This is a genomic window from Methylobacterium sp. E-066, from assembly GCF_022829635.1.
In the GTDB taxonomy this organism is placed as follows: Bacteria; Pseudomonadota; Alphaproteobacteria; order Rhizobiales; family Beijerinckiaceae; genus Methylobacterium.
Genome location: NZ_JAKSYO010000203.1, coordinates 1 through 85,614, shown reverse-complemented (window position 1 = coordinate 85,614; position 85,614 = coordinate 1). Strand labels below are relative to the sequence as shown.

Below are 85,614 nucleotides of genomic sequence, written 5' to 3'. Positions count from 1 at the left end.
GTACAGGTCGCGCTCTCGTCGGTTAAACCAGCTCGCGACCCAACGGTTCGCCGCGGTATCAAGGAACGTGCCGGGTGTTCCAGGACCCGTGTAGACCATGCCGACGAGGGTGCGTGTCCCGTCGCCCGTCTTGATCTCGTGTCCGTAGGTGGCGTCGGTCGCGTGAGCGGTGGTTACGGCCTCCAGGGCCAGGGTCGACCCGTTCATGTAGGCGTAGACATAGTACAGCGTGGCTGCAGACAAGCCGGAGTTGGCTAGTGACACGCCCGCCGCCGGGATCGTGCGGTAGGCGCCGGCGACGAAAATCTGATTGCCCTAATAGGGCTTCAGCAGCAGGGCGGTCGCGCTAGAATATGCGAGCCGGCACTGGCCGAGCGGCAGCACCGCCAAACCCAGGTTGGTTCGCGCTATCGCTGCGCTCGCCACATCCGACAGGTTGTTTGCCGCGAGCAGCGCGCCGGCGGCGGCCGGGCCGAACACCACGTTCTGCCCGTTCGACTGGAGCACGGTGCCGTTGGCGCCGAGCGGTAGAGCCGCCCAGCCGGTCGCGCAGCGATAGACCAGCCCGCCTTGCGTCCCGCCGAACCCGGCGTCGAGAAGCGCCGGCAGGCTGGCGTCCTGCGCGTTGGCGGTTGAGCCGAGCAGGTTCGCCTTCAGCGTCAGCGTCGGCACCTTGGCTAGCAGGTCGTTGCTGACGCCATTGGCGATCGCCACCGTCCGATCCTGGGTTAGGTCGCCGCCGCCGGTTAGGCCGGTGCCAGCGGACACTTTGCGAGCCGGGGTGAGCGTGGCGATCCCGGCGATCTGGGTCTACAGGTCCGCGATCTGCTGGCCCAGAGCGGCCGCGTAGGTATCGCGGGCATTGAGCGCCGAGAGCAGCCCCTCGAAGATCAGGCGCACCCCGGCGCCGGTGCCGTCGTCGGGGGCGAACCCGAGGTCCAGCGTGACCGGCACGGGGGGCGTCGGTGCGGTCATCGGCGGGTAAGCTCCGGGCAGACAAAAGCCGCCCGGAGGCGGCGCGAGGGACGACTTAGGCGAGGGGCGGCTCGGTCAGGCGGCGAGGCTGGCGAAAGCCGCGTCGACCTGGGCGAGCGTGGTGATGGTCGGCGGGGTGGCGGCGAGCGCGGCGTCGACAGCGTCCTCGGCCTGGAAGCAGGCCTGGACGTGGGCGCTGACCGCGAGCGCCACCGCCTTGATCTGATCGGCGGTGAGCGTCACGAAGCCGGCCTTCGACTTGTACGAGACCGAGGCCGCACCGCTAGCCTGGCAATAGACGTAGGCGTAGGCGTTGCCGATCATCGCCTGGCTGTCGCGGTCTGTGGCGATCGCCGCACCCGCGACGGTGACGCCGCCGGTCTCCACCGCGAAGCGCTTGGCTGCCGCGTACGCCGAGAGGTCGATCGCCGGGGGCGCCTTGCCGAGCAAGTCGGCCGGGCGCTCGGTGCCGGCGTAGGGCAGCACGATCGTGGCGCCCGAGTAGGCCGCGAGCGGGCTGGTGTCGCCGTCCGCGTGGACGGCGAGCACGGTCAGGCCGTCGCCGGCCGGCTTGCAATAGAGCTGCATGGGGTTGCCTTTGGTGGAACGCGCGCTAGTTCATCTACGATTAAGCAGAGGACTAGGCGCGCTCGTGGGCGGGTCAGAGTTAGGTCGACTTTGATTAGAAATACTCGGCCTCATGCGACGAGCCTATGAGTGCACTCGTCATCAAGACATACTCTTACCGTGTTAAGGGCGCTTCGAGCAGAAAGCGACTCACCGCACTTGCCAGGGCGCTAAACACGGTCTGGAACTATGCGAACGAGATTAGTGCCCGCTCAGCTCAACGCGGGCCAGCATGGATCACTAAAGCCCAGCTCTTTAGTCTGACTAAGGGGTCTGGAAAGATCATTGGCCCGCCGTCCCAGGTCGTGCAGAAGATAGTCGAGGAGTTCGTAGCTCAGCGCCGTGCGGCGCGAAGACTAAAGCTCCGCTGGCGGGCAAGCCATAGAACGAAGCGAGCCCTTGGGTGGGTGCCGTTCACGAACCAGGACGTCGCCCTCGACGGGGCAACCGTCCTGCTGCGCGGCCAGCGGTTTCCTCTCTACTGTGTTTCGGCGTGCAACTTTGGGTCTGGCGCAATCTCGATGCAGGTTGGCTTATTGTGTGCCGATCAGCCGAGCTTCAAGCAGGTCGAGTTTGGCCCGGCCGAACATCTGCCGCTTCACAAGCTTCAGGCGGGTGATCTGCCCCTCCGTCTGGCCGTTCGACCATGATTGAGTGAGGGCCGCAGCGACAGCAGCCTTGTCCTTCAGCAGGCCGCTGGCAAAGGATGCGAGGAGGCTGCGTGCTGCAGCCTCGATCCATACGTCGAGATCGGGTCGGCGCCGTTCGCGGATCATGGTTTGGAAGCGCGACAGCAGGGACCTTGCCTCGTCGAGAGTCGGCACCCCCGTCTCGATCGTCGCCACGATGACGGCGTCCGCCTTCGTCAGGCTGTCCCGCCTCGTCGTCATCAGTCGGGAGAGGATGCGTGCTGACGGCACCTTGCCCAGCGATCCTTCCGGCGCACGCTCGCTGCGCCGGCGGCGCGTCGCCCATTCCCCAACTACCCGCAGGCTGCCGGTGAACCCGCTCTCGCGAAGCCGCCGCCAGTGCTCGGCTCCGTTATGGCAGCCGGCCGCCCACGCCGCATCGAGCTGAGGCAGATAGGCGTCCAGCCCGCTCTGGCGCGTGCGGAAGACGTCGCCGGTCAGACCGCGCCAGCACGTTGCGCACGAGCTTGCGGCTGTACCCGGTGGTCCGGGCGATTCTCTTGATCGGCATGCCCTGTCGCGACAGAGCCAGGATCGCCGCGTTGGTCGCTTGCCTCCGCAGATAGCCGTCGTATTGGAGACGCTCGGCGCAGGTCAGCCGTTCAGGATCGACCGTCGCGGCTCCCACCGCGGTGCGGATAGCGGTTATCGACTTGCGCACCGCATCGAGGAAGGCGGCGCTGGCATTCTCCATGAGATGCCAGCGGTCGGCGACCTGGATGGCGCGGGGGAGCGCCCTCGTCGTCGCCTCGCTGTAGCAACCACCGCGGTCACGGGCGACGAGGGTGATCTCGGGCTGAGTAAACAGCCACGCCTCCACCGTGCCGCTCTCGCGGTCCGGCAGGAGCGCGATGACACCCCGCCGCTCAAGGTCGCAGACCAGCGTGCCGTAGCGCTGTCCCCGGCGGAAGGCCTAGTCGTCGTTGCCGATCACGCGCGGACACTCCGTCGGCTGTGCCGCGCGGCGACGCACGGTCCGCAGCACCGTATCACGGCTCGCCGGTACCATGAGCCGACGGGTGAAGCGCGCGGCCGGTCTGCCACCCAGCGCGAGGCCAGATGGTGCACGATGCAATCCAACCGACCCGTACGCCGCCCGTAGGGAGCGGCGAGGTCCGATCCGAGACGTTCTGCGAAGATCTTGGTCCGGCAGTCCGCTCCAGCGCAACGGAAGCGGCGGACGCGGACATCAATGACGACACGCCGCCCGGCGATCGACAGATCCGATAGAGTGCGCGTGTACCGACTGCGGACGCGAGAGGAGGGCTGATCACAGCCCGGACATCGAGCCGAGGCGGCAATCGGCCGGGTGGTGATGGTCAGGCCAGCCCCAGCCTCGACATGATCGACGACGAGCCCGCCCGGGACAACGGAGCTCGGATGCAGGCTGCGAGGCATAAAAGGATCTCCGAAGGCCGAAGCCGAGATCCATCAACCCGCCTGCACCGAAAGTTAGTCAGACCCTTAAAATGGCCCCACCGCACAATGGCAATTCGAGTATAAGGTATAACAAATCTATTTAACGTCATATTGCTGGCCAAATCAAAGCTAGAGACCTCAAAATCCAATCATCGCACCGTCGTACATGGGAGCTAAATAATCTCAATTTCAGGAAATGGGAAGATGAAGCGGCCGCCACGCAGCCTGAATTCACTCTCGCGCTGAAGGATTCCATCTTTGAAGTGCCACGGCAGCACCAAGAAATAGTCAGGATTTGATGCACGCGCCTCGGCTTCGGAAATGATTGGAATACGAGTTCCGGGCGTTACTCGACCGTATTTCTCCGGGTTAACTTCAGCGATAGCTGGCACCTCGGCTTCAGTGATGCCGCAGAATTGCAATGTGACATTGCCCTTGGTGGACGCGCCGTATCCGAGCACCCTTTTCCCGTCGGCTGCCAACTCCTTCAGCAGGCGGGTCAAATCCTGCCGATGACGAAATACCCGGTCCTCGAACTCACGAAAGGGGCGCACAGTGTGCAATCCCATTCGATCTTCTTGACCCAACAGCCAGCCGATGACTGCGTCGTTGGCACGGATGCTCGACCCGGCCAGCGCGGCGGTAACGGCGAAGCTGCCACCGTTTATGCTGTTCATCTGCACATCAACGAGCCTTAGTCCGGCAGCCTCGACGATGCGCTTCACAACCCCAAGCGAATAGTACTCTAGGTGCTCGTGACAGATTGTGTCATAAGAAATGGTACGAAGCATCGCGGGCATGTAGCTTTGCTCAAAATGCCAAACGCCATCGGGCGCCAAGATCGATGCGATATCGCGTGCAAACAATATTGGATCATCAAGGTCATAAAACATGGCGATCGATGTGACGATCCGTGCGGAATGATCATGCACACTTCGGTAATTATCAGCTGAGAAAAAATCCGACACGAGCTGAATTTCACTTGGATAATACTGCCGAAATTTGTTGCCAGTCGGATCGATTCCGATACGCGTCAAGCCTTCGACGTTGTATGATTTTAGCGACGTCGCGTCATTGGAACCAATGTCGAGCACTGTATCACCAGGCGCCAGTCCGACAAGACGCTCCAGATAAGCAATTTTTTCTGAAAGATGGCGTACCATCGAGGCATTGAGACCGGATCGATATCCATAATTATCGCCGTACATCTCGCCGGAATCATAGGTGTGCGCGAGTTGTAGCAGGCCGCTATCCGGACACCAGACTAGATCAAGCGGTCCGGTGGTTACCGCCTCACCGGGCTTCGGAAAGACCCCTGTAAGTTCTTGTAATCCAAGATGCAGAACAGGGATCAGGTTTGACGACTTACTTACCCTGCATCTGTCGATTTTTTTGTACATTCCAGACATCGGAATAAGTCCTTTCGAAGCCGGCGCAGCTATTCGCGCGTTAACGGGATAAAGCCAGAATCGACACGAGCTGGCGCGATAAGCGACCCTTTACCGTCCGTAGATATCCTCGATGCGGATGATGTCGTCTTCGCCGGTGTAGGAGCCGACCTGCACCTCGATCAGCTCGAGCGGGATCTTGCCGGGGTTGCTCAGCCGGTGCATCGAGCCGATCGGCAGATAGACCGCCTCGTTCTCATGGACCAGAACCACCCGCTCGTCGATGGTGACCTCGGCGGTGCCGCGCACCACCACCCAGTGCTCCGCCCGGTGGTAGTGCTTCTGCAACGACAGGCGGCCGCTCGGCACAACCTGGATCCGCTTTACCTGGAACCGCTCGCCGATGTCGATCCGCTGGTACCAGCCCCACGGCCGGTACATCCGCAGATGCGCATCCGCCTCCGGCTCACCTTTCGCTCGCAGCGCGGCCACCAACTCCTTCACCTGCCCCGAGCGCGCCTTCGAGGCCACCAGCACCGCGTCGGGCGTGGACACCACCACCACGTCCTCCAGGCCCACCACGGCGGTCACGCCGTCGCCCTGACTGTGGACCAGGCTATTCTTCGTCTCGATCAGCGACACCCGGCCCCGCACCGCGTTGCCCGCCTCATCCTGGTCCAGAACCTGCCAGACCGCATCCCAGGTCCCGACATCCGACCACGGGAACGACACCGGCAGCACGCCGGCCTGGGCCGTCCGCTCCATCACTGCGTAATCGATTGAGATCTTGGGGGCTTGGGAGAAGGCCGCCCCATCGAGGCGCACGAAGTCGAGGTCGGTCACCGCGGCCTCCAGCGCTGCACGCGCGGCCGCGAGCACGTCCGGCACGAACGCCTCCAGTTCGGCCAGCATCAGGTCGGCGCGGAAGAGGAAGTAGCCGGAGTTCCACAGTGCCCCGTCCGCGATCAGCGCCTCGGCGCCTTTCCGGTCGGGCTTCTCGACGAAGCGGGCGACGCGAGCGGAGCCGGGCGCTTCCGCGATCGGCTCGCCGCGGCGGATGTAACCGTAGTCGGTGGCGGGGCGGTCCGGCTCGATGCCCAGCGTCATAGTGTAGCCCGCCTTCGCGCCGGCGGCCGCGCGAACCACCGCGTCCACAAAAGCTGCCGTGTCGGGCACGACGTGGTCGGCGGCCATGATCAGTACAACCGCATGCGGGTCGGTGGCCGCCGCGTGCAGCGTTGCCACCGCCACCGCCGCGGCGGAGTCGCGTCCCTGCGGCTCAAGCAGGATGTCGGCGGCCAGTCCGAGCTGGTCGCGCTGCTCGGCAACGATGAACCGGGCCTCGGCCGAGGCGATCACCGTCGCCTTCGCGAACACGGCTGCGTCCGACACCCGTGCGAGGGTCGCCTGGAACGTCGAGCGTTCCGCGTCCACCAGCCGGGCGAACTGCTTGGGCATGCTCTCCCGCGAGGCCGGCCACAGCCGCGTCCCCGTCCCGCCGCACAGGATCACGGGTAGAACTTGGTTGATCCAGTCGCGCACTTATCTCTCCGCAGCCTGTCTCACGATTCAGCGTCTGTCACCCGTGTCCGTGCATCGTCCAAGATACGCGACAGAGACACAGTTACGTCGACCTTCGGCACCCAGCCTGTGGCCTGCCGTAGGAGACGGGCGTCGCCGAACGCTAGCGGTACCTCGGATTGCCGCGCTCTTGTGGGATCGCGACGGACTTCTACGGCAACTTGGGTCAACCGCCGTAGGCCGGTCAGCATGCTCTCGATGCTTCGCGGCTTACCAGAGCATATGTTGAAAGTCTGAGGGCCATCAAATGTCTCCGCACATTGAAGAATTTTGATGTAGGCACCCACGACATCCGAAACGTCGAGGAAATCACGCTGCGCGGATAGGTTGCCCACTTCCACGAAAGGTGGTCGTTGCCCAACTTCAACTAGCGCGATCTGATGCGCGAAGGAGGCGATTGCAAAAGCCAGATCTTGTCGCGGACCGATGTGATTGAAGGGACGCAGCACGATAGGCTTTAGGCAAGTCCCTTCGGTCGATTTGAGCAACAGCTGCTCGCCCAGCCATTTGGATTGAGCATAGGCGTTCATCGGCTGCGGTGCTGTCTGCTCGGTTGCGGGGCACCCGCCGATAAACGCACGTCCGTATACCTCACCCGAGCTGACGAAAGCGAAGATGCAGGGCTCTCCAACCCGCTCGAGCGCGTCGATCAGATTGTACACCGCGCCGAAGTTGAGACGCCACATGTCAAACTTTGACGTGTCAGCGCGAACAATCGACGATTCGGCCGCAAGGTGAAGCACGTCGGTGGGCCGGAAGGTGCCGATCCGCCTCGCGACCGCGATTGAATCAATGAGGTCGAGCCGCTCGTAGGAAACTCCGTTCGGCACTTTGAGGAAGGCGCGACGTCCGACGCCTAGGATCTCGGCCGAGGCGAAGGCGTCGCGAACACCTTGGAGAACGTGGCCACCTACGAACCCCGAGGCGCCAGTGACGAGGATGCGCCTCATGTGTTGACTTGTCGGCTCAAGCGTTGGCGGTGTGGCGGCAGATATCGGCGTCGACCATCTCGGTGATCAGCGCCTCCAAGCTGGTCTGCGCCTCCCATCCGAAGGCCGCCTTCGCCTTAGCCGGGTTGCCCAGAAGCACCTCTACCTCCGCCGGCCGGAAAAACGCCGGATCAATAATCAGGTGGTCGTCGATGTTCAGCCCGACATGTTTGAAGGCTATCACGCACATGTCCCGCACCGTGGTCGTGCGGCCGGTGGCGATGACGTAGTCGTCAGGCTTGTCCTGCTGAAGCATCAGCCACATCGCCTTGACGTAGTCCCGGGCATGGCCCCAGTCGCGCTTGGCATCGATGTTGCCAAGCCGCAGCTCCTTCTGCTTGCCGAGCTTGATCCGCGCCACTGCGTCCGTGACCTTGCGGGTGACGAACTCGACGCCCCGCAGCGGGCTCTCGTGGTTGAACAGGATGCCGTTCGAGGCGTGCAGCCCGAAGCTTTCCCGGTAGTTGATGGTCATCCAGTGCGCGTAGAGCTTGGCCACACCGTAGGGCGAGCGCGGGTAGAACGGCGTCGTCTCGCTCTGCTGCGCCTCCTGGATCAGCCCGAACATCTCCGAGGTCGAGGCCTGGTAGTACCGGGCCTGGGGGGCGACCGAGCGCAGGCATTCGAGCATATGGACCGCGCCGAGACCGGTCACCTGGCCGGTGAGCAGCGGTTGCTGCCAGGAGGATGTGACGAAGGACTGGGCGGCGAGGTTGTAGATCTCGTCGGGCTTGGCGGTCTGGACGATCCGCAGGAGCGCCGACTGATCCAACAAGTTGCCGTCCACGAGTTCGACATCGCCGAGGATGCCGAGCCACTTCAGCCGGTGGTCGAAGACGCCGGCATGGCTGGAGCGGCGGACGATGCCGGTGACCGTGTAGCCCTTCTGCAGCAGCAGCTGTGCCAGGTACGCGCCGTCCTGGCCCGTCACCCCCGTGATCAGCGCACGCTTGCCCGTCATGAAATTATCCCATCTCGTTGCTGCCCGGCTGCTACGACCGCGATAGCGCTTACGTCAAGGCTGTCTTCGTCGCCCACCATAGCTTGGAGACCTTCAACTCCGGAGCGTGGGGATATTTTCTAAGAACCAGCGGTAAGTGTCCTGCAGACCGTCCTCCAGGCTTATTTGCGCCCGCCAGCCCATGGCATGAAGCCGCGACACGTCCATCAGCTTGCGCGGCGTGCCGTCGGGCTTGGTCGCGTCGAACTCCAGCCGGCCCTCGTAGCCGATCACCCGGGCCAGCACCTCCGCCAGCTCGCGGATCGTGCAATCCGCGCCGGTGCCGACGTTGATGTGCGACAGGTCCGGCCGGGTGTTGGCGGCGTAAACCGTGTCGTCCAGCTCCATCACGAACACGCTGGCGCGCGCCATGTCGTCGACATGTAGGAACTCGCGCATCGCCCGGCCGGTGCCCCAGACCGTGACGGATGGGCTTCCCGCCTGCTTGGCCTCGTGCAGGCGCCGCATCAGCGCCGGCAGGACGTGGGCGTTCTCGGGATGGAAATTGTCGTTCGTCCCGTACAGGTTGGTCGGCATCACGCTGCGGTAGCGCCGCCCGTACTGGCGGTTGTAGCTCTCGCACATCTTGATCCCGGCGATCTTGGCGATCGCGTAGGGCTCGTTGGTCGGCTCCAGCAGCCCGGTCAGCAGCGCGTCCTCGCGCATCGGCTGTTCGGCGTGCTTCGGGTAGATGCACGACGAGCCCAGGAACAGCAGACGGTCGACGTCGCTCGTGTGTGCGGCGTGAATGAGGTTCGACTGGATCAGCAGGTTCTCGTGGATGAACTCGGCTGGGTAGGCGTTGTTGGCGTGAATGCCGCCGACCTTCGCGGCTGCGAGATATACTTGATGAATCCGGTTCGCGGCGAAGAAGGCACGGACAGCGCCTTGGTCTAGCAGGTCAAGCGTATCTCGATCGGCGGTTAGGATACGCTGGTGACCGAGCTCCTGTAGCCGGCGCACGATGGCCGACCCCACCATCCCTTTGTGGCCAGCAACGAAAATCGATCCCTTTGACGCGCTTGGATTGATACTGCCCTTCGCTTCCTCAAGCATTATCTCTATCCCTTGTATAACACACCCGGAAAAACTTCGATTCGACTGACGCGATCACTCAGTGAAAACTATAGCATCAGTATCCGTCCATTTTTCTTTAACCGATTCAAGAGACCTCATCTGTTAATTCGCGATATGAAATGCCTACCGGCTTGTCTGGTCTAGGCCAGATCACCGCATCGGCGGGTAGGGTACGTGATACTGTGCACCCCATACCGATCATGGATCGTTTGTCGACGCCACCTCGCGAATGTCATAGCGAGGACGGCGGGTGAAACACCCGCTGCGACGATGAGCCGAATACGCCAAAAGCTAAAGGATGTTATCGGGCGCCTACCCTGGGTGAGGACGGATCCGACTGCCACCATCTTAACCCATTCCGGCCACTTCGCCGAGCCCGTCGATGATGCCGATTCTTCGGCAGATGTCATCGATCTAACAAGCCCGAATGATGCACCGAGGGGATGCGTCGCCGGCGGGGCTTCTGTAGGCAAGTTTGATCTTTACGTCTAATTCGATGCCCCGCCACCTGCAGTGTCGCTGAAGCCGGTAGACGAGGTCGAAACCGCGCCGTTACCCCCTGGGTACCGACAGTACCGGATCGACCACCGCGCAGGTTGGTGCTCAAATTAATTTCCTCTTTAACCAAACCTGCGCGAGCTGGATCGAACGGCCCAATCGGGCTGACCACCCGCCGTCCGCCAGCGATCGGCTTCCCGACGATCTTGGAACAGATGTGTCGTCTCACAGATCTTGGCACATAAGCTCGACCAGGTCAGTCGGCTGACAGATCGACTTCATCGTCCTCTTGCCACATGTACACCGGCAAAAAGCCCCTGCTTGACTGGGTAGGAGCACAAGGAAGCAGAGCGAGAGAGTCGACCGTATGGCTTACTTCCCGTGGTGACGCTGCACCTGAGGGGCCGTGATATGATAATAGCTGGCCGATGCCGCGATCGCGGGACGTAGCCACGATCGGCGACGGGACTTGCGACAAACTGGAAGACTCGAGGCGGAGGCCTCGAACCTCTGTATACCCAGTCATGGCGCCTCGAACTAGGAAGAGCCGCTCACTCAGCCGCGGCAGCGTCGCTATGCTCGCCGTCGGCGCTGGACGCTTCTTCATCCCGCTCGACATCGTCGGGGGCGTCATCCGTCTCGTCCTGGCTACCGTCGGCGGCGGTGAAGAAGTCGCCCTTTCGAATCGCCTCGCCACCCGTCACCATCATGCTTAGGTAGGTGTTCAGGGTGTTCGGGGCGACGTCAGGCAACCGCTCAGCGATCTCGGCATGCGTCAATCCTTGCGGCCCTGCGCTATTGAGGAGTGACTTCAAACGTCCCTTTGCCGAGTTCGATCGTGGGCCACGAGCTCCGCGGCGTCCACTCCGACCCGACATGCCCTGATCCTCGGCCGACGGGCGGACATTATCAGATGACCGAAGGATGGCCGTGTCCTTGAGCGGTACGCCCTCCACGATCGCCGTCAGCGCAGCTTCTGCTGCGCGCAGCTTGGTGAGTTCCGCTGAGATCCGATCGTGGTCGCTCTGGAGTGCAGCCCTCCGCGCTCGCACGTCGACCAGCGCCTTCGTCAGGGTATTGTCCTCAGGCATCGGGCAACCTCACTCCAAACATTGGCTCGTGCGCGGTCATAGGTCATAGGACTTTGAAAGCGTCAACAGGGAGCCCTCGGGCCGCGGAGGCCCTTTAAGATTTTGAGGACGGCTCAGTTGTTAGGCACGCATGGCCTAGCTAGCCGAAATCGAAGATAATTTTTCTGGACCCAGCGAGCATAAGCAGAGCAGCCCAACTGCAATGTGGGCATTGCCATCCAGTTTCAAAACTGCGTTTGGGACTCAGTCGTACCGATCTCATTTCGATCACGGCAAGGCTCGTTCAATTATTGCCGCCCATTGCGTCAACAGTATATCGGAGTTGAGATCGCAGACTCGCTCAATCCGTCAAACGTTTCCGACAAAGGCGGGAATAATTTAATCGACATCGACCCGCGTGATCAGCACGGCCAGTTAGAAAAATCCACATTTATGACGTCAATAATTACATCGAACTGGCTACAGATATGCTTCTGAAAAAGTTATGCATATCGCGATAGATTCGAATCGCAAATTCGATATCGGAGGCGATGTTCGTTCAGGAGTAGCCAATCTCAATATCGGCCTGGGCTCAATGCCTCGCGTCGGTGACAGGACTGGCTTCACCGGGCTCGTCCATTTCAACCCGGTCGAGGCGAAGGCGATCGAGATAGGGACGGATTGCTCGATCGCGTTCGGCGTTTGGATGACGACGAGCAATTTCCACTCGATCATCTGCTAGAGCGGCGGCATGCAGCTGAATCCGGCGAAACTCGTCCGCGTTGGCAACCACGTCTGGATCGCCAACCACGCGACGCCCCTCGAGAGATCGACCAATCTGCGATAACGCTATCATCGGGGCGCAAGCGGTCGTCACCGGAATCGTAGCCCCTAATGCGTGGCTGCTGGCAACCCCGCGCGCATCGTGCACGAGGATGTCACCAGGCTGCCGGACCTAATCTGACAGCCGGATGACGAAGGGCAGGGGACCGAAGGCATAACCTCATATTTACCAGGCGCGCCTGTTCCGATAGGGCGAGAGCGGCCTGCGAGGCGCTCGCTCGGCGCTATAATCCTCCCCCGACGCAGCCCCGCAAAGACATGCCCATCCGAGCTATAGGCCTCGACACAGCCGCCGATGACGCTCGCATGGCGGAGCGAGCCGTGCGCGCGACGATGTGAGAGGAGTGCATTGAAGAACCTCTATCGCCTGTATCACAGCTGGGCGGGTTCCAGCGGAGCGCGTTCGAGCCGCAATCCGCTGATCCGGCTCGCTGCCAGCGGCGGCCTTCCCCCGGCGAACGATATCGCGTCGGCAACGCAGCAGATCGCGGCGCTGGAGCCGTATGTCGACGCGGGCTTCTACGCGAGCTGGTACGGCATCACGGTCGATCCAGTGCGGGACTATCTCACAGTTGGCTGGCGCGAGGGCCGGGACCCGCGACCGGATTTCTGCACCGCCGACTACCTCGCCGCGCGGCCGTATCTGGCCCGGGCCGGCATCAACCCGTTCCTGCACTGGGTGACGGCGCAGCGCACCAAAAGCGGCGCCCTGCCCAAGCCCGACACCAAGCAGGCCGAGCGCCTGGCCCGCCGCCTCGTGGACGGGGCGTTCTACCTCGCCCATAATCCCGACCTGCAGGTGGCCGGCGTCGATCCGGCCGGCCACTACATGACCTCCGGCTGGCGCGAGGGCCGCGAGCCGTCGCCGTACTTCGACACCCTGGCCTATTGCCTGACCCGGGGCATCGCGTACGCGACCCAGAACCCGCTGGTGCACTACGTCCTGCACGGCGGCCCCGCCCGGCCCGAGCCGAAGGAGGAGGCGTTCGCCCTGCAAGCCGAGACGCTCGCGCCGTATTTCGACGCCGCCTACTACCGGCAGGGGCTGGACGAGCGAGATGCCCAAGCGTTCTCCGATGCGGAGCTGCTGCGGACCTACGTGACCGGCGGCTGGCGTGCGCTGCGCAGCCCGCGCCAGGATTTCGACCCAGCCGGCTTCGTACAGGCGCGCGCCAGCAGCCGGGCGGTGATCGGCGATCCGTTCTTCCGCTATGTGACCGAGACGTTACTCTCCGGCGGCACGCCGTTCTCGGCCAAGGACCAGCCACAGTTTCCCGCCGTGGACGAGGGCTGGTACAGAGCGACCTATCCGGACGCACGGGGCTTGCCCCCCTACGTGCATTTCTCGAGAGCCGGCTGGCGAGAGCTGCGCGATCCGGGAAAGGGCCGCTCGACGCTCGACGCGCTGCTGCGGGTCTGCGGCCTGCGCCCGGCGCGTCCGCCCGGCGAGGACACAGGCTGGCTCGGAGAGATCGGGCACGTGTCCCCGGACCGGGCAGCATCCCTGGATCTGCAGACCGAACTGGCGGCGCTGCATTTCGACCACGCCTTCTACCGGCGGCGCTACGGCCTGGCGGAGGACGTGGACGCGGTCCGGGACTATTGCGCCACCGGCTGGCGTCGGGGCCGCAACCCGCGCCCCGATTTCAACGGGTGGGCCTACCGCGCCCATCATCCCTACGTCGAGGCGACGGGAATTGCCCCGTTCGTCCACCACCTCGCCGCCGCGCTGCTACGTGGCACCGACCTCTCGAGCGACGCCTTCGATCCGGGCTACGGCACACCGCCCGCGGCGGAGGACGCGGATCTGCTGGAGCAGGCCCGGCTGATCGAGCCCTATTTCGACGCGGCCTGGTACCTGAAGCGCTACCCCGACACGCGCGGCTTCGAGAACGGGCCGGCCATCCACTTCCTGTCCCACGGCCAAGAGGAGGATCGCGACCCGAGCAAGACCTTCTCGACACGCTTCTATCGCCGGGCCTACGGCCATCTGTTCGCGCCGGCCGAATCGCCGGTCCTGCACTACGTCCGCACCGGCCGCGCCGCCGGGCTGATGGGCCGCCCGGAGGATCTCGGCGCCTGGCCGGCCATGGAGGCGCCCGAGCCCCACGACTGGGACGGCCTGCCCCGGGCCCTCACCCTCGCCCAGGCCCGGGTCGTCGTGATCATGCCGGTCTACAAGGGCCGCGGTGAGACCCTGCGCGCCATCCACGCCTGCCTGTCCGCCCCGCAGACCACACCCTTCACCCTGCTCGCCGTCAACGACCGGTCCCCCGATCCCGACCTCACCGCCGACCTAAAAGACCTCGCCGGCCGCGGCCTGTTCCACCTCGTCGAAAACCCGGAAAACCTCGGCTTCGTCCGCTCGGTCAACCGCGGCCTGTCCCTGCGCCAGGGCCGCGCCGTCGTCCTGCTCAACTCCGACGCCCAGGTGTTCGGCGACTGGCTCGACCGGCTCGTCGCCCATGCCGAGATGGCGGACGCGGAAGGCCGCCCGCCCGTGGGCAGCGTCACCCCGCTGTCCAACAACGCCACGATCTGCAGCTATCCGCGCTTCAACGCCAACAACACCATGGCGCTGGAGATCCCCCGGCCCGAGCTCGACCAGGCCGCCAGCACGCTCAACCGCGGCCGCTCCGTCGAGGTGCCCACCGGCGTCGGCTTCTGCATGTACATGACGGCAGAGTCCCTCGACGCGGTCGGTACGCTGGACGAAATCGCCTTCGGCAAGGGCTACGGCGAGGAGAACGACTGGTGCATGCGCGCCCGCAAGGCCGGGTTTTCGAACCTGCTCGCCGAGGACGTGTACGTCTACCATGCCGGGCAGATTTCGTTCGGGCTCGACCCGGGCGGCGAGTACGACCAGGGCCAGGCGGCGCTCTTGGCCAAGCACCCGGACTACCCGGCGCTCGTCGGCCAGTTCGTCCAGGCTGATCCGGGCCGGCGCGGCCGGGCGCGGCTCGACCTGTACCGGCTCGCCCGGCACTTCCATAGCCGGGCGATGCTGTTCGTGACCCATAGCTGGGGCGGGGGCATCCAGCGGCACATCGACGACATGATCGCCCGGCTGAAAGCCGAGGGCACGGCCGTCGTGCTGCTCTCGGTCGACCGGGCCCGGAACATCCAGGTCAACGTCTCGTATCGCAGCCGGGAGTTCGTGTACCTGCCGAGCCTGGACAGCCTGTACCTGCCGCGCGACGCCGAGGCGGTCGCCGCCTTCGTCGAGCAGCTGGCGCCGCGTCTGATCCACGTGCACTCGCTGGCGGGCCTGCGCTGGACTGCGGCCCGCGCGCTGATGGATCTGGTCGCCGGGTCGGGGCGGCCGTATGCCTGGACGCTGCACGACTTCTCGCCGGTGTGCCATCGCAACCACCTGGTGATGCCGGACGGGCGCTATTGCGGTCTGGCGCCGGTGCCGGTGTGCCGGGACTGCCTGGCCTCGGACGCGGACGGCTACGAGGAACCGGATCCGGAGGAGCGGCGGGCCGTGTTCGGGCGGTTCCTGGCCGGGGCGGCGCGGGTGTTCGCGCCGTCGCGTGACACGGCGGGGCGGATCGGCGCGGTGTATCCGGAGCTGGCGATCACGGTGCGGCCGCACGTCGAGACCGACCGGAGCGTGCGCGCGAGGGTCCTACCGCGCCCGGACCGCGTCCGCCGGGTCGCGGTATTGGGTGGCATCAGCATGCCTGAAGGCGGCCTTCTGCTTCAGGCACTGGCCGCAGACGCTCACAACCGCGATCTGGCCCTACGATTCGCGATCGTGGGTTTTTCCGATCCGATGCTTACGGGCGGCCTGGAGCGGGCAGGGGTCACCGAGACCGGCCGCTACTCCACCGACGATCCGACACTCGATCGGGTCGCGCGGGCAGCTCTACAGATCGCCGATACCGGCCAGCACTGGGAGGACGAGGAGATCTTCGACCGCCTGCCGATGGTATCCGCCGACATGGTCCTACTGCCGGCGATCTGGCCCGAGACCTATTCCAACGCCCTGACCCTAGCGTTGCGAACCGGCCTACAGGTCGTGGCCTTCGATCTCGGTGCCCAAGGCGACCGGCTGCGCACCTACCCGAACGGGCACGTGCTGCCCTACGCCTTGGCGAACAATCCGGCCGCCTTCAACGATCAGCTGCTGGCGATCGACATCTCGCCTAGCGGGCAGCACTCAGTGCCGATCCATGGGGCCGAATACGACGACCTGATACGCGACTATTACGCCCTGATGGCGTAAGGCCGCCCGATCCCGCGCATCCGATCAACGCACTTTAGCCCAGTTTCTCGTTGAAGCAGGCGGAGAAACGCAGAGGCTAACCCGATGTCCGTTCTCCCGACGGCTCAGACGCAAAAGAGCCCGGCCGAGTCCTACCTGCACGTGTTGTACGCGCTGATCCTGCGCGACGTACGCACGCGCTTCGGAGCTTCGCTTTGGGGCTATGGAGTAATCGTTCTCTGGCCCTGCGTCCATGTCTTTATGCTCATTGGAATCTATACGTTCCAGAAGTTGGCGGCGCCGCTCGGAGATAGCAGGCCACTATTTTTTGCCACAGGTGCGGTACCAGTACTGGTATTTCAGTATATTTCCCGCGAGGTCATGAAATCGGTTATGATAAACCGGCCATTAACCTACTATCCACAAGTTAAGATATTCGACCTCCTATTCTCGCGTATTCTAGTTGAGATTGTAACTGGATTTCTAGCATTGTTAGTCGTCTCGTCGATCTTGGTCGCGATCGGGACTAACCCAATCCCAGCAGACCCCATCACAGCTGTCTGCGGCTATGTGGCGGCTATTATTCTCGGAATAGGGATCGGCACGATCAACGTCGCCATCGTCGGTTTTTTCCCGGGGTGGATGATCGGATATGCACTTTTTAGCATCCTCATGTATATTTCTAGTGGCGTAATGTTTCTGCCGAGCTACCTCCCAGAGCAGATTTACTACTGGATGAAGTTTAACCCGGCATTACAATGCGCAGAATGGGTAAGATCAGCGTATTATCCATATGCCGGCATTCATGTAGACCACTTATATGTGATCATGTTTGGATTAACGTCGGCAGCTATCGGACTGTTCCTAGTGAAACATGTAGTCAGCAAAATGCAGGGCTGAATGATCGTCGGTTCGCAGGAGGTGGGCAGCTGCCTGCGCACATCATTGAGCTGGCTCTCTGTCATGGTGGCTAGCTGTTCGGGCTCGAATCGGGTGGCGAGTACGACCAGGGCCAGGCGGCCTTGCTCGCCAAGTCCCCGGACTACCCGGCCTCGTCGGCCAGTTCGTTCAGGCCGATCCGGGTCGGCGCGGCCTGGCGCAGCTCGACCTGTACCAGCTCGCCCGGTTGGGAGAGTGGGCAAGATCGCGGTGCGGAACTGAGCGTCGGCTATCATCTATCCGTCTCGCTGATGTAGTCCGCCCAGACTGGTGTCTTCAAGCGTGTCGATTAACGCCGCGTGGCGTTCCCGCTCGGCATCGGTGAGGCGGGTTTTGAACATGCGCGGCGCTACCGGCCGGGCAGCATCCGCCGCGGACTGAGCCGGGGTAGCGATGACGGGCGCCAGGTCGAAACTGATCTGCTTGCCGCCGAGAAGCTCGACGTAGACCTCCGCCAGGATCTGGGCGTCGAGGAGCGCCCCATGCTTGGTGCGCCGGCTGCGATCGATCCCGTAGCGGTTGCAGAGAGCGTCGAGGTTGTTAGCTTTACCCGCGTGCTTGCGCCGGGCGAGGAGGGGCGTGTCGACCACGTCATCCAGCTTGATTGCCGGTGGCCGCGGCTCATGTAGGCGCGCATACTCGGCGTTGAGGAAGCTGACGTCGAAGGGCGCGTGGTCGATAACCAGCGTTCCGTTGCCGATGATGGCCAGCAGCTCGGAGCGATGGCGGCGAACAGCGACTTGTCGGCAAGCTTCGGTTTTTAATTGGCCTCAGCCTGCGGTTCAGGGAGCGGAGCACAGATTATGAAACGTAAACCGACCAAATCGAATGCACTCACATTACTCATTGAAGCTGGCATAGACGTAAAGTCCGTAATCGATGTTGGCGTGCAAGTTGATACTCCGGAACTGAGGGAAGCCTTCCCGAACGTACCACATATTTTGTTTGAGCCAGTTGTGGAATATAACGAAAATATACGCGAAAATTATAAAAATGTTGAGTATAGACTTGAGAACATTGCCATATCGGATCGCGAAGGCGTTCTATGGCTGAAAGATTGTAAAAGCACCGAAACTGGTGTCGTCACACACGTAACGCCGGCCTTGCATTTCGAAGAAGGCCTTCGTCACATCAGAGCAAGAACCTTAGATAACTACCTTAGCGAAGCTTATCAAACTAATCAAAATTTAGCACCATATCTGATTAAGATCGATGTTGACGGGCATGAGACGGAAATACTTAGAGGCGCGAAGAACGTGCTTCCTTGGACGTCCTGCCTGATCGTTGAAACGACACTTCCACATCTCCGCGAGAGGTGCGACTTTGCGGAGAGATGCGGCCTGCGTCTATGGGATATTGTAGACATCAATTACTACCATAACAACTTATATCAAATCGACTTAATATTTGTTGCCGATAGATTCTTTAAATCCGCTAGCAAACTAGACCCAAATAAAATGATGATGGGTGAAAGTGTAGATATAGACGCTTGGTTTGAGCCAAAGGAATATCTGTGAAAAATTCTTGATCTGCAATAGTTGAGGCGCCCCGATTGTATTGTCAAGCTGAGATACCATCCTGCAAGGTGATCGCCATTGGGGCCTCGGCCCAATTAACGCGCCCTAGCGATCGCTGCAGAGGCAATCTCGCTGATCTTAAGCCTCGCAGGTTGTTACCCACTCCCATCTCATCTCTGTGCTCCCAGCGCACGCAAGACCCTTGTGAACGGTGTTAGGAGCAGGCGTTGATGTCCGCATCTTCGCCCACCCGGCTCCGGCGCGGGCTATTTATGCCCGGCCGGACACAGCCCACGCATCAGCGCGGCTGCGGGGGCATCGACTTCGGGTCCTTAGAAAAACCACTACGGCCCTCGGCCAGCCCACTGTTCACGAAGTGCACTAGCGGGTTGTGTCCCGACGAGGCCACATCCGGGTTCGCGGCCAGATACCCGTCCGTGCTGAAGCCGGCGCTTGGATCTCGCCCCTCTTTCCAACCGTGACGCAGGTAGTGGTCGAGCGGGTTGAGACCGGCTACTTGCACGTCAGGGTAGGCGTTCAGGTAGTAGGCAGGGTCAAAACCTGGCAGCCGCACTTTGACTAGCGACGACCGTCGCTTGAACGGCTTCAGCATGCGCAACTTCATGATGGATCCACAAGCATGAGACACGTGCTCGATCCATCATTCGGCGCCACGTAGCAAGCCTAAGCTGACCAGTCTCCGGCCCGAGTTCAGCGATCAAAGTCCGCCCACCATCGCCCGGATCCATGTCGGCTGACGACGCTCAACCGGGTGTCGCCGGATTGGCAGATCAGCTACCATTGGAAGCGCGATGCGTCTGATCACAAGCGCTTAGAACCGCCCTGGTAAGCTCTTTGTATCCGCAGTCCGTTAAATGCACGAAATCCAGATGGTAATTTGGGTTCGGCGACAGTCCATCGGCAACCATCGCTGCGTCCGCATCGATCAGTCGGGGGCCAAACCATAAGGTCAGAAGGGCCTTCAACGCCTGTCTTTCTGTAGCTGCGCGCTGAAGGTCGAGCCCAAGTGGTGGCGGGAGGAGGACGAACACCTCTGCGGTTGGATGGGCGGCATCGAGCCGCGCGGCGATCGCCTCAATGCCATCAGCGACGTCGGTGTGTCTTTCACCGAACAGCAGATTGTTTGTCCCGGCCACGATGAGGATGCGCATTGGCCGGCAAGTGCCCCAGACTATCTGGTCGAGGCGCCACAGCACATGCTGCGTTAGGTCGCCGCCAACCCCGAGGCTGAACACGGTCCACGGACGCCAGGCTGCGAGGGGCCATTGCTGCGCGATGGAGTCGCCGACGAGGAGGATATCCAGGACACCGATCGCGGATACCTCTTCCATCTGCCGATGGTGATACCCCTCGGCATCATCATTGTGCGGGGGCGCCGGGATCGTCGTGTGCGGGATCCTAGCCTGTTCCATAACCGTCGGCTCTTGCTCAATGACGGCGCCAGGTTTCCCAAAGGCAGTGCGCACCCACCCAGCAGACGGCTCCCCGATAATGCGATCGAACAAAAATTCCAAACGGCTTCCGAAAATGGCAAGAAAATTCATCTAAATTCACTCAATATCAGGGCGACAACAGTGTCATACAGGGTACTTTAAGGTTGCACGATGACACAAATGTTGCTCGATATTTCGCAAACGATTTTGACGTTCCCTTCAGCGCGGTTTTTTTTCGCCTCTGCAGCACTCGGTTCAGCCTATTTCGGATTTTTTTAATTTGCAATCATCTGAGCAGGGACTTTCATCAAACAGCGTTGCCGCCATGTCTTCCGAAGACGGGTTAAGGCGAAAAGGAGCTAGATGTTCTGTCCCGCAGTGTGGTGTTACGATTGATACCGCATGGAGGGACGCGCTATGGGGCAGGTTCTCTACAGCTGCGCCACCACGACTGAGCGGCTGTGTTGAAGGTCAAGCCGTGAGGGGCCGCCAGGGCATACGGTCGCGGACGATGGAGTTGAGCGTCACCAGGAGCTTTCGCATCACCGCGACGAGTGCGACCATCCTCGGCCGGCCACGCTCAGTGAGCCGCTCGTAGAAGGGCCGGAACGGATAGCCTCGCCGGATCGCGGTCAGCGCAGCCATGTACAGCACGCCCCGCACAGATGTTCGCCCACCCGCGATAGATCACCGGCCCCGCATCAGGCCAGAATCGCGGTTGATCGGCGCGATGCCGACGAGAGCTGCGAGCTGGTGGTGTCCGATGGTGCCGAGTTCAGGCAGCTGATCCGGAAGCGTGCGCGCGGTGACGTCGCCGACCCCGGGAACGGACTTGAGCAACGCCTCAGTCTCGCACCAAACGGGAGAAGCCTTGATGGTTTGGCCGATATCCCCGTCGAGCTCTGCGAGCTCCTTCTCCCGGAAGGCGATGTGGCGGCTAAGCCGTCGGGTCAGCTGCTTGTCCACCGCTTGATCGCGGCGGTTCGTCTCCATGCCGATCATCCCGATGATCTGGCGGCGCCGACTCACGAGCTCGGCGAAGTGGCTTCTCTCCGGTTTCGGCAGAGGCCTGGCCGGTGGTCTGATGCGTTCAGCGAAGAGGGCGATCACCTCAGCGTCGAGCGTGTCGGTCTTCGCCAGCCGGCCCATGGCTCGGGCGAAGTCGCGGATCTGGCGTGGATCGACAATGCATAGCGGCAGTCCGGCCGCCGCGAGCGCTGCAGCGACCGTCGCCTCGAAGCCGCTAGTGGCCTCCAGGACGACGAAGGCAACCGGGAGGTTGCCGAAGCGGCGCGTGAGGGCTTCAAGCCCCTTTGCGTCCCGCGGGACGTGGAAGGCCTCGTCCAACGGCCTGAGATGAACGTCGAGACGGTCCTTGGACGCGTCGATGCCAACGAAGATGGTGGGTCGTTCGTCCATGACCCTACCGTGCAAATGCGGGCTCGGGCCCGAGCGGCTGTCCGGGTTCGGGACTGTGGCGGTGAGGGCCGCACCTTGCTCTGTCGCGGGCTTAAGAGCGCCAGACGGACGTGGGCTGACCCTCACCGTGTAGCCTCGCTGGCGTCGCGCCAGAAGGTAACTTCAAGATACAAGACGGTCCGTCGGGCAATCCAAGTTCGTCAAGAGAGCTTATAAGCCGCCGCTAAATGCTACGGCATCAGCCCGACCACCGTGCCGAAGTAGCGTTCACGTCCGACCGGCACCGATGCGATCTCCGGCGACGCCGCAGATCGTTTAATTAGGCGAGGGACACAGATCCTCTTTACGGTCGCTTAAGTGAGTGGCCGAACCGGTGGTACGGCGAAGCTGCACCGGATTCCGCACGGAAAGGCTTTCATCAATGCGCATCGCCGTCGCAGTCCTCGCTCTGCTGCTGGCCCCACCCGCCCTCGCCTTCGACCCGGGCAAGCAGAGCCCGGCCTGCCCGCTCGGCCCGGCGCCGGTCGGCAAGCCGGTGGACGTGACCTGCTTCGGTGCCAAGATGGACGGCAAGACCGATGACACCGCTGCCGTGCAGGCGGCGATCAAGGCGGCACAGGCCTCGGGTGCCGGCGGTCAGGTCGTGATCCCCGGCGGCTCGATCCGCCTCGGCGACGTGACCATCCCGAGCAACATCGGCGTATTGGGCGCGGGCGCCAACGCGACGGCGGTGTATGCCTCAGGACCGGCCGTGGAGGTGTTTCGGGCGGCCGATCCGAGCATCGTCGCCAACGTAACGATCGAGCGGCTTTCCATCTACGGCGCTGGCGGCGCGCGCCAGACGGGTGGCCACTTCGTTCTATTCGAAAACTGCCAGAACTGCCGGGTGTCCGATTTTCTGTTTTCTGGCGCCTACGTTGGGGTCGAGGTCGGCGGCCATAACACGCTCAACGTCACGCTGGAGCGGGGACGTTCGGACGGGGCTTCGCTTTATCACTTCGCCGTGGCGGGGGGGGCGGACACCTTCCTGCGGGGCCTCATCACCACATCCGGGGGCGGTCCACAGGCGCGGTGCGGCGTGCGGCTGACCCAGTCCGGCGGGACCTGGATCTCGGATAGCGACATTACCGCCTCCGGTCACGGCACCTGTGTGCAGCCCAGCGACGGCCAGTCGGTGAAGTGGACCTTCGTCTCGAACACCGCGCTGGGCGACACCGGCACGGGCTTCGGGCTATTCCTCAACCCAACGGGCAGCGGCGTCATCTACGGCTTCTCCGCCGCAAACTCATGGACTTCGGCCAACAAGCAGGCCGGCGTCGGCAGCCAATGCAACAAGGGCGGTGCAATCCAGGCAGTGACGCTCAACGCGCACCGCGCCATCGCGAACACACTCGACGGTATGACGTTCACCTGCGGCGACGGCATCCGCATCGTCGCACCCACCGTCGTCGACAACAGCAACCCGGACGGCGGCGGCGTCGCCGGGCGCAACTCCGGCATCGTGTTTGGACCGGGGCTGTCGCACTTCTCCGTGAACGGCGGTGAGTTCCGGGCGCTCTTCGGCAGCAAGCCGTTTCAGGCTTATGCCGTGCGCGTGATGCCGGGCGCCTCGGACTACTACACCATCGCGGGTATCGATGCGGTCGGCGGCGGTTCCGTTGACGATCGCGGCACGGGTTCGCACAAGGTCGTCGGCAGCAACTGGTGAATTGCCAGATTGATTAGAAGGTCGAGTTACTGCCGTGCAGGGTGGCCAGTGTGCAGGGGCGTCGACGGTGTGGCGCGCAGCCGAGGTTTGTAATAGCTCCGGTTTTGTGGCTCCTGCTCTCTTTGCGTGGATCAGGTGGCGAGGACTATACGGCGTTGGAGGGGATCGAGACCCGCTCGCCCGTAGCTTTGGCGCTTGGATCAGCTTGAGCGGACCTACGGCTTGGCCACTGCTCCAGGGCTCGGTCAGGGCCGCCCTAAACCCGGCAGCGTCACCGTTCAGTCCTGAAACAGAGGTGGCGAGAGCAGGATCGCGGCAAGCCCTGGCATCCGTGATCTAAAGGTCGAGATCCGCGGCGCCATCCCGCACCTCGTTCGCCATCTCGATCACACCGTAGGCGCGCACGAGGGCGGTGAAGCCGCGCACCAGAGCGGCAACCGCCTTGCCGGTTTCATCTTGCTCGAAGTACGTCACCACAGCGGCGTCCGTCACATCCAAAGCCGTGATCGGCTAAACGAGGAGCCACGCGAGCTGTCGCGCGGTCGGCAGTGGGCTTCCCGCCGCAGGCCGCTCCGGCTTGGCAGGCGTCTTATGCTAGGGCTTGCGGCCTGACCGGGTCGGTTTCGTCCGAAGTCCATCGACGCAGCGATGGATCTGTCGGCTTATGCCGGGGTATCCGCGCGCCTAGATCTCGCGCCTCGAATGTGGCCCCGCTGCGACGGACGGTTAAGCGCACATGAGGTAGGGGTTACCTAGCGTTGCATCGAGTCAAATAGGAATGCGTCCGAATTCTCTCTCTCCGCTTGCCGCCGTGGCAACCTGCTTCCTGGTAAGCTGTACAGCCTTACCGGCCGCGGGACCGACGGCGAGCGCGATCGAGGCGGGCGCGGAAGTCGCGACGGCCGACGGGGGCGTGCTCGCCCGCTACGAGATCATCGACGTCACCCCGGCCGTGGTCGAGGCCCTGCGCGGACGCCCGCTCGACAGCCTGCTCGCCTCCTTCGGCGACCACCGCCCCTCCACCGAGCCGGTGATCGGCATCGGCGACATGGTCTCGGTCTCGGTCTGGGAAGCCGGCTCCGGCGGCCTGTTCTCCGGGCCGCTCGTCGCCGACCGCTTCTCCGCAGGTTCCAAATCCGCCCTCATCCCCGAGCAGCCTGTCGGCCGCGACGGCGCGATCTCGGTGCCCTATGCCGGGCGCATCAAGGTCGCCGGACGCCGGCCCCAGGACGTCCAGGGCCTGATCGAGAACGAACTCGCCGGCAAGGCCATCCAGCCGCAGGTGCTGGTCTCGGTCACCCGGCCGATCTCGCAGGCGGTCACCGTCACCGGCGAGGGCGCGGCCGGCGCCCGCCTGCCGCTCTCGGGCCACGGCGACCGCATCCTCGACGTCATCGCCGCCGCCGGCGGTAACCGCTCGCCGGTGTCCGAGACCTTCGTGCGCCTGTCGCGCGGGCCGCTCACCGCCACGGTGCCGCTGACCACGGTGGTGTCGAACCCGAAGGAGAACATCTACCTGCGGCCCAACGACGTGCTCACCCTGGTGCGCGACCCGCAGACCTTCCTGGCGGTGGGCGCGCTCGGCCAGGCGACCGAGCTGCCGTTCCAGGCCGACGGCATCACCCTGGCCCAGGCGCTGGCCAAGGCGCGCGGCCTGTCCGACTTCGCCGCCGACCCGGCCGGGACGTTCATCTTCCGGTTCGAGCCGGCCAGCGTGGTCCGGCGCCTGAACCCGAACACCAAGCTGACCGGCACGCCGCTGGTGCCGGTGGTGTACCGGATCAACATGCGCGACCCCAACAGCCTGTTCACCACCCAGACGTTCCGCATGCGCAACCGCGATCTCGTCTACGTCTCGAACGCACCGTTCACCGAGGTTCAGAAGGTGCTGACCGCTTTCAGCGGCGTCACCGGACCGGTCTCTTCCCTAGCAACCGCCTACACATACACAAAATAAGTGGACCCCAAAATCTAATAGAAGCATGAACGCACTAAAATAATTTATACTTTTGCATTTGACCAAAATTATTTCGATTATAATTTATAGTACCGGCTCTAAAAGCAAATATGCAATTACCCATGCCTAAATCGATGGGGATCAGGCACCGATGATCCATGGTCTGAGCCTACTACATAAGTGAAATGGATAAATGATAGGACGGGTCGCTGCCTGCAGTTGCTGAATACAGTAGTGCCAGTGGCCGCTCTAGGCATCCCGACATATCTTCCGTGTTAAAAAAAGGCGCGATGGGGGATTGAACTTCAAACCGTCTTATCATAACTCTCCGAGCAAGAGCAACAGGTGCCTCGTGGCATAGACGAGCATATTCGACTAGCCCGCCGGGAAATACCGTTGCAACGGCGATATTTAAGCTTAAGCCAGCGATCAATACGAAATTCAGTCGGTATTGCGCGGATCTTGCCCAACAGTAAATCAATTGGGATTAGGCATTTTCAGCTTGACCGCCAAGAGTCTATGCGCTGATCGCTACTTGATATGCGAGCGCACCTTTTGTGCAAAGCGTAGGACTACATTATGGGGCCTTAACCCTTCCGAGCTAAGGAAATGGAGTTGGCTCCGCCGCCCGTTCCGTTCACGGGCCGGCAGTGGAGGTGGCAAAGCTAACCTGCGGGAGCCGATACGCAACAGGGATCGGAATGCAGGATGGGTAGAGGCGGTTATGAAGCCGTCCGAGCATAGCGACCGCAACAATGCTGCTAAAAGGCCACGGATAACAGGGTGCTGTTCCGCTCCTCACACCCGACATGGTATCAGCCTCGATCGCCCTCGGTGGGAAATTGGATTGTTCGTCATGCGCTCACTGATGGCCGCCGTCGCCGCCTCGCTGCTGCTTCAACCGATGCCCGCATCCGCTTTATGCCGATGTACGTGCGTCCAAGGTGTGATGAAGCCGATCTGTCAGCCGACCGATCTGATGGTGCCGATCTGCCAGGGGTTATGTGAGACCCAAGTTCGGACTGATAGAGTGATCATCCCGTTAGCGGGCGGCAAGCCAGCCCTGGAACCAATTCAGCCATTCAACCCAGCACCTGGTGGTCTCATTTCGCCAGAGCTGAGCCTGGACACCAACCCGAACGGGACACAACTCGGTTCGCCGAGCCAGCTCTCAGGTAGCGTTGGGTCAGGCTTAAGTGGGGGCAGCGGCAGCGGAGGATCAAGTGCCCCCAGCGGAAGTGAGCGGTAATCTGGCGGAAATGGACTGCTTTCGATTTGATGCGAGTGTTCTCCAAAAGACGCACACTGGCGAACCGCGCGGGTGATGCTACGAACAGCAGCGTGCATGTGACTATAGCTCGTAGCCCGAGGCACCCCAAGGTCTGACGTGTCTTCGAAGTAGCAGAAGAGGCGGCCCCAGGGAACGAGGCCGGTCGGCTTATCATTGTTTGCCCGAACTGGCCGCGTCGGACTGACGGAAGGTATGGATGGGCGGAACAGAGCGCGTAGAAGAGCTGGACAGCAACGACGAGTTGCTGCCGTCGCTGCCAGAGCCGAATGCCGAAACTAGCGATGCGGCGACAGGCAGCGATGCGTGCCGAGGAAGCCTACGTTGAGACAATCAAAAGTAGTGAGGTCTAGTCACTCCAGGGTCCACCGTAGCCTCGACTTCCTTGCAGAGCATGAGTCTTCGCCTTCAATTACATGAAGGACGATGCTGAGCGACACGAAGTGGGCTGTTCTCACGCCGCTGGTTGCGGTTGGCGGCGAAGACGCCGCCGCGGGATCTGCGGCGCACGCTCTCGGCCAGTCTGTGGCGACATAAGAACGGCGCCAAGTGGCGCGCGATCCCGCAAGACCTCTTGCCGTAGTGGCAGGCGGCGCAGATCTTCATTCGATGGTCGCGCGATAGGGCGGGGGAGCGTCTGCTTGCTCAGGTGCACGTGTGGAGCCCGGCGTACAGCTGGGCATGGTGTTCCTCGACGGCACCAACATGCGTGCGCATCAGAAGGCGGCTGAGGCTACGAGAAGCGGCGATCTGTAGCCGAACAAGACGATCGTGAAGCTTTCGGCCGATCACGTGGCCGCTATGGAACCAAGGCTCGCGTGATCGACAACGGCAAAGACAGCACGACCGCCTTTCGGATCGCACCGGGACAGACCATGAACTGCCTCACGCGCGGCCCCTGCTTGACCACTTACCGCGCATTCCCCAAGGGTTGTGGCTGATCGGGGCTACGCCAGCCATCGCTTCGGGCAGCCAACTCAAAAGGCTGCAGCAGAACTCGTTATCTCGTCCAAGCGCAACGAGGCTGCCGCGCACTGCCCGAACTGGATCTACACCAACCGCAACATCGTCGAGCGCGTCTGGGCACGGTTCAATGAGTGGCGAGCGCTGGCCACGTACTCCGATTAAACCGCAGCCAGCTTCTGCGGCGTCCTGTGCCTCGCCGCGGCGCTCGATCACCTAAAGAGCGGGGAACCCGGAAATTAAATCACGCTCAGGCGAATCGCCCTTGCAAACTGTTGAGCCTTCGCAATCCAACCTAAAAGACCCCGATGCGCCGGCAATAATTCATTAACCATCTGCCCTACAAAGTTTGATCAAGTATGGCGTGCATTGGCGTGTCGAAGCTTTGCGCTTCGAGGGAGAGGTCATGAGACCGGGTCAACACACGGGTGAACTGCCCGGCGCCTTGCGGCGTAGCACGCGCGCATTCGTGGCGGTGGCCGGGATGAGCGGGCTGGTCAACCTGCTCACCCTCACCGGCTCATTCTTCATGCTCGAGATCTACGACCGGGTCATCCCAAGCCGCTCGATCCCGACCCTGGTCGGCCTGTGCGTGCTCGCGCTGATCCTGTTCACCGCGCAAGCCAGCCTCGAGGCCCTGCGCTCGCGCATCCTCGCCCGGATCGGCGCCGCGCTCAACGCCGACGTCGGCGCGCGGGTGTTCTCGTTGAGCGTGCGCGCGCCGCTGCGCGGGGCCCGGCCCGAGGATGCCGCCCAGCCGCTGCGCGACCTCGACCAGATCCGCGCCTTCCTCAGCGGCTCCGGACCGGGCGCGCTGTTCGACCTGCCGTGGCTGCCGGCCTACGTGGCGCTGTGCTTCCTGTTCCACCCTCTGATCGGCGCGGTCGCGGTCGGCGGCGCCGTGCTCCTGGCCGGCCTGACTTTCCTGACCGACCTGGCCACGCGCGGGCCGACCCGGGCGGCCTCCGCGCATGCCGGGCGGCGCCAGGCGGTGGCCGAGGCGAGCCGGCGCAACGCCGAGGTCATCGCCGCGATGGGCCTGGAGTGGGCGCTGTGCCGGCGCTGGCAGGCGGCGCACGACGACTGCACCGACGCCCAGCAGCGCAGCGCCGACGTCGCCGGCGGGCTCAGTGCTGCGTCGAAGGCCTGCCGCATGGCGCTGCAATCCGGGGTACTCGCGCTCGGCGCCTGGCTGGTGATCAACAACCAGGCCTCGAGCGGAATCATCATCGCCGCCTCGATCCTGGTGGCGCGGGCGCTGGCGCCGGCCGAACTCGCGATCGCCAACTGGCGGAGCTTCGTCGGGGCGCGCCAGAGCTGGGCGCGGCTGTCGCTCGCGCTCGATCGCATGCCGACGATCTCCGAGCCGCTGGCGCTGCCGGCGCCGCGCGCGAGCCTGTCGGTCGAGGCGGTGAGCCTGATCCCGCCGGGCACGCAGCGCGCGGTGGTGCAGGATGCGAGCTTCAAGCTCGCGGCCGGTCAGGCGCTCGGGGTGATCGGGGCGTCGGCGTCGGGCAAGTCGAGCCTGGTGCGGGCGCTGGTGCGGGTGTGGACGCCGGCGCGCGGCCGGGTCCGTCTAGACGGGGCGGCGCTGGAACAGTGGTCGGCGGAGGGGCTCGGCCCGCATATCGGCTACCTGCCGCAGGAGGCCGAGCTGTTTGCCGGCACGATCGCGCAGAACATCGCCCGGTTCGACGACGCCGCCGAGCCTAAAGCGATCGTGGCGGCGGCGGAGGCCGCGGGCACGCACGAGCTGATCCTGCGTCTGCCGCAGGGCTACGACACGCCGCTGGGCGAGGGCGGGGCCGGGCTCTCGGCCGGGCAGCGCCAGCGGGTCGGGCTGGCGCGGGCGCTGTACGGCGAGCCGTTCCTGGTGGTGCTGGATGAGCCCAACGCCAACCTCGACGCCGAGGGCGAGGCGGCGCTGACCCGGGCAATCCACGGGGTGCGGCTGCGCGGCGGGGTGTGCGTGGTGGTCGCCCACCGCCCGAGCGCGCTGGCGGCGGTCGACCTCATCCTGGTGATGGCCGAGGGCCGGGTCCAGGCGTTCGGCCCGAAGGAGGACGTGCTCAAGCGGGTGCTGCGCCCGGTGGCGGCGCAGCCGGCGGATCAACAGCGGGAGCGGGCGTGATGTCGGCAGGATCTCTCATCCTCCCGGGGCTTCCCGGATCCGGCCCGGCGCCGCGCGGCCCGGCCACCCCGTCGGCCGCGCGCGAGCACCCGCGCGCCTCGATCCGCCGGCAGATGCTCGTGGCCGGCGTGATCTCGCTGGCGCTGGTGCCGGGCCTGGGCGGCTGGGCGGCGCTGACCTCGTTTGCGGGTGCGGTGATCGCCCCGGGCCAGCTCGTGGTCGAGTCCGAGATCAAAAAGGTGCAGCACCCCACCGGCGGCGTGGTCGGTGAGCTGCGGGTGAAGGACGGCGACCGGGTCCGGGCCGGAGACGTGCTGGTGCGCCTGGACGAGACCCAGACCCGGGCCAACCTCGACATCACCCTGAAGGCGCTGGACGAGCTGGCGGCGCGGCGCGCCCGCGACGAGGCCGAGCGCGACGGCGCTACCGCTGTGACCTTCCCGCGCGAACTCGTGGCGCGTCGGGCTGGGGATCCCGGGATCGCGGCGCTGATCGAGGGCGAGGGCCACCTGTTCGCGGCGCGTCTGGCGAGCCGGGACGGGCAGCGCGCGCAGCTCACCGAGCGGGCGGCGCAGCTGCGTGAGGAGATCGCCGGTCTGACCGAGCAGGCCGCGGCCAAGGGCCGGGAGATCGGGCTGATCGGGACCGAGCTGCGCGGGGTGCGGGATCTGTACGCGAAGAACTTGGTGCCGATCACCCGGGTGACCGCGCTGGAGCGGGACGGGGCGCGGCTGGAGGGCGAGCGCGGTCAGCTGGTGGCCTCGATCGCCTCGGCGAAGGGCAAGATCGCCGAGACCAAGTTGCAGATCCTGCAGGTCGACGCGGAGATGCGCGCCGAGGTCGGCAAGGATCTCGCGGAGATCCGGGGCAAGTGGTCGGAGCTGGTCGAGAAGCGGGTGGCGGCGGAGGACCAGCTCAAGCGGGTGGATCTGCGCGCACCGCAGGACGGGGTGGTGCACCAGATGAGCGTGCACACGGTCGGCGGCTTGGTGACGCCGAGCGAGCCGGCGATGCTGATCGTGCCGGACGCGGACCGGCTGACGGTCGAGGTCCACGTGCAGCCGCAGGACATCGACAGCGTGCGCCAGGGTCAGGCGGCGGTGCTGCGGTTTGCGGCGTTCAACGCACGCACGACCCCGGAGATCGACGGCGCGGTGACGCGGGTGTCGGCGGACGTGACCACGGACCCGAAGTCGGGCCAGAGCTACTACACGGCGCGGATCGCGATGTCGGGCGCGGAGCTAGCGCGGCTTGGGGCGGTGCGTTTGGTCCCCGGGATGCCGGTGGAGGCGCACCTGCACATCGGCGAGCGCACGGTGCTGAGCTACCTAGTCAAGCCGCTCACTGATCAGATCGCCAAAGCTTGGCGTGAGCGGTAAATAATAGAACGAAGCGGTCTTTATAAGATCACTATGAGAAGGTACTGAGGCAAACAATTTTTCACGGATCAGCGCGGCTTTCATGTAGCATAAAAGCTTAGCAATCACAGAAATATCACGTCTTCAAAGCCTGCGCATGAATAAGAATATTTATTAATTTGAAATTAAACCCGCTCCTCTAGGAGGCTGAGTAGATACACCTAAGATAAAAAGCTGCTCTCACATCTTATAATGCGCTTGCTGTTCAGGAATGCTTATTCATCTTGAGGAAGCTCTTGTCCAGCTTGCGTTACTTCATAAACAAACCTGTGGCTCACATGATCAACCACAGGTTTTCGTAGTTTTTTCAACTGATTAGCCTCCAGTAACAATAACTCCAAGTGACAGTGGCGCTATTCCATGGCCCAATGAATGATAACCAATAGAAGGCACGATACGTGCATTGCGCACAATAATTATTTTAGCGCCGACGGATGGTTCTGATTACTTTAGATATTTTATGCAATAGATTTAAAATAGTGTGATAAATATTTATTGTGCCTATTTCCTATTCATACACTGCGCGAGAAGGATGCTTACAGCAAAATGGCAACTATTGCAGTTATCAAACTTTTAGGAGAGATGCCAGCCCTGCTGGATCTCTGCGGCCAAATGCTGCTGAGCCTCAGGGCTGTCGACGATGGCCATCGCAACATCGCCTCGCGATGCGCTGTGTGAGAGCGCGTAGAGCCAGCTTTGCTCGCCGGACGCATCCGCATGGCGACCAAGAACCTCTTGGTACAGGCTTTCGACGAACGCTTGATCCGTCTGGCTCCCATGGTGGCTGATATACTCGTCAGAGCTTAGAAAGGTCTGCGCGATGGAAGTGAGCGGTATGCCATTATCAGCGGCATGCTCCCAACTGTGGAAACCGTCGGCGTCGGGCGCACGTCCGAGAAGACCATAGTACAGCCGCGCTATCGACGCGTCGGTAGCATCGGTGATCCAGCTGGCGCCCCCTGCAGTCGGCTGCGGTTGCGCTTGCGCGGTCGATCCTAAGGTAGTCACTCCAGCCTGCAGCTGTGCGATGTTCTCATCGGAGAACACAAAGGCATCGGCTACGTCAGCACGAGAGGTGCCGTGATCGAGGGCGTAGATCCAGTTCTGCGCCGCGGCATCCGCGTGGCGGCCGAGCACACTGTCGTAGAGGCGCGCAACGAAGTCTGCGCTGCTAGCGGCCCCAAGCCGAGCCTGGCCTTCGGGCGAGTCGAGAAAAGCCTGCGTGATGTCGTGCAGGCTCGTTCCAGCGTTGAGCGCCGCAACCCAGCTCTGCCCGCCAGCGGCGTCCGGAGCACGGCCAAGGATCCCTTCGTACAAAGCGAAGATCTCGCCATCCGGGCTGTGCACATCGTGGCCCATCGCGAGCGATGGTGACGGAGCGCTAGGGGCGACGGTGGCCGGGGACGAGCCACCGTTGGCAGGTGCAATACCTTGGCCTACGCCGGCATGGGCCGATGTGCCCGCTGTCGCTCCGTACAAGCCAGGGTCGTGGCCATCCGGTGCGGATACGGTACCTTGCACCACAGCCATCGCCTGCGGGTCATTCGAATAGGCGCGCACGTAGTCGATACGTGAGGTGATCGGCATGCCAGCGGCGTCGGCGTTGTTGCTGCCCGAATTTTGTGTCGCCAAGTTGACGAGCAGGTACATCGGATCATGCATATCCGATGGCGTCGCCTGGGAGCCGACGAGGTGGCCGTCGACGTAGTAACTGATGCGATCCGCCTGCCAGTTCATCCCGTAGGTATGATATCCCGAAGGATCGGACATTTCGCTGTAGACTTGGCGGTTATCCTGCCACCGCACACCGTTCTGCGGATCCGTTGTATGGATCGTGCTGTAAACACCGCGGTCGTTGGACCCATAGTGCTCAATAATATCGAGCTCCTGATGCCCGCCCGCGTTGTTTGGATCTGGCTTCTGTTGATTGGGCAGCAACCAAAACGCATCCCACGCACCGGCCTGTCCTGACAGATCGGCGCGGATCTCGAAGTAGCCGTAGGTCTGCGAGAAGTTGCCCTGAGTGGTGATCAGGCCGGACTCCCAGCTGCCAGGGTAGCCCGATGCTGTCCGATCGGGCACCGCCGTGATCGCGAGTGCCCCTCCCTGCACGCTGAAGGGGTCATAGCCTGAGCTAGGGTCGACAAACGAGGAATGCCCGAAACCGATATCGGAATTAGCATCGAAGCGCCATTCTGAGCGAATGTCTGCCCACGTTGTGCCGGCACCCGTCTGCGAGATGCTACGGGCTCCGAACTCATCGTCAAACGTCAGCCGGTAGCCGGTGAGGTCAATCGACGGCATCGAATAAATCCAGATTACGCTAGTATATCAATTACCCTTTCAGGCGTTAATTTTGCGTTTCAAATCCCATCCCATACATACGCATATTTTTGAAGCGGTGCATAGATCTTGATGAATTAATTACTCACGGGTGTACGCCACTGTCGTCGTTCGCTTCACGCTGATCTTCACCCTTACGCAGGTCGGATCTCACTAATTCCTCGTTGGGAAGGGGCGCAACGATCGCGAGTGGTGAGCTGCGACGAGCGGATTGAACTGGTGCTGCGACTACAGCGTCCGGACAGGATCTCGCGGACTTCCTTGAACCAGCGGCAGCCGATGGCAAAGAGCTGTGCGAACAATCTGAGCACAGCATCCTCGAGACTTTCGTCGACTGAACCTCGCGAATACAGGGCTGGGTGATTACAAAGGTAGAGCCGGCCAACGCTCCATGTCAATTACCAAATATATGAAAGTCTAATTTCATTGACATTCACAAATAATGTAAAAAACTGTCAGATCGCCTTTTACGAAGAGCGATTCCATTGAACCATAATAACCTTAGGATTTGATTGTACTTTTCAGACTTAAGCCGTGCAGCGTTAGCAACTCCCTGCTGCAGGAGCCGGCATACTGTCCATTCGGCTTTCAGAACAGCGCTCTATTTTTACATGGCCTTAACCATTTTTGCTGTAGGCCTACAGCACACGAGAGGGTGCAGGCATGCTCGATCTACACGGCGGCCGGGCAGGTCGGTCCGCGCAGGGCGGCACAACGAACCGTTTTTTGGCGCGAGCCCGCGACCTCCGCGCCTCCGGCCGGCATGACCGGGCTCGGGATAGTCTGAGCCGTGTGCTCAGCGCCGAGCCGAATCACCCGGAGGCCCATTACGAGCTAGGCCAACTCCTAGCTATCAGCGCGCCGGAGAAAGCTGTCACGCACTTCGTAACGGCCCTTAGAGGTGCACCTGAGAGACCGGGCTACTGGCTAGCGTTGGTCTCTGCGCTGCTGGCTGGTGAACGGCTGGCCGACGCCCGCGCCATCCTGGAACGTTACAAGGTTCAGAGTTTCGGTCCTGAAGCCAAGGCATTATCCAAGGCCTTCATCGATCGCACCTATGCGGCAGCGTCTGGGCGTTACGATCTAGGAAAATTTCGCGAAGCGGAGGCCCTCCTCGATTTAATTATCCTGTTGGACGACACTCACGCCCAAGCGACCTACCTCGCTGGTGCAGTCGCCGCTCGAACCAACAGGTCTGAACTCGCCTTCGATCTGATCAGCATAGCAATCTTGCGCGAGCCGACAAATCCACAGTTCTTCAGCGGGCTCAGCACGGTCCTCACCAACTGCGGAGACCACGACGGGGCCATCTCAGCCCTGGAAAAGGCCTTGGAGATTGATCCCAACCTCGCCGCAGCCCACGCGAATATAGCCGGGGTCTATCAGCGTCGATTCCGGTACGGCGACGCACTCCAGCACGCTGAGAAAGCCATCGATCTGGAGCCGATCAATGCCGGCGCCCACAGCAATCGCGGCAGCGCCCTCCTTGCTCTTGGGCGTCTGGGTGAGGCGATCGAGGCCTTCGACCGGGCCCTCGCCCTCGACCCGTCAAAGCTGTTCGTCGCTTCGAACCGCTTGTTCGCCAAGCTCTACTTTGCCGGTGTCCCGCCCGAGGAATATGCAGCGGACGCACGCGAATTCGGTACCCGCTACGCAAATCCGCTCCTGCGCCGCCGTCAGTTCGCCAACAATAGAGACCTCGATCGCCGTTTGCGCATCGGCTTCGTATCCGGCGATTTCTGCAATCACGCGCTGGTCCGATTTTTCGAACCGTACCTACGTGCGGTCGACCGGGACCAGTTCACGATCCTGGCCTACATGGCGCATGCGAGCGAGGATGTCGTGTCGGAGCGGCTGCGGCCGCTCTTTGAAAGCTGGCACAACATCTCCGGGCTCGATGATGATGAAGCCGCAGACCTGATCGAACGCGACGCCATCGACATTCTCGTCGACCTATCTGGACATAGCGGTGGCAATCGCCTGCTAATGTTCGCGCGCAAGCCTGCACCGATCCAAGCGACTTGGATCGGGCATCCTGGGACCACCGGCTTGACTGCCATCGACTACCGTATCACCGATGCGATAACGGATCCCCCGGGTTATGCGGAGCTGCTGCATACGGAGCGGCTTTGGCGTCTACCTCAGGTCCCCGTGACGTATGCGGGCGTCGACGACCTGCCACCGGTACGCGCGCGAGCGCCCTTCGAGGATGCGGGCTACGTCACCTTCGGATGCTTCAACCGCCTGACGAAGGTCAGCGACGGAGCGCTGCAGACATGGGCGCGGATCCTGACAGCGGTGCCGGATGCGCGCCTGTTCATGGTTGTGGGCGACATCGACGCGCCAGCGGTCCGCACTGCCGTCGAAGCGCGTTTGGCCGGAGCCGGGATGCCCCTCGACCGGGTGATCTTTCAGCCGCGGGTCAATAGCGGCTACCACGAGCTCTACTATCGGGTGGATATCGCCCTGGATCCGTACCCGTATAACGGCGGCACGACGAGCTACGACACCCTGTCGATGGGTGTGCCGTTCGTGACGCTGCGCGGCGGCCACGCGGCAGCGCGTACTGGCGTCTCGGTGCTCACCACGATCGGTCTTCCAGACCTAGTCGCCGACGATGAGGACGCCTACGTGGCGATCGCACGGGATCTGGCGTGCGACCGGGATCGCCTACGAACAATCCGGGACGGGCTGCGTGAGCGTATGTATGCTAGCCCGCTGATGGATCACGCCGGCTTCACGGCCGACCTTGGCATTGCTTTCCGGCAGATGTGGCAGGGCTGGCTTGCGAATGACGCGCATCAGCTCTGATGTGATCTGCCAGCGTCCAATAGACCATTGTGCCTGCGCTCCGCCATCGAGCCAGGATGCCGAGCGCGGCCCCTTGCGGCCAGCGCTGTTGCCATCCCCGCGACCTGGGCCACCTTGTCGGGTGGTGCGACGGGGTCCCTCACTTCAGAAAGCCTTTCGTGCGTTCGGCAATACACCTCCGCTCGCTTCTTCAGGAGAAGGTGGCTTGACGCTGTGACGCGTCACGCGAGGTGCTTGAAACGAGTGATTGCGTTGCGCATCCAACCGCCTACACTCCGCCTAGAGCGAGGAGCACTGCGTTTTCTGACGGCATCGACCAAATGATTGGCGAAAAACTCAGCAACCGTCGCAGTGCCATCTCTGTCGTAGTGCAGAATGTCATAGAATTCGCCCGGCCCATTTTTGTTTAGGGTCCGGCTAGCATCGACTAAGTGTAGATTTTTGGGAAGTCGCAGGGCGCGCAGATCCGATAACGACTTCTCAAAGCGATCATATTGTCTGGCTAGATACGCGATCGCTTCAGGTGAAGCAAACCGCGACTCATTGACGTCCGCACCCTTCTTCCGTACTGCAATTGGCTCTAAGAAATAATAAATTGGTATGTGAACAGCCCTAGCCGTGCGAGCAAGCCTTATCAGAGATCCTGTATAACTAAGCGCTACCCTTTCTTCCCATGAAGTTGTTCCATAACCAACGCTTTCTCGAAGTCTCGTATTGAAGTCGAAGGCGTTATTTACGACGCCATCATAATCGAGGCCCGACTGCCATGATTTGTCGTTGTTTTCATCGAAATAATGGGCGTATAAATACTCATTAATAAAAAAATTATATGGAAATCCTGGTCGGGGATCGAAGCTGTATGGCTGGAAAGCGTCGGTACCGCCACTAACCACAACGATCAAATCGGGATCAAGATCCAGCAGGCGACTCCAAATCAATGAACACATCTGTTCAGTATTTGAGGACACGACGGCAAAATTGTAGACATTAACTCGCTGTGAACAAGAATTTCTAAGAATGCTCTCAATCCTTTTAGGAACGGTATTTTCTAGTTCTGTACCTGTCGCCATTGTGCTGTCGCCAACAACGAATATCCGGATTTCCTTCGGGTCGGTACGAGGCCCGGTTGTTTCTAAGTTTATAAAGCCAGCCGCATCATAAGGGAGGCAATGTAGCTGGAAGCGATGGCCAGGTCTTCCCGTAAAGCCAACATAAGGAGTGGGATAACGACTTGCTGCATCGAAAAATTTGACATGATGGATGAATTTATCGCGCCGTGCGGCTTCATCATTTGGCGATGACATGAAATAATACCTGTGAATTGCTTCTGGTCTTCATCCGTATGCGGAGCGGCATCGCTTGTATCCTCGCTCTCACTGATCATGTCGTCATTTGCGCGATGCCTAGATAACTATAATTCAGGAGGGGGTAGTCGCCCCCTCGCTTAACTCGATCCAAATCTTTTCTGCGGGGATCCTGCAACAGGCTTGAAGCCTCCGCCAGCGCTACAACCTGGTCCGCAGGCACTGTCCGTCCCACCATTGGCGCGTCGAACGCGCGGTCGGCGAGCATGGTGCAGAGGCGCAGAACCTTGGACAGGCGCTTCGGGGACACGGGTTCATCGGTCACGCATTGCCTCGCAAGCGCACGCCAGGCCGCCCATGGTTCAAGAACTCGACGCCAGCTGCTTCAAGAACGGATTGCACGCGGCGTACTATGTCGGCGCCGCTAGTGATTTCGGCGGCCCCCTTCCCCTCCATCTTACGGATCGTGTTGACGTGCAGATCCGCTTTTTTGGCGAGTTCGGTTTGTTCGACGCCGAGCAGCGCGCGCGCGGCTTTGAGCTGGTTACCCGTCACAAGCATTGATGTTTGCCACACACACTTATGGGTTGACAGCACACACCGACATGGCTATGTGCATCACACACACGGTGGAGTTTCCAGCCGACATAGGTAGGTCTGTCAACCATGCCCCTCCCGCGCCGCATCTCCTGGAACGCCGCACTCCGCGACGTTCGTGACGACCGCACCAAAATCCCGGCCGGCCTTCTAACCGCTAAAGCCTCCATCAACCTGACCGTTCGCTACGACCGGCGTCCGCTGTTCGTCGCCGGTAAGTTCGATCGGTCCGCGATCATGCGAGCCGCCGCCAAGGCGGCGCACCTCCACCAAGCACGGTTCGGCTGCTCCTGGGCCGACGCCATGTCGGTGGCGCTCAAGGCGGCCTGGGGCGCCGCCAAGCTCGCCCGTCACATGGCCGCACACTGAGGGGAGGGGGCCCATGAACCACGCACTACCCCTCGTCCTACGCTCGCCAACCGAGCGTCTCGCCCACGCTCGACAGGATCACGCGACCTGCCTCGTCCTGGCTGCCTCGTACCGCGTCCGCCTCATCCGAGCCGACGGCGACCCCACTGACCTACGCCAGCGCCACACTTGGGCCATCGACCACGCACGGACGCTCCGTACTCGCTTCCCCGGCGTCCTGAGTGCCCCTCAGGCCTAACCGGCCTCCGGCCGACGCCCCTTCCACCTTCGATCTCCCGCCACGAGCCCCATCAGGAGCGCGAACGATGACTTATGCCCGCATCCCCGATTTCTGCCAGTCCGTAGGGGGCTGCGGGGCATGGCTGCCGGCTCGATCCACGCAGCACGCTGACACGACAACGCGACCTGGCGAGGGCAGCTAACCCGCACTCAGCGTCTCGTCACCGAAGTCAACAGCGAGGCAAACCATGGCTCAGAAGAGACCGCGCGGTGGCGCGGATCATCACACACGCCCAACAGTGGCGTCGTTGGCCCTTCAAGTGAAGCTCGTCGCCCGTGAGGACGATGCAGAGCTTAGGGCCTTGATCGAACGCTATGAGCAGCTCCTGTGTGATTGGGAGGATCTAACTCACCGCGCGCTGAAAGCGCTCGCCGTCCGACCGAAGCCTCAAGACGAGCGCCGCGATGCCGTACGTGGCTCTTGAGGACGTAGGCACGACTCGCCGCCGGTCCCTGTCGGGGCGCCGCAGGCTTCAGGCCTGGGAGAGGACTGGCGGCACCTGTGTCCTCTGTGATCGGCGGATCGACGGCGTGCGCGAGCGCTGGATCGTCGAACACATCCGGGCCCTCGAGCTCGGTGGGATGGATGACATCGACAACATGGGCCCCGCGCATGAGGCTTGCGGTCGAGAAAAGACGCGTGATGATCACGCCCGTGCCGCCGAGGCGAAACGGCAGAAGATCCGCCATCTGGGCGCTGCCGTCGTCGCTCGGCCGCTCCCAGGTTCGCGGGCAGGCCCCCTCAAGCGAAAGGTCAACGGCACCGTGGTCCGTCGCGATCCTGCGGCTCGTCTTTCTAGCAATGCGAAGCTGGAATCGGCGCCCGAGGAGGCCTTGAACTTCAGTCCGACACCACGCTCAGTGGATCCGACGGCTGGATCAGTCGATCGGCTTTGTGTCCGACCTGCACCTTCCGCTAAGGTTCACGGGGCAGGAACAAAGAGTCAGATGACAAATCAACCGCGGCTGCGCAGACGTGAAATAATTCCTAATCCCGATGTCGATGCAGCCGAATCAGGCGAAGTGAGGCCGGATATCCCTGCCCATCTCGCCTTCCTATTCGACGAGCGGCCACTCCTGCCGGGCGAAGTCACAGACCAGTACGACGCGCTCCTGCGCAGCATCGTCCAGCAGGTCAAGCCCGTCGATGTGATCGAGGCGATCTGGGTCAAGGACGTTGTCGACCTTATTTGGGAGGCGAAACGGCTTCGCCGCTGGCGCCGTCAAATTTTGGCGCAGGCTCGGCTGAAAGCTGCCGAGGAGTTGATCAGCCCCGCCCTGCAGAATGCGGACCCGATGGGCATAGATAAGATCATTGGAGCACCATCGGCTGATTCACTTGCCGCAGGTTGGGTGACCAATAGCGAGCCCAAGAGAAATGAAGTAGATGCACTGCTTCAGAAGCGAGGTCTCACGGCGGAAGATGTAACGGCACATGCCTTTATGCTGAGCCTTCCCGTGATCGAGCGGATTGACAGGCTCGTGTCGATGGCCGACCAGCGCCGAGACGCGCTCTTGCGTGAGATCGAACGCAAGCGGGCGAGCTTCGCACAGCAGGTGCGTACCGCCACCGCGGACAGTCTTGATGTCGAAGACGCGGATATCCCATGACGTCCCGGTCCGAGGATTGACCTAGCGATGACCTCTGAGCCCGCCAAGCGTGCCAATCGCCGCAACGCTCAGGCCAGCACCGGCCCCCGCACACGTGCCGGTAAGGTCCGCTCAAAACAAAATGCGCGGAAGCACGGCCTCTCGGCGACGGACCCTAATCCTGAGACATCGGCGGAGATCGAGCGTCTCGCTCAGCTGATCACAGATGAGCATCACACCGGTGCAGCCGCTCTAGGAGCGGCTCGAGATGTTGCCGAAGCGCAGTTTCAGCTCCAGCGGGTCCGGACATTCAAGACCACGCTGCTACGAAACACCCCGCTCGCTTCAGGAGGCAGAACGGAAGACGATGATCGTCCACCTGCCGAGCTCTTTCTGGAACTCTTCCGACAGCTTGAGGGTCTGGATCGGTACGAACGTCGGGCCATGTCGAGAAGGAAATTCGCAGTCCGCCGGCTCCAGGAATTCTTCCTTTAGATCCTTAGTGAAAATGCGTGATTTATTTGAATTTATCTACACAAGCAAATATAATCCGAATATTAATATGCATACGCGCTTCGCATTATTTAAAGCCATTCGTCGATTATTAGGCAGATAGAAACTCAAGTAATACTATCGTAAAATATATTTTAAATTGAAATTATTACTAATAAATAGCTTCGGCATCATATCCATTTTGTGCAAATTTTCTATTATACTTGGGCATTCACCAGAATTTTCGGCGTCCTAACCCTATTATTTAACTTCGTGGGTCTAAACGGCCGGCTTCAGGAGAGTTTGGTAATGCCGACCTGAGCCAACAGGAAAAATATTCGCGGACGCATGTCACGACCGGGACTTTCGTCGCCTGCCCCTGCGAAGCCCGATAGCAACCTGGAATTATACACGTACAACCTGGAGGCAGGCTTTCATCCGCCGTTACCTTCCCAGCAGTTTTTGGCAAAACGAACCCAATTACGGTTCCGGGAATGACGCCGCCCGGAGGCGAAGCAACACCGTGCAAACTGCCCTGATACGCGCTGGCACAAGCGGGCTACTTGCGCTGAGTGCGTTGACTCGATCCAGTGAGCACATGAGGAACAGAGCGGCAGCCACGTCGAACCTCACAGCCTTCACGCCAGGCGTTGTGAAGAAGCGCGATTCGCGGCATCAGTCGTCGGAGTGCATCCCAGCGCTAGGCTCGATGGAAACGCCGTGAGCAGTCTGAAATTCGGTACCAGCGGCCTGCGGGGTCTCGTGACAGACCTCGTGGGTTGGCCGAGCTACGCATACGCAAGCGCGTTCTTCCGCTCCGTCTCGGCGGAGGGTAACCGGCGCAGCGTCGTGATTGGGCGGGACTTGCGCGACAGCAGCCCGGGCATCGCCGCGACGGTGGCGAACGCTGCGGCTGCGGCCGGCTTCGAGGCGATCGATTGCGGGGCCCTCCCGACCCCGGCCCTCGCGCTCGAGGCGATGCGGCGCGGGGCCTATGCCGTCATGGTCACCGGCAGTCACATCCCCGAGGACCGCAACGGCCTGAAATTCTATCGGCCCGACGGTGAGATCACCAAGGATGATGAGGTTGCCATCCTGGCAGCCCTGGGGGATGTCACAGCCGTCGGCGAGATGCGGACATCGGCTGCGGCACCATCGGAACCCGGAGCCATCGCGCGCTACCATCGGCGCTACAGCGACGCCTTCGCGCCGGAGATCCTGAAGAGCCTACGCATCGCGGTCTACCAGCAGAGCTCGGTCGCGCGCGACCTGCTAACCGATCTGCTCGCAAGCTTCGGGGCGAGCGTTACGCCGATCGGCCGGTCGGAGACGTTCGTGCCGATCGATACCGAGGCGCATCGGCCCGAGGATATCGCCTTCATCCGCGAGGTCATGGCGTCCGGCGATTTCGATGCCCTGGTGACCACCGATGGCGACGCCGACCGGCCCCTGGTGGCTGATGGCGCCGGGCGGATCGTGCGCGGGGATGTGCTCGGGCTGATCACCGCCCGCTACCTCGGCGCCGATACGGTCGTGGTGCCGGTGACCGCCGGTTCGGCGCTGGAGCAGTCCGGTGGCTTCGGCCGCGTTTTGCGCACCAAGGTCGGTTCGCCCTTCGTCATCGCCGGGATGGAGCGAGCGCAGGGAGCTGGGGCGCGGGCCGTCGTCGGTTTCGAGGCGAATGGCGGCTTCTTGCTCGGATCGGATGTCGCCCGCGGCGATCGAACGCTGCCCGCGCTGCCGACGCGGGACGCGATGCTGCCGATCCTGGCCGCACTCGCCGCGGCGCGCGCGGCCGGTACGTCGCTGGCCGATCTCGTCGCCTCGCTCGATGCGGGGGAGATGGCGAGCGACCGGCTTCCCAACACGCCCTCGGAGCGCAGCGGCGCCTTTCTCGGACGGCTCCGCGAGGCGGCGTTCCGCGGTGACTTCCTCCGGCCGATCGGTTCGCCGCAATCGGTCGATGAGCAGGACGGGATCCGGATCGGCCTGGACGGCGGCCGGTCGATTCATTTCCGGGCCTCAGGCAACGCTCCGGAATTGCGGTGCTATGCGGAGGCCAAGACGGCGCGGGACGCCCAAGACCTCGTCCGTTGGGGGCTGACGGCTGCGGCGGCCGCCATGGCGGAACAGGCCTGACGCTCATGACGGCCGCGACAGCCCGCGCGGCAGCATGGGCGGCGGCGTCAGCGCATTTGCGAAGGCCGTTGCCGCGCTACGACACAAGGCGCCTCCGATCTGGCCTAGTCTCGCGCCTCGCATATCGAGGATGCGTCCAGCATGGCCAACAAGCACTTCGTTCCCGCCGTCCCGCACCTGAAGGCGACCATCAAGCTCGGCAGCTTCGACGTCCCCTGCGCGATCCTGGCGTATGATGAGGTCAGCGCCCACGTGCGCGTGATCGCGGCCGGCGGGATTCCGGAGCATCTGACGTTCGTGCGCGACGGCGAAACGCGGCGCGCGCGGGTCGCGATCCGCAAACAGGGCCCGCTGGGGCTGGACCTGTGGCTCGACCTGCAGGCGGCACGGGACGCACGGGCGGCTTAGAGATCCGCACCAAGCCGCATCGCACATCCCACCGCGTCGCCGGCCGCGTTCCAGCTTGATCCCGCTCCGGGCCTCGGAGGCTGCCGTATGACGAAGACCCCCGTCCAGGACATCGACACCCAGTACATCCGCCGGATCCAGCAACAGCAGATCGAGCTGGCGCTGATCAAGGCCGAGCGCGACGCGGCGGTGCGGGACCGCGATCTGGCGCGGGCGCATTCCGAGGCCATGGCCAAACTGGTCGATGCCGTGCTGGCAAGCCTCCGGCCCTACGGGTTCAGCCGCAAGCGGTTCGTGTTCGCCCTTCGCAAGGCGGCGCGGGCCATCCCGGATCGCGAGCCCGATTCGCTCCAGCACGCCGTCCTGTTCGACGGCTCGAACCGGGTTCTGGGGGGCCAGCCTTCCGGCGGCCTCCGGCGCTGAGCGCGCCCAGCCCGAACCCGTCCCCGTATCGATCGATCCCAGTCAGAAGGTGGAAGACAGGGCCATGGATGTCGAGCTCCTGACGGTGTTCAACGCCTTGATCGATCTCAGGAACAATCTGGACCGGGAGCCCCATCTCCTGAGCTCCGAGATCGAACTCCTCGCCTTCGCCACCAAGATGGCCCCATACTCCAACGCCCAGCTGCTGCAGGATCTCTGGGTCCTGTACGAGTTGAAGGAGAAGCGGAACGGCTATTTCGTCGAGTTCGGCGCCTGCGACGGCATCAGCCTCAGCAATACGCTGCTGCTCGAGAAGACCTTCGGCTGGCAGGGCGCCCTCGCGGAGCCGGCCCGGGCCTGGCACGCCGCGCTGTACGCGAACCGGACCTGCTACATCTCCGACAAATGCGTCTACAAGACCGACGGGGTCGAGGTGCTGTTCAACGAGGTCGATATCGGCGAATTGTCGGGCATGAACGACCTGGTGGAAGGCGATTTCCACGCCCGGTTCCGCCAGGAGGGCCGGCAATACCCGGTGCAGACGATCTCGCTGGAGCGCTTCCTTGCGGAGGCTCGCGCCCCCAAGCGGATCGACTACATGAGCATCGACGTGGAAGGCGGCGAGTTCGACGTGCTGCAAAGCTTCGATTTCACGCGCCACGACATCGCGCTCATCAGCGTCGAGCACAACTTTTCGGACAGCCGCGAGAAGATCCACACGCTGCTGACCGGGCTGGGCTACCGCCGCCGGTTCCGGCAACTATCCCTGTTCGACGATTGGTACGCGCGGCCCGATCTCCTGGCCGCCGGCGCTTGAGGGATCGGCTCCGTGTCCGCGCAGAACGCCATCGCGATCCTCGATTCGATGTTCGACCTGTTCAAGCAGATGGGCGGCGGCATCGCGCTCGACCTGCAAGGGCTCGAGATCGCGCGGCGCCTCCAGCTGGTCCGCCGGGAGGTCGTCTGGTCGGCCGACATGGCCTTCGTGGCGACGAAGCTGAAGGCGCATGCCGCCCATTATGCGACCACCTACCGACCGCACGAGGGGTCGGAACGGATCAGGAAGGCGAACACCGAGAAGCTCGACAAGGTCGTCGAGCATTATTCGGTTCTTCGCGCCCATCTGGAGCAGCAATTGCCGGCCGCGTAGGCCCGGAGCAGGCCATCCGCCGCGGGTGCCGTTCCGGATTCGCGCCATGCCCGCCGGCAGGGTCGAAGCGGTGCCGATCCGGACGGCCTGACAAGTCCCCAACTCCGATAGCCGCGCCGCCGCGGCGCCGTTGACTGGTTTCGGCCAGCCGCTATCGAAGCGTCGAGATACAGAGAGTCCGCGCACGAACGTGGACCCTGAGGAAACGCCGGGCCCACGTGCCCATACCAGGAGGGCCGCCCATGTCGTCGCCATCTCGCTTGTCCCTGTCCCGTCGCCGATTCCTCGCGACGGGCTCGACGGCGATCCTCGCCGGGAGCGTGGCCAGTCCGCACGTGGCCCGGGCGCAGCGGGCCGACTTCACCTACAAATACGCCAACAACCTGCCCGACACGCACCCGATGAACATCCGCGCCCGCGAGATGGCGGAGGCTCTGCGCGTCGAGAGCGGCGGCCGGTTCGATCTGAAGATCTTCCCCACGAGCCAGCTCGGCTCGGACACCGACACGCTGAGCCAGCTGCGCTCGGGCAGCGTCGAGTTCTTCACGATGTCGCCGCTGATCCTCTCGACCCTGGTGCCCAACGCCTCGATCAACGGCATCGGCTACGCCTTCCCGGATTACGACGCGGTCTGGCCGGCGATGGACGGCGAGCTCGGCGCCTGGGTCCGCCAGCAGATCGCCAAGGCCAACCTCGTCGCCATGGAGAAGATCTGGGACAACGGCTACCGCCAGACCACCTCCTCGACCCGGCCGATCGCCAGCCCGGACGACTTCAAGGGTTTTCGGATCCGCGTGCCGGTCTCGCCGCTCTGGACCTCGATGTTCCGGGCTTTCGAGGCCGCGCCGGCCTCGATCAACCTGAACGAGACCTACTCCGCGCTCCAGACCAAGATCGTCGAGGGCCAGGAGAACCCGCTTGCGGTAATCGCCACGACGAAGTTCTACGAGGTGCAGAAATACTGCTCGCTCACCAACCACATGTGGGACGGCTACTGGTTCCTGGCGAACCGCCGCGCCTGGGAGCGCATCCCCGAGGACCTGCGCACGATGGTCGCCCGCCACATCAACGAAGCCGGGATGAAGGAGCGGGCCGACGTCGCCAAGCTCAACGCCAGCCTGCAGGAAGACCTGACCAAGAACGGCCTCGTGTTCAACAAGCCCGATCCGGAGCCGTTTCGCGAGAAGCTGCGCAAGGCCGGCTTCTATGCCGAATGGAAGGGCCGGTACGGCGAGGAGGGCTGGTCCCTGCTGGAGAAGGCCTGCGGGAAACTCGCATGAGCGGCCCGACGGGGCCGGCGCCGCGCGGCGGCGTCGCGCCCTGTTCCCGGCGGGTGATGAACCTCGCCCATTTCCTGCGCCGGGCGGCCCGCCGCTGGCCCGACGCGATCGGTCTGGCCTGGGACGAGCGGAGCTGGAGTTGGGGCGCCCTCGATGCCCGGGTCGACGCCATGGCGGCAGCGCTGGCAGCCCGGGGGGTGGCCAAGGGCGACCGCGTGCTGGTCCAGGCCCGCAACGGCAACCCGCTGTTCGAATCGATGTTCGTCTGCTTCCGGCTCGGCGCCGTCTGGGTTCCGACGAACTTTCGGCAGACGCCCGCGGAGGTCGCCTATCTCGCCCGCGCCAGCGGCGCCTCGGCGCTGATTTGCGGCACGGAGTTCCCCGACCACGCCGCCGCGATCCGCGCGGCCGCGCCCGAGCTGGGGCTCATGGTCGAGATCGGCGGCTCCGCCTTCGGGCTGGATTACGACGCTTTGGTCGCCGCGCACGCGGGGGCGGCGGCCCCGACCGCTGATGTCGAGCACGACGACCCATGCTGGTTCTTCTTCACCTCGGGCACTACCGGACGGCCGAAGGCGGCGGTGCTCACCCACGGCCAGATGGCCTTCGTGATCACCAACCACCTCTGCGACCTGATGCCGGGCACCAATGAGGCCGACGCCTCCCTTGTCGTCGCGCCGCTCTCGCACGGGGCCGGCATCCATCAGCTCGCGCAGGTCGCGGCCGGCGCCAAGACGGTGCTCACCGGCGGCGCGCGCCTGGACCCTGAGGAGGTCTGGTCCCTGGTCGAGCGCTGGCGCATCACCAACCTGTTCACGGTGCCGACCATCGTGAAGCTCCTCACCGAGCACCCGGCGGTCGCGGCGCACGATCACACCAGCCTGCGCCACGTGATCTATGCCGGCGCGCCGATGTACCGGGAGGATCAGAAGCGGGCGCTGCAGGCGCTCGGGCCGGTGCTGGTCCAGTATTTCGGGCTCGGCGAGGTGACCGGCAACATCACCGTGCTGCCGCCCCGCCTGCATTCCGCCGAGGACGGGCCGGGGGTGAAGGTCGGCACTTGCGGCTTCGAGCGCACCGGCATGCAGGTGCAGATCCAGGACGGGGCAGGGCGGGAATTGACGGCGGGCGAGACCGGCGAGATCTGCGTCTGCGGCCCGGCGGTGTTCGCGGGCTACTACGACAACCCGGAGGCGAATGCGGCGGCCTTTCGCGACGGCTGGTTCCGCACCGGCGATCTCGGCCATCTCGACCCGGAAGGGTTTTTGTTCATCACCGGCCGAGCCTCCGACATGTACATCTCGGGCGGGTCGAACGTGTATCCGCGCGAGACCGAGGAGAAGCTGCTGCGGCACCCGGCCATCGCCGAGGCGGCGATCCTGGGGGTACCCGACCCCGCCTGGGGCGAGGTCGGCGTGGCGGTCTGCGTCGCCCGTCCCGGGGCCGAGATCGGCGAGGCCGAGCTGATGGCGTGGCTCGCCAGCGAGGTCGCCCGCTACAAGCTGCCGAAGCGGGTGTTCTTCTGGGACGCCTTGCCGAAATCCGGCTACGGCAAGATCACCAAGCGGGCGATACGCGAGGAACTCGAGAATCGCGGCTGCCTGCCCCTCGACGCAGGCCCGTCCGCCAAGCGGTGACAGTCCGGATGGCAGCATTCGCTGCACTGCACCGGCCGGATACAGCTCCCCGATCAATCCGGTGAAGATTCCGTGTCCGCTGCATGCTTTCCCTGCATGGCAGGCCGCTTGAGAACCCCCTGACGCGCAATCCCGGGCGGGCGCATATTGCACCGCAGCAACCGGGCGCATGGGCCCGGTCCTTGTTCGGGATCAGGCACGATGGCGACCCTCGCGTATCTCGTTGGCTTTCGCGCTGAGCGTTCGCTCCTCGGTCAGGTCGCGGACCGCCTCGAAAGCGCGCTGAAGCGCGTCGCCAACGGTCGCTATGCCGAGCAGCGCGCGCGCATCGCGCGCACCGGCGGCGCCGGAATGATCTGACCGGCCGTCAGCCTCAACCCAAGCGCGCACGCGCGGCCTCCACCACCGCCTCGGCGGTGATGCCGAAGTGGCGGAACAGCGCTTCCGGCGCGCCCGACGCGCCGAAGCCGGTCATACCGACGAAGCCGCCCTCCTCGCCGATCCAGCGATCCCAGCCGAAGCGCAGGGCGGCCTCCACGGCGACCCGGACCGTGTCCCGCGGGATGACCTGCCGGCGATAGGCTTCGTCCTGCGCCGCGAACGCCTCCCAGGACGGCATCGAGACCACCGCGGTCGGCACGCCCTCCGCCTGGAGCATGTCGCGGGCGGCGAGCGCCAGGGCCACCTCCGAGCCGGTGCCGATCAGCGTGACCCGCCGCGCCCCCTCGGCTTCCGCCAGCACATAGGCGCCCCGGGCGCTGCGATTCTCGGGGCCGCCCGACTGGCGCAGGGCCGGGAGCGGCTGTCGGGAGCAGATCAGCGAGGTCGGCCCGTGCCGGTTGGCCAGAGCCATCTCCCAGCATTCCGCCGTCTCGACCGCGTCCGCGGGGCGTAAGACCAGCATGTTCGGGATCGCCCGGAGCGAGGCGAGGTACTCCACCGGCTGGTGGGTCGGGCCGTTGCGGCCGATGGCGATCGAATCGTGGCTGTAGACCGTGATGACCGGCAGGTTCATCAGCGCCGCCATCCGCAGCGACGGGCGCATGTAATCCGAGAAGACCAGGTAGGTGGCGCCCACCGGGACCAGCCCGCGATGGGCCGCGATGCCGTTCATCATCGAGCCCATCGCGTGCTCGCGGATGCCGTAATGCAGGTAGCGGCCGGAGCGGTCCTGCGCCGTGAAGGCGTGGAGCGGACCCTTGTGCCGGGTCGGCCCTTCGAGGTCCGGGGCGCCGGAGAACAGCTCGGGGATCGCCTCCGACAGGGCGCCGACGATCTCGGCGGAGACCTCGATGCTCGGGCGCGCCTCGCCGGCGGCGGCGAAGCGGTCTCGCTGGGTCCGGAGCGTGTCGCGCCAGGTCTCCGGCAGGCGGCCGGCGCTCACCCGGTCGAATTCCGCCCGGATCGGGGCGGGCAGGGCCTCGCGCCGGGCATGCCAGGCCGCGTAGGCCGCGCGGTTGCGCTCGGCAACGCCCGTGCACCACGCCGCGGCGACGTCGTCCGGCACCGTGAAGGCCGGATGGTCCCAGCCCTTCGCGGCCCGGGCCTCGGCGAGGTCGGTCTCGAACACCCGCCCGCCATGGGCGCCGCGCTGGCCCTCCAGCCGGGGCAGGCCGCGGCCGATCACGGTCCGGCAGGCGATCAGGGTCGGGCGCGGATCGGCCTGGGCCAGAAGGATTGCCGCGGAGACGGAGTCGACGTCGTGGCCGTCCGCGTCGATCACCTGCCAGTCGGCGGCGCGGAAGCGGGCGCGCACATCCTCCGAGATTGACAGGTCGGTGGCGCCGTCGTCGGTGATCCGGTTGTCGTCCCACAGGAAGGTGAGCTTCGACAGGCGCAGATGGCCGGCGAGCGAGATTACCTCGTGGGCGATGCCCTCCTGCAAGCAGCCGTCGCCGACCAGCGCGTAGGTGCGGTGATCGACGAGCCCGGGACCGAACGTGGCGGCGAGCTTGGCCTCGGCCACGGCCATGCCGACCGCGTTGGCGATGCCCTGCCCGAGGGGCCCGGTGGTCGCCTCGATGCCAAGCTCGGGGGCGATCTCCGGGTGGCCGTGGGTGTGGGAGCCGAGTTGGCGGAAGCGCCGGATCTGCTCCATCGGCAGGCCGGCATAGCCCGCGAGATGGAGCACGGAATAGAGCAGCATCGAGCCGTGCCCGTTCGAGAGCACGAACCGGTCGCGGTCCGGCCATTCCGGATCGGCCGGATTGCACGTCAGATGGCGGGTGAACAGGGCCACCGCGATCTCGGCGCAGCCGAGGGGCGCGCCGGGATGCCCGTCACCCGCCCGCTCGATCGCGTCGAGGGAGAGGAAGCGGATCGCGTCGGCCATCCGGGCGGTGAGCGTCGATGAGTCGGTCTCGGGCATGGCGGGGGGCTCGAAGTTCAGGCGTGCGTCGGGGTTTCCAAAGGGCTCAGCCCTTTGGCGGGGTATCGGGGCGGAGCCCCGATGAACCAGGGCTTCGCCCTGGACCCACGAAAGGTCTCGGACCTTTCGAATCTAGGACTTTCAGAGGAACCCGATCGAGAACCAGGGGACCAGGATGATGACGACGAGGCCGACGAGCAGGGCCAGGATGTAGCCGACGATCGGGCGCATGCCCGCGTCCGGGTGGATCCGGCTGATCGCGCAGGCGGCGTAGTAGCCGACCCCGAAGGGCGGGGCGAACAGCCCGATGCCCATCGCCAGGATCACCACCATGGCGTAGTGCACCTCGTGCACGCCGACCTGCCGGGCGATCGGGAACAGCAGCGGGCCGAACAGCACGATCGCCGGGATGCCCTCCAGCACCGAGCCCAGGATGATGAAGGCGCCCGCCGACACGAACAGGAAGCCCACGGGGCCACCGGGCAGGCTCTTCATCGCCACCGCGAGCGTCTGCGAGAAGCCCGACTGGGTCAGCGCCCAGGCCATGCCGGTGGCCGCGCCGATGATCAGCAGGATCGCTCCCGACAGGGTCGCGGTCATCACCAGCATCGGGTAGAGCCGCCGCCAGTCGAACTGGCGGTAGATCAGGAGCCCCGCCAGCACCGCGTAGACGATGCCGATGGTCGAGACTTCGGTGGCGGTGGCGATGCCCTCGACCACCGCGAAGCGGATCACGAAGGGCAGGGCCAGGGCCGGCACCGCCACCACGAGGGCGCGGCCGATCACGCTCCGCGACGGCCGGGCGACGTGGCTCAGATCCTCCCGGCGGTAGCGCCACCAGACCAGGGCGCAGAGCGTCACGGCCAGGACGAGGCCTGGCAGCAGGCCGCCGGTGAACAGGGCGGTGATCGACACGCCGGTGACCGAGCCGATGGTGATGAGCACGATCGAGGGCGGGATCGTCTCGGTCTGGGCGCCGGTGGTGGCCAAGAGCGCCACGAGGTCGCCCTCCTTGGCGCCCCGGGCCTTCATCTCGGGAAACAGCACGGGGGCGACCGCGGCCATGTCGGCGGCCTTCGAGCCGGAGATGCCCGAGACGAGGTACATCGCGCCGACCAGCACGTAGTGCAGGCCGCCGCGCACGTGGCCCAAGAGCGAGGCCAGGAACCCGACCATGGCCCGGGCCATGCCGGTCATCTCGATCAGCAGGCCGAGGAACACGAACAGCGGCACCGCGAGCAGGATCAGGTGGCTCATGCCCTCGTCCATGCGCCCGACCACCACCATCGACGGCGCGCCGGTGGTGAGGGTGATGTAGGCGTAGGTGGACAGCCCGAACGCGAAGGCGATCGGCACGCCGGAGAAGACCAGGGCGCCGACGCCGAGGACGAAGAACAGCATCAGGTTGAGGTTGCCCAGGCCTGCGAAGACGGGCTGGAGCGCGATGAGCCCGGCGGCGATGCCGCCGCCCAGCGCGAGTGCCCCGACGGTGAGGCGCCAGTCGGCGGTCTCTAGCAGGCGGATCACCGCGACCAGCAGCATGAGGCCGAAGCCGATCGGCAGGGCGGCGGCCCGCCAGGCGTTGTTGAGTTCCAGCGCGGGGGTCTGGACGAAGGTCTCCTCGCTGGCGAATTCGAAGGCCGGCTCCAGGACCAGCGCCACGAAGATCAGGCCGGCCACCAGGGCGACCGTCTCCAGGAAGGCGCGCATGCGCGGGCCGCACATCGCCACGATGGCGGTCATGCGCATGTGCTCGGCGCGGCGGAAGGCAACCACGGCGCCCAGCATGGCGAGCCACAGGAACAGGATCGCGGCCAGCTCGTCCGACCAGACCAGCGGCTCGCGAAAGACGTAGCGGCTGACTACGCCGCCGAACAGCACGGCGATCTCGGCCAGCACCAGCAGGGCCGCCGGGATCTCCACGAGGTAGCCCAGGGCCACGTCCAGCTTGCGCAGCCAGGTTCGGGCGCGGAGCGGCGGCCCCGCCAGCTCAAGCCCGGCCGCGCTCTCGACGGCCGCGATATCGATCTGCATGCCAGTCGTCCTTCAGGTCAGCTTGCCGGAGACGTCTTCGAGATGCGCCCACGCCGCATCGCCGTACTTGGCCTTCCAGTCCCGGTAGAAGCTGGTCCGGCCGAGCGCCTCGCGGAAGCGTGAGCGGTCGACATCGACGAAGGTGATGCCCTTGGCGGCGAGGCTCTCGCGCAGGGACAGGCTGAGATTGGCGACATCGGCGCGCTGGTCGGTGCCGGACCGGTCGAGCTCGCGCGAGACCGTCTGGCGCAGATCCTCCGGCAGGCGCTGCCAGGCTTTCTTGTTGCCGAGGATCCAGTAGCCGTCCCAGACATGCCCGGTCAGGCTGCAGGATTTCTGCACCTCGTAGAGCCGGGCCGTGGCCGTGATGGCGAGCGGGTTCTCCTGGCCCTCGACCACCTTGGTCTGGAGCGAGGAATACAGCTCGTTGAAATTGATCGGCGCCGCCCCGGCATCGAGTGCCTTGAACAGCGAGGTCAGCATCGGCGCCGGCGGCACGCGGATCTTGAAGCCCTTCAGGTCCTCGGGCGTCTTGATCTCGCGGGTCGAGGAGGTGATCTGCCGGAAGCCGTTGTCCCAGACCTTCGAGACGGTGAGGATCGGCGTCTTGGCGATCTCGGCCCGGACGTAGGTGCCGAGCCCCCCATCCATTGCCGACCAGACCGCGTCGTAATCCTTGAACGCGAAGCCGGTGTTCGGCAGGCTCGCGGCCGGCACGAAGGTGGCGAGGATCGAGGTGGCGAGGTTGAAGAACTCGACGCTGCCGTTGCGCACCTGCGCCAGCAGGTCGGTGTCGGAGCCGAGCTGGTTGGCCGGGAACAGCTTGATCTCCAAACGCCCGCCGGTCGCCTCGCGGATCCGGTCGAGGGCCTCCTGCGCCCGGACGTTGACCGGGTGGGTCGGGTCCTGGCCGGTGGCAAGCTTGTAGGAGAACTCGGCGGCCTGCCCGCGCCGGGTGAGGATGCCGAAGACCGGCACGGCGGTCGCGCCCACGAGCAGGCTGCGGCGGCTGAAACGCGTGTCGCGCATGATTTCACTCCCTGGGTCGTTCCGAGCCGCCCGATCCCCGCCGTTATCCGGTCATGTGGATCGTGCGTCTTTTGATCTTCGGCCCCGGATACGGGTCCCGGTGCCGTTCTTCGTGCGTCTCACGCGCCGCTTCTTCTCCGGCGCGGATCATCCGGGCTCCGCGGCGCGCGGACAAGCCGCGCCGGCCCGCAAGCCCCTACATTTACGTGCCGTTGAGCGCGCGATAGGCGCGCACAACTTGGCTGTCGTCGTCGGCGCCGTCGCCCCGGCCCGAGGTCGAGACGAAGAGCTGATGGGCCAGCGCCGCGAGCGGCAGGGCCGCGCCGGCGCTGCGGCCGGCCTCCAGCACGATGCCGAGATCCTTGACGAAGATGTCGACCGCGCTGGTCACCTCCGGCTCCGGCTCCAGCATGCGGGGGCCACGGTCGCGCAGCATCCAGCTCGAGGCCGAGGAGCCCGAGAGGATCTCCAGCACCACCGCGAGATCGACCCCGACCCGTCCGGCCAGCGCCATCGCCTCGGCGGCGGCCGCGATATGGACGCCGCACAGGAGCTGGTTCACCGCCTTGACGGTGGCGCCCTGGCCCGGCCGCTCGCCGACAGGGAAGATCCGGTCGCCCAGCGCGTCGAGGATCGGGCGGATCGCCGCCAGCGTCGCGGCCGGGGCCGCGGCCATGATCGTGAGCTTGGCGGCCCTCGCCCCGACGACGCCCCCCGAGACCGGGGCATCCACGAACCGGCGGCCTTTGGCCGAGACGCGTGCCGCGATGGCCTCCACAGCCCCCGGCGGACAGGTCGCCATCAGGACGACGATCCCGTCCGGGGCGAGGGCGTCGAGGGCGCCTTGCACGAACAGCACCTCCTCGGCCTGGGCGGCGTTGACCACCATCAGCAGGAGCGCGTCGGCGCCGTCGGCTGCCTGCGCCAGGGTCTCGGCCGGCGCTGCGCCTGCGGCCACCAGGGCCGCGCGGCTCTCCGCCCGGATGTCGTAGCCGCGCACCGAAAAACCCGCGGCGACGAGGTGGCCCGCCATCGGCAGGCCCATGGCGCCGAGGCCGACGAAGGCGAGGCGGCTCACAGCCATCCGCGGATGCTCCGCGCCATGGCGGCGGTCGAGATCCCGTAGCGGTCGTGGAGGGTCGGCAGGGCGCCGGCGTCGAGGAACTGGTCTGGCAGGCCGATCTGGCGGAAGCCGCGCTCGGGCATCGTGCCGTTGCGCATCAGCACGCCCGCCACCGCCTCGCCGAGGCCGCCGATCACCGTGTGGTTCTCGGCCACCACCACGAGGCGGCCGCCGCGCCCGGCCTCGCGCAGGATCGTCGCCTCGTCCAGCGGCTTGATCGTCGGCACGTGCAGGACCGCCACGTCGATCCGGTCGTCGCGCAGCGCATCGGCCACTTCGAGCGCCCGCATGGTCATCAGCCCGGAGGAGATCACGAGCACGTCGCGTCCGTCGCGGATCGTCTTGGCCTTGCCGAGCTCGAACGTGTAGCCGTACTCGTCGAGCACCAGCGGGACGTTGCCGCGCAGGAGCCGCAGGTAGACCGGCCCCTTATGGGCGGCCATCGCCGGCACGACCTGTTCGATCTCGTGCGCATCGCACGGGTCGATGATCGTGAGGTTGGGCATGCCGCGGAAGATCGCGAGGTCTTCCGTCGCCTGGTGGCTCGGGCCGTAGCCGGTGGTCAGGCCGGGCAGGGCGCAGGCGATCTTGACGTCGAGATTCTCCTCCGCGATCGCCAGGCAGATGAAGTCGTAGGCCCGGCGCGCCGCGAACACCGCGTAGGTGGTGGCGAACGGCGTGAAGCCTTCGCGGGCCAGCCCAGCGGCCGCGCTCATCAAGAGCTGCTCGGCCATCCCCATCTGGTAGAACCGCTCGGGATGGGCCTGCGCGAAGATGTGCAGGTCGGTGTATTTCGACAGGTCCGCCGACAGGCCGACGATGTCGGGCCGCGTCTTGGCGAGCTCGACCAGGGCATGGCCGAACGGCGCGGCCTTGGTGCGCTGCCCGGGGGCGGCGAGCGAGGCGATCATCGCCGAGGTCTTGAGGCTTCCGCCTTCCCGCGGAGCAGGCTTCTCGTATTTCGAGCGTCTCACCGCACCCTCCCTTCGTCCAGGATCGCCAGCGCCCGCTGCCATTCGTCCGGCTCGACGCGCAGGAAGTGGTTGCGCTCGCGCGCCTCCAGGAACGGCACGCCCTTGGCCATGCGCGTGTCGCAGATGATGATCCGGGGCTGCGGCCCCGGATGGTTCCGGGCGGCGTCGAAGGCCGCCACCAGCGCGTCGATGTCGTTGCCGTCGACCCGCTGCACGAACCAGTTGAACGCCTCGAATTTCGGGGCGAGCGGCTCGAAGTTGAGCACCCCCGTGGAGGCGCCGTCGGCCTGCATGCCGTTCACGTCGACGAGGCCGATCAGGTTGTCGAGCTTGAACGAGCCCGCCGACATGGCGGCTTCCCAGGTCGAGCCTTCGTCGAGCTCGCCGTCGGAGAACAGGTTGTAGACGAAGTTTTTCGAACCCTTCCGCTTGAGGCCCAGCGCCATGCCGACCGCGATCCCGAGCCCGTGGCCGAGCGAGCCGCCGGTGATCTCCATGCCGGGCGTGTAGGCCGCCATGCCGGACATCGGCAGGCGGCTGTCGTCGCCGCCATAGCTGGTCAGCTCGTCCTCCGGGATGATCTCCGCCTCGATCAGCGCGGCGTACAGGGCGATGGCGTAATGGCCGATCGACAGCAGGAACCGGTCGCGGCCCTCCCATTCGGGATCCTCGGGCCGGTAGGTCATGGCGTGGAAGTAGCTCACCGCCAGCACGTCGCTGATGCCGAGAGCCTGGGCGATGTAGCCCTGGCCCTGGACCTCGCCCATGCGCAAGGCATGGCGGCGGATGTGGTAGGCGCGCTCGCTGAGCGGGACGTTGGACCCCGCGCGGGGCCGTTCGGTTGGCAGCCTCTCGGTCGACATGGGCTTTCCCCCTCAGTGGATCAGCATGCCGCCGTTCACGTCGATCACAGCACCGGTGATGTACGCGGACAGGTCGGAGGCCAGGAACAGGCAGGCATTGGCGACGTCGTCGGCGACCCCGAGGCGCCCCAGCGGGATGCCCTTGGCGATCTCGACCTTGAGCTCGGGGGTGAGCTTGCCGCCGGTGATGTCGGTCTGGATCAGGCCAGGCGTCACGGAATTCACCCGGATCCCGTCGGGGCCGAGTTCCCGGGCCATGGCCTTGGCGAGGCCGAGCACGCCGCCCTTGGCGGCGCTGTAATGCGGGCCGCCAAAGATGCCGCCGCCGCGCTGGGCGGAGACCGAGGACATGCACACGATCGCCCCCGAGTTCTGGCCGCGCATGCCCGGGATCACGGCCTGGCTCATGTAGAGGGTGCCGCGCAGGTTCACGTCGGTGACGGCGTCGTAGTTCTCCGGCGCGATGTCCATGATCTTGAGCGGCTGGGTGATGCCGGCATTGTTGACCAGCACGTCGATGCGCCCGAGCCGGGCCACGACCTCCTCGGCGGCCCGGGAACAGGCGGCCCGGTCGGTCACGTTGCAGGCGAGGCCGATATGGCCGGCGCCGATGTCGCGGGCGGCCTCCTCGGCCTGGCCGGCATCGAGGTCGAGCACGGCGATGCGGCCGCCGTATTGCGCGAACAGGCGCGCCGTGGCCTTTCCGATGCCGCGGGCGGAGGCCGCCCCGGTGATCACGCAGACCCGATCGTTCAGAAGCATGGAAAAACCCTCCCGGCGTTCCGCGCTTGGGCGGACTCGAAGCCTGTCGTCGCGACGGAGGCTGAAGCCGGCCGGCGACCGCGATCCGGGGATCGGCGGCCTCGCGGTGACGTTTCCTCGCGTCTTGTTCGTTGCGGCGACATTGGCCCGGGGCGGCCCTTGCGACAAACGCGAATCCTGCACCCGCAGGTGAATGAGATTCACCTGCTCTCGCGTTTCAGGCGAGCTCGGCGTCCAGCTCGATCGCGAGTTCCCCGGCGAGCCAGCGGGCGAAGACCCGCAGCGGCGCCCGGCGGCGGGCATCGGCCGGGCAGACGAAATGGTGGCCGGTATAGCGGATATCCTCCGCCCGCCCGGCGAGCGGCGCGACCAGGCGGCCGGCGGCGATCTCCCGCTCGGCGAGCCGGGTCGATTCGAGGGCGACGCCGAGCCCGTCCGCCGCCGCCGCCAGGGCCAAAAAGCTCCGGTCGAAGCGGATGGCGGCGGTGGGCGGTGGGGCGAGGCGGTTGCGCTCGAACCAATGGGTCCAGCGCACCTGCTTGTTGTCGCTCTGGATCAGGGTCTGCCCGAACAGGTCGGCGGGACCGGCAATCCGGGCGGCGCGTTCGGGATCGCAGAGCGGCGTCACCGTCTCGAGCCCGAGCGGCATGCGCACGAGCCCCTCGCCCCGGGGCGGGCCGTAGACGATGTCGGCGTCGAACTCGTCGGTGATGAAGCGGGCGTAATCCATGCCGGCAGCCAGCCGCACCTCGAAGCCCGGATGCTCGCGGAGGAAGCGCGCCAGCCGCGGCGCGAGCCACTGCGCGGCAAAGCTCGGCGCGCAGTGCAGCCGCAGCAATTGCGGCCCGCGATTGGCCACGAGGTCGAGGCCGCGGTTCAATTCGGCGAAGGCGCGGCCGACATGGTCGCACAACGCCTCGCCGGCCGGAGTCGGGGTGATGCCCTGCCCGATCCGCTCGAACAGCGCGACGCCGAGGGCCTCCTCCATCTTGCGCACGGCGTGGCTGACCGCGCTCGGCGACAGGTTCAATTCGCCGGCCGCCGCCTTGAACGAGCGTCGCCGCGCGGCGGCTTCGAAGATCCGGACGGCGGACAGGGGAACGGGCGGACGCATTCGCGGCAGGATGGGCCCACGCTAACCGTGCTGGCAATGGCCGCGCGGCAAATCCCGCAGACCGGCTTGCCTCAAGCCGCCAGGGCCGTGCTGCCGTCCCGGCCGTGGGCCTGATCCATGATCTCGCCGATCCGCTCGCCGACCGCGATGGCGATCTCCGCCGAGGCCGCGCCTTCCGAGCCCTGCCGGCAGATCCGGGTGAGGACGTCGGTCACGCGCTGTTCCATGACGGTGAGGATGGCAGCGGCGGCCGCGGGCTGCGCACCCCGGAGCACCGCCGCGAGGTCGCAATAGGCGTCCTGGAGGAGCCGCAGCGTCAGGCGCTCGACCGCCTGCTCGTCTTCCGCCTTCAAGGCACCCATGCCACGCCTCCCTCGGGTCGCTCGATACAAGGTGGAGAGGACACGTTAACGCCGCGTAAACCGAGCGCGCGCCGGGAAGTCATCGGCTAACCATGCCGCATCCCGGCAACGCCAGATCAGCACCCGGAGCAGATGCCGCTCGCGGCGTTCCGGCCGCCCTTCAGCAGGCGGTCCATCGCCGCCTCGCGGTCGTAGGTCTGAGGCGCGGTATTGGCCGATACCGGCCGGCCCGCCGCGGCGAGAACCGGCGGCTTCAGGAGCTCGCCGGGGCGCAGCGTCTCCCAGCTCATGCGGCTGCGCCGGGACGTGTCCAGGGCCGCGTTCGGGTTCAGGCCGTGCGGCTCCACCGCCACCGGGACCCTCAGGGTCCCGGGAATGACGATGCGTGGCAGGGCGGCGACCGTTTCGGCCGGGGCCTCCGGAACCGCCGAAACGGCAGCGCCGGTCGCCGGCGTGCGCGGCAATGCGCTGTAGGCGGTCGGAACGTTCGGCAGACGCGAGCACGCCCCTGCCAGGAGCACCAAGCCTAGAGCCGCAATCCGCTTCACAGAGATCATGATCGCCCTGAAGAGACTCGGCCTTGCCGCAGGCCGCGAGCCCCGCTGCATTAACAACAAATTAGGGATTTGTCCAATCAACAGCCGCGAGAGTGGCCGATAGACAAGACTTAGACACAAATTGATGACGAGAAAATTCCCGATAATCTTGCGCTAATCAAATCTAGGTGCGCGAAGCATCGCCGGCGCGGCCCGTCCGAAACCGCGCCCGCGGCATACGTATTGAGTACCGAAGACCCAAGAAAACGGTTTGCGCGACCGCGCCCACCGGGCAACAGGAAGCTTGGCGGCTTCGGATGACCGCCGAGATGGGTCATGAAGCGCGTTCTACACTCCTTGGCGGCCACGCTTGCTGCATTCGCCATCGCTTTGCCGTCCATCAGCGTGGCCATTCCGGCGAGCCGGGCCCCGGAACAGCCCAATCCGGGTCCCGACCGGAGCGCGCTCATTGCCGAGCGACAGCAGCGGACCTGGCAGCAGCTTTCCGGGTCGATCTGCACCGGCTGCATCACCGCGGCCAACCGCGTCGCGCCGGTCAACTACGACAAGCCGAGCCTGATCGCGCCGGCGCAACCGGCCCCGCGCGTGAAGATCGCCACGCGCCGCCCCCGGGCCAAGGTGCGGCTCGCCCAGCTGAGCAAGCGCTATGCCCGGCTCCAGCGGCACCACCGCCGCAGGCTCGCCTTGCAGGCGCATCCCGTCCGGCTGGCGAAGCGCCTGCCCCCGCGGAAGCTCGCGCAGTTCCACAGGGCGCCGGTCGCATGGCCGATCGGGTCGAGCCGCGTCGCGTACCGGCTGCCCGAACCGCCCGTCGAGCGCCCATGGGTACCGCAGGACGACGACCGTTGGCACGCGACGATCCTGCCGGCATCGTCGCTGCGCTCGCGGCGCTCCTGACACGCCGCAGGGCTGCGCCTCATCGGGCACCAGGGCCGACGCCCTAAAACGCCGCACGGCAGACGGGGAGGGGGGATTGAACCCTGCCATCCGCATCACGTTGTGCCGGCGGAGCCCCCCATGATCGTCATCCGCCCTCTCGCCGCCGGTTTTTTCGCCGTCGCGCTCAGCCTCGGCACCGCGCACGCGCTCGAGCCCGATCCGACCGGCAGCATCGACCGGCCGGCCGCGACCGAGCCAGTCCAGGGTGAAGCCGCCGGCGTTGATGGCAAGACAATCGCCGCGGTCACGCTTCCCGAGCAGAGTGTGACCACCACTGACCCGGCGCCAAGATCATTGCCGCCGCTGAAGCCCCTGCCGAAATGGGATCCGCGCGTCTGCACCGGCTGTTAGGCCGCGCTCCGACGACGTGGACACCGGTTCGCCGCAAGCGAGCGCGGTCAGGCCAAGACCGCGATGCGCCGCCCTGATGCATCAAGTCGCTGCCCCTGGGCGGAACTGGTCGGGCGCCGAACGCTTCGACTCTATAACCCCATTGACTCTTTCAGAGCCTGACCATGCGCCCCCTTCTCCTTGCCGCCCTCTGCCTCTCGCCGATCGTCGCCACCCCCGTCCTGGCGCAAGTGCGGCAGAACAATCCCAACGCCGCGAACCAATCCATGGAATACAACAGCGAGATGCGTTCCCTGCGTCAGGAGCAGACGACGCAGGGCAACACGCTCCGGATGAACATCGAGCGGAACCAGGCCGCGACGCCCGCCCCGAATACCGGCCCGAATGCCATCGGCCCGATCGGCGGCGGCACCGGAGTCGGTGTCGGCCGCTGAGAGAGCGGTAGAGGCTCACCGCCCGGGTTGAGCCGGGGCCGTGAGCCTGCCGGACCATCGCGTTTGCGAATTGCCGGCCGTCGATCGCTTTCAGGCCGCCGCGGGCAGGGCAGGGCGGCTCTCGATCGCCTGGCGCACGATCGCCTCGACCTCGGCGCGCCGGGCGCCGGACAAGGGCTTGCGCGGGCCGCGCACGTGTTCGGTCGAGTTTATTGCAAGGGCTTCCGCGAGCTTGATGTTCTGGACCAGGTAAGTCGAGACATCGAGGTCGAGGAGCGGCCGGAACCACCGGTAGATCGCCAGCGCCTCCTTGAGGCGGCCCGCCTGCATCAGCCGGTAGATCGCGACCGTCTCGGCCGGGAAGGCACAGACGAGGCCGGCGACCCAGCCGCAGGCGCCGACCGCGAGGGCCTCCAGGGCGAGGTTGTCGACGCCGGTGAGCACAGCATAGCGGTCGCCCAGCCGGTTGATGATCTCGGTGGTGCGGCGGATGTCGTCCGAGGATTCCTTGATCGCCACGAAGCGCGGATCCGCGGCCAGCTCCTCCATGATTTCGGGGGTCACGTCGACCCGGTAGGCGACGCGGTTGGAGTAGATCATCACCGGCAGGTCGCCCGCGGCCGCGACGGCCCGCAGGGTCTCGACCGTCTCGGCCGGGTCGGTGTGGTAGATCGGGCTCGGCACCACCATGAGGCCGCTGGCCCCGGCCTTGGCCGCCTTGGCGGCGAGGTCGCAGGCCTCGCGCGTGCCCGCCTCGGCCACGGTCAGCAGGGTCGGCTTGCCCTTGGTGACCGACTGGGCCAACCGGAGCACGTCGATGCGCTCGTCGTGGGACAGCATCGGCCCCTCGCCGAGGGATCCGCAGACGATGATGCCGTCGCAGCCGGCCTCCATCTGGAAGCTGAAGCAGCGCTCCATCTCGGCATGGTCGAGGCTGCCGTCGGGCTTGAACTTGGTCGTGACGGCGGGGATGACACCTGTCCACATGATCGATTTTCCTTTTGCGTCAACGGGTTGAACAACACCGCGCGCGGATCGCGCGGCCATGGCTTCGCCGACGCCTCCAGCGGCGCAGCGGCGAACTCTGTCGGCCCATCCGGGCAGGGGGCGTGGCTCAGGCCGCCTCTGCGGCCGGCGCGGGATCGCGGGTGGCGTTCAGGACCGGGCGCCTCTTGGCCCGCTCGGCCCGGCGGCGGCGCAGGTGCAAGAACTCGCCGACGACGCCGCGCCGGAAGAACGAGACGCAGACGATGAAGATCAGCCCGATCACCACGGTCACGAGGTCGCCGATGGTGGCGAGGTAGTTCTGCAGCCCGACCACCAGCCCGGCCCCGAGCAGCGGCCCGAAGATCGTGCCGACGCCGCCGAGCAGGGTCATCAGCACCACCTCGGTCGAGGTGTGCAGCGAGACGTCGTTGAGGGAGACGAGCTGGAAGACCAGGGCCTTCATCGCCCCGGCATAGCCGGCCACCGCCGCCGAGATCACGAAGGCCAGGAGCTTGAACCGGTCGGTGTCGTAGCCGAGGGAGGTCGCCCGGGCCTCGTTGTCCCGCACCGCCTGCAGGATCTGGCCGAAGGGCGAGTGGACGACGCGGTCGACGAACAGGAAGCCGGCGGCGAACAGCGCCAGGGTCACGTAGTACATCACCGTGTCGGAGGTGAGGTCGAGGCCGAACAGGCTACCGCGCGGGATGCCCTGGAGGCCGTCCTCGCCGCCGGTCCAGCGGAACTGCACCGCCAGGAAGTAGACGATCTGCGACAGCGCCAGGGTGATCATCGCGAAGTAGATGCCCCGCCGCCGGATCGCGAGGCCGCCGATGGCGAAGCCGACGAATGCCGCCGCGGCGACGCCCGCCACGAACGCCGCCGGCATCCCGAGGGGGTGGTTGCCGAAGCGGATCATCAGGGCGCCGGTGACGTAGCCGGCGCTGCCCAGGAAGGCAGCGTGCGCGAAGGAGACGAGCCCGGTGAAGCCCAGGAGCAGGTTGAAGGCGCAGGCGAACAGCCCGTAGCACATCACCTTCATCACGAAGACCGGGTAGATCAGCCCGGGCACGAACGGCACGACCAGGGCGAGCCCGACCAGGACGAGAAAGATCTTGAAGGTGTTCGACATCGGCTCCCCTCAGGCTTCGCGGCCGAACAGGCCGGCCGGGCGCACCAGCAGGGCCAGCGCCATGATGACGAACACCACCACGGTGGAGGCCTCGGGGTAGACCACCTTGGTCAGCCCCTCGATCAGCCCGAGGGCGAGGCCGGTCATCATCGCGCCGAGGATCGAGCCGAGGCCGCCGATCACCACCACGGCGAAGACGATGTTGAGCAGGTTGCCGCCCATCAGCGGCGTCACCTGCATGATCGGCGCGGCCAGCACCCCGGCGATGCCGGCGAGCGCCACGCCGAACCCGTAGGTGAGGGTGATCATCACCGGCACGTTGATGCCGAAGGCCTGGAGCAGGCGCGGGTTCTCGGTGCCGGCGCGCAGATAGGCGCCGAGCTTGGTCCGCTCGAACAGGTACCACGTGCCGAAGCAGATCAGCAGCGAGGCCACGACCACGAAGATGCGGTACTTCGGCAGCAGCATGAAGCCGACATCGACCGGCCCCTGCAGGATCTCCGGCGGCTCGTAGCCCTGGCCGGAGACGCCGAACGCGTACCGGAACGCCCCCTCCATCACCAGAGCCACCCCGAAGGTCAGGAGCAGGCCGTAGAGGTGGTCGAGATGGTAGAGCCGGCGCAGCAGCGTGCGCTCGATGACCATGCCGAACAGGGCGACGCAGAGCGGCGCCAGCACCAGCGCGACCCAGAAGCTGATCTGGAAATCCGGATAGCCGAGCCAGGGCCCGATCTGGGTGAGCCCGATCCAGGCCAGGAACGCCGCCATCATGAACTGCGCCCCGTGGGTGAAGTTGATGATGTTGAGCAGCCCGAAGATGATCGCGAGCCCCATGCTCAGCAGGGCGTAGAAGCAGCCGCCGATCAGGCCGATGGTGAGCTGGGCCATGAAGGCCTGGAAGGTGATGTCCATCGTGGGGTCACCGGCGGGTTGGAGGGGTCGGACGGTCTTTTCGGGGATGCGCCACAAGGGCTACGGCTACGCAGGGTCGAGACACGGTCGCTCTTGCAGGGCTCGACGTGCCCCCTCTCCCGAGCGGGAGAGGGTTGGGGTGAGGGGCCAGGTCTTTCCGGAGATGTCGCATCCCTCACCCTGTCCCTCTCCCGCTCGGGAGAGGGGACCTTCGCTTTCTACGGGCGACGATGTGACCGCGCCCGCCATGCAACCCTCTGTAGTCCGCTGCCACACCGGGGAGGGGACGCGCGCCATCCCGGAGGCCGGTGCGCGCCCTTGCGCGACAGCGTTTCAGCCCTTGGCGTTGAGCGGGCAGGAATCCGAGGGCTTCGGGAACACGTCGTCGCCCTTCAGGACCGCCCGGACGTTGTAGAAGTCCCAGTCGCGCTTGGACTCCGCCGGCTTCTTCACCTGCAGGAGCAGCATGTCGTGGACGAGGGCGCCGTCGGCGCGCAGCTTGCCGTTGCGGATCACCGCGTCGTCGATCGTCATGGTGCGCAGCTTGCCCATCACCGCGCCGGCCTCGTCGGTGCCCGCCGCCTCGATCGCCTTGAGGTAGCTGAGCGCGGCGGAGTAGACCGCCGCCTGCGAGGCGCTCGGCATGCGCTTCATCTTGGCGAAGTATTTCTCCGCGAAGGCGCGCGAGCGGTCGTCGTAATCCCAGTAGAACGCTTCCGTGAGGTACATGTCCTGGGCCTTGACCAGCCCGAGGCTCTTCACGTCGGTGATGTAGGTCAGCAGCGGGGCGATCACCTGCTTGTCGCTGCGCCCGATGCCGTACTCGGCGGCCTGCTTGACCGCGTTGATCGTGTCGCTGCCGGCATTGGCCAGCGCGATCACCTGCGCGCCGCTCCCCTGCGCCTTCAGCATGAAGGAGGAGAAGTCGCCCCCCGGGAACGGGTGGCGCGAGACGCCCAGCACCTTGCCGCCCTCGGCCTCCACAACCGCGGAGGCGTCCTTCTCGAGGGAATGGCCGAAGGTGTAATCGGCGGTGACGAAGTACCAGGTCTTGCGGCCGGTCTTCAGCAGCGCCTTGGCGGTGCCGGCCGCGAGCGCGTAGGTGTTGACCATCCACTGCGCGTTGAGCGGCGAGCACTTCTCGTTGATCGCCGCCATGGCGACCCCGGCCGAGAGCATCGTCACCCGGTTCTTCTGCTTGGCGATCTCCATCACGGCGAGCGCCGTCGAGGAGGTCGGGAAGTCGGCGATCATGTCGACCTTGCCCTGGTCGAACCATTCCCGGGCGAGGTTGGCGGCGATGTCGGGCTTGTTCTGGTGGTCGGCGGCGATGAGCTCGACCGGGGCACCCAGCACCTTGCCGCCGATCTCGTCGATGGCGATCTGCGCCGCCACCGCCGAGCCGCGCCCGGTGAAGTCGGAATAGATCCCCGACAGGTCGTTGAGGATGCCGATCTTGACGACGCCGTCGCTGACCGGCTCGGCGGCGAGCGCTGGCAGGGGGGCCGACGCGAGCGACGCGCCGAGCACGTAACCGATGAACCGTGACCGCATGTTCCCGCCTCCTGTTCGTCCCGACCGTTCAATCTTGCAGGCCTCACACGCCGAGCAGGCGCCCGACCTCGGCCTCCCTGGCCGCCACCTCGTCCGCCGGGATCTCGGCCGCGACGCGGCCATTCTCGATCACGTAATGGCGGTCGGCGAGGTGGCGGGCGAAGTGAAAGTTCTGCTCGACCAGCACGATGGTGAAGCCCCGGCTCTTGAGCAGGGCGACCGCCCGGCCGAGGGCCTCGACGATGACCGGGGCCAAGCCCTCGGTGATCTCGTCGAGCAGCAGGATGCGGGCGCCCGTGGTCAGGATGCGGCCGAGCGCCAGCATCTGCTGCTCGCCGCCCGAGAGGCGGCCGCCGCCGCTATCGGCCCGCTCGGCGAGGTTCGGGAACAGCGCCAGCACCTCGGCCACCGACATCCCGTCGGGCCCGAGGCGGGGCAGGAGGGTGAGGTTCTCCTGCGTGGTCAGCGAGCGGTAGATGCCGCGCTCCTCCGGGCAGTAGCCGAGGCCGAGCCGGGCGATCCTGTGCGTGCTGAGCCGGATCGTCTCCTGCCCGCGCACCCGCACCGAGCCGGCGCGGCGGTCGGTCAGGCCGAGGATCGCCTTGAGGGTGGTGCTGCGCCCGGTGCCGTTGCGGCCGAGCAGGGTCACGCACTCGCCCTCGCGCACCGTGAGGTCGACCCCGTGCAGGACGTGGCTCTCGCCGTACCAGGCTTCGAGCCCGCGGATCTCCAGGGCGGTGGCGGCTTCAAGCATGCCCGCCTCCGAGATAGGCCGCCTTCACCCCGGGATCGGCGGAGACCGCTTCGTAGCTGCCCTCAGCCAGGATCTCGCCGCGCTGGAGCACGGTGATGGTATCGCAGAGATCGGCCACCACCGACATGTTGTGCTCGACCATCAGGATGGTGCGGCCGACGGCGATCCGCCGGATCAGGCGCTTGATCCGGTCGACATCGTCGATGGCCATGCCCTGGGTCGGCTCGTCGAGCAGGAGCAGGGGCGGATCCAGCGCCAGCGTCGTGGCGATCTCCAGGGTCCGCTTGCGCCCGTAGGACAGGTCGGCGGCGTTCGCCTCGGCGTAATCCGCCAGGCCGACATCGGACAGGAGCGCCATGGCCTCGTCGTCCAACACGGATAGCGACCGGATCGAGCGCCAGAACGCGTATTGCGTCCCGAGGCGCCGCTGCAGCGCGACGCGGACATTGTCGCGCACGCTCATGTGCGGGAAGGTCGCCGAGATCTGGAACGAGCGCACGATCCCCCGTCGGGCGATCGCCGCCGAGCTCTCGTGGGTGATGTCGGTTCCCTCGTAGAGGATGCGCCCGCCGGTCGGCGTGTGGACCTTCGTCAGCAGGTTGAAGAACGTGGTCTTGCCGGCCCCGTTCGGGCCGATGAGCGCGTGAATTGCATGGCGGCGGACCGCGAAGTCGACCCCGCGCACGGCCGTGAAGCCTCCGAACGCCTTGGTCAGCCCCTCCGTCACCAATGCGTGCTCAGCCACGACGCCCTCGCCGATTCGGTTTTTGTAGATTGTATAAAATCTGCGGACACGTCAAGGCGCCTGCTTCGCGGCGTCTGCGGGGAGCCCCTCACTCGGCATGGGCCTGCCGATAGATCGCCACGAGCGAGACGGCGGCGTGCGCGATATGGGCTTGCAGGAGGTCGGCCGCCTCGGAGATCCGGCCGGCCTCGCACAAAGCCACGATCTGCGTGTGCTCGTGGTCGGCGCGGGCGGTGTCCCCGGAGGCGGACAGCTGGAGCCGCGTCGGGCGATCGCAATCCTGGAGCAGGCCGGAGACGATGCTGAGGGAGCGGGGGCGATCGGCGTAGCGCAGCAGATCGAGGTGGAAGCTCCGGTTCAGCTCGCCCCATCGGTCGACCTGACCGGCCGCGAGCGCCGCGCCGTACCCGTCGGTCAGGCTGCGCAGCCTCCGGTAATCCGCCTCGGCGAAGCGGCGCGCCGAGAGCGCCAGAAGGGGTGGTTCGAGCTGCTCGCGCAGGCGAAAGATGTCCTCGACCTCCTCGACGGACAGGCCGGTGACCACGGCCCCGCGATGCGGCATGATCCTGACCAGCCCCTGGGCCTCAAGCTGAAGCAGCGCCTCCCGGACCGGGATGCGGCTGATGCCGAATTCCTCCGCCAGCGCGTCCTGGCGCAGCTGGATACCGGGCGCGAACTCGCCGTTCAGGATGCGCTGCCGGAGCGATTCGGTGACGGCCGCGGAGACCGTCTTGTGGCGCAGGCGATCGGTGGCGGGCGGCGGGGAGGCCGGAGCGGACATGGACACCTCGAAACGAGGGTAGATTGTATCCAGAAATGACGCGCCGCGACAAACGGGGGGCTCGGGGCGGCCACGGAGGCCTCCCGACGAGAGAAGCGATTGCGCGAAGGCGGCGCGACACCGGCAAGAGTCGGCGCCCTCGGATTGCCTCGCCCGCGCAGGCGGGACGGCTGCGAGGCGATCGTCCGGAAACCGTTTGATCCGGCCGGAGCGGCGCTCAGTCCCGCCGCTCCCCGCGCAGGGTTTTCAGGCCGATGCCCGTCGCCTCGAAGCCGCCGTCCACGGCGAGCTGCTGGCCGGTGACGAAGGAGGCCCGCTCGGAGCAGAGGAACACGATCGCCTCCGCGAGTTCCGTCTCCAGGCCGTAGCGCCCGAGGGGGACGGCGTCGTGGTAATCCGCGCGGATCTCGGGGCTGTGGACCGCCTTGGCCATCGCGGTGTCCACCGGGCCGGGGGCGACCGCGTTCACCCGGATCCCGAACTGCGCCAGCTCGACCGCCTGCTGCTTGGTCAGCTGCGCCAAAGCCGCCTTGCTGGTGCCGTAGGCCGTGCGCAGCGTCGAGGCGCGCAGGCCCGAGATCGAGGTGACGTTCACGATCGCGCCGCCGCGCGCGGCGAGCAGCGGCACGGCCGCCTGCGTGCACAGGAACGGCCCGGACAGGTTCACCGCCAGCACCCGCGACCAATCCGCGAAAGTGGTCTCCATCAGCGGCTTGAAGATCGCGATGCCGGCGTTGTTGACCAGCGCGTCGAGGCGTCCGAACCGGTCGTCGACCCGCCGCATCGCTTCCTCGACCGCTGCCGGATCGGAGACGTCCGCGGTCACGGCCAGCACCGCCTCCGGCCGGTCGAGCCGGGCGGCCGCCGCCTCCACGCCCGGTCCGTCGATGTCGAGGAGTGCGACGCGCCACCCGTCCGCGAGGAACCGGGCTGCGGCGGCAAGCCCGATGCCGCGAGCCGCCCCCGTCACCAGCGCGGTCCGGTCCTGGGTGTCGCTCATGGGCGCGTCTCCGTCGGCGATGGCCGCACATGGGCGGCGAGGGATCGTTCCGGCGGGCGGCGTCGCCGCGAGCCCGGATGTACGCATGCCAGGGCTGACCGCTGCCACCGTGCTACCCGGAGCCGTCTGCAACCGAAAGGCTTTTTGCTGACGTCCGGAGACGATGGCCCGGGCCTCAGACCCGACCGCGAACGCCATCTTCGCGATCCTCTTCAAAGCCTTGCGCTGAGACCGCCGCCCGGCGGGCACCCACGCGTTGCCTTCGCCGGCCCGGCAGCTAGGTAACGCCGCGCCGGGTGACCGCGTGAGCGCGAGGCGATCACGGTCGCGATGCACCGGCCAAGAAGCAGGACCATGGATCAGGACGACGCCCGCCCGGCCCAGCGGTCCCAACGGACGGGTTTTAGACCGGCCGCGCTCGACGCGCTGAACCTCGCGCTTGTCGACGTGAACGGCGCGATCAAGCCGTATCTCAACGTCTATCTCTACGTGAAGCGCGACTGGAGCGACGGCGCGGTCGGGCTGGTCGGGACCGTGGCGGGCCTCGTCGGCATCCTGTTCCAGGCGCCGCTCGGGGCCGCGATCGACGCGGTGCGCGACAAGCGCCTCGTGCTGCTCGCCGCGCTCATCGCCCTGGCGGTGGCGACCGCCGTGATCGCCGTGGCGCCCCATTTCTGGCCGGTCCTGATCGCCTCCACCGTCCTCGCGGTGGCGGGGGCGATCCTGAGCCCCGCCGTGGCCGCGCTCACCCTCGGCCTGGTCCCGCGCCGTCAGCTCACCCGGCGGCTCGGGCGCAACGCCGCCCTGGAGCGCACCGGCAACGTCGTCATCGCGCTGCTGATCGGCGGGATCGGCTGGCTGCTTCCGGATCGGGTCGTGTTCCTGCTGGTGCCGGCCCTGTGCATCGTGGCCGCCGCCGCCCTGTTCTCGATCCCGCGCCGGGCGATCGACGCGCGAAGGGCCCGCGGCGAGGCGGAGGGCGACACCGGCACCGCACCCGCAAGTCTCCGGACCCTTCTCGGCAACCGGCCGCTCATCGTCTTCGCCGTCTGCGTCGGCCTGTTCCACTTCGCCAACGCGCCTCTGCTGACCCTCGTTGCCCAGGAGGTCGGACGGGACCGGCCGGAATGGTCGTCGGTCATCGTCTCGGTCTGCATCGTCGGCGCGCAGATCGTGATGGTGCCGATGGCCATCCTGGTCGGCCGCCGGGCCGACCGCTGGGGACACAAGCCGCTGCTGTTCGCCGCCTTCGTGGCCCTGCCGTTCCGGGCGCTGCTCTACACGCTCTGGCGCGATCCGATCTGGTTGATCGCGGTACAGCTCCTCGACGGCGTGGGCGCGGGGCTCCTGAGCGCGTCAAAGTCGCTGGTCCTGGCCGACGTGATGCGCGGCACCGGCCGCTACAACCTCGCGCAGGGGCTCGTCGGCACCCTCCAGGGCGCGGGCGCCGCGCTCTCCTTCGTGGTGGCGGGCAGCCTCGTCCAGCACGCGGGGTTCCAGGCCGCCTATCTCGTCTGCGGGGGCGTCGCGCTCCTCGCCCTGGCGCTGCTCTGGCTCGCCCTGCCCGAGACCGCCACGAAGCGGGACGGCCCCGAGCCCGCACCGGCCGGAAACGCCTGAGGAGCCCACGCCTTGCACCCTCTGTCCCGCGCGCTCCTGTCCCTCGTCTGGGCCGCCCTTCCCTTGGCGCCCCTCGCGGCGGCCGAGCTGCACGCCACCTGGATCGACCCGGAGGCGCTGGCGCTCCAGCGGGTCCTGCCGCCGCCGCCGGAGCCGGGCTCCGCGGCGGAAGCTGCCGATCTCGCCGCCGTGCGCGCGGCGGTCGCTGCGCGAACCACGGAGGACGAGCGGCGCATCACCGCCGACCTGCCCTGCACCCTCGACCGCTTCGCCGACGTGCTCGGGCCAGCCTTCACGGCCGCCCACATGCCGAAGCTCGCCGCCCTGATCGAGCGCGTGTTCCAGGACGGCGAATTGGCGGTGCTGGCGGCCAAGTCGGCGATCGGCCGCAAGCGGCCCTACATCCTCGATCCGGATCTGCGCACCTTCGGCCACCGTTCCGGCAGCACATCGTATCCGAGCGGCCACGCGACCTTCGGGTATCTCGCGGCGACCGTGCTCGGGATCCTGGCGCCGGAGAAGCGGGAGGCCCTGTTCGCCCGTGCGGACCAGTACGGCCGGAACCGCTTCGAGGCCGGCACGCATTTTCCGTCCGACCTCGAAGCCGGAACGATCGCCGCCGCGATCATCGCCGAGGCGCTACTGCGCGACGGCGGATTTCAACAGGCGCTTGCCGATGCCCGAGCGGAGGTCGACCGGGCCAACCGGTAAATGCTGCACCCCCCTGCTCGAACGTTGCGGGCTCCGACCGCCCGGCGTCGCCGCAACGCGGCCGCCCAACAGCCAGTCGAAGACTTTCGAACGCAGAGGTCGGCATATTTCGGTATTCTGGAAACGCCGAACTCAGCACATATCCGACAAAGGCCCTCTCGACGTTTCCGCGATCGGCCCGCTGCAGACCGCTCACGCTCAACAACCGTCCCGTCCGGATTTAGCCCGATCCACAATACCAGTCCGGAGAGGCGCAGAATGATATCGCTATGGGATGGTTCTTAAAGCTTAGGGACCGGGTGTCAGGCCGTCCGAACGGGCGTCGCTATTTTTGCCGCACGCCTCAAAATTCGCCAGGCACGAGCAAGTATTCAGGCCATGAGTACTCTTCCAGGCGGCAGGAGCCATTGACGAGCTGCGGCAGACTTTGAACCATGGGCTGATGCCGTGTGGCCTCTGCTGCTCTTCGCCGAGGTGAGGGTTGCTCGTGAGTCGTCTGATCTTCCTCTGGCTCGCTCTCGTGATGGCGACGGCCGCGCAGGCTCAAGTGGGCGCCGGGAACGGGAACGGCAATTCCGGAGCCGGCAACGGGAATGGCAACGGCAACGGCAGCAACAACGCGCTGGCCGCCGCCGCGGCGGCGGGCTCGTCGAGTTCGGTGAGCATCGGCGGCGGCAGCGGGCGGAACACGCCGAGCGTTTGGGCGCCGGGTCTGGCGGCCGCCGGGATCGAGAGTTGCCTCGGCAGCGCGAGCGTCGGCGGGGCCGGTCCCGGGATCGGCGTCACGCTCGGCGGCACATTGACCGACAAGGGGTGCAACCTGCGCCTCTATGCCCGGACCCTGTACAGCCTTGGCCACAGGGTCGCGGCCACGCAGATCCTGTGCAACGATCCCGACGTCGCCCTGGCGCTGGCCGTCGAGGGCGTGCGCTGCCTCGCCGGCCCTGGCGCGGAGGCGCAGCGGGCGGTCGGCTTTGCGCCCTCCGAGGACTATCCCGCCGTCACCGACCTCGGCGCGGAGACCCGATCCGAGCTCGAGCCCGCCGTTTCCCGCCGCGCCCCGGCGAAGCGGCGCCGGCGCGCCCAGGCAGAGCCCCCGCGCTGACCGGCGCCACCTGCTACGGCGTGAGGCGAGCAGGCGGGACACGGCCGTTCCGGACGGGTGCGGCGGGCGTCACATGGGGCGTGAGCAGCATCGCGATCTGGGTCCTGTTGTGCAGCCCGAATTTGCGCATGATGTTGCCGATATGGGTTTTAACAGTATTGGTCGATATCCCCATCTCGTAAGCGATGCCGTCATTCTGCGCGCCGAGCGCTATATGCCGGATGATCTCCCGCTCGCGTGCGGTCAAGGCGAGGCGGGTGTCGGCGAGAGCGGTTCGCGCGGACGGTTGGATCATCATTACCTCCTTCTGCGCCGGAACACGTCCGACGGGTCCATCATTCCATCTTGAGAGCATCGACCGGATCGAGCCGAGAGGCTCGGTGGGCCGGGTAGTATCCGAAGAACAGGCCGACCAGCGCCGAGAATCCTACTGACAGGACGATCGCCTGCGCGTCGATGATCGTCGCCCAGCCCGCCGACCGGGCCACCGTCAGCGAGATCGCGCTCCCGACGACGACGCCGGCCAGACCGCCCAGCAGACAGAGCACCAGGGCCTCCGCGAGGAACTGGAGCCGGATGTCCGTGCCGCGCGCGCCGACCGCGCGCCGAATCCCGATCTCCCGGGTGCGCTCGGTCACCGTGACCGTCATGATGTTCATGATGCTGATCCCGCCGACCAGCAGAGACACGCCCGCCACGGAGGTGAGCAGCAGCGCGATGGTGCGCGTGGCGCCGCGCTGGGCATCCATCGCGGCGGCCGGGTCGGAGACCTTGAAGTCGTCCTCCTGCCCTTCGAGGATGCGGTGGCGCTGGCGCAAAAGCTCCTCGATCTCCGTGCGCGCCCGGGTCATCGCCTCGTCCGACACGGCCTTGGCCACGATGTAGGCGACGGCGTCGCGGTTCACGCCGCTGGCGCTGCCGAGGAAGCGCAGCTTGGCCGTCTCCAGAGGAACGAACACCACGTCGTCCTGGTCCGGTCCCTTGGCATCGAGCACGCCGATCACCTCGAAGGGCACGCTCATGATGCGCACCTCGGCCCCGACCGGGTTGTCGCGTCCGAACAGCTCCTTCGCCACCGCACTGCCCAGGACGACGACCTTGGCGGCGGTGTTCTGCTCGGTCCCGTTGAAGGTGCGGCCGCCCTTCAGCGTCCAGTCGCGCACGAGGAAGTGCCCGTTCGTGGTGCCGTTGACGGTGGTGTTCCAGTTCCGGCTCTCGCGCACGATCTGCGCGCTCCCGGACAAGGACCCGGCTGCGACCCGGATCTGCGGCACCTGCGCCAGGATCGCGGCCACATCGCCCTCCGTGAGCGTCAGGCGGGTGCCGGCCTTCAACCGGACCCCGTCCTTCCGGGCGGCGCCGGGATTGATCATCAGGACATTCGCGCCGACGGCGCGGATCTGCTCGGCGACCCGCCCCTGCGCTCCGCTGCCGATGGCCAGCACCGTCACCACCGAGGCGACGCCGATCACGATGCCGAGCATGGTGAGGAAGCTGCGCATCGGGTTCAGGCGCAGGGACCGCAGCGCGACGAGGAGGGTCTGGGACAGGCTCATGCGGCAACCACCCGCCCGGGCTGGCGCACGTCGCCGACCACCCGGCCGTCCCGCAGGTGGACCGTGCGCGCGCAATGGGCCGCCACATGGGCGTCGTGGGTGATCATCACGACGGTCTGCCCAGCGCGGTTGAGCTGGCGGACCAAGTCGAGGATCTCCGCGCCGGTCCGGCTGTCCAGCGCCCCGGTCGGCTCATCGGCGAGCAGGACCGCCGGCTCGCCGACGAGGGCTCGGGCGATCGCCACCCGCTGCTGCTCGCCCCCCGAGAGCTGCGAGGGGAAATGCGTCTCCCGGGCGGACATGCCCACCGATTCCAGGGCGGCCCGGGCGCGCAGGCGGCGCAAGCGCGGCTCCATGCCGGCATAGATCAGCGGCAGTTCCACGTTCTCCACCGCGGTGCTGCGCGCGAGCAGGTTGTAGGATTGGAACACGAAGCCGATCCAGTCCCGGCGCATCCGGGCCCGGGCATCGTCGGACAGGCGCGCCGTGTCCTTGCCGTCGAGGCGGATCGACCCCGAGGTCGGGCGGTCGAGGAGCCCGACCATGTTCATCAGGGTGCTCTTGCCCGATCCGGACGGACCCATGATGGCGACGCACTCGCCCGCCTCGATTCCGAGGGTGATGTCGCGGATCACCGGCACCGGGACGGTCCCGACCTGAAACGTCCGGTGCACGGCTTCGAGGGCGAGGAGCGACATCTCAGAACCCCAGCCGCACGCCGAACAGACGGCGCCCCGCCGGCATCTCGGCCTGCCCGACCACGACCTCGCTGCCCTCGGCGAGGCGGCCGGCCGACCGCAACGCGACCAGATCGGCACTAGTCGCTCCGGTCTCGACCCGGACGGCTTCGAGGCCCCCATCAGCGCCCCGCACCCAGACCGAGGGAGCGGCCGGATCCCGGAGCACGCTGCCTTCGGGGCGGAATCGCAGGGCCGCCAGCGGCACCTTCAGGACGTCCTCGTCCTTGTGGATCGTCAGCTTCACCAGGGCGGTCATCCCGGGCAGGAGCAAGCCGTCGCGATTGTCGGTCTTGAGGACGACCGTGTAGGTGACGACGTTCTGCGTCACGAGCGGCGCCTTGCGGACCTGCCGGACCACGGCCTCGAACCGCCGGCCCGGATAGGCGTCCACCCCGAAGGTCGCGCGCTGCCCGGCCGCGACCCGGCCGATATCGGTCTCGTCCACCCGGGCATGAACCTCCATCTCGGCGAGGTTCTTGGCGATGTTGAAGGCGGTTCGGACATCCAGGCCCGCGGCCAGCGTCTGCCCCTGGTTGACGAAGCGGCCGACCACCACGCCGTCCGTGGGGGATCGGATCACCGTCCGGTCGAGGTCGATCTCGGCTCCTCGGAGGCTCGCCTGGCGTTGGGGCACCGCCGCGCGGGCCTGCGTGAATTCCGCTTCGAGGCGCCGCACCTCGGCCAAGGCGCCCTCTACCGCGAAGCCGTTGAGGTCGAGCACCGAACTCGCTTCCCGCGCCTGCGCCTTCCGGGAGGCGAGATCGGTCTGCGCCTCTTCCAACGCGGCCGGCGAGGCGACTTCGCGGGAGCGCAGGGCTATCTTCCGGTCGAGATTGCGCTCGGCCGCGAGTTGCACAGCCTGGGCACTCTCGACCTTGGCTTGAAGGACGGCCTTGTTGCCGCGGGCATTGTCGAGGTCGATCCGCGCCCGATCGAGACGCGCCTGCTGAACCTTCACGTTCGCCACCGACATGTCGAGGGCCGCGCGGTTCTCCTCGACTTTGGCAATGAAGCTGCGCTGGTCGAGCTCCGCGAGCGGATCGCCGAGGCGGACCCGGTCGTTGAAGTCCACGTAGAGCCGGGCGATCTGCCCCGCCAGCTGCGAGCCCACCTCGACGGTGTCGACCGGCTGCACGGTCCCCGTGGCGGTGATGAGCTGCTCCAGGGCGCCGCGCTGGATCGGCGCCGTGATGAAGCGGCCCGCTTCGGGTACGGGGGCGACAGGCTCGTTCGCGGCAGCGGCCGCTGGCGATCCGCGCTGTGTGGACCCGAACAGGCCGACATAGGGATTCGCGTAGGTGAGCAGGGCGAAGGCGGAGACCGCCGCGATGCCGAGCGTCATCAGATTGTTGGGCAACCGGCGCGCCATGTGCGAGACCTCCCGCCTGTCCGCTTCGCATGCCCGGTGAGGCCCGGATCTGGCGGCTGCGACCGTGGGTTTTCACCCGGGCCTTGACCACTTGGTTGCAGAAATTGTTACGCTTGGGAACTCACACCGAACCCGTAAGTATTTGTACTTATATTTTTGATTGTTCGTTTATTGCCCAAATCAATTGAATCAACAGTCAGATCATGTTTTTTAAATATCAATACCGAAGTACAGATATAATCCGCAATGATCCGAATATCGACCAAAAAATGCAAAAATCTTTATACCATGGATATTCTCGCGGCTCTTCGTACCAAAGTCTGAACACATCCGCAACCGGTTTTGGTCATGACCTTAGCACGATGGATTTCTACAGTGCGATAACTGATATCGAGCACCTGCCCGATCTCCTTGTTGGTGCGACCGAGCAGGACGTGGTGAAGCACGTCGCGCTCGCGCCCGGTCAAGCGATTGACCTGCTCTGCGAAGTCCGCGTCGTCGCTGGTCGGTTGGGGGCCGTCGTCCCCGACGAGGGCCGCCCGGACCGCGTCGAGCAGGAGGGGGGCCTCGAACGGCTTTTCCAGAACATCGCAGGCTCCGAGCTTCATGGCTCGCACAGCGGTCGGCACGTCCGCGTGTCCGGTCATGATCACGACGGGCACCATCGAGCCTGCAGCCCGGAGGCGGCCCAGCATCTCCAGGCCATCGATATGCGGCATGCGCAGATCGGCGACGATGCAGCCGTTCAGGCGGCTGGCCTCCTCCAGCAGCGTCGCCGCGCCGGCATGCTCGGCGACGCGATGCCCGAACACCCCGAGGAGGAGTGCCAGCGAATGGCGCATCGCTTCGTCATCATCCACGACGTGGATCGTCGAAATGGAGGCCGTCTTCATGTCAGTCCTCAGCCGCCGGCAGGGTGAAGTGGAAGGTGGCGCCCCCCGTGGCGGGACGGTCCACCCTGAACGTGCCGCCATGCGCCTGCACGATCGACCGGCTCACCGATAAGCCGACGCCCATGCCGGTCGACTTGGTCGTGACGAAGGGCAGGAAGAGGCTCTCGGCAACCGCCTCCGCGATGCCCGGCCCGGTATCCGAGACGCTGATGCGGACCGCGCCATCGTCTTGCGCGGTCGCGACGATCGCCAGGTTCCGGCATGCGCTGTCCCGCATCGCCTCGCAGGCGTTCCGGATCAGGTTGACCAGAACCTGCTGGATCTGCACGCGGTCGGCGAGGACGCGGATCCCGGGTGGACCCGGGTCGATCCGCGTCTCGACGCCCTGTTCCCGGGTTCCGACGAGGGCAAGATCGCAGGCATCTTCGAGGAGCCCCGCGACGCTCTCCGACCGCCTGTCCGTCTCGCCCCGGGTGACGAAATCCCTCACGCGTCGGATGATGGCCCCCGCCCGCTGCGATTGCCGCGCAGTGGCGGCGAGCGCGCTGCGGGCCGCATCGATCTGCTCGTTTCCAGGCTCCGAGAGGAAGTGGTCGCAGGCGGTCGTGTAGTTGCTGATCGCTCCGAGCGGCTGGTTGAGCTCGTGGGCCAGCGCCGAAGCCATTTCGCCCATGGCGGAGAGGCGCGAGACGTGGATGAGATCGGCCTGGAGGCGCTGCAGGCGCGCCTCGGCCCGGCGATGCTCGTCGATACGGTAGATGATGCCGCGGAAGCGGGTCGGACGCGTGCCGCGACCGAGTTCGGCCCGCCCGTGGGAGCGCACCCAGCCTATCCCGCCGTCGGCTTGGCGGACGCGATACTCGATGGTGTAGCGACCGCCGTGCTCCAGTGCGCCACGGACCGCCGCCGCCCGTGCGGCGCGATCTTCGGGATGCACGACGGCCTGGAAGGCGTCGTGATCGGTCAGGCGCCGCGCCGACACGCCGAGGATGGGGTGGCAATTCTCGGAGATGGCGACCCGGCCATTCGCGGGGTCGAGCGACCACGTGCAGATGCCGACCTCGTCGAGGGTCTCGCGAAGCTCGCGCGCCGAGAGCCCGTACTGGGCTTCCATCCTCCGACCCGATCGCGTGCGTTCCAAGCGCTGCACCGCCGCGTCCCTTCCCTTACCGCGGACTCTATCGGCATCGGAGGATGAATCCGCTTTCTAATCAATATACCGCACTGGCATTACAACCAAAACCCCAATGTTCGCCTCCGATATCTGCATTTTCTCGAGCGAATTCCGATAATGAAATGCCATTATAATCCGTTCTCATCAACGGCTTGCACGATTATTGCATTCGACGATAATTATCCGAGCATATTCCCGGAAATCAAGCACATTTTTATCCAAAAGGCGTAGCCAACACAGGTTAGCTCGGATTTACGGCTATGCATGGCCTGTCCAACACAGCAACCTGACCGCGTTGCTCACCCCGAGCAACGGACCGCATGTCCCGAGCCGCAGATGGAATTGGGCATGCATCGGACAGGAGGAATGCGCGATGAGGACAATCCTGATCTCGGCCGTCGCCGCTCTCGCCCTCGCCGGCATGCCTTCGATGGCGTCGGCTCAGGCGCTGGGCAACGGAAACGGCAATGGTAACGGCAACATCGGCTCGGGCAACGGCAATGCCAACGGCAACGCCAATTCCGGCGCCTTGAACGGCAACGGCAACGGCAACTTCAACTTCGGGAGCCTGAACGGCAACCTGAACGGCAACGGCAATTCCGGCTCCGGCAACGGCAACCTGAACGGCAACGTCAACCTGTTCGGCGCCAGCGGCAACGGCAATGCCAACGGCAACCTCAACTCCGGCAGCCTGAACGGCAATGCCAACGGCAATTTCAATTACGGCCGCTTCACCGTCGGCAACGGCAACCTGAACGGCAACGCCAATGCCGGTCTCGCCAACGGCAACGGCAACGGCAGCAACAACGGCCCTCGCTTCCTGACGATCCGCTGAGCGGGCCGCGAACAGGCGTGCGACCGCCGAGTCGCACGCCCTGAGACGCATGAGGTGACCGCCGTCCAGTCCGGGACGGCCGTCGGCGGAGGCAGGCCGGAGATGCCCCGGCGCGGAACAAGGAGCAACGCGATGAAGTCTCGACTCCGCATCGTGGCCCTCCTCGGGCTCGTCGGCGCGACCACGGTTCCGGTGCAGGCTCAGATCTTCTCTATCGGGAACGGTGTGGGCAACGGCAACGGCAACCTCGGATCCCTGAACGGCAACAACAACGGCAGTTGGAACATCGGATCCGGAAATGGCACCGGCAACGGCAACGGCAGCGGTACGCCCATCGTGAACGGCAATATGGGCGCCTTCAATTCCGGCTCGAACAACGTGGGTGCCTTCAACGGTGGGACGGGCAACGCCGGCGCATTCAACGGCATCGGGAACACCGGTGCGAGCAACGGCAGCGGCAATGTCGGCGCCTATAACGGCAACTACAATTCCGGGTCCCACAACGGCAACGGCAATGTCGGCGCCGGCAACGGAAACCTCAACGGCGGCAGCAGCAACGGCAACGGCAACGTCGGTGGCGGGAACGGAAACCTCAACGGAAACATGTCGCTACCGTCGTTCTTCCGCCGTTGAGAGCACGCGCCGCCGAAGGGGACACCGCTTCGGCGGCGGAACCTGCATCGAGGCCCGAGACGGAGACCTGTTCCCGTAGGGCGACGACCCAGATGGAGCCGAGCGCCGTGCATCGAATCCTTGCTCTTCTCGCGTGGAGCCTGCTCGGGCCCATCGCGGCTCAGGCCGCGCCCGGCGGCATCCCCGCCCTTGCCCAGCCGGCATCAGATGGGCCGCAGACGCTGATTTCGCCGATCGGAGCGGGCAACGGCAACGGCAACGGCAACGTCGGCTCGAACAACGGCAACGGCAATCAGACGAACGGCAACGGAAATTTCGGCACCGGGAACGGACACGGCAACGGCGGACGGAACGTGCCACGGACGTAAACGCCTTTGCAGAGTGCCCTCCTCGAAGGCAGCTTCGCGGCGACGCGGGCAGGATCGCGGCCCTCAATGCTTCCGGCGAGCGGAGCGCGGCCACAGATCGGCAACGATGGCACGGGCCCCGTCGCCGGTCCCACCGCACGGGATCCCGGCGGTCACGCAAAACTCTCCGCCGAGTGCTGCTTCCAAGACGACTATGTTCGTCGCCATCGTCTAGCGGAGTGCAGCCGACGATAATCCATCTTCATTGACGCGGAATTGGAGATATTATATTCGGTGAAAAGTTTAGCAGTACAGTGCCTGGCATGGAGTGCATCCGATGGAAATGCCTTGCCGGAAATGGGGCGGACGCACGTCGATTGCGCTAGCGCTCGGTCTGACGGTCTCGCTGTCCCGACCGGTGCCGGCACAGAGCGTGGATCATCGTCATCGCTCCGAGTCCGATACGCCCATCGGCCGAACCGTTGCGGATTCGGCGCCAGGCAGATCATCGGATTTGCTGATCACAACCCATGACGCCTCCGGAAAGATCGGCGTCGCCCTGCCTCTGGACATCAAGCTTGTCCGTGTGCGGAACGTCTATATCGAGGCGATCAGGCTGCTCGGGCTCCCCCGGGGCGTCACGATCAGCGACGCCACCAACACGTTTTCGTCGACCAGCGACAACAACGATGTCGACGTCAGCACCTGGGATCTGTCGGGGATCCAGATCCTGCAGAACGATGCGCGCGAGAGCAGCTTCGCGCTCTCCGTTGCGGCGATCTGGACTCCGGAATCCGGGGGGCACATCGATGTCACGTCGAGCCGCCTCAACGTCAATTTCACGCCGGATCGCTTAGACCGCGACGTGGCGGCTGGCGGCGACGAGCCCGGCACCGTCGGGCAGCCTGCCGCGCAGATCCGCGAGACGAGTCCGCCGTCCCGGACCTTGGCCGCCAGTGCCAGCCCTGACGTGCTGGCCTCCGATGTCCCCGTGCCGACGGCGGCGCCTGTCGCCCCTCGCGAAAGCATCGCGGCGAGCGACCGCCCAGCGCCTCCCACCACCGCCGACAAAAAACCCAATGCCGGGGCTCAGGCTACGAGCCTTCCACGGCCCGCGACGCCCACGCGTCCACCGGCGGCGGCCGACCCGCTGGTCGAGCGCGCCAAGGGCCTGATCCGGCTCGGCGATATCAGTGGTGCGCGACTTCTGCTGGAGCGCGCCCAGGCGCGCGACGCGCCGAACGCAACCTTCCTGCTGGCGCAGACCTGGGACCCGGCGATGCTGCGGACCTGGAAAGTCCGCGGCCTGCGGTCGGATCAGGACCTGGCCCAGAGCCTGTACGCGAAGGCCGCGCGCCAGGACCGGACGGAGGAGCGGCGGCTCGCCGCCACGGGTCGCTGAGGCCCCCAATCACGGACGGCTGACAGATCAGCAAGGGACGTATTCATGCCGAGGCTTGCCAGATTTGCCGCTCTCTTCGGGCTCGCAGCCCTGGTGGCAGGGCCCGCCGCGCGAGCCACGGAGTCGGCCTCGGCGCATCCCGATTCCATGACGGAGGCTGCCCTCGGCGAGCGCATGAACGCCAACACCGTCACGGTGGTGACGGGAACCCCCGGCGGGACCTATTTCCGGATCGGCGCCGACCTCGCCTTCGTGCTGGATGATGGCGACAAGCTGCGGATCCTGCCGATCCTCGGCAAGGGTGCCGGCGAGAACGCCTACGACATCCGCTTCCTGAAGGGCATCGATCTCGGCTTCGTCCGCACCGACACGCTGGAGCAGCTGCGGCAGGACAAGCGCCTCAAGACCATCGAGCGGCACATCCAGTTCATCGCCAAGCTGTTCGATGACGAGTTGCACATCATCGCGCCGAACGCGATCCAGACCATCGGCGATCTCGCCGGCAAGCGGGTCAGCTTCGACGTCAAGGGCAGCGGCACGGATTACAGCGGCCGCGCCATGTTCCGCGAGCTCGGTATCGGTGTGGAGGCGGTCAATGTCGACCAGCCGACCGCGCTCGAGATGCTGCGCAAGGGCGAGATCCAGGCCGTCGTCTCCGTGGCGGCCAAGCCCGTGGCGTTCATCGCGGGCTTCGATCCGGGGGACCGCTTCCACTTCGTCAAGGCACCCTATCCGGACACGATGAACGAGGCCTACGTCCCGGCCACCCTGACGCAGGCGGATTATCCGAAATTCGTCAGCGGCGATGCGGTCGAGACCGTGGCCGTCGGCACGGTCCTCGGGGTCTACAACAGTCCGCGGGGATCGCCGCGCTACGAGAAGCTCGTCCGCTTCGTCGACGCGTTCTTCGGCCAGTTCGACAAGTTCCTGGCCCCGCAGCGGCATCCGAAATGGCGCGAGGTCAACCTCGCGGCGTCGGTCGCCGGCTGGACGCGCTTCCGCCCCGCCCAGGAGTGGTTGGATCGCCACCACGAGCAGGACATTGCCTCTCAACCGGATCTCGATCGCTTCTTCCAGGCGCAGACCAACCGGCAGGCTGGAAAGGAAGAGATCTACCAGGCCTATTTGAAGTGGCGGCAGGCCCGGTGACAGCAGCGAGGGGCTGAGGGGCTTCCACCGCCGCGGAAACGGCCGGCGCCGGAGGAGGCGACCCGATAAGTGCCATTCGGTGGTGTTCACCCACGCGGCGGCACCAGAAGGGAACGCCTGGGCTCACGGAGCGTAGCGCTTCAAGAACGGAGGCGCGCACCATGACTCAGGCTGACACCCCGATGCCGGGCGAGGATCCAGGCGCGTTGATCGAGGATCCGTCCCGCCTCGACGAGATCGAGCCGCCAAAGCCGACCGTGCCGGAAGAGGATGATCCCGAGGTGGAGGACACCGCGGTGCAGCCGACCTGATCCAGGTCGCCCATCCGCTGTCCGACGGCCGACACAGAGAGCGCCGCGATCATGATCGACTCGAAACGCCCCGAGACCGACCCAGCCGAGACACCGCCGGGCGAGCGTGGTTATGAGGACCTGCCGGTCCGCGGGACCTCACAGGGGCCACGCTCGCTCGGAGCGTCCGAGCCCGGCGACATCGGCGCACCGCGAAACGATGAGGTGAAGCCGACGGCCGAGCATGGCGGCAAGGACACGCCTGCTGAGGGCGACAATGGGCACGAGGCCTTCGACAAGGCGCGGGCGGAAACGCGGCCGCGGAAATGAGCGGCCGGGACGCCAAGTGTTCGATGGCGAAGTCCCGGTCTCTGGTTACCCTGGAAACGATCGGGTCCTCAGTATCGGACGTTGGAGACGCCGCTTCGGCTCCGGCTGACGACGCTCTGGATGACCTCTTTGGTCGAGGGGCTGATTCCGCCATCGCTGCGTAGCCGCCGCCCATCTGCCCGCTCGACGCGATCGACCTCCGGGCCGCACCGCTCTAGCGCGCGGCGGACTTTGGATGCCGGCGTCGCCCCGCGCTGCGGACCGGCCCCGTTCATCTCGAACTGGAGGCAGGAAGCCAGATATCCCTTCACGTCGTCGAACGCCGCGGCTTGAGCACTCGACGTTAAGACGACGAGAAGCAGGACGGATCGGATGAGCATCGGACGCTCCGGTCGAGGCTGGACGATGCCACAACGCGCGAGTGCATCATTGGTCGCGGGCGCTTCGGGATGGGCATTTCGAGACCTGCCCGGCCCCATCATCCGCCCAAGTCGCCGGAGCGGGTTTCCGTGGGGCCTACGGGACGAGCTACGGTTGTTTGCGCTGGGCGGTGGGGTTGGGCGTCGCGCTTGTATCCGGCCCGACGGCCGGACTGATGCTGGTCATGTACGACCACGTGCCGCCGATCACCAAGATGCCGGCGAACAGGGCTGCGAAGATGCCGATGAGTGCGAAGCGGTTCATGCCAGAGGTATAGGGCGCCGGCAGCGTGGCCTGACGCGTCGCGACCGCTTGCGGTCCATCTGCCGCATGTGCCCATCCCCGCAGGATAACTGAGCCACCACCTCTCGCATGCCGCTCCAAGACGTCGTGCGACGTAGCGGCGCGTAGACGCCATAGGCGGATTGAGCCTTCGCCTATGGCGGCGTGGTGCTGTGCCGGAGCATCCTGCCTCCACGCTCGTGATTACGATCCGAAGGTTTCGCTACGGCTGCAGATTGTGCCCCAGCGCCCACCACGGTTGTGGAAAGACACATCTGTACACTCCGACGAAGAGGACGCCGGCGGCTTCCAGGGCCGCTTCACGCTCAGTCGAGAGGGTTTTCACGTCGCTTAACGGCACCGAGGAACTGTGTCAGGTGGACTACTGCATCGTCGCCCACAGACGCGGCCGGGGCAACGCCAGGATCCGCCTCGGCCTGCTCGATGCGCCGGGCGACCTCCATCAGCAAATGCTCGACGGAGGTTGGCCAGGGCGCGCCGTTGTCCAGAAGCATCCGGGCAGCCCTGACGAGCATCGTGAACTGCTCCGGCGGAATCGTCGCGCCAGCGGAATGCTGCTCGAGGATGCGGTCAGCGATCGCCGTCGCGAGCCGAGCAACCTCGGCAATCTTGTCGGGCTCAGCGTGGGAGCCGGTCACTTCAGACAGCCCTTCACGATTGGTTGCGCGGCCAGAATGCCACGGTCAGCCCATGGCACGACCGCCCGAGCTTTGATGAATCCGAGAGTCAGGGAAGGGCGTTTCGAGCCGCACTGCTTCCACAGTGCTTCCGCGGCGATCTTCGGACCACATCGCGAAGCCCAGTAAGTCATTGAGAAGATTGGCGCGCCGGACAGCATGAAACTGCGAACACCTATGTCATTAATATTACGAGATAAAATCCATAGTTTTACGCAGGTAGAGCGTTTTCGGTTTGCGCTGAGTCGATGCGTTGGGGTTCACGCGAGACTGTCGGACTGATTCACTGATCGCTCTGGAGGAGGAGCGACAGATGGGACGGCCCTACAGTCAGGATCTGCGCGAGCGGGTGGTGGAAGCCGCCGCCACGACCTCGCGCCGGCAGGCGGCAGCGCGGTTTGGGGTCGGTGTCGCCACTTCGATCCGCTGGATGGCCGCGCTCACAACGACCGGGACAGTGGCGGCCCGTCCGCAAGGACGCGCGCGCCGCTCGAAGCTCGATCCGCACGAGGCGTTCCTGCGCGGCCTGATCGACGCGAAGGACGACATCACCCTGGAGGAGATGCGCGCCCGGCTTCGGGACGAGCACGATCTGACGGTCGGGCTCGGCACCCTTTGGACGTTCCTCGACGCGCGCGATCTCACGTACAAAAAAAGACAGCACACGCCGCCGAGCAGAATCGACCGGACGTGAGGGCTGCGCGCGAGGCGTGGTTCGAGGGTCAGCCCGATCTCGATCCGGCCAGCCTCGTATTCCTCGACGAGACCTGGACCGCGACCAACATGGCCCGCACCCGCGGGCGTTCACCGCGCGGCGAGCGGCTGCGCTCGTCCGTGCCGCACGGCCATTGGAAGACCACGACCTTCGTGGCGGGCCTACGCCTGTCCGGGATCACCGCCCCGTTCGTGCTGGACGGGCCGATCAACCGGGACGCCTTCCAGACTTACGTCGATCGCGTCTTGGTGCCCGAGTTCGTTCCCGGTGACATCGTCGTCATGGACAACCTCGGCAACCACAAGGGTCTGGCCGTGCAAGCCGCCATCGAGGCCGCGGGCGCGAGGCTGTTGTTCCTCCCGCCCTACAGCCCCGACTTCAACCCCATCGATCCTTCGACAGGCTCAGGATGAGGTGGCCTTCTCGAAGCTGAAAGCGCTGCTGCGCAAGGCTGCCGAGCGGACCGTCGAGGGTTTGTGGTCGGCCATCGGGCGCCTCGTCGACACCGTCACACCCGACGAGTGCGCCAACTTCTTCGCCGCCGCAGGAGCCGCAGGATAGGAGCCAGATTAAACCGAAAACGCTCTAGCG

At 65.5% G+C, this 85,614-nt stretch carries 76 protein-coding genes and 5 pseudogenes; 35 read left to right on the top strand and 46 right to left on the bottom strand.

Going from position 1 to position 85,614, the window contains the following annotated elements; all coding sequences use genetic code 11:
* The 12 genes and pseudogenes from MKL20_RS30185 to MKL20_RS30130 all read right to left on the bottom strand — a co-directional run.
* Nucleotides 1-264, bottom strand: a 264-nt coding sequence (locus tag MKL20_RS30185; protein WP_244039778.1) for a hypothetical protein, incomplete at its 3' end; no start/stop codon positions are given.
* Nucleotides 265-315: 51 nt separating this feature from the next.
* On the bottom strand, nucleotides 316-714 hold the full coding sequence (locus tag MKL20_RS30180) for a hypothetical protein (protein WP_244039777.1): 399 nt from the start codon (nucleotides 712-714) through the stop codon (nucleotides 316-318).
* A 96-nt stretch (nucleotides 715-810) separates the two neighbouring features.
* Nucleotides 811-975 carry a hypothetical protein gene (locus MKL20_RS30175; protein WP_244039776.1) on the bottom strand — a complete coding sequence of 55 codons (165 nt, stop codon included), beginning with the start codon at nucleotides 973-975 and terminating at the stop codon, nucleotides 811-813.
* A 75-nt stretch (nucleotides 976-1,050) separates the two neighbouring features.
* Nucleotides 1,051-1,563, bottom strand: coding sequence for a DUF4376 domain-containing protein (locus tag MKL20_RS30170; RefSeq protein WP_244039775.1), 513 nt, complete (start codon nucleotides 1,561-1,563; stop codon nucleotides 1,051-1,053).
* A gap of 572 nt (nucleotides 1,564-2,135) precedes the next feature.
* Nucleotides 2,136-3,689 (bottom strand): annotated as a pseudogene (locus tag MKL20_RS30165) (ISL3 family transposase).
* Between the two features lie 194 nt (nucleotides 3,690-3,883).
* A complete protein-coding gene (locus MKL20_RS30160) occupies nucleotides 3,884-5,119 on the bottom strand; it encodes a class I SAM-dependent methyltransferase (RefSeq protein WP_244039774.1) in 1,236 nt (411 codons plus the stop codon).
* 90 nt (nucleotides 5,120-5,209) lie between these two features.
* Nucleotides 5,210-6,640, bottom strand: coding sequence for a mannose-1-phosphate guanylyltransferase/mannose-6-phosphate isomerase (locus MKL20_RS30155; RefSeq protein ID WP_313902758.1), 1,431 nt, complete (start codon nucleotides 6,638-6,640; stop codon nucleotides 5,210-5,212).
* Between the two features lie 20 nt (nucleotides 6,641-6,660).
* Nucleotides 6,661-7,629: an NAD-dependent epimerase/dehydratase family protein gene (locus tag MKL20_RS30150; RefSeq protein WP_244039773.1), complete on the bottom strand. Its 969-nt coding sequence runs from the start codon at nucleotides 7,627-7,629 to the stop codon at nucleotides 6,661-6,663.
* A 16-nt stretch (nucleotides 7,630-7,645) separates the two neighbouring features.
* A complete protein-coding gene (gene gmd, locus MKL20_RS30145) occupies nucleotides 7,646-8,629 on the bottom strand; it encodes a GDP-mannose 4,6-dehydratase (RefSeq protein ID WP_244039772.1) in 984 nt (327 codons plus the stop codon).
* 93 nt (nucleotides 8,630-8,722) lie between these two features.
* On the bottom strand, nucleotides 8,723-9,724 hold the full coding sequence (locus tag MKL20_RS30140; RefSeq protein WP_244039771.1) for a GDP-L-fucose synthase family protein: 1,002 nt from the start codon (nucleotides 9,722-9,724) through the stop codon (nucleotides 8,723-8,725).
* A gap of 1,070 nt (nucleotides 9,725-10,794) precedes the next feature.
* A complete protein-coding gene (locus MKL20_RS30135; protein WP_244039770.1) occupies nucleotides 10,795-11,334 on the bottom strand; it encodes a hypothetical protein in 540 nt (179 codons plus the stop codon).
* A gap of 571 nt (nucleotides 11,335-11,905) precedes the next feature.
* On the bottom strand, nucleotides 11,906-12,106 hold the full coding sequence (locus MKL20_RS30130; RefSeq protein ID WP_244039769.1) for a hypothetical protein: 201 nt from the start codon (nucleotides 12,104-12,106) through the stop codon (nucleotides 11,906-11,908).
* A 399-nt stretch (nucleotides 12,107-12,505) separates the two neighbouring features.
* Between MKL20_RS30130 and MKL20_RS30125 the strand changes: the two genes are divergently transcribed.
* Nucleotides 12,506-16,387 (top strand): glycosyltransferase, encoded by a 3,882-nt coding sequence (locus MKL20_RS30125; protein ID WP_244039768.1) that lies wholly within the window; start codon nucleotides 12,506-12,508, stop codon nucleotides 16,385-16,387.
* 84 nt (nucleotides 16,388-16,471) lie between these two features.
* Nucleotides 16,472-17,266, top strand: a complete 795-nt coding sequence (locus tag MKL20_RS30120) for an ABC transporter permease (RefSeq protein WP_244039767.1) — start codon at nucleotides 16,472-16,474, stop codon at nucleotides 17,264-17,266.
* A 271-nt stretch (nucleotides 17,267-17,537) separates the two neighbouring features.
* Here MKL20_RS30120 and MKL20_RS30115 read toward each other — a convergent pair.
* Nucleotides 17,538-18,056, bottom strand: a pseudogene (locus MKL20_RS30115) (exonuclease domain-containing protein); the annotation flags it as partial.
* Nucleotides 18,057-18,108: 52 nt separating this feature from the next.
* On the opposite strand from MKL20_RS30115, the gene MKL20_RS30110 reads away from it, so the two are divergent.
* Nucleotides 18,109-18,822, top strand: coding sequence for an FkbM family methyltransferase (locus tag MKL20_RS30110; protein WP_244039766.1), 714 nt, complete (start codon nucleotides 18,109-18,111; stop codon nucleotides 18,820-18,822).
* 298 nt (nucleotides 18,823-19,120) lie between these two features.
* On the opposite strand, the gene MKL20_RS30105 is transcribed toward MKL20_RS30110, so the two are convergent.
* The 3 genes and pseudogenes from MKL20_RS30105 to MKL20_RS30095 form a co-directional block, all read right to left on the bottom strand.
* On the bottom strand, nucleotides 19,121-19,447 hold the full coding sequence (locus MKL20_RS30105) for a hypothetical protein (protein WP_244039765.1): 327 nt from the start codon (nucleotides 19,445-19,447) through the stop codon (nucleotides 19,121-19,123).
* Between the two features lie 166 nt (nucleotides 19,448-19,613).
* The gene (locus MKL20_RS30100; RefSeq protein ID WP_244039764.1) at nucleotides 19,614-20,387 is read right to left on the bottom strand and encodes a GDSL-type esterase/lipase family protein; all 774 of its coding nucleotides are present in this window, start codon (nucleotides 20,385-20,387) and stop codon (nucleotides 19,614-19,616) included.
* A 360-nt stretch (nucleotides 20,388-20,747) separates the two neighbouring features.
* Nucleotides 20,748-21,695 (bottom strand): annotated as a pseudogene (locus MKL20_RS30095) (IS110 family transposase).
* 421 nt (nucleotides 21,696-22,116) lie between these two features.
* Here MKL20_RS30095 and MKL20_RS30090 point away from each other — a divergent pair.
* The gene (locus MKL20_RS30090) at nucleotides 22,117-23,403 is read left to right on the top strand and encodes a glycosyl hydrolase family 28-related protein (RefSeq protein ID WP_244039763.1); all 1,287 of its coding nucleotides are present in this window, start codon (nucleotides 22,117-22,119) and stop codon (nucleotides 23,401-23,403) included.
* Nucleotides 23,404-23,739: 336 nt separating this feature from the next.
* On the opposite strand, the gene MKL20_RS30085 is transcribed toward MKL20_RS30090, so the two are convergent.
* The gene (locus tag MKL20_RS30085) at nucleotides 23,740-23,901 is read right to left on the bottom strand and encodes a hypothetical protein (RefSeq protein WP_244039762.1); all 162 of its coding nucleotides are present in this window, start codon (nucleotides 23,899-23,901) and stop codon (nucleotides 23,740-23,742) included.
* A gap of 280 nt (nucleotides 23,902-24,181) precedes the next feature.
* Between MKL20_RS30085 and MKL20_RS30080 the strand changes: the two genes are divergently transcribed.
* The 4 genes and pseudogenes from MKL20_RS30080 (at nucleotide 24,182) to MKL20_RS30065 (ending at nucleotide 31,121) form a co-directional block, all read left to right on the top strand.
* Nucleotides 24,182-25,360: a polysaccharide biosynthesis/export family protein gene (locus MKL20_RS30080; RefSeq protein ID WP_244039761.1), complete on the top strand. Its 1,179-nt coding sequence runs from the start codon at nucleotides 24,182-24,184 to the stop codon at nucleotides 25,358-25,360.
* 1,714 nt (nucleotides 25,361-27,074) lie between these two features.
* Nucleotides 27,075-27,776 (top strand): annotated as a pseudogene (locus tag MKL20_RS30075) (IS5 family transposase).
* A 241-nt stretch (nucleotides 27,777-28,017) separates the two neighbouring features.
* Nucleotides 28,018-29,742 carry a type I secretion system permease/ATPase gene (locus MKL20_RS30070; RefSeq protein ID WP_244039760.1) on the top strand — a complete coding sequence of 575 codons (1,725 nt, stop codon included), beginning with the start codon at nucleotides 28,018-28,020 and terminating at the stop codon, nucleotides 29,740-29,742.
* A gap of 113 nt (nucleotides 29,743-29,855) precedes the next feature.
* A complete protein-coding gene (locus MKL20_RS30065; RefSeq protein ID WP_244039779.1) occupies nucleotides 29,856-31,121 on the top strand; it encodes an HlyD family type I secretion periplasmic adaptor subunit in 1,266 nt (421 codons plus the stop codon).
* A gap of 612 nt (nucleotides 31,122-31,733) precedes the next feature.
* On the opposite strand, the gene MKL20_RS30060 is transcribed toward MKL20_RS30065, so the two are convergent.
* Complete coding sequence (locus MKL20_RS30060) at nucleotides 31,734-33,464, bottom strand: DUF4214 domain-containing protein (protein ID WP_244039759.1); 1,731 nt, start codon at nucleotides 33,462-33,464, stop codon at nucleotides 31,734-31,736.
* 702 nt (nucleotides 33,465-34,166) lie between these two features.
* Here MKL20_RS30060 and MKL20_RS30055 point away from each other — a divergent pair.
* Nucleotides 34,167-36,314: a tetratricopeptide repeat protein gene (locus MKL20_RS30055; RefSeq protein ID WP_244039758.1), complete on the top strand. Its 2,148-nt coding sequence runs from the start codon at nucleotides 34,167-34,169 to the stop codon at nucleotides 36,312-36,314.
* Nucleotides 36,315-36,535: 221 nt separating this feature from the next.
* Here the strand turns inward: MKL20_RS30055 and MKL20_RS30050 are convergent, their stop codons facing one another.
* A complete protein-coding gene (locus tag MKL20_RS30050; protein ID WP_244039757.1) occupies nucleotides 36,536-37,618 on the bottom strand; it encodes an SGNH/GDSL hydrolase family protein in 1,083 nt (360 codons plus the stop codon).
* A 357-nt stretch (nucleotides 37,619-37,975) separates the two neighbouring features.
* Between MKL20_RS30050 and MKL20_RS33210 the strand changes: the two genes are divergently transcribed.
* The 12 genes from MKL20_RS33210 (at nucleotide 37,976) to MKL20_RS29990 (ending at nucleotide 48,342) form a co-directional block, all read left to right on the top strand.
* Nucleotides 37,976-38,182: a hypothetical protein gene (locus MKL20_RS33210; RefSeq protein ID WP_313902757.1), complete on the top strand. Its 207-nt coding sequence runs from the start codon at nucleotides 37,976-37,978 to the stop codon at nucleotides 38,180-38,182.
* A 102-nt stretch (nucleotides 38,183-38,284) separates the two neighbouring features.
* A complete protein-coding gene (locus tag MKL20_RS30040; RefSeq protein ID WP_244039755.1) occupies nucleotides 38,285-38,584 on the top strand; it encodes a hypothetical protein in 300 nt (99 codons plus the stop codon).
* Nucleotides 38,585-39,268: 684 nt separating this feature from the next.
* Nucleotides 39,269-40,474: an HNH endonuclease signature motif containing protein gene (locus MKL20_RS30035; RefSeq protein WP_279595074.1), complete on the top strand. Its 1,206-nt coding sequence runs from the start codon at nucleotides 39,269-39,271 to the stop codon at nucleotides 40,472-40,474.
* Between the two features lie 27 nt (nucleotides 40,475-40,501).
* The gene (locus MKL20_RS30030) at nucleotides 40,502-40,948 is read left to right on the top strand and encodes a hypothetical protein (RefSeq protein ID WP_244039753.1); all 447 of its coding nucleotides are present in this window, start codon (nucleotides 40,502-40,504) and stop codon (nucleotides 40,946-40,948) included.
* Between the two features lie 717 nt (nucleotides 40,949-41,665).
* Complete coding sequence (locus tag MKL20_RS30025) at nucleotides 41,666-43,084, top strand: phosphomannomutase (protein WP_244039752.1); 1,419 nt, start codon at nucleotides 41,666-41,668, stop codon at nucleotides 43,082-43,084.
* 141 nt (nucleotides 43,085-43,225) lie between these two features.
* Nucleotides 43,226-43,492 carry a hypothetical protein gene (locus tag MKL20_RS30020; protein WP_244039751.1) on the top strand — a complete coding sequence of 89 codons (267 nt, stop codon included), beginning with the start codon at nucleotides 43,226-43,228 and terminating at the stop codon, nucleotides 43,490-43,492.
* 87 nt (nucleotides 43,493-43,579) lie between these two features.
* Nucleotides 43,580-43,915, top strand: a complete 336-nt coding sequence (locus MKL20_RS30015; protein WP_244039750.1) for a hypothetical protein — start codon at nucleotides 43,580-43,582, stop codon at nucleotides 43,913-43,915.
* A 64-nt stretch (nucleotides 43,916-43,979) separates the two neighbouring features.
* Entirely contained in the window at nucleotides 43,980-44,732 is a 753-nt protein-coding gene (locus tag MKL20_RS30010) for an FkbM family methyltransferase (RefSeq protein ID WP_244039749.1), read from the top strand.
* 12 nt (nucleotides 44,733-44,744) lie between these two features.
* The gene (locus tag MKL20_RS30005; RefSeq protein ID WP_244039748.1) at nucleotides 44,745-45,065 is read left to right on the top strand and encodes a hypothetical protein; all 321 of its coding nucleotides are present in this window, start codon (nucleotides 44,745-44,747) and stop codon (nucleotides 45,063-45,065) included.
* Between the two features lie 242 nt (nucleotides 45,066-45,307).
* On the top strand, nucleotides 45,308-46,345 hold the full coding sequence (locus MKL20_RS30000; protein WP_244039747.1) for a TRAP transporter substrate-binding protein: 1,038 nt from the start codon (nucleotides 45,308-45,310) through the stop codon (nucleotides 46,343-46,345).
* Nucleotides 46,342-47,982, top strand: a complete 1,641-nt coding sequence (locus MKL20_RS29995; protein ID WP_244039746.1) for an acyl-CoA synthetase — start codon at nucleotides 46,342-46,344, stop codon at nucleotides 47,980-47,982. The genes MKL20_RS30000 and MKL20_RS29995 overlap by 4 nt, the downstream gene beginning before the upstream one ends.
* Before the next feature lie 201 nt (nucleotides 47,983-48,183).
* Nucleotides 48,184-48,342 carry a hypothetical protein gene (locus MKL20_RS29990; RefSeq protein WP_167367835.1) on the top strand — a complete coding sequence of 53 codons (159 nt, stop codon included), beginning with the start codon at nucleotides 48,184-48,186 and terminating at the stop codon, nucleotides 48,340-48,342.
* A gap of 13 nt (nucleotides 48,343-48,355) precedes the next feature.
* Here MKL20_RS29990 and tkt read toward each other — a convergent pair whose 3' ends face one another.
* From tkt to MKL20_RS29940, 10 genes are all read right to left on the bottom strand, one after another.
* Nucleotides 48,356-50,350 carry a transketolase gene (gene tkt / locus MKL20_RS29985; RefSeq protein WP_244039745.1) on the bottom strand — a complete coding sequence of 665 codons (1,995 nt, stop codon included), beginning with the start codon at nucleotides 50,348-50,350 and terminating at the stop codon, nucleotides 48,356-48,358.
* A 141-nt stretch (nucleotides 50,351-50,491) separates the two neighbouring features.
* Nucleotides 50,492-52,384 carry a TRAP transporter large permease subunit gene (locus MKL20_RS29980; RefSeq protein ID WP_244039744.1) on the bottom strand — a complete coding sequence of 631 codons (1,893 nt, stop codon included), beginning with the start codon at nucleotides 52,382-52,384 and terminating at the stop codon, nucleotides 50,492-50,494.
* Nucleotides 52,385-52,396: 12 nt separating this feature from the next.
* Nucleotides 52,397-53,413 carry a TRAP transporter substrate-binding protein gene (locus MKL20_RS29975; protein ID WP_244039743.1) on the bottom strand — a complete coding sequence of 339 codons (1,017 nt, stop codon included), beginning with the start codon at nucleotides 53,411-53,413 and terminating at the stop codon, nucleotides 52,397-52,399.
* Between the two features lie 202 nt (nucleotides 53,414-53,615).
* Nucleotides 53,616-54,497: an NAD(P)-dependent oxidoreductase gene (locus MKL20_RS29970; RefSeq protein WP_244039742.1), complete on the bottom strand. Its 882-nt coding sequence runs from the start codon at nucleotides 54,495-54,497 to the stop codon at nucleotides 53,616-53,618.
* Nucleotides 54,488-55,510: a transketolase family protein gene (locus MKL20_RS29965; protein WP_244039741.1), complete on the bottom strand. Its 1,023-nt coding sequence runs from the start codon at nucleotides 55,508-55,510 to the stop codon at nucleotides 54,488-54,490. Before MKL20_RS29965 ends, MKL20_RS29970 begins: the two co-directional genes overlap by 10 nt.
* Entirely contained in the window at nucleotides 55,507-56,373 is an 867-nt protein-coding gene (locus tag MKL20_RS29960) for a transketolase (RefSeq protein WP_243970862.1), read from the bottom strand. Before MKL20_RS29960 ends, MKL20_RS29965 begins: the two co-directional genes overlap by 4 nt.
* A gap of 12 nt (nucleotides 56,374-56,385) precedes the next feature.
* Nucleotides 56,386-57,135 (bottom strand): SDR family NAD(P)-dependent oxidoreductase, encoded by a 750-nt coding sequence (locus MKL20_RS29955; protein WP_244039740.1) that lies wholly within the window; start codon nucleotides 57,133-57,135, stop codon nucleotides 56,386-56,388.
* Between the two features lie 217 nt (nucleotides 57,136-57,352).
* Nucleotides 57,353-58,249, bottom strand: a complete 897-nt coding sequence (locus MKL20_RS29950) for a LysR substrate-binding domain-containing protein (RefSeq protein ID WP_244039739.1) — start codon at nucleotides 58,247-58,249, stop codon at nucleotides 57,353-57,355.
* A 71-nt stretch (nucleotides 58,250-58,320) separates the two neighbouring features.
* Nucleotides 58,321-58,611, bottom strand: a complete 291-nt coding sequence (locus MKL20_RS29945) for a hypothetical protein (protein WP_243970856.1) — start codon at nucleotides 58,609-58,611, stop codon at nucleotides 58,321-58,323.
* Nucleotides 58,612-58,727: 116 nt separating this feature from the next.
* Nucleotides 58,728-59,135, bottom strand: coding sequence for a hypothetical protein (locus MKL20_RS29940; RefSeq protein ID WP_244039738.1), 408 nt, complete (start codon nucleotides 59,133-59,135; stop codon nucleotides 58,728-58,730).
* 348 nt (nucleotides 59,136-59,483) lie between these two features.
* Between MKL20_RS29940 and MKL20_RS29935 the strand changes: the two genes are divergently transcribed.
* The 3 genes from MKL20_RS29935 to MKL20_RS29925 all read left to right on the top strand — a co-directional run bounded on the left by MKL20_RS29935 (nucleotide 59,484) and on the right by MKL20_RS29925 (nucleotide 60,892).
* The gene (locus MKL20_RS29935) at nucleotides 59,484-60,065 is read left to right on the top strand and encodes a hypothetical protein (protein WP_244039737.1); all 582 of its coding nucleotides are present in this window, start codon (nucleotides 59,484-59,486) and stop codon (nucleotides 60,063-60,065) included.
* Nucleotides 60,066-60,185: 120 nt separating this feature from the next.
* On the top strand, nucleotides 60,186-60,458 hold the full coding sequence (locus MKL20_RS29930) for a hypothetical protein (RefSeq protein WP_244039736.1): 273 nt from the start codon (nucleotides 60,186-60,188) through the stop codon (nucleotides 60,456-60,458).
* A 164-nt stretch (nucleotides 60,459-60,622) separates the two neighbouring features.
* Entirely contained in the window at nucleotides 60,623-60,892 is a 270-nt protein-coding gene (locus tag MKL20_RS29925; RefSeq protein WP_244039735.1) for a hypothetical protein, read from the top strand.
* A gap of 90 nt (nucleotides 60,893-60,982) precedes the next feature.
* On the opposite strand, the gene MKL20_RS29920 is transcribed toward MKL20_RS29925, so the two are convergent.
* From MKL20_RS29920 to MKL20_RS29885, 8 genes are all read right to left on the bottom strand, one after another.
* Entirely contained in the window at nucleotides 60,983-61,879 is an 897-nt protein-coding gene (locus MKL20_RS29920; RefSeq protein ID WP_244039734.1) for a dihydrodipicolinate synthase family protein, read from the bottom strand.
* A 127-nt stretch (nucleotides 61,880-62,006) separates the two neighbouring features.
* Complete coding sequence (locus MKL20_RS29915) at nucleotides 62,007-63,008, bottom strand: branched-chain amino acid ABC transporter permease (RefSeq protein ID WP_243970844.1); 1,002 nt, start codon at nucleotides 63,006-63,008, stop codon at nucleotides 62,007-62,009.
* A 9-nt stretch (nucleotides 63,009-63,017) separates the two neighbouring features.
* A complete protein-coding gene (locus MKL20_RS29910) occupies nucleotides 63,018-63,920 on the bottom strand; it encodes a branched-chain amino acid ABC transporter permease (RefSeq protein ID WP_244039733.1) in 903 nt (300 codons plus the stop codon).
* 333 nt (nucleotides 63,921-64,253) lie between these two features.
* Complete coding sequence (locus tag MKL20_RS29905) at nucleotides 64,254-65,474, bottom strand: ABC transporter substrate-binding protein (protein ID WP_244039732.1); 1,221 nt, start codon at nucleotides 65,472-65,474, stop codon at nucleotides 64,254-64,256.
* Between the two features lie 43 nt (nucleotides 65,475-65,517).
* A complete protein-coding gene (locus MKL20_RS29900; protein WP_244039731.1) occupies nucleotides 65,518-66,228 on the bottom strand; it encodes an ABC transporter ATP-binding protein in 711 nt (236 codons plus the stop codon).
* Complete coding sequence (locus tag MKL20_RS29895) at nucleotides 66,221-66,988, bottom strand: ABC transporter ATP-binding protein (protein WP_409568216.1); 768 nt, start codon at nucleotides 66,986-66,988, stop codon at nucleotides 66,221-66,223. Before MKL20_RS29895 ends, MKL20_RS29900 begins: the two co-directional genes overlap by 8 nt.
* A gap of 73 nt (nucleotides 66,989-67,061) precedes the next feature.
* Nucleotides 67,062-67,754, bottom strand: a complete 693-nt coding sequence (locus MKL20_RS29890) for a GntR family transcriptional regulator (RefSeq protein ID WP_244039729.1) — start codon at nucleotides 67,752-67,754, stop codon at nucleotides 67,062-67,064.
* Nucleotides 67,755-67,971: 217 nt separating this feature from the next.
* Nucleotides 67,972-68,754, bottom strand: a complete 783-nt coding sequence (locus MKL20_RS29885) for an SDR family NAD(P)-dependent oxidoreductase (protein WP_244039728.1) — start codon at nucleotides 68,752-68,754, stop codon at nucleotides 67,972-67,974.
* 354 nt (nucleotides 68,755-69,108) lie between these two features.
* Here MKL20_RS29885 and MKL20_RS29880 point away from each other — a divergent pair, with 354 nt between their 5' ends.
* The 3 genes from MKL20_RS29880 to MKL20_RS29870 all read left to right on the top strand — a co-directional run bounded on the left by MKL20_RS29880 (nucleotide 69,109) and on the right by MKL20_RS29870 (nucleotide 72,190).
* Nucleotides 69,109-70,374: an MFS transporter gene (locus MKL20_RS29880; protein ID WP_244039727.1), complete on the top strand. Its 1,266-nt coding sequence runs from the start codon at nucleotides 69,109-69,111 to the stop codon at nucleotides 70,372-70,374.
* 12 nt (nucleotides 70,375-70,386) lie between these two features.
* Nucleotides 70,387-71,085, top strand: coding sequence for a phosphatase PAP2 family protein (locus tag MKL20_RS29875; RefSeq protein WP_244039726.1), 699 nt, complete (start codon nucleotides 70,387-70,389; stop codon nucleotides 71,083-71,085).
* A gap of 487 nt (nucleotides 71,086-71,572) precedes the next feature.
* Entirely contained in the window at nucleotides 71,573-72,190 is a 618-nt protein-coding gene (locus tag MKL20_RS29870) for a hypothetical protein (protein ID WP_244039725.1), read from the top strand.
* Nucleotides 72,191-72,203: 13 nt separating this feature from the next.
* Here the strand turns inward: MKL20_RS29870 and MKL20_RS29865 are convergent, their stop codons facing one another.
* From MKL20_RS29865 to MKL20_RS29840, 6 genes are all read right to left on the bottom strand, one after another.
* A complete protein-coding gene (locus tag MKL20_RS29865) occupies nucleotides 72,204-72,488 on the bottom strand; it encodes a response regulator transcription factor (protein WP_244039724.1) in 285 nt (94 codons plus the stop codon).
* A 37-nt stretch (nucleotides 72,489-72,525) separates the two neighbouring features.
* Complete coding sequence (locus MKL20_RS29860; RefSeq protein ID WP_243970822.1) at nucleotides 72,526-73,746, bottom strand: ABC transporter permease; 1,221 nt, start codon at nucleotides 73,744-73,746, stop codon at nucleotides 72,526-72,528.
* Nucleotides 73,743-74,444, bottom strand: coding sequence for an ABC transporter ATP-binding protein (locus tag MKL20_RS29855; RefSeq protein WP_244039723.1), 702 nt, complete (start codon nucleotides 74,442-74,444; stop codon nucleotides 73,743-73,745). The genes MKL20_RS29860 and MKL20_RS29855 overlap by 4 nt, the downstream gene beginning before the upstream one ends.
* Before the next feature lies 1 nt (nucleotide 74,445).
* Entirely contained in the window at nucleotides 74,446-75,855 is a 1,410-nt protein-coding gene (locus MKL20_RS29850) for an efflux RND transporter periplasmic adaptor subunit (protein ID WP_244039722.1), read from the bottom strand.
* 281 nt (nucleotides 75,856-76,136) lie between these two features.
* Nucleotides 76,137-76,748, bottom strand: a complete 612-nt coding sequence (locus MKL20_RS29845) for a response regulator transcription factor (protein WP_244039721.1) — start codon at nucleotides 76,746-76,748, stop codon at nucleotides 76,137-76,139.
* 1 nt (nucleotide 76,749) lies between these two features.
* Entirely contained in the window at nucleotides 76,750-77,862 is a 1,113-nt protein-coding gene (locus MKL20_RS29840) for a sensor histidine kinase (protein ID WP_244039720.1), read from the bottom strand.
* A 433-nt stretch (nucleotides 77,863-78,295) separates the two neighbouring features.
* Between MKL20_RS29840 and MKL20_RS29835 the strand changes: the two genes are divergently transcribed.
* The 7 genes from MKL20_RS29835 to MKL20_RS29805 all read left to right on the top strand — a co-directional run bounded on the left by MKL20_RS29835 (nucleotide 78,296) and on the right by MKL20_RS29805 (nucleotide 82,908).
* Nucleotides 78,296-78,757: a hypothetical protein gene (locus MKL20_RS29835; RefSeq protein WP_243970811.1), complete on the top strand. Its 462-nt coding sequence runs from the start codon at nucleotides 78,296-78,298 to the stop codon at nucleotides 78,755-78,757.
* A 54-nt stretch (nucleotides 78,758-78,811) separates the two neighbouring features.
* A complete protein-coding gene (locus MKL20_RS29830) occupies nucleotides 78,812-79,390 on the top strand; it encodes a hypothetical protein (protein ID WP_244039719.1) in 579 nt (192 codons plus the stop codon).
* Between the two features lie 92 nt (nucleotides 79,391-79,482).
* Complete coding sequence (locus MKL20_RS29825) at nucleotides 79,483-79,758, top strand: hypothetical protein (RefSeq protein ID WP_244039718.1); 276 nt, start codon at nucleotides 79,483-79,485, stop codon at nucleotides 79,756-79,758.
* Nucleotides 79,759-80,080: 322 nt separating this feature from the next.
* Entirely contained in the window at nucleotides 80,081-81,139 is a 1,059-nt protein-coding gene (locus MKL20_RS29820) for a hypothetical protein (protein WP_244039717.1), read from the top strand.
* Between the two features lie 45 nt (nucleotides 81,140-81,184).
* Nucleotides 81,185-82,288 (top strand): TAXI family TRAP transporter solute-binding subunit, encoded by a 1,104-nt coding sequence (locus tag MKL20_RS29815; protein ID WP_244039716.1) that lies wholly within the window; start codon nucleotides 81,185-81,187, stop codon nucleotides 82,286-82,288.
* A 161-nt stretch (nucleotides 82,289-82,449) separates the two neighbouring features.
* Entirely contained in the window at nucleotides 82,450-82,599 is a 150-nt protein-coding gene (locus tag MKL20_RS29810) for a hypothetical protein (protein WP_243970798.1), read from the top strand.
* A 51-nt stretch (nucleotides 82,600-82,650) separates the two neighbouring features.
* Nucleotides 82,651-82,908: a hypothetical protein gene (locus MKL20_RS29805; RefSeq protein WP_244039715.1), complete on the top strand. Its 258-nt coding sequence runs from the start codon at nucleotides 82,651-82,653 to the stop codon at nucleotides 82,906-82,908.
* A 68-nt stretch (nucleotides 82,909-82,976) separates the two neighbouring features.
* On the opposite strand, the gene MKL20_RS29800 is transcribed toward MKL20_RS29805, so the two are convergent.
* The 3 genes from MKL20_RS29800 to MKL20_RS29790 all read right to left on the bottom strand — a co-directional run bounded on the left by MKL20_RS29800 (nucleotide 82,977) and on the right by MKL20_RS29790 (nucleotide 84,269).
* Entirely contained in the window at nucleotides 82,977-83,288 is a 312-nt protein-coding gene (locus tag MKL20_RS29800; protein ID WP_244039714.1) for a hypothetical protein, read from the bottom strand.
* 148 nt (nucleotides 83,289-83,436) lie between these two features.
* Nucleotides 83,437-83,592, bottom strand: a complete 156-nt coding sequence (locus MKL20_RS29795) for a SipW-dependent-type signal peptide-containing protein (protein WP_243970794.1) — start codon at nucleotides 83,590-83,592, stop codon at nucleotides 83,437-83,439.
* A 344-nt stretch (nucleotides 83,593-83,936) separates the two neighbouring features.
* Nucleotides 83,937-84,269, bottom strand: coding sequence for a hypothetical protein (locus MKL20_RS29790; RefSeq protein ID WP_244039713.1), 333 nt, complete (start codon nucleotides 84,267-84,269; stop codon nucleotides 83,937-83,939).
* Between the two features lie 352 nt (nucleotides 84,270-84,621).
* Between MKL20_RS29790 and MKL20_RS29785 the strand changes: the two are divergent.
* Nucleotides 84,622-85,584: pseudogene (locus MKL20_RS29785) on the top strand (IS630 family transposase).
* Nucleotides 85,585-85,614 lie beyond the last annotated feature (30 nt).

Excerpts from the sequence above, each read along its gene's own strand:
- MKL20_RS30175 (WP_244039776.1), bottom strand. The coding sequence starts at position 975 with ATGACCGCACCGACGCCCCCCGTGCCGGTCACGCTGGACCTCGGGTTC.
- MKL20_RS30170 (WP_244039775.1), bottom strand. The coding sequence starts at position 1,563 with ATGCAGCTCTATTGCAAGCCGGCCGGCGACGGCCTGACCGTGCTCGCC.
- MKL20_RS30160 (WP_244039774.1), bottom strand. The coding sequence starts at position 5,119 with ATGTCTGGAATGTACAAAAAAATCGACAGATGCAGGGTAAGTAAGTCG.
- MKL20_RS30150 (WP_244039773.1), bottom strand. The coding sequence starts at position 7,629 with ATGAGGCGCATCCTCGTCACTGGCGCCTCGGGGTTCGTAGGTGGCCAC.
- gmd (WP_244039772.1), bottom strand. The coding sequence starts at position 8,629 with ATGACGGGCAAGCGTGCGCTGATCACGGGGGTGACGGGCCAGGACGGC.
- MKL20_RS30140 (WP_244039771.1), bottom strand. The coding sequence starts at position 9,724 with ATGCTTGAGGAAGCGAAGGGCAGTATCAATCCAAGCGCGTCAAAGGGA.
- MKL20_RS30135 (WP_244039770.1), bottom strand. The coding sequence starts at position 11,334 with ATGCCTGAGGACAATACCCTGACGAAGGCGCTGGTCGACGTGCGAGCG.
- MKL20_RS30120 (WP_244039767.1), top strand. The coding sequence starts at position 16,472 with ATGTCCGTTCTCCCGACGGCTCAGACGCAAAAGAGCCCGGCCGAGTCC.
- MKL20_RS30110 (WP_244039766.1), top strand. The coding sequence starts at position 18,109 with ATGAAACGTAAACCGACCAAATCGAATGCACTCACATTACTCATTGAA.
- MKL20_RS30105 (WP_244039765.1), bottom strand. The coding sequence starts at position 19,447 with ATGAAGTTGCGCATGCTGAAGCCGTTCAAGCGACGGTCGTCGCTAGTC.
- MKL20_RS30100 (WP_244039764.1), bottom strand. The coding sequence starts at position 20,387 with ATGAATTTTCTTGCCATTTTCGGAAGCCGTTTGGAATTTTTGTTCGAT.
- MKL20_RS30090 (WP_244039763.1), top strand. The coding sequence starts at position 22,117 with ATGCGCATCGCCGTCGCAGTCCTCGCTCTGCTGCTGGCCCCACCCGCC.
- MKL20_RS30080 (WP_244039761.1), top strand. The coding sequence starts at position 24,182 with ATGCGTCCGAATTCTCTCTCTCCGCTTGCCGCCGTGGCAACCTGCTTC.
- MKL20_RS30070 (WP_244039760.1), top strand. The coding sequence starts at position 28,018 with ATGAGACCGGGTCAACACACGGGTGAACTGCCCGGCGCCTTGCGGCGT.
- MKL20_RS30065 (WP_244039779.1), top strand. The coding sequence starts at position 29,856 with ATGCTCGTGGCCGGCGTGATCTCGCTGGCGCTGGTGCCGGGCCTGGGC.
- MKL20_RS30060 (WP_244039759.1), bottom strand. The coding sequence starts at position 33,464 with ATGCCGTCGATTGACCTCACCGGCTACCGGCTGACGTTTGACGATGAG.
- MKL20_RS30055 (WP_244039758.1), top strand. The coding sequence starts at position 34,167 with ATGCTCGATCTACACGGCGGCCGGGCAGGTCGGTCCGCGCAGGGCGGC.
- MKL20_RS30050 (WP_244039757.1), bottom strand. The coding sequence starts at position 37,618 with ATGTCATCGCCAAATGATGAAGCCGCACGGCGCGATAAATTCATCCAT.
- MKL20_RS33210 (WP_313902757.1), top strand. The coding sequence starts at position 37,976 with ATGGTTCAAGAACTCGACGCCAGCTGCTTCAAGAACGGATTGCACGCG.
- MKL20_RS30040 (WP_244039755.1), top strand. The coding sequence starts at position 38,285 with ATGCCCCTCCCGCGCCGCATCTCCTGGAACGCCGCACTCCGCGACGTT.
- MKL20_RS30035 (WP_279595074.1), top strand. The coding sequence starts at position 39,269 with ATGCCGTACGTGGCTCTTGAGGACGTAGGCACGACTCGCCGCCGGTCC.
- MKL20_RS30030 (WP_244039753.1), top strand. The coding sequence starts at position 40,502 with ATGACCTCTGAGCCCGCCAAGCGTGCCAATCGCCGCAACGCTCAGGCC.
- MKL20_RS30020 (WP_244039751.1), top strand. The coding sequence starts at position 43,226 with ATGGCCAACAAGCACTTCGTTCCCGCCGTCCCGCACCTGAAGGCGACC.
- MKL20_RS30015 (WP_244039750.1), top strand. The coding sequence starts at position 43,580 with ATGACGAAGACCCCCGTCCAGGACATCGACACCCAGTACATCCGCCGG.
- MKL20_RS30010 (WP_244039749.1), top strand. The coding sequence starts at position 43,980 with ATGGATGTCGAGCTCCTGACGGTGTTCAACGCCTTGATCGATCTCAGG.
- MKL20_RS30000 (WP_244039747.1), top strand. The coding sequence starts at position 45,308 with ATGTCGTCGCCATCTCGCTTGTCCCTGTCCCGTCGCCGATTCCTCGCG.
- MKL20_RS29995 (WP_244039746.1), top strand. The coding sequence starts at position 46,342 with ATGAGCGGCCCGACGGGGCCGGCGCCGCGCGGCGGCGTCGCGCCCTGT.
- MKL20_RS29990 (WP_167367835.1), top strand. The coding sequence starts at position 48,184 with ATGGCGACCCTCGCGTATCTCGTTGGCTTTCGCGCTGAGCGTTCGCTC.
- tkt (WP_244039745.1), bottom strand. The coding sequence starts at position 50,350 with ATGCCCGAGACCGACTCATCGACGCTCACCGCCCGGATGGCCGACGCG.
- MKL20_RS29980 (WP_244039744.1), bottom strand. The coding sequence starts at position 52,384 with ATGCAGATCGATATCGCGGCCGTCGAGAGCGCGGCCGGGCTTGAGCTG.
- MKL20_RS29975 (WP_244039743.1), bottom strand. The coding sequence starts at position 53,413 with ATGCGCGACACGCGTTTCAGCCGCCGCAGCCTGCTCGTGGGCGCGACC.
- MKL20_RS29970 (WP_244039742.1), bottom strand. The coding sequence starts at position 54,497 with ATGGCTGTGAGCCGCCTCGCCTTCGTCGGCCTCGGCGCCATGGGCCTG.
- MKL20_RS29960 (WP_243970862.1), bottom strand. The coding sequence starts at position 56,373 with ATGTCGACCGAGAGGCTGCCAACCGAACGGCCCCGCGCGGGGTCCAAC.
- MKL20_RS29955 (WP_244039740.1), bottom strand. The coding sequence starts at position 57,135 with ATGCTTCTGAACGATCGGGTCTGCGTGATCACCGGGGCGGCCTCCGCC.
- MKL20_RS29950 (WP_244039739.1), bottom strand. The coding sequence starts at position 58,249 with ATGCGTCCGCCCGTTCCCCTGTCCGCCGTCCGGATCTTCGAAGCCGCC.
- MKL20_RS29945 (WP_243970856.1), bottom strand. The coding sequence starts at position 58,611 with ATGGGTGCCTTGAAGGCGGAAGACGAGCAGGCGGTCGAGCGCCTGACG.
- MKL20_RS29935 (WP_244039737.1), top strand. The coding sequence starts at position 59,484 with ATGAAGCGCGTTCTACACTCCTTGGCGGCCACGCTTGCTGCATTCGCC.
- MKL20_RS29930 (WP_244039736.1), top strand. The coding sequence starts at position 60,186 with ATGATCGTCATCCGCCCTCTCGCCGCCGGTTTTTTCGCCGTCGCGCTC.
- MKL20_RS29925 (WP_244039735.1), top strand. The coding sequence starts at position 60,623 with ATGCGCCCCCTTCTCCTTGCCGCCCTCTGCCTCTCGCCGATCGTCGCC.
- MKL20_RS29920 (WP_244039734.1), bottom strand. The coding sequence starts at position 61,879 with ATGTGGACAGGTGTCATCCCCGCCGTCACGACCAAGTTCAAGCCCGAC.
- MKL20_RS29915 (WP_243970844.1), bottom strand. The coding sequence starts at position 63,008 with ATGTCGAACACCTTCAAGATCTTTCTCGTCCTGGTCGGGCTCGCCCTG.
- MKL20_RS29910 (WP_244039733.1), bottom strand. The coding sequence starts at position 63,920 with ATGGACATCACCTTCCAGGCCTTCATGGCCCAGCTCACCATCGGCCTG.
- MKL20_RS29905 (WP_244039732.1), bottom strand. The coding sequence starts at position 65,474 with ATGCGGTCACGGTTCATCGGTTACGTGCTCGGCGCGTCGCTCGCGTCG.
- MKL20_RS29900 (WP_244039731.1), bottom strand. The coding sequence starts at position 66,228 with ATGCTTGAAGCCGCCACCGCCCTGGAGATCCGCGGGCTCGAAGCCTGG.
- MKL20_RS29890 (WP_244039729.1), bottom strand. The coding sequence starts at position 67,754 with ATGTCCGCTCCGGCCTCCCCGCCGCCCGCCACCGATCGCCTGCGCCAC.
- MKL20_RS29885 (WP_244039728.1), bottom strand. The coding sequence starts at position 68,754 with ATGAGCGACACCCAGGACCGGACCGCGCTGGTGACGGGGGCGGCTCGC.
- MKL20_RS29880 (WP_244039727.1), top strand. The coding sequence starts at position 69,109 with ATGGATCAGGACGACGCCCGCCCGGCCCAGCGGTCCCAACGGACGGGT.
- MKL20_RS29865 (WP_244039724.1), bottom strand. The coding sequence starts at position 72,488 with ATGATGATCCAACCGTCCGCGCGAACCGCTCTCGCCGACACCCGCCTC.
- MKL20_RS29860 (WP_243970822.1), bottom strand. The coding sequence starts at position 73,746 with ATGAGCCTGTCCCAGACCCTCCTCGTCGCGCTGCGGTCCCTGCGCCTG.
- MKL20_RS29855 (WP_244039723.1), bottom strand. The coding sequence starts at position 74,444 with ATGTCGCTCCTCGCCCTCGAAGCCGTGCACCGGACGTTTCAGGTCGGG.
- MKL20_RS29850 (WP_244039722.1), bottom strand. The coding sequence starts at position 75,855 with ATGGCGCGCCGGTTGCCCAACAATCTGATGACGCTCGGCATCGCGGCG.
- MKL20_RS29845 (WP_244039721.1), bottom strand. The coding sequence starts at position 76,748 with ATGAAGACGGCCTCCATTTCGACGATCCACGTCGTGGATGATGACGAA.
- MKL20_RS29840 (WP_244039720.1), bottom strand. The coding sequence starts at position 77,862 with ATGGAAGCCCAGTACGGGCTCTCGGCGCGCGAGCTTCGCGAGACCCTC.
- MKL20_RS29835 (WP_243970811.1), top strand. The coding sequence starts at position 78,296 with ATGAGGACAATCCTGATCTCGGCCGTCGCCGCTCTCGCCCTCGCCGGC.
- MKL20_RS29825 (WP_244039718.1), top strand. The coding sequence starts at position 79,483 with ATGGAGCCGAGCGCCGTGCATCGAATCCTTGCTCTTCTCGCGTGGAGC.
- MKL20_RS29820 (WP_244039717.1), top strand. The coding sequence starts at position 80,081 with ATGCCTTGCCGGAAATGGGGCGGACGCACGTCGATTGCGCTAGCGCTC.
- MKL20_RS29815 (WP_244039716.1), top strand. The coding sequence starts at position 81,185 with ATGCCGAGGCTTGCCAGATTTGCCGCTCTCTTCGGGCTCGCAGCCCTG.
- MKL20_RS29810 (WP_243970798.1), top strand. The coding sequence starts at position 82,450 with ATGACTCAGGCTGACACCCCGATGCCGGGCGAGGATCCAGGCGCGTTG.
- MKL20_RS29805 (WP_244039715.1), top strand. The coding sequence starts at position 82,651 with ATGATCGACTCGAAACGCCCCGAGACCGACCCAGCCGAGACACCGCCG.
- MKL20_RS29800 (WP_244039714.1), bottom strand. The coding sequence starts at position 83,288 with ATGCTCATCCGATCCGTCCTGCTTCTCGTCGTCTTAACGTCGAGTGCT.
- MKL20_RS29795 (WP_243970794.1), bottom strand. The coding sequence starts at position 83,592 with ATGAACCGCTTCGCACTCATCGGCATCTTCGCAGCCCTGTTCGCCGGC.